The organism is Streptosporangium sp. NPDC000095 (assembly GCF_042899335.1).
GTDB lineage: Bacteria > Actinomycetota > Actinomycetes > Streptosporangiales > Streptosporangiaceae > Streptosporangium.
On record NZ_JBIAZS010000004.1, the window covers coordinates 57,672 to 171,428 of the forward strand.

103 protein-coding genes and 1 pseudogene (2 of these 104 running past the window's edge) are annotated in these 113,757 nt (G+C 70.6%); 40 read left to right on the top strand and 64 right to left on the bottom strand.

Annotated features, from left to right (window positions below; all coding sequences use genetic code 11):
• Positions 1-548: the 3' portion of an o-succinylbenzoate synthase gene (gene menC, locus ACFY3V_RS11095; RefSeq protein WP_389772293.1), read on the top strand. It extends 553 nt beyond the left edge of the window; 548 of the gene's 1,101 nt are visible here — the last part of the coding sequence; its start codon lies beyond the left edge, outside the window; it ends in the stop codon at positions 546-548.
• 588 nt (positions 549-1,136) lie between these two features.
• Here the strand turns inward: menC and ACFY3V_RS11100 are convergent.
• Complete coding sequence (locus ACFY3V_RS11100) at positions 1,137-2,378, bottom strand: RNA-guided endonuclease TnpB family protein (RefSeq protein ID WP_362896999.1); 1,242 nt, start codon at positions 2,376-2,378, stop codon at positions 1,137-1,139.
• 27 nt (positions 2,379-2,405) lie between these two features.
• Between ACFY3V_RS11100 and ACFY3V_RS11105 the strand changes: the two genes are divergently transcribed.
• Entirely contained in the window at positions 2,406-2,528 is a 123-nt protein-coding gene (locus ACFY3V_RS11105; RefSeq protein ID WP_362897000.1) for a hypothetical protein, read from the top strand.
• A gap of 53 nt (positions 2,529-2,581) precedes the next feature.
• Here ACFY3V_RS11105 and ACFY3V_RS11110 read toward each other — a convergent pair whose 3' ends face one another.
• The 4 genes from ACFY3V_RS11110 to ACFY3V_RS11125 all read right to left on the bottom strand — a co-directional run bounded on the left by ACFY3V_RS11110 (position 2,582) and on the right by ACFY3V_RS11125 (position 7,428).
• Complete coding sequence (locus ACFY3V_RS11110; protein WP_389772297.1) at positions 2,582-3,118, bottom strand: GNAT family N-acetyltransferase; 537 nt, start codon at positions 3,116-3,118, stop codon at positions 2,582-2,584.
• A gap of 467 nt (positions 3,119-3,585) precedes the next feature.
• On the bottom strand, positions 3,586-4,425 hold the full coding sequence (locus ACFY3V_RS11115) for a serine hydrolase domain-containing protein (protein WP_362897002.1): 840 nt from the start codon (positions 4,423-4,425) through the stop codon (positions 3,586-3,588).
• Between the two features lie 9 nt (positions 4,426-4,434).
• The gene (locus ACFY3V_RS11120; protein ID WP_389772300.1) at positions 4,435-5,760 is read right to left on the bottom strand and encodes a serine hydrolase; all 1,326 of its coding nucleotides are present in this window, start codon (positions 5,758-5,760) and stop codon (positions 4,435-4,437) included.
• A gap of 306 nt (positions 5,761-6,066) precedes the next feature.
• A complete protein-coding gene (locus ACFY3V_RS11125) occupies positions 6,067-7,428 on the bottom strand; it encodes a trypsin-like peptidase domain-containing protein (protein WP_362897004.1) in 1,362 nt (453 codons plus the stop codon).
• A 361-nt stretch (positions 7,429-7,789) separates the two neighbouring features.
• On the opposite strand from ACFY3V_RS11125, the gene ACFY3V_RS11130 reads away from it, so the two are divergent.
• The gene (locus tag ACFY3V_RS11130) at positions 7,790-8,365 is read left to right on the top strand and encodes a PadR family transcriptional regulator (protein WP_389772304.1); all 576 of its coding nucleotides are present in this window, start codon (positions 7,790-7,792) and stop codon (positions 8,363-8,365) included.
• The gene (locus tag ACFY3V_RS11135; protein ID WP_362897006.1) at positions 8,362-9,168 is read left to right on the top strand and encodes an SGNH/GDSL hydrolase family protein; all 807 of its coding nucleotides are present in this window, start codon (positions 8,362-8,364) and stop codon (positions 9,166-9,168) included. The genes ACFY3V_RS11130 and ACFY3V_RS11135 overlap by 4 nt, the downstream gene beginning before the upstream one ends.
• Positions 9,169-9,288: 120 nt before the next feature.
• On the opposite strand, the gene ACFY3V_RS11140 is transcribed toward ACFY3V_RS11135, so the two are convergent.
• From ACFY3V_RS11140 to ACFY3V_RS11185, 10 genes and pseudogenes are all read right to left on the bottom strand, one after another.
• Positions 9,289-9,894: a hypothetical protein gene (locus ACFY3V_RS11140; RefSeq protein WP_362897007.1), complete on the bottom strand. Its 606-nt coding sequence runs from the start codon at positions 9,892-9,894 to the stop codon at positions 9,289-9,291.
• A 168-nt stretch (positions 9,895-10,062) separates the two neighbouring features.
• Positions 10,063-10,719 carry a methionine ABC transporter permease gene (locus ACFY3V_RS11145; RefSeq protein WP_350943662.1) on the bottom strand — a complete coding sequence of 219 codons (657 nt, stop codon included), beginning with the start codon at positions 10,717-10,719 and terminating at the stop codon, positions 10,063-10,065.
• Entirely contained in the window at positions 10,716-11,678 is a 963-nt protein-coding gene (locus ACFY3V_RS11150; RefSeq protein WP_362897008.1) for an ATP-binding cassette domain-containing protein, read from the bottom strand. Before ACFY3V_RS11150 ends, ACFY3V_RS11145 begins: the two co-directional genes overlap by 4 nt.
• A gap of 331 nt (positions 11,679-12,009) precedes the next feature.
• Positions 12,010-13,152, bottom strand: coding sequence for a Fic family protein (locus ACFY3V_RS11155; protein ID WP_389772311.1), 1,143 nt, complete (start codon positions 13,150-13,152; stop codon positions 12,010-12,012).
• A gap of 136 nt (positions 13,153-13,288) precedes the next feature.
• A complete protein-coding gene (gene lon, locus ACFY3V_RS11160) occupies positions 13,289-15,658 on the bottom strand; it encodes an endopeptidase La (protein ID WP_362897010.1) in 2,370 nt (789 codons plus the stop codon).
• A 332-nt stretch (positions 15,659-15,990) separates the two neighbouring features.
• On the bottom strand, positions 15,991-16,491 hold the full coding sequence (locus ACFY3V_RS11165; protein ID WP_350944236.1) for an FCD domain-containing protein: 501 nt from the start codon (positions 16,489-16,491) through the stop codon (positions 15,991-15,993).
• Between the two features lie 18 nt (positions 16,492-16,509).
• Positions 16,510-16,809 (bottom strand): annotated as a pseudogene (locus ACFY3V_RS11170) (GntR family transcriptional regulator); the annotation flags it as partial.
• 24 nt (positions 16,810-16,833) lie between these two features.
• On the bottom strand, positions 16,834-18,531 hold the full coding sequence (locus tag ACFY3V_RS11175; protein ID WP_362897012.1) for a dihydroxy-acid dehydratase: 1,698 nt from the start codon (positions 18,529-18,531) through the stop codon (positions 16,834-16,836).
• 53 nt (positions 18,532-18,584) lie between these two features.
• Entirely contained in the window at positions 18,585-19,559 is a 975-nt protein-coding gene (locus tag ACFY3V_RS11180; protein ID WP_389772316.1) for a cyclase family protein, read from the bottom strand.
• 29 nt (positions 19,560-19,588) lie between these two features.
• The gene (locus tag ACFY3V_RS11185; RefSeq protein WP_362897014.1) at positions 19,589-20,686 is read right to left on the bottom strand and encodes a carbon-nitrogen hydrolase family protein; all 1,098 of its coding nucleotides are present in this window, start codon (positions 20,684-20,686) and stop codon (positions 19,589-19,591) included.
• Here ACFY3V_RS11185 and ACFY3V_RS11190 point away from each other — a divergent pair.
• The 4 genes from ACFY3V_RS11190 (at position 20,607) to ACFY3V_RS11205 (ending at position 26,251) form a co-directional block, all read left to right on the top strand.
• Positions 20,607-21,362, top strand: coding sequence for an SDR family oxidoreductase (locus tag ACFY3V_RS11190; RefSeq protein ID WP_362897015.1), 756 nt, complete (start codon positions 20,607-20,609; stop codon positions 21,360-21,362). The two genes, ACFY3V_RS11185 and ACFY3V_RS11190, sit on opposite strands and share 80 nt — an antisense overlap.
• Before the next feature lie 59 nt (positions 21,363-21,421).
• Positions 21,422-22,468 (top strand): ABC transporter permease, encoded by a 1,047-nt coding sequence (locus tag ACFY3V_RS11195; RefSeq protein WP_350943672.1) that lies wholly within the window; start codon positions 21,422-21,424, stop codon positions 22,466-22,468.
• Positions 22,469-22,520: 52 nt separating this feature from the next.
• Positions 22,521-23,687 (top strand): substrate-binding domain-containing protein, encoded by a 1,167-nt coding sequence (locus ACFY3V_RS11200; RefSeq protein ID WP_362897016.1) that lies wholly within the window; start codon positions 22,521-22,523, stop codon positions 23,685-23,687.
• A 71-nt stretch (positions 23,688-23,758) separates the two neighbouring features.
• Entirely contained in the window at positions 23,759-26,251 is a 2,493-nt protein-coding gene (locus ACFY3V_RS11205) for an ATP-binding cassette domain-containing protein (protein WP_389772322.1), read from the top strand.
• Positions 26,252-26,415: 164 nt separating this feature from the next.
• Here the strand turns inward: ACFY3V_RS11205 and ACFY3V_RS11210 are convergent, their stop codons facing one another.
• On the bottom strand, positions 26,416-27,078 hold the full coding sequence (locus ACFY3V_RS11210; protein ID WP_362897018.1) for a cellulose-binding domain-containing protein: 663 nt from the start codon (positions 27,076-27,078) through the stop codon (positions 26,416-26,418).
• A 514-nt stretch (positions 27,079-27,592) separates the two neighbouring features.
• On the opposite strand from ACFY3V_RS11210, the gene ACFY3V_RS11215 reads away from it, so the two are divergent.
• The 7 genes from ACFY3V_RS11215 to ACFY3V_RS11245 all read left to right on the top strand — a co-directional run bounded on the left by ACFY3V_RS11215 (position 27,593) and on the right by ACFY3V_RS11245 (position 33,554).
• Positions 27,593-28,915: a histidine kinase gene (locus tag ACFY3V_RS11215; protein WP_362897019.1), complete on the top strand. Its 1,323-nt coding sequence runs from the start codon at positions 27,593-27,595 to the stop codon at positions 28,913-28,915.
• A 37-nt stretch (positions 28,916-28,952) separates the two neighbouring features.
• Entirely contained in the window at positions 28,953-29,729 is a 777-nt protein-coding gene (locus ACFY3V_RS11220; protein WP_389772327.1) for a response regulator, read from the top strand.
• A 140-nt stretch (positions 29,730-29,869) separates the two neighbouring features.
• Complete coding sequence (locus ACFY3V_RS11225) at positions 29,870-30,142, top strand: hypothetical protein (protein ID WP_389772330.1); 273 nt, start codon at positions 29,870-29,872, stop codon at positions 30,140-30,142.
• Positions 30,139-30,570 (top strand): type II toxin-antitoxin system VapC family toxin, encoded by a 432-nt coding sequence (locus ACFY3V_RS11230; protein WP_389772333.1) that lies wholly within the window; start codon positions 30,139-30,141, stop codon positions 30,568-30,570. The genes ACFY3V_RS11225 and ACFY3V_RS11230 overlap by 4 nt, the downstream gene beginning before the upstream one ends.
• Positions 30,571-30,817: 247 nt before the next feature.
• Complete coding sequence (locus ACFY3V_RS11235; RefSeq protein ID WP_362897021.1) at positions 30,818-31,558, top strand: alpha/beta hydrolase; 741 nt, start codon at positions 30,818-30,820, stop codon at positions 31,556-31,558.
• The gene (locus ACFY3V_RS11240) at positions 31,551-32,840 is read left to right on the top strand and encodes an acyltransferase (protein ID WP_389772338.1); all 1,290 of its coding nucleotides are present in this window, start codon (positions 31,551-31,553) and stop codon (positions 32,838-32,840) included. The genes ACFY3V_RS11235 and ACFY3V_RS11240 overlap by 8 nt, the downstream gene beginning before the upstream one ends.
• A gap of 60 nt (positions 32,841-32,900) precedes the next feature.
• On the top strand, positions 32,901-33,554 hold the full coding sequence (locus ACFY3V_RS11245; protein ID WP_362897023.1) for a biliverdin-producing heme oxygenase: 654 nt from the start codon (positions 32,901-32,903) through the stop codon (positions 33,552-33,554).
• Between the two features lie 185 nt (positions 33,555-33,739).
• On the opposite strand, the gene ACFY3V_RS11250 is transcribed toward ACFY3V_RS11245, so the two are convergent.
• Positions 33,740-34,114, bottom strand: a complete 375-nt coding sequence (locus tag ACFY3V_RS11250; RefSeq protein WP_362897024.1) for a DoxX family protein — start codon at positions 34,112-34,114, stop codon at positions 33,740-33,742.
• A gap of 293 nt (positions 34,115-34,407) precedes the next feature.
• Here ACFY3V_RS11250 and ACFY3V_RS11255 point away from each other — a divergent pair, with 293 nt between their 5' ends.
• Positions 34,408-35,037, top strand: coding sequence for a TetR/AcrR family transcriptional regulator (locus ACFY3V_RS11255; protein WP_389772343.1), 630 nt, complete (start codon positions 34,408-34,410; stop codon positions 35,035-35,037).
• 74 nt (positions 35,038-35,111) lie between these two features.
• On the opposite strand, the gene ACFY3V_RS11260 is transcribed toward ACFY3V_RS11255, so the two are convergent.
• The 5 genes from ACFY3V_RS11260 to ACFY3V_RS11280 all read right to left on the bottom strand — a co-directional run bounded on the left by ACFY3V_RS11260 (position 35,112) and on the right by ACFY3V_RS11280 (position 40,405).
• Entirely contained in the window at positions 35,112-35,975 is an 864-nt protein-coding gene (locus tag ACFY3V_RS11260; protein ID WP_389772345.1) for an STM4011 family radical SAM protein, read from the bottom strand.
• Positions 35,976-36,098: 123 nt separating this feature from the next.
• Positions 36,099-37,529, bottom strand: coding sequence for an STM4012 family radical SAM protein (locus ACFY3V_RS11265; protein WP_362897027.1), 1,431 nt, complete (start codon positions 37,527-37,529; stop codon positions 36,099-36,101).
• Positions 37,520-38,326, bottom strand: coding sequence for an STM4013/SEN3800 family hydrolase (locus ACFY3V_RS11270; protein WP_362897160.1), 807 nt, complete (start codon positions 38,324-38,326; stop codon positions 37,520-37,522). Before ACFY3V_RS11270 ends, ACFY3V_RS11265 begins: the two co-directional genes overlap by 10 nt.
• Before the next feature lies 1 nt (position 38,327).
• Positions 38,328-39,482, bottom strand: coding sequence for an STM4014 family protein (locus tag ACFY3V_RS11275; RefSeq protein ID WP_389772349.1), 1,155 nt, complete (start codon positions 39,480-39,482; stop codon positions 38,328-38,330).
• A complete protein-coding gene (locus ACFY3V_RS11280) occupies positions 39,455-40,405 on the bottom strand; it encodes an STM4015 family protein (RefSeq protein WP_389772352.1) in 951 nt (316 codons plus the stop codon). Before ACFY3V_RS11280 ends, ACFY3V_RS11275 begins: the two co-directional genes overlap by 28 nt.
• Positions 40,406-40,533: 128 nt before the next feature.
• Here ACFY3V_RS11280 and ACFY3V_RS11285 point away from each other — a divergent pair, with 128 nt between their 5' ends.
• Positions 40,534-41,961: an MFS transporter gene (locus ACFY3V_RS11285; RefSeq protein ID WP_362897032.1), complete on the top strand. Its 1,428-nt coding sequence runs from the start codon at positions 40,534-40,536 to the stop codon at positions 41,959-41,961.
• Positions 41,962-41,979: 18 nt separating this feature from the next.
• On the opposite strand, the gene ACFY3V_RS11290 is transcribed toward ACFY3V_RS11285, so the two are convergent.
• Positions 41,980-43,209 carry a cytochrome P450 gene (locus ACFY3V_RS11290; protein ID WP_362897034.1) on the bottom strand — a complete coding sequence of 410 codons (1,230 nt, stop codon included), beginning with the start codon at positions 43,207-43,209 and terminating at the stop codon, positions 41,980-41,982.
• Between the two features lie 95 nt (positions 43,210-43,304).
• Between ACFY3V_RS11290 and ACFY3V_RS11295 the strand changes: the two genes are divergently transcribed.
• Entirely contained in the window at positions 43,305-44,738 is a 1,434-nt protein-coding gene (locus ACFY3V_RS11295) for an FG-GAP repeat protein (protein WP_389772357.1), read from the top strand.
• A 189-nt stretch (positions 44,739-44,927) separates the two neighbouring features.
• On the opposite strand, the gene ACFY3V_RS11300 is transcribed toward ACFY3V_RS11295, so the two are convergent.
• The 3 genes from ACFY3V_RS11300 to ACFY3V_RS11310 all read right to left on the bottom strand — a co-directional run bounded on the left by ACFY3V_RS11300 (position 44,928) and on the right by ACFY3V_RS11310 (position 48,220).
• Positions 44,928-45,473 (bottom strand): hypothetical protein, encoded by a 546-nt coding sequence (locus ACFY3V_RS11300; RefSeq protein WP_350943696.1) that lies wholly within the window; start codon positions 45,471-45,473, stop codon positions 44,928-44,930.
• Between the two features lie 43 nt (positions 45,474-45,516).
• Entirely contained in the window at positions 45,517-47,076 is a 1,560-nt protein-coding gene (locus ACFY3V_RS11305) for an alkaline phosphatase D family protein (RefSeq protein WP_389772360.1), read from the bottom strand.
• A gap of 310 nt (positions 47,077-47,386) precedes the next feature.
• On the bottom strand, positions 47,387-48,220 hold the full coding sequence (locus ACFY3V_RS11310) for a hypothetical protein (RefSeq protein WP_362897038.1): 834 nt from the start codon (positions 48,218-48,220) through the stop codon (positions 47,387-47,389).
• Between the two features lie 163 nt (positions 48,221-48,383).
• Between ACFY3V_RS11310 and ACFY3V_RS11315 the strand changes: the two genes are divergently transcribed.
• Positions 48,384-49,208, top strand: coding sequence for a PaaX family transcriptional regulator C-terminal domain-containing protein (locus ACFY3V_RS11315; protein ID WP_350943699.1), 825 nt, complete (start codon positions 48,384-48,386; stop codon positions 49,206-49,208).
• A gap of 24 nt (positions 49,209-49,232) precedes the next feature.
• Here ACFY3V_RS11315 and ACFY3V_RS11320 read toward each other — a convergent pair whose 3' ends face one another.
• Positions 49,233-49,742 carry a flavin reductase family protein gene (locus ACFY3V_RS11320; RefSeq protein ID WP_350943700.1) on the bottom strand — a complete coding sequence of 170 codons (510 nt, stop codon included), beginning with the start codon at positions 49,740-49,742 and terminating at the stop codon, positions 49,233-49,235.
• 95 nt (positions 49,743-49,837) lie between these two features.
• Between ACFY3V_RS11320 and ACFY3V_RS11325 the strand changes: the two genes are divergently transcribed.
• On the top strand, positions 49,838-50,335 hold the full coding sequence (locus tag ACFY3V_RS11325; protein WP_389772364.1) for a hypothetical protein: 498 nt from the start codon (positions 49,838-49,840) through the stop codon (positions 50,333-50,335).
• Here the strand turns inward: ACFY3V_RS11325 and ACFY3V_RS11330 are convergent.
• Genes ACFY3V_RS11330 through ACFY3V_RS11365 form a run of 8 tightly spaced genes read right to left on the bottom strand, consistent with a single transcriptional unit; the run spans position 50,325 to position 56,599 of the window.
• Positions 50,325-51,086, bottom strand: a complete 762-nt coding sequence (locus ACFY3V_RS11330; protein WP_389772367.1) for an SDR family NAD(P)-dependent oxidoreductase — start codon at positions 51,084-51,086, stop codon at positions 50,325-50,327. The two genes, ACFY3V_RS11325 and ACFY3V_RS11330, sit on opposite strands and share 11 nt — an antisense overlap.
• Positions 51,083-52,105 (bottom strand): LLM class flavin-dependent oxidoreductase, encoded by a 1,023-nt coding sequence (locus ACFY3V_RS11335; protein ID WP_362897041.1) that lies wholly within the window; start codon positions 52,103-52,105, stop codon positions 51,083-51,085. The genes ACFY3V_RS11330 and ACFY3V_RS11335 overlap by 4 nt, the downstream gene beginning before the upstream one ends.
• Positions 52,092-52,379, bottom strand: a complete 288-nt coding sequence (locus tag ACFY3V_RS11340; RefSeq protein ID WP_350943704.1) for a TIGR04076 family protein — start codon at positions 52,377-52,379, stop codon at positions 52,092-52,094. The genes ACFY3V_RS11335 and ACFY3V_RS11340 overlap by 14 nt, the downstream gene beginning before the upstream one ends.
• Positions 52,376-52,675: a TIGR04076 family protein gene (locus ACFY3V_RS11345; protein WP_350943705.1), complete on the bottom strand. Its 300-nt coding sequence runs from the start codon at positions 52,673-52,675 to the stop codon at positions 52,376-52,378. Before ACFY3V_RS11345 ends, ACFY3V_RS11340 begins: the two co-directional genes overlap by 4 nt.
• Positions 52,672-53,880, bottom strand: coding sequence for an acyl-CoA dehydrogenase family protein (locus ACFY3V_RS11350; RefSeq protein WP_389772371.1), 1,209 nt, complete (start codon positions 53,878-53,880; stop codon positions 52,672-52,674). The genes ACFY3V_RS11345 and ACFY3V_RS11350 overlap by 4 nt, the downstream gene beginning before the upstream one ends.
• A gap of 59 nt (positions 53,881-53,939) precedes the next feature.
• Positions 53,940-54,731 (bottom strand): amino acid ABC transporter ATP-binding protein, encoded by a 792-nt coding sequence (locus ACFY3V_RS11355; protein WP_362897044.1) that lies wholly within the window; start codon positions 54,729-54,731, stop codon positions 53,940-53,942.
• Positions 54,728-55,600: an amino acid ABC transporter permease gene (locus tag ACFY3V_RS11360; protein WP_350943708.1), complete on the bottom strand. Its 873-nt coding sequence runs from the start codon at positions 55,598-55,600 to the stop codon at positions 54,728-54,730. Before ACFY3V_RS11360 ends, ACFY3V_RS11355 begins: the two co-directional genes overlap by 4 nt.
• A gap of 9 nt (positions 55,601-55,609) precedes the next feature.
• The gene (locus tag ACFY3V_RS11365) at positions 55,610-56,599 is read right to left on the bottom strand and encodes a transporter substrate-binding domain-containing protein (RefSeq protein WP_389772376.1); all 990 of its coding nucleotides are present in this window, start codon (positions 56,597-56,599) and stop codon (positions 55,610-55,612) included.
• Positions 56,600-57,072: 473 nt separating this feature from the next.
• Between ACFY3V_RS11365 and arfB the strand changes: the two genes are divergently transcribed.
• Entirely contained in the window at positions 57,073-57,495 is a 423-nt protein-coding gene (arfB, locus tag ACFY3V_RS11370) for an alternative ribosome rescue aminoacyl-tRNA hydrolase ArfB (RefSeq protein WP_389772378.1), read from the top strand.
• A 202-nt stretch (positions 57,496-57,697) separates the two neighbouring features.
• Positions 57,698-58,141 (top strand): NUDIX hydrolase, encoded by a 444-nt coding sequence (locus ACFY3V_RS11375; protein ID WP_350943714.1) that lies wholly within the window; start codon positions 57,698-57,700, stop codon positions 58,139-58,141.
• 55 nt (positions 58,142-58,196) lie between these two features.
• Here ACFY3V_RS11375 and ACFY3V_RS11380 read toward each other — a convergent pair whose 3' ends face one another.
• The 3 genes from ACFY3V_RS11380 to ACFY3V_RS11390 all read right to left on the bottom strand — a co-directional run bounded on the left by ACFY3V_RS11380 (position 58,197) and on the right by ACFY3V_RS11390 (position 61,764).
• Entirely contained in the window at positions 58,197-59,672 is a 1,476-nt protein-coding gene (locus tag ACFY3V_RS11380; RefSeq protein ID WP_389772382.1) for a glycosyltransferase family 39 protein, read from the bottom strand.
• Positions 59,673-59,839: 167 nt separating this feature from the next.
• On the bottom strand, positions 59,840-60,622 hold the full coding sequence (locus tag ACFY3V_RS11385) for an HAD-IIA family hydrolase (RefSeq protein ID WP_389772385.1): 783 nt from the start codon (positions 60,620-60,622) through the stop codon (positions 59,840-59,842).
• Positions 60,623-60,864: 242 nt separating this feature from the next.
• Positions 60,865-61,764 (bottom strand): TIGR03619 family F420-dependent LLM class oxidoreductase, encoded by a 900-nt coding sequence (locus tag ACFY3V_RS11390; protein WP_362897048.1) that lies wholly within the window; start codon positions 61,762-61,764, stop codon positions 60,865-60,867.
• 57 nt (positions 61,765-61,821) lie between these two features.
• Between ACFY3V_RS11390 and ACFY3V_RS11395 the strand changes: the two genes are divergently transcribed.
• Complete coding sequence (locus tag ACFY3V_RS11395) at positions 61,822-62,736, top strand: phosphotransferase family protein (protein ID WP_389772388.1); 915 nt, start codon at positions 61,822-61,824, stop codon at positions 62,734-62,736.
• A 44-nt stretch (positions 62,737-62,780) separates the two neighbouring features.
• Positions 62,781-63,071, top strand: coding sequence for a zf-TFIIB domain-containing protein (locus tag ACFY3V_RS11400; protein ID WP_350943721.1), 291 nt, complete (start codon positions 62,781-62,783; stop codon positions 63,069-63,071).
• 145 nt (positions 63,072-63,216) lie between these two features.
• Here the strand turns inward: ACFY3V_RS11400 and ACFY3V_RS11405 are convergent, their stop codons facing one another.
• The 14 genes from ACFY3V_RS11405 to ACFY3V_RS11470 all read right to left on the bottom strand — a co-directional run bounded on the left by ACFY3V_RS11405 (position 63,217) and on the right by ACFY3V_RS11470 (position 81,690).
• Complete coding sequence (locus tag ACFY3V_RS11405; RefSeq protein WP_350943723.1) at positions 63,217-64,194, bottom strand: hypothetical protein; 978 nt, start codon at positions 64,192-64,194, stop codon at positions 63,217-63,219.
• Between the two features lie 174 nt (positions 64,195-64,368).
• On the bottom strand, positions 64,369-65,820 hold the full coding sequence (locus ACFY3V_RS11410; protein ID WP_389772392.1) for a bifunctional phosphatase PAP2/diacylglycerol kinase family protein: 1,452 nt from the start codon (positions 65,818-65,820) through the stop codon (positions 64,369-64,371).
• Positions 65,821-65,987: 167 nt separating this feature from the next.
• Positions 65,988-66,773, bottom strand: coding sequence for a UDP-galactose-lipid carrier transferase (locus ACFY3V_RS11415; RefSeq protein WP_362897052.1), 786 nt, complete (start codon positions 66,771-66,773; stop codon positions 65,988-65,990).
• Between the two features lie 104 nt (positions 66,774-66,877).
• Entirely contained in the window at positions 66,878-67,519 is a 642-nt protein-coding gene (locus ACFY3V_RS11420; protein ID WP_350943728.1) for an ATP/GTP-binding protein, read from the bottom strand.
• A complete protein-coding gene (locus tag ACFY3V_RS11425) occupies positions 67,500-67,886 on the bottom strand; it encodes a DUF742 domain-containing protein (protein ID WP_350943730.1) in 387 nt (128 codons plus the stop codon). The genes ACFY3V_RS11420 and ACFY3V_RS11425 overlap by 20 nt, the downstream gene beginning before the upstream one ends.
• Positions 67,883-68,326: a roadblock/LC7 domain-containing protein gene (locus tag ACFY3V_RS11430; protein WP_350943732.1), complete on the bottom strand. Its 444-nt coding sequence runs from the start codon at positions 68,324-68,326 to the stop codon at positions 67,883-67,885. Before ACFY3V_RS11430 ends, ACFY3V_RS11425 begins: the two co-directional genes overlap by 4 nt.
• A gap of 101 nt (positions 68,327-68,427) precedes the next feature.
• Positions 68,428-70,968, bottom strand: a complete 2,541-nt coding sequence (locus tag ACFY3V_RS11435; RefSeq protein WP_362897053.1) for a nitrate- and nitrite sensing domain-containing protein — start codon at positions 70,966-70,968, stop codon at positions 68,428-68,430.
• A 210-nt stretch (positions 70,969-71,178) separates the two neighbouring features.
• Positions 71,179-72,828, bottom strand: coding sequence for a prenyltransferase/squalene oxidase repeat-containing protein (locus ACFY3V_RS11440; RefSeq protein ID WP_362897054.1), 1,650 nt, complete (start codon positions 72,826-72,828; stop codon positions 71,179-71,181).
• 2 nt (positions 72,829-72,830) lie between these two features.
• Positions 72,831-73,787, bottom strand: a complete 957-nt coding sequence (locus ACFY3V_RS11445; RefSeq protein ID WP_389772399.1) for a terpene synthase family protein — start codon at positions 73,785-73,787, stop codon at positions 72,831-72,833.
• Entirely contained in the window at positions 73,784-75,172 is a 1,389-nt protein-coding gene (locus ACFY3V_RS11450; RefSeq protein WP_389772402.1) for a cytochrome P450, read from the bottom strand. Before ACFY3V_RS11450 ends, ACFY3V_RS11445 begins: the two co-directional genes overlap by 4 nt.
• Before the next feature lie 466 nt (positions 75,173-75,638).
• On the bottom strand, positions 75,639-76,625 hold the full coding sequence (gene meaB, locus ACFY3V_RS11455) for a methylmalonyl Co-A mutase-associated GTPase MeaB (RefSeq protein WP_362897057.1): 987 nt from the start codon (positions 76,623-76,625) through the stop codon (positions 75,639-75,641).
• On the bottom strand, positions 76,609-78,822 hold the full coding sequence (gene scpA / locus ACFY3V_RS11460; RefSeq protein ID WP_389772405.1) for a methylmalonyl-CoA mutase: 2,214 nt from the start codon (positions 78,820-78,822) through the stop codon (positions 76,609-76,611). Before scpA ends, meaB begins: the two co-directional genes overlap by 17 nt.
• Positions 78,819-80,696: a methylmalonyl-CoA mutase family protein gene (locus ACFY3V_RS11465; protein WP_389772408.1), complete on the bottom strand. Its 1,878-nt coding sequence runs from the start codon at positions 80,694-80,696 to the stop codon at positions 78,819-78,821. The genes scpA and ACFY3V_RS11465 overlap by 4 nt, the downstream gene beginning before the upstream one ends.
• Positions 80,697-80,922: 226 nt before the next feature.
• A complete protein-coding gene (locus ACFY3V_RS11470; RefSeq protein ID WP_362897060.1) occupies positions 80,923-81,690 on the bottom strand; it encodes an N-acetylmuramoyl-L-alanine amidase in 768 nt (255 codons plus the stop codon).
• 396 nt (positions 81,691-82,086) lie between these two features.
• On the opposite strand from ACFY3V_RS11470, the gene ACFY3V_RS11475 reads away from it, so the two are divergent.
• Positions 82,087-83,550 (top strand): serine/threonine-protein kinase, encoded by a 1,464-nt coding sequence (locus tag ACFY3V_RS11475; protein WP_389772412.1) that lies wholly within the window; start codon positions 82,087-82,089, stop codon positions 83,548-83,550.
• Here ACFY3V_RS11475 and ACFY3V_RS11480 read toward each other — a convergent pair.
• The gene (locus ACFY3V_RS11480) at positions 83,516-84,478 is read right to left on the bottom strand and encodes a DMT family transporter (protein WP_362897062.1); all 963 of its coding nucleotides are present in this window, start codon (positions 84,476-84,478) and stop codon (positions 83,516-83,518) included. The two genes, ACFY3V_RS11475 and ACFY3V_RS11480, sit on opposite strands and share 35 nt — an antisense overlap.
• Positions 84,479-84,547: 69 nt before the next feature.
• On the opposite strand from ACFY3V_RS11480, the gene ACFY3V_RS11485 reads away from it, so the two are divergent.
• From ACFY3V_RS11485 to ACFY3V_RS11500, 4 genes are all read left to right on the top strand, one after another.
• Positions 84,548-85,432 (top strand): LysR family transcriptional regulator, encoded by an 885-nt coding sequence (locus ACFY3V_RS11485; protein ID WP_362897063.1) that lies wholly within the window; start codon positions 84,548-84,550, stop codon positions 85,430-85,432.
• Between the two features lie 54 nt (positions 85,433-85,486).
• Positions 85,487-86,617, top strand: a complete 1,131-nt coding sequence (locus ACFY3V_RS11490) for a DUF5925 domain-containing protein (RefSeq protein ID WP_362897064.1) — start codon at positions 85,487-85,489, stop codon at positions 86,615-86,617.
• 167 nt (positions 86,618-86,784) lie between these two features.
• On the top strand, positions 86,785-87,228 hold the full coding sequence (locus tag ACFY3V_RS11495) for a DUF1622 domain-containing protein (protein WP_362897065.1): 444 nt from the start codon (positions 86,785-86,787) through the stop codon (positions 87,226-87,228).
• Positions 87,221-87,541 carry a hypothetical protein gene (locus ACFY3V_RS11500; RefSeq protein WP_362897066.1) on the top strand — a complete coding sequence of 107 codons (321 nt, stop codon included), beginning with the start codon at positions 87,221-87,223 and terminating at the stop codon, positions 87,539-87,541. Before ACFY3V_RS11495 ends, ACFY3V_RS11500 begins: the two co-directional genes overlap by 8 nt.
• Here the strand turns inward: ACFY3V_RS11500 and ACFY3V_RS11505 are convergent.
• Positions 87,523-90,312: a DUF6493 family protein gene (locus tag ACFY3V_RS11505; RefSeq protein ID WP_389772418.1), complete on the bottom strand. Its 2,790-nt coding sequence runs from the start codon at positions 90,310-90,312 to the stop codon at positions 87,523-87,525. The genes ACFY3V_RS11500 and ACFY3V_RS11505 overlap by 19 nt on opposite strands.
• Positions 90,309-91,676 (bottom strand): SWIM zinc finger family protein, encoded by a 1,368-nt coding sequence (locus ACFY3V_RS11510; protein WP_389772422.1) that lies wholly within the window; start codon positions 91,674-91,676, stop codon positions 90,309-90,311. The genes ACFY3V_RS11505 and ACFY3V_RS11510 overlap by 4 nt, the downstream gene beginning before the upstream one ends.
• Positions 91,677-92,957: 1,281 nt before the next feature.
• Between ACFY3V_RS11510 and ACFY3V_RS11515 the strand changes: the two genes are divergently transcribed.
• The 6 genes from ACFY3V_RS11515 to ACFY3V_RS11540 all read left to right on the top strand — a co-directional run bounded on the left by ACFY3V_RS11515 (position 92,958) and on the right by ACFY3V_RS11540 (position 100,496).
• Positions 92,958-93,341 (top strand): Lsr2 family protein, encoded by a 384-nt coding sequence (locus ACFY3V_RS11515; protein ID WP_362897069.1) that lies wholly within the window; start codon positions 92,958-92,960, stop codon positions 93,339-93,341.
• A 159-nt stretch (positions 93,342-93,500) separates the two neighbouring features.
• Positions 93,501-94,769, top strand: a complete 1,269-nt coding sequence (locus ACFY3V_RS11520) for a M20/M25/M40 family metallo-hydrolase (protein WP_362897070.1) — start codon at positions 93,501-93,503, stop codon at positions 94,767-94,769.
• A gap of 302 nt (positions 94,770-95,071) precedes the next feature.
• The gene (locus ACFY3V_RS11525) at positions 95,072-96,598 is read left to right on the top strand and encodes a hypothetical protein (protein WP_362897071.1); all 1,527 of its coding nucleotides are present in this window, start codon (positions 95,072-95,074) and stop codon (positions 96,596-96,598) included.
• A 75-nt stretch (positions 96,599-96,673) separates the two neighbouring features.
• Positions 96,674-97,828: a DegT/DnrJ/EryC1/StrS family aminotransferase gene (locus ACFY3V_RS11530; RefSeq protein ID WP_362897072.1), complete on the top strand. Its 1,155-nt coding sequence runs from the start codon at positions 96,674-96,676 to the stop codon at positions 97,826-97,828.
• A gap of 345 nt (positions 97,829-98,173) precedes the next feature.
• On the top strand, positions 98,174-99,265 hold the full coding sequence (locus tag ACFY3V_RS11535) for a GNAT family N-acetyltransferase (RefSeq protein WP_362897073.1): 1,092 nt from the start codon (positions 98,174-98,176) through the stop codon (positions 99,263-99,265).
• A 19-nt stretch (positions 99,266-99,284) separates the two neighbouring features.
• Positions 99,285-100,496: a DegT/DnrJ/EryC1/StrS family aminotransferase gene (locus ACFY3V_RS11540; protein ID WP_389772430.1), complete on the top strand. Its 1,212-nt coding sequence runs from the start codon at positions 99,285-99,287 to the stop codon at positions 100,494-100,496.
• A gap of 34 nt (positions 100,497-100,530) precedes the next feature.
• Here ACFY3V_RS11540 and ACFY3V_RS11545 read toward each other — a convergent pair whose 3' ends face one another.
• The 4 genes from ACFY3V_RS11545 to ACFY3V_RS11560 form a co-directional block, all read right to left on the bottom strand.
• Positions 100,531-100,965: an ATP-binding protein gene (locus tag ACFY3V_RS11545; RefSeq protein ID WP_389772434.1), complete on the bottom strand. Its 435-nt coding sequence runs from the start codon at positions 100,963-100,965 to the stop codon at positions 100,531-100,533.
• A 165-nt stretch (positions 100,966-101,130) separates the two neighbouring features.
• Positions 101,131-101,949, bottom strand: coding sequence for a DUF1206 domain-containing protein (locus tag ACFY3V_RS11550; protein WP_362897076.1), 819 nt, complete (start codon positions 101,947-101,949; stop codon positions 101,131-101,133).
• Positions 101,950-101,986: 37 nt separating this feature from the next.
• Positions 101,987-102,919 (bottom strand): Ppx/GppA phosphatase family protein, encoded by a 933-nt coding sequence (locus tag ACFY3V_RS11555; protein WP_362897077.1) that lies wholly within the window; start codon positions 102,917-102,919, stop codon positions 101,987-101,989.
• A 12-nt stretch (positions 102,920-102,931) separates the two neighbouring features.
• Positions 102,932-103,648, bottom strand: a complete 717-nt coding sequence (locus ACFY3V_RS11560) for a methyltransferase domain-containing protein (RefSeq protein ID WP_362897078.1) — start codon at positions 103,646-103,648, stop codon at positions 102,932-102,934.
• A 510-nt stretch (positions 103,649-104,158) separates the two neighbouring features.
• Between ACFY3V_RS11560 and ACFY3V_RS11565 the strand changes: the two genes are divergently transcribed.
• The gene (locus ACFY3V_RS11565) at positions 104,159-105,937 is read left to right on the top strand and encodes a tetratricopeptide repeat protein (RefSeq protein ID WP_389772439.1); all 1,779 of its coding nucleotides are present in this window, start codon (positions 104,159-104,161) and stop codon (positions 105,935-105,937) included.
• Positions 105,938-106,368: 431 nt separating this feature from the next.
• Here the strand turns inward: ACFY3V_RS11565 and ACFY3V_RS11570 are convergent, their stop codons facing one another.
• On the bottom strand, positions 106,369-107,154 hold the full coding sequence (locus tag ACFY3V_RS11570) for a helix-turn-helix domain-containing protein (protein WP_389772442.1): 786 nt from the start codon (positions 107,152-107,154) through the stop codon (positions 106,369-106,371).
• Between the two features lie 86 nt (positions 107,155-107,240).
• On the opposite strand from ACFY3V_RS11570, the gene ACFY3V_RS11575 reads away from it, so the two are divergent.
• Positions 107,241-108,098, top strand: a complete 858-nt coding sequence (locus ACFY3V_RS11575) for an NAD(P)H-binding protein (RefSeq protein ID WP_389772445.1) — start codon at positions 107,241-107,243, stop codon at positions 108,096-108,098.
• Positions 108,099-108,306: 208 nt separating this feature from the next.
• Here the strand turns inward: ACFY3V_RS11575 and ACFY3V_RS11580 are convergent, their stop codons facing one another.
• Entirely contained in the window at positions 108,307-109,308 is a 1,002-nt protein-coding gene (locus tag ACFY3V_RS11580; protein ID WP_389772448.1) for a phosphotransferase enzyme family protein, read from the bottom strand.
• Between the two features lie 243 nt (positions 109,309-109,551).
• Between ACFY3V_RS11580 and ACFY3V_RS11585 the strand changes: the two genes are divergently transcribed.
• On the top strand, positions 109,552-109,971 hold the full coding sequence (locus tag ACFY3V_RS11585; protein WP_350943779.1) for a heme-binding protein: 420 nt from the start codon (positions 109,552-109,554) through the stop codon (positions 109,969-109,971).
• Between the two features lie 142 nt (positions 109,972-110,113).
• The gene (locus ACFY3V_RS11590) at positions 110,114-110,257 is read left to right on the top strand and encodes a hypothetical protein (protein WP_350943780.1); all 144 of its coding nucleotides are present in this window, start codon (positions 110,114-110,116) and stop codon (positions 110,255-110,257) included.
• On the opposite strand, the gene rbsK is transcribed toward ACFY3V_RS11590, so the two are convergent.
• From rbsK to ACFY3V_RS11605, 3 genes are read right to left on the bottom strand one after another with little or no spacing between them, the layout of a single operon-like run.
• Positions 110,231-111,133, bottom strand: coding sequence for a ribokinase (gene rbsK, locus ACFY3V_RS11595; protein ID WP_389772452.1), 903 nt, complete (start codon positions 111,131-111,133; stop codon positions 110,231-110,233). The genes ACFY3V_RS11590 and rbsK overlap by 27 nt on opposite strands.
• A 42-nt stretch (positions 111,134-111,175) precedes the next feature.
• Complete coding sequence (locus ACFY3V_RS11600) at positions 111,176-111,823, bottom strand: response regulator transcription factor (protein ID WP_350943783.1); 648 nt, start codon at positions 111,821-111,823, stop codon at positions 111,176-111,178.
• Positions 111,814-113,064, bottom strand: coding sequence for a sensor domain-containing protein (locus tag ACFY3V_RS11605; protein WP_350943784.1), 1,251 nt, complete (start codon positions 113,062-113,064; stop codon positions 111,814-111,816). Before ACFY3V_RS11605 ends, ACFY3V_RS11600 begins: the two co-directional genes overlap by 10 nt.
• Before the next feature lie 379 nt (positions 113,065-113,443).
• Between ACFY3V_RS11605 and ACFY3V_RS11610 the strand changes: the two genes are divergently transcribed.
• Positions 113,444-113,757, top strand: partial view of an acyltransferase family protein gene (locus ACFY3V_RS11610; protein ID WP_389772456.1) — the 5' end (the start) only. It continues 1,030 nt past the right edge of the window; only the first 314 of its 1,344 coding nucleotides appear in the window; it begins with the start codon at positions 113,444-113,446; the stop codon falls past the right edge of the window.

Below are 113,757 nucleotides of genomic sequence, written 5' to 3' on the forward strand. Positions count from 1 at the left end.
AGGTCGACGCCAACGCCGCCTACACCCTCGCCGACGCCCCCCACCTGGCCAAACTCGACCCCCTGAACCTGCTGCTCATCGAGCAGCCCCTCGCGAACGACGACATGGTCCAGCACGCCCGGCTCGCCACGAAGATCACCACTCCCGTCTGCCTGGACGAGTCCATCGAGTCGGCCGAGCACGCGGCCGCCGCCATCACCCTGGGCGCCTGCTCGATCATCAACGTCAAGCCCGGCCGCGTCGGCGGCTACCTCGAGGCGCGACGCATCCACGACCTCGCCCGCGCCCACGGCGTCGCCCTGTGGTGCGGCGGCATGCTGGAGACCGGGATCGGCCGCGCGGCCAACCTCGCCCTCGCCGCGATGCCCGGCTTCACGCTGCCCGGCGACACCTCCGCCTCGCGCCGCTACTACGCCACCGACATCACCGCCCCCTTCGAGCTGGACGAAGGGCATCTGGAGGTCCCCACCGGGCCCGGCATCGGTGTCGCCCCCGTCGCCGCGATCCTGGACGAGGTCACCGTCTCCACCGAATGGATCACCGTCTGAAGCGTTCCCCACCTCGGCGAGAACCCAGGTGGAGCCGGTCGTGGCGAGCGCCGCGGCCGGTTCCCCTTCTCGTCGCCTTCCACGGCGCGGCCGGTCTTCGGCCTCGCCCGTCCGGAACGGGAGAGGCGGAGGACCGGCCTCTCTCAGCCGCGCCTGAGGCGGGGCACCGCTCAAGCAGGGACCGGGTGTAGTCGTCCCTGGGTGACCCCACCACGTCCTCGGTCGCCCCCATCTCGACCAGCCTGCCCCGGTGCATCACCGCGACGATGTCGGAGACGTACCGGAACACGGCGAGGTTGTGCGAGATGAACAGGGGCGCCGAGTACGGCCACCGCTCCTGCTTTTCTCATCGGGACTCCAGAGAGGTGGGGTGATGCCCCACAGTTGCCTTTTCCCGGCGCTCCTTCTTCGTCCTCTGTCACGAAAAGACCAGGACACATCGTGCTATCGCCCGAAGAGCCGCATCTGGAGCACCACGGTGGGCCGTGCGTCGGAATCGGCCAGATCCAGGCCACTGATCTCGACGAGTCGCTTCAACCGTTGACGCGCTCCCCGGCCTGAAGGGCCGGGGATTCAGTCCATGCCGTGTCATGCGGCACCTCTGTGGCTTCCTGCTTCATCGGCATCCGCCACCGCGAGCGGTGGTCTTACGTCACCTCCACAGGCGTTTAACGTCTCCGCCTCCCGCCGCCTCCCGGCGGCGGGTTTCCGTCCAGCGGCGACGGTCCGTCGGCCCTCGGCCAGGATGTTGCGTGCGGCGTTGACGTCACGGTCATGGACCGCCCCGCACGGGCACATCCACGATCGGACGTTCAGCGGTAGGGCGGTGGCGACGGTGCCGCACTGTGAACACATCTTGGAGGAGGGGAACCATCGGTCGATCTTGGCGAAGGTGCGGCCGTAGCGTTTCGCCTTGTACTCCAGCATCCCGACGAAGGCCGACCAGCCCGCGTCATGGACACTCTTGGCCAGCCGGGTGCGGGCCAGGCCCTTCACCGACAGGTCCTCCACGTAGATCGCTTGGTTGTCACCGATCAACTGGGTGGAGAGCTTGTGGGCGAAGTCCCGGCGCGCATCGGTCACCCGGGCATGCGCGCGGGCGACCTTGACGACGGCCTTGGCGCGGTTGTTCGACCCCTTCGCCTTACGGCCGAGGGCTTTCTGCGCCTTGCGGAGCTTCTTCGCCGCGCGCCGCAGGAATCGAGGGTTGTCGATCTTCCGGCCGTCGGACAGTACCGCGAAGTGGGTGAGCCCCAGGTCGACGCCGACCTCGGACGCCGTCTCGGGCAGCGGCTCCTCAGTGGTCTCGACCGCGAACGAGGCGAAGTACCGCCCGGCCGCGTCCTTGATCACCGTCACCGACGAGGGCTCGGCGGGCAGCGAACGCGACCAGCGCACCACCACCTCGCCGATCTTCGGCAGGCGCAACCTCCCGCCCGCCGTGACCGCGAACCGGGCATTGCGGGTGAACCGGATCGCCTGGCGGTTGTCCTTGCGCGACCGGAACCGGGGCAAGCCGACCTTGGGCCCCTGGCGCTTACCGGTGATCGAGGCGAAGAAGTTGCGGTACGCGGTGTTCAGATCGGCCAGCGCCTGCTGAAGAACCACGCTGGAAACCTCGCCCAGCCATGCCCGCTGCGGCGTCGCCTTCGCGGCGGTCAGACGCCGGGACAGCTCCGCGTCGCCCAGGTAGGCCAAACCTGCCCGGTGGGCGTCCTGGCGGGCGCGCAGCCCGTCGTTGAACACCACCCGCGCGCACCCGAACGCCCGCGCCAGCGCCTGACACTGAGCGGCGTCCGGGTAGAGCCGGTAACGGTAACGAAGCTGCACGGCACCGATGGTTCCATGACGGAACGTATGAGTGTTCGAGAACTCCGCGACCAGTTGGGACACCAGATCGGCGCCGCTCCCTTCACCGGCGAACCCACCATCGTGGAGCGGCACGGAGAGCCCCGCGTCGTCCTGGTGTCCTACACCTAGACGAGTAAGTCCGAAGTGCGGGGACCGTGTTTCGCCGAGCATCGACCCGCAGATCAACTGCCGTGGATGGCGTCGAATTCACCGCGGGTGATCGCCAGGACCCGCACTGACTGCCCGTAGGCCGGGACTACCGTCTCCCGCTCCTGGCGCATGCCCAGCTTCGTCATAACGCGGGCGGACGCGTGGTGATCGGCGTGGCAGATACTAATGATCCGATCCAGGCCCGCCTCGGCGAATCCGAAGCGCAGTACCTCTCCGGCCGCCTCAGTGGCGATACCCCGGCCCCAGAAACGCCGTCCCAGACGCCAACCGATCTCCACAGCCGGCAGAACTTCGGGAAGGAAGCCAGGGACCGTCAGCCCCACCCAGCCGACCAGTTCCCCGGTCTCGCGCAGCTCCACGGCGAATATTCCGAAGCCACGCTCGTCCCACTCCCGTTCCATGAACGCGAGTGCGGCGGCGGTCTGCTCCTTGCTGCGGACCGAGCCATCACCGATGAAGCGCATGACCTCCGGATCTCCGTCGATCGCGGCCAGCGGCTCCAGATCCTCCTCACGCCAGCGGCGCAGCACCAGCCGCTCGGTTCTCACTCCCATCACGATCGATTTCCCCTCAGTCGGACTGCCTTCAGGCATCCGGTCCCGCAGACACAGCGAGGGCGCCCAGGATCCTGTTGTGACGCAAGATCTGAACACCCTCTTGACCGCACTATATGTGAAGATCGACGACGGGATCGGAGGAAGCCGGTGGATGGGCAGACCGCCCTTGCTCAGCGACTCCGAACTCGTTTGCCTGGCGGTGGGGGGGGGGGGGGGGGGGGGCCCCCCCCCCCCCCCCCCCCCCCGCCGGGGGGGGGGGGGGGGGGGCGGGCCCCCGCCCCCCCCCCCCCCCACCGCTCCGAGGCCCGCTGGCTACGCTTCGCCCGCACGCACCTGTCCGGCATGTTCCCGTACCTGCCGCAGCAGTCGGGATACAACAAACGCCTGCGCGCGGCGTTTCCCCTGGTCAAGCGGATGATCCGGAAACTGGCCATGGACAGCGACTTCTGGTTCGACAATCACTGGATCACCGATTCCACGCCGGTGCCGTGCGGGATGTCGCGCCCGACGGTGCAGCGCTCCGCCCTGGCCGGCTGGGCCGGCTGCAGCCGGGTGCCGTCTTGGGTGAGTCCTCCGGCGACGAGCATCCGGCCGAAGCGGACCAGTTCGCGCGGGGCCAGGCACATGGTCGAGCCCGCGGGGGCGTTGGAGCGCGGCATGTGCCAGGTGGGGTGGACCGTCCCCTCTGGACCGACGTGACCGGCCGCCACCCTGAACAGGACGGCCTCCTCGGGCAGCAGCGCCGAGTGCGCGGCACCGAGCGGGTCCAGCAGGCGTTCGCGCATCGCCTGTTCCCAGGTGGTGCCGCGTACCCGTGCGACCAGGGCACCGAGCACGCAGTATCCGGCGTTGCAGTAGGAGAAGAGGGCTCCGGGCTCGTGCACGTGACCCGCGCCGCGCAGAAAGTCCACGTACCTGTCCAGGCAGTCGTCTCCGCGCCCGGTGTCCTCGAACACGTCGCCGTCGAAGCCGCCGGTGTGGGTGAGCAGGTGCCTGACGGTGATGACCTTCTCCGCGCCGTCGGCGACGGCGAACTCCGGCAGGTATTCGCGGACCGGCCGGTCCAGCTCGATCAGCCCTTCGTCGACGAGCTGCATCACCAGGGCCGCGGTCCAGACCTTGGTGGTGGAACCGACCTGGAAGACGCTGTCGGCCGTGGTCCGCACGCCGGTGTTCCTGTTCACCACCCCGGTGGCGGCCTCCACGAGTTCGCCGCCCGCCCAGATCGCGAGCGCCGCACCGGGCACGCCGTGCCGCCGCGCCGCCTCGTCGAGGCGCTCTCGCAGGTTCTCGGACATCCCGGCTCCTCAGGCGATCTTGGGCGTGGCACGCACACCCAGGTGGATGTACGGCGAGCCGTCGGGGAGTTCGTAGAACACCGCCGACAGCCACTGCGGCTCTCCTTCGGGACGGCCGACGAAGGTGACGTCGTCCACCGCGACGAGACCGAACTCCATGGGCTGCTTCAGCCCGGCGAGGGCTCCGGTGGCCTCGATGTGCAGCGAGAGCCTGCCGTCGCGGACCGTGAGCGTCATCCGGCTGCCCGCCCGCTCGTACACGCCGGCGTACCGCTCGATGTCGGTCTCGAACGGCACGGCCGGCGGTCCCAGCACGGGCGGCACGGCCAGGCCGAGCAGTTCGTCGAAGAGTTCGGTGGCGAGGGCGTGGTGGAACGCGGCGGTGTGGCCGCCGTTCGCCAGCACGCACACCACGGTCTCGCTGTCGGGTACGGCCCAGAGCATGGCCGCCTGGCCGATGGTGTTACCGCCGTGGGAGATGATCCGGTGCCCCTGCCACTCGTCCAGGATCCAGCCCAGCCCCCACTGCCTCCCCAGGGTGTACGGGTTGGGGATGTCGACCTGCGGCTCCCACATCGCCCGCGGGTCGGCGAGCAGGCCGGTGCCCAGGTGCGCGCGGGCGAAGGCCACGACGTCGGCGGGACGCGCGCAGATCAACCCCGCCGGGCCGCAGGAGCGCATCAGGCCCCAGACGGGTGCGGGTGCGCCGTCGATGTGGCCCATCGCGCCGCGGAAGCGCAGCACGTCCTCCGGCAGGGTCCAGGTGTGGGTCAGGCCGAGCGGCTCGATGATCTGCTCGCGCAGCGCGGCGTCCCACACCTTGCCGGTGAGACGTTCGACGACGCGCCCGGCGATGACGAACCCCGAGTTGCAGTACGACTGGGTGGCGCCCAGGGGGTGGTTCTGCGCGAGGTCCGCGCAGGCCTCGACGTACTTCTCGACGCAGTCGTCGCCGCGGCCGGTGTCGAGGAAGAGGTCCCCGTCGATGCCGGAGGTGTGCGAGAGCAGGTGCCGGATGGTGACGGTCTTGGTCACCTCGGGGTCGGCGACCCGGAACTCCGGCAGGACCTCGGCGACCGGGGTGTCGAGCGTGAGCGCGCCCCGCTCGACGAGGAGCATGATCTGGGTGGCGGTCCAGACCTTGGTGACCGAGCCGATCTGGAAGAGCGAGTCGGTGGTCGCCTCCACCCCGGTCTCCACGTTGAGCACGCCCGCGGCGAACTCGTGCACCTCCCCCTCGTGCAGGAAGGCCAGGCCCGCGCCGGGTACCTCGTACTCGGTGATCAGCTCGGCGAGACGGGCGTGCCGACGACCGGGATCCGCTGCTCCAGCCATTCGACGATCCTTTCTTCGTGGTCCACCCGAAGGCGAGGCATGTCCGAACGTTAAGCCCACCCGGGCGGCGCTTCTTCGGCCTTCACGACGAACCGGGCCCGATCCGTTGTGTCGTTCTCCAACCGCCTCGCGGGAGCGCCCGTTCTCCGGCCCCGCGCAAGGGGCGCCTCCGGCGAGGGCTCGAGACCAGCGGGACCCGGCGGCGGCCCACGGCCCACGGCCCACGACGAGGATGTGCCGTGAACGACGAAAACGGATGTGCCGCCGGAGCCGTGGTGGCTCCGGCGGCACATCCGTCGGGGAACCTTACTCGCCGGTCTTCTCCGCGAGGGTCACCGTGACGCTGTGGGGCTGCCCGTCCCGGACGTAGGTGATGCTCACCTGCTGGCCGGGCTTGAAGCCGCGGACGGCTCCGACCACGGTGGCGGCCTCGTCCACCGCCGTGTCGTTGATCTTGGTGATCAGATCGCCCTGCTGGATGCCCGCCTTGGCCGCGGGGCTTCCCTCGGTGACCTGGCCGACCAGGGCTCCGCCCGCGTCCCCGGTGGCGTCGGTCATGCTCACGCCCAGGAAGGCGTGGGAGACCTTGCCGCTCTCGATTAGCTGCTGGGCGACCTGGTTGGCGGTGGTGATGGGAATCGCGAAGCCGACGCCGATGCTGCCCTCCCCGCCGTTGGTGGCGATGGCGGTGTTGATGCCCACCACCTGGCCGGCCGCGTTGACCAGCGCACCTCCCGAGTTGCCGGGGTTGATCGCCGCGTCGGTCTGGATGGCGCCGCCGATGGTGGTGCCCGCGCTGCCGCTCTGCTGCTCCCTGCCCCAGCCGGGCGGGAGCTGCTGCCGGCCCTGGTCGCCGCCGACGGTCAGGGTACGGTTCAGCGCGCTGACGATCCCGGCGGTGACCGAGCCGGACAGGCCGAGCGGGCTGCCGATCGCGAGGACGGAGTCACCCACCTTCAGCCGGTCGCTGTCGCCGAGCGAGGCCTTGGTCAGGCCGGAGACGCCCTCCGCCTTGATGACCGCGAGGTCGGTGGCCGGGTCGGTACCGACGATCTTCGCGGTGGCGGACTTCCCGTCGCTGAACTTGACGGTCACCTGGCTGCCCGGACCCCCCTGGCCTCCGGCCTCCACCACGTGGTTGTTGGTCAGGATCAGTCCGTCCTCCGACAGCACCACCCCGGACCCCTCGCCCCCGCCGGCGGCGGTCCTGATCTCGATCGACACCACGGAGGGCTGGACGGCCTGGGCGATGTCGGCGACCGTGGTCACGTTGCCGACCTGGCTCACCACCGGGCCGGCCGACGAGACCTGGGCGACGGCGCCGCCGTTGAGACTCGTCGCGGCGAAGGCCCCCGCGACCCCACCTCCGACGGCCATGGCCGCCAGAGCGAGACCGGCGCCTACCTTCTGCCCGACGCTGAGTCTTCCTCGCTGCGGGGGGACCGCCCCCGATCCCCCGTACCCCCCGGCTCCTACCGGCGCCTCGGCGGCGAGCTGTTCCGGCACCGGGTGGATCAGCGTCGGCTGCGGTCCGGTGTCGGCGTCGGTGCGGTAGGCGCCGACGCGTGGCGGCACCTTGCCGAACTGGGTCCAGCCGTCGTTCCCGGGGGTCGCCTCGGCCGGTGTGCCCTGCTGCTCATTCCTGTTCGGGTCCATGTCTTCCCCCAAGTCCTACATCCCCCACGATTCGACGGGGCGGAGGCCGGTACTCACCGGTTAGGGAAAACAATGCCCGACCGCACGTAAGACCAGGTTAAGAGCCTGATCGCGTCGAGCGGGATCCTCTGACAACGGCTTTATCCGCCGTGCTCAGCGGGTGCCCCACGGCCCGGAGACCACCGTGAAGATCTTTTCCGGACTCGGCGCGCGGACGGGGATGCCGAGGACCACCCGCCTCTCCGGCCGGGGAATGCGGCGATCGTCCGCGAGGACACCACCGGCATTTCGCCTCGCTCTCTTGTTCTCAGCCCATCTCAGCTCCATACTCATAAATATGAGTATTAATCACCATGACTGTGGCGGCTAGCCGATGGCCTTGCGACACGCGGTGCTGGCCGCGCTGCTGGACGGCGAGTACAGCGGTTACCAACTGACCAAGATCTTCGATGTGGGGGTCTCCAACTTCTGGTACGCCGCCCCCCAGCAGCTCTACGCCGAGCTGGCCAAGCTGGAGTCCGACGCTCTGGTGACGGGCCGCGAGGTCGTGCAACGAGGACGTCCCAACAAGCGGGTGTTCACCGTGACCGAGGCCGGGATGAGCGAGCTCGCCGCCTTCGCCGCGAGCCCGGTCAAGCCCCTGCTCATCCGCGACGACCTGGCCGTGAAGGTCCACGCGTCCGACCTGCTCGACCCCGAGATTCTGATCGCCCAGCTCCACGAGCGCGCGGAGGCGGCGGCGGCCAAGCTCGCGCTGTTCGGCAAGATGCTGGTGCGCCTGCGCGGCGACATGGACGAGGAGTCGTTCCTGCGCGGGGGGGAGCGTGTCGGCCCGTACCTCACCTGCCTGGGAGGGCTCCGGCTGGAGCGGGAGATGCGCGACTGGTGCCTGCAGACCGCCAGGACGCTGGGTGAACGCGCCGTACACAACGAGGGAAAGCCGACGTGAAGACCTACCACCGCTACGTCGCGCTCGGCGACAGCCAGACCGAGGGCCTCGGCGACGGCGACGACGTGAGCGGGTACCGCGGCTGGGCCGACCGGCTCGCCGAGCACCTGGCCGCCGCCAACCCGGACCTGCTCTACGCCAACCTCGCCGTACGCGGCCGCCAGGCCGCCCGGATCCGCGACGAGCAACTGCCGGTCGCCCTGGAACTGCGCCCCGACCTGGCCACGGTCGTGGCCGGCATGAACGACGTCATCCGGCCCGGATACCGGGCCGCCGAGGTCGCCGGCGCCCTGGAGGACATGTTCGCGGGCCTGACCGCCATCGGGGCGCACGTGGTCACCGCGACCTTCCCCGACATCACCAGGGTCGCGCCGCTCACCCGCCCGCTCCTGCCCAGGGTGGTCGACCTCAACGAGCGCATTCGCGAGGCCGCCGCCCGCCACGGCGTCACCGTGGTCGACATGTACCCGCTCGCGTTCGTCACGGATGCCCGGATGTGGCACGAGGACCGCCTGCACATCAGTTCCGTGGGGCACGCCAGGCTCGCCGCCGCCATGGCGCAGGCTCTGAGCCTTCCGGGTAGCGATTCCACCTGGATGTCTCCGCTCCCCACGCTGCCCGTCCCCGCCGCCTGGCGGACCGCGGCGACGGAGCTGCGCTGGCTGGTCACCTTCGCCAGGCCGTGGATCGGCCGTCGTCTGCGTGGCCGATCCTCGGGTGACGGCCGCACGGCCAAGCGTCCCCTTCTCACTCCACCGGCGATGAACGATCAGCCGATGCCCGGCAAATCAGGCATCGGCTGATCGACGAGCTCGCCCCGCGGGTTCGGCGGGAGGTGCCCGTACGCGACCGGGCCGCGATCTCACGGACGAGATCGCGGCCCGGCGGACGGTCAGGCCCCGCGCGGGGCCCGACCGGATGGATCAGGCGTGGCTGTAGATGTTCTCCCAGCCACTCTGGTAACCGTTGAAGTGGCCGTGGTTGCCCCGCCCCACCTTGACGTAGATGTGCTCGGCGTCCTTACCGGAGAAGGAGTAGAAGCCGGGCCGCTTGGAGCAGTTCTTGAAGCTCTTGAAAGTGGTCGAGCCGTCGAAGCCCACGACCTTGAAGGTCTCCCACGCGCAGAAGTGCCTGGGCTTGCCCCACCACTTGTGGTTGGTGAGCTTACTGTCGACGGTGTAGTGGTATGTGTCCTCCCACTTCCACGCGCGCTTCTTGAACCACTGCTTCACCCACTTGCACTTCTTCTCACCCTTGTACCAGGTGCACTTCTTGACGATCTTGTGATACTTCTTCCAGTACCACTTCTTCTCCGACTTCTTCTCCACGGTGACCTTGCCTTCGGCCTCCGCCTTCTTGTCACCGGAGTAGTACGGTCCCCAGCTGTCGGCGTAGAAGGGGTCCGCGGAGGTGGTCGTGGCGACGGTCTGGACGGGGGTCACGGTCTCGGCGTTGGCCATCGCCGGAGTAGCCGTGGCGAGCAGGGCGGCGACACCGGCGCCCAGGAGGATTCGGCTGGCGAATCGCATTTCGAGGGTTCCTCTCGGGAGTGAGGATTTTGACACCCACGTTGTACGATGCGCCGATTGCCCGTAACTTTCACTTCACTTAAAAGGCGAGGCCACATCAATGATCAAATAAAATTACTTGCCGGACAAATCATAAAACAGGGGTAAATGATCAGTGTGACAATCCGGTCAGTTACGTGCGAGACGGCGGGCGACGGTGTCCCCCAGGGTCTGCACGAGTTGCACCACGACGACCAGCACGACAACGGTGACGATCATGAGCGTGGTCTCGAAGCGCTGGTAGCCGTAGCGGATGGCCAGGTCCCCCAGTCCTCCCCCGCCGATCGCCCCGGCCATCGCCGAGTACGAGATCAGCGCGACCACGGTCACCGTGAGCCCCGCGACCAGGCCCGGCATCGCCTCCGGCAGCAGGACCTTGCCGACGATGGTCACCCGTCCCGCCCCCATGGCCTGGGCCGCCTGCACCCTGTCCCTGCCGACCTCGCGCAGCGCGGTCTCCACCAGCCGAGCGAAGAACGGCGCCGCGCCGAGGGTCAGCGGGACCACCGAGGCGATGGTGCCGATGGTCGTGCCGACGATGAGCCTGGTCAGCGGGAGGATCGCGATCATCAGCACGATGAAGGGCAGCGAGCGGCCGATGTTCACGATCAGCCCGAGCACCCGGTTGAGCGCGGGCGAGGGGAACAGCCCGCCCCGGTCGGTGGCGACCAGCGCCACCCCGAGCGGGAGGCCGAGGATCACCGTGAACAGGGTCGACCACAGGACCATCTGGACGGTCTGGCCGGTCGACTCCAGCAGCAGCGGGAGCATCTCTTCCCAGGTCATCGGGCCTCCTCGACGAGCAGGCCGCGTCCGGCCAGGTAGGTGAGCGCGGCGGCGCGCTCGTCACCGGTGACGAGCAGGCGCAGCCGTCCCGTCGAGAGGCCCGCCACCTCCTCCAGCGCCCCGCCGAGGATGTTGACGTCGACGTCGAACTTGCGGACCACCTGCGAGACCACCGGCTCACCGGCCTGCCCGGTGAAGGTGATCGTGACCTGGCCCGGCTCCGGCTCGGGGAGAGGGAACAACTCGGCGGCGAGCCTGGAGCCGGGCCTGGAGATCAGCTCGGGGATGGTCCCCGACTCCTCGACCACGCCGTCCCGCATGATCGCGACCGAGTCGCAGATCGACTTCACGACGTGCATCTCGTGGGTGATCAGCAGGATCGTCAGGCCGAGCTCGCGGTTGAGGCGCTTGAGCAGGGCGAGGATCGACTGCGTGGTGCCCGGGTCGAGCGCCGAGGTGGCCTCGTCCGACAGCAGGACCGGAGGGCTTCCCGCCAGCGCGCGGGCGATGCCGACCCGCTGCTTCTGCCCGCCCGACAGCTGCGCGGGGTGCGCCCCCGCCTTGTCGGCCAGCCCGACCAGCTCCAGCAGCTCGGCCGTACGCCTGGCACGCTCGGCCTTGGCCATCCCCATCACCTCCAGCGGGAAGGCGACGTTCCCGGCGACCGTGCGGGAGGAGAGCAGGGCGAAGTGCTGGTGGATCATCCCGATCCGCTGCCGGGCCCTGCGCAGCTCACCCTCCTTCAGGCCGGTCAGCTCCTGCCCGGCCACCGAGACGGTGCCGGAGGTCGGCCGCTCCAGGAGGTTCACGCAGCGCAGCAGGGTGCTCTTACCGGCGCCGCTCTGCCCGAGCACGCCGAAGATCTCGCCCTCGCGGACGTGGAGATCCACCCCGTCGACGGCGACCACCTCTCGGCCCCGATCCTGATAGACCTTCCGCAGGCCCGACACATCGATCACAACCGGTTCCCAACGCGCCCGCTATTTACCCTCATTCCCGACATGTTAGGTGAGATCAATCACTTGTCAGAAATATCGGCACATGGTGCCCTCGACCACGACCGTACCCGGTCACGCCGAGGTCCGGCCGGGGCCGGTCATGCCGATACGGGTCCCGAAGGATCGTCTCGGTGAACGGCCCCGTGTCCGACCACCGGCTGGAGCACCGGTCAAGACCGGTCAAGCAAGGACCAGGCGGTGTCCGGCCTTCGGGTGAACCGCGGGTCGCAACAGGTCGACCTGACCGCATCTGGTGTTGATCAACACTTTGTGCGGTTACCTGACCGGCTCCCTAGTCATGCCGGTACGGGTCCCGCAGGGGGGTGATCCGCTGGGCGAAGTCCTCCTTGATCACCCGCATCCTCTCCCCGGGCGCGTAGAAGCGGCCCTTGGTCTCCCCGTACGGCGTCAGCCAGCCCTTCGCCGCCAGATCGCGCAGGTCCCTGACCGCCTGCCCCTGGCTGAGCGACTCGTCCAGCTGGTATCTGCTCCGGCGCAGCCGCCGGTTGACGAACACCTCGTACAGCGCCGAGACCGTGCGGGGGTTGAGCCCGTCGGCGTCGATCCGCTCCTCCAGGAGCATCCACACCTCCCCCGCCTCCGAGAGTCTCCGCCGGACCTGCTGGGCCTGGAGGTGGTGGGCGCGCAGGCAGAAACGCACCCAGTTCAGCGTGTCTCCATGCGGACTCCAGCTCCGCTTCTGCATCCCCGCCAGGGCGTCGTAGTAGTCATAGGTGTTCCTGGACTGCCCCAGCCACTCCTCGATGGAGGAGAACTCCGGGGTCGTGATCCGGTCCCTGCCGAGCACGAGCGTCTGGAGCGCCCGCGACATGCGGCCGTTGCCGTCGCGCCAGGGGTGGATGCTCACCAGGTTGAAGTGGGCCATCGCCGCCCGCACGTAGCTCGGCGCCTCCAGGTCGCCCTCGTTGAGCCAGACGACTAGCTCGGCCATCAGCTCCGGCACCCGCTCGGCGTCGGGCCCCTCGTAGACGACCTCTCCGGTGGCGGAGTCGCGGACGTAGATGCCACCGGGCCGCACCGTGCCCGGGGTCTTGTCATGGTGATGACCGATCATCATGAAGTTGAGTGCGTGGAGCAGTCCGGCGTCGAACGCGAACACCGGGGCGCGGGAGAGCATCTGGATGTAGGTGAGTGCCTGCTGGTAGCCGGAGATCTCCCTGGCGACCGCACCGGAGGTCTCCAGCGGCTCCTCACCGGCCATGATCGACTCGATGTCCTCGACGCTGGCTCGATAGCCTTCGATCGAGTTGGATCCCTGGATGGCCCGCGCCTGGAGCTGGCGCCGGAGCTGGCCGTCCCAGCGGTGGCTCTCCGCGAGACGGTATTTCAGGTCGCGGCGCATCTCCTCGATCTCGCCGAGCACCGCTTCGTCGACGGCCTCCAGGGAAGGCGTTCCGTACAGCATGGATCCCATGCCACCATGATCAGATCATTTGGTCAATCGACTTGATGATTCGTTCATTTATATTCGCTACGTCCGTTTCATCCGGGAATGACGCGGACGGCCCGCCCTCTCGTCGGAGAGAGCGGGCCGTCTCGGGGAGCGCCGGTCAGGCGGCGGCGTGCTCGGCCACCTTGGCCGGGGTGAGCGCGATCTCCAGGACCTCGCGCACGTCGCTCACCGTGTGCACGGTGAGCTCGTCGCGGACGGCCTGCGGGACGTCGTCCAGGTCGGGCTCGTTGCGCGCCGGGATCAGCACGGTCGTGATGCCCGCCCGGTGGGCGGCGAGCAGCTTCTGCTTCACCCCGCCGATCGGGAGCACCCGGCCGGTGAGGGAGACCTCGCCGGTCATCGCCACATCGGCGCGGACCTGACGGCCCGACAGCAGCGAGGCGAGGGCCGTGATCAGGGTGACGCCCGCGGACGGGCCGTCCTTGGGAACGGCTCCGGCCGGGAAGTGGACGTGCACCGAACGGTCCTTGAGGGAACCGACGGGCAGTTCCAGCTCCGCGCCCCGCGAGCGCAGGTAGGAGAGCGCGATCCGAGCCGACTCCTTCATGACGTCGCCGAGCTGACCGGTGAGGGTCAGACCGGTGTCGCCGGTCTCGGGGTCGGCCAGGGACGCCTCCACGTAGAGGACGTCGCCTCCCGCTCCGGTGACCGCGAGGCCGGTGGCCACGCCGGGCACCGCCGTACGCTGGCTGGACTCCGGAAGCGAGGACTCCGGCACGTTGCGCGGGCGGCCCAGGTAGGGGACCAGATCCTCCACCGCCACGGGCAGCTCGCTCTCGCCGAGCGCGACGTTCGCCGTCACCTTGCGCAGGATCCTGGCGATCGAGCGCTCCAGGGAGCGGACCCCGGCCTCCCTGGTGTACTCACCGGCGAGCTTGCGCAGCGCGTCCTCGCCGACGATGACGTCCTCCGCGGTGAGACCGGCCTTGTCGAGCTGGCGCGGAAGCAGGTGGTCGCGGGCGATGGCGACCTTCTCGTCCTCGGTGTAGCCGTCGAGCGTCACGATCTCCATGCGGTCCAGCAGCGGGCCGGGGATCGCCTCCAGCACGTTCGCGGTCGCCAGGAAGAGCACGTCGCTGAGGTCGAGCTCCACCTCCAGGTAGTGGTCGCGGAAGGTGTGGTTCTGCGCCGGGTCGAGCACTTCGAGGAGCGCGGCGGTGGGGTCGCCCCGGTAGTCGGAGCCGACCTTGTCGACCTCGTCGAGCAGCACGACCGGGTTCATCGAACCGGCCTCGCGGACGGCCCGGACGATCCGGCCGGACTGTGCCCCCACGTAGGTGCGCCGGTGACCGCGGATCTCGGCCTCGTCGCGCACGCCGCCGAGGGCGACCCGGACGAACTTCCTGCCCATCGCGCGGGCCACGGACTCGCCGAGGGAGGTCTTGCCGACCCCGGGAGGGCCGGCCAGCGCGAGCACGGCGCCGCTGCGGCGTCCGCCGACCACGCCGAGGCCCTTCTCCGCCCTGCGTCCGCGGACGGCCAGGTATTCGATGATGCGGTCCTTGACGTCGTCGAGGCCGGTGTGGTCGGCGTCGAGGACGGCGCGGGCCGCGGCGATGTCGTAGGAGTCCTCGGTCCGCTCGTTCCACGGGATGTCGAGGACGGTGTCGAGCCAGGTGCGGATCCAGCCGGTCTCCGGAGACTGGTCGGAGGTCCGCTCCAGCTTGTCGACCTCCTTGAGCGCGGCCTCGCGCACCTTCTCGGGCAGGTCGGCGGCCTCGACGCGGGAGCGGTAGTCCTCCTCCTCGGAGGCGGAGGTGTCACCGTTCAGCTCGGCGAGCTCCTTGCGGACCGCGGCGAGCTGCTGGCGGAGCAGGAACTCGCGCTGCTGCTTCTCCATGCCCTCCTGGACGTCCTTGCGGATCGTCTCGGCCACGTCGAGCTCGGCCAGGTGCTCGCGCGACCACTCGACCAGCTTCTCCAAGCGGTCGGCGGGGTCGGCGGTCTGGAGGATCTCGGCCTTGCGCGGGACGCTCAGCCAGGGGGCGTACCCCGAGTTGTCGGCGAGGATCGAGGGGTCGTCCATCTGGTTGACCGCGTCGACGACCTGCCAGGCGCCCCGCTTCTGCAGGATCGTGGTGGCCAGCGCCTTGTACTCCTTGGCGAGCTCGTGCGCGCGCTCGCCCGCCGCGACGGCGGGGATGCGGGTGGCCTGCACCCACAGGGCCGCGCCGGGGCCGGTCGTGCCGGTGCCCACGCGCACCCGGTCGACACCGCGCACCACGGCCGCCGGCTCTCCTCCGGGGAGCCTGCCCACCTGCTCGACGATCGCCCGCACGCCCACCGAGCCGTATCTGCCGTCGATCCGGGGAACGAGAAGGACCTCCGGCTTGTTGTCAGCGAGAGCCTGCGCCGCGTCGATCGCGGCCCGGACCTCGGTCTCCGACAGGTCAAGCGGGACCACCATGCCCGGCAGCACGACCTCGTCGTCGAGCGGCAGGACCGGGAGGATCAAGCTCTCACTCATGTGAACTCCAAGGGTTGAGTTATACACACTCAATTAATGGGAGTCCGATAATGTTCCCGGCGTTGAGCCTGTTCGCTGTGAGCGATCGTAATTGTGTAATCACGGCTGCTCGGACAACCCGACCGCTTCAGGAGTACGTGTACGCCGGACCACGTCGGCGAAGGGGTGAGGAAGATCGCGCCTCAGGGGCGGAGGACGGCCGATACGCCGCCGGGCGCCCCTCGCGAGGGGCGCCCGGCGGCGAGACGTCCGGCGCTGAGGCGCGGAGCCGTCTCACCGTCATCGAGCACGAGGCCGACGCGGGGCACGTCCGGTGCCCGCGCGCGGAGCCGTCAGGGGTGCGAGGGGTTCTGGGGCGAGACGACGGGGAAGACCGGAGGTTCGAAGCCGGCCCCGGTGAGCGGATCCCCGGTCGACTGGGTCAGCAGCAGGCGCGTGGTCTCCAGCAGATGATCGTGCATGGCCTGTGCGGCACCCTGGTTGTCACGGGCCTGAATGCGCTCCAGGATGCGCTCGTGAACTCGCCAGATGTCGGCGAGCGTCCTGGTCTGGGTCGTGGACAGACCTCGGGCGGACATCTGGGCGCGTGTCGTCGCGACGCTCTGGGTCACCCGCTCGTTGCCCGCTCCTTCCAGGATCAGCTGATGGAACTTCACATCCTCCTCCTGGAAGAGGCGCTCGTCCCCGATCTCGACCGCCTTGCCCATCTTCTCCAGTGCCTCCGAGACCGATGCGATCTGGTCGTCGTTCATCGTGGTCGCGGCGCGATAGACCGAGGGAACCTCGAGCAGGAAGCGGATCGAGTAGATCTCCTCGATGTCACGCGTCGTCATCTGGAGGATCCTGACACCGCGGCTGCGTTCGAAACTGACGACCCCATGGGTGGCGAGCTGGAGGAGAGCCTCCCGGACCGGCGTCCGGGACACTCCCAACTGGGCGGCGATCCCCACCACGGAGTGCAACGTGCCAGGTGCCAGCTCGCCCGTGAGGATGGCCCGGCGGATGACTTCGAACGTCTGAGTCGTCAGCGTTGTCTTATCCGTCGAAATCTGTTCCATCCGGCATGGCTCCTGGTGTTTTTGATCTACAGCGTCTGACGTGACGCTCAATGATGCCCCTGCTGATTCAGGGACGCATCCAGAGAGCGACATGCGGCGTGTGGCATGGCAGCCGTTTCAGAGAAATGATAGATCGGCTCCCTCGGTGGCCGGGAGCACCGTCTGCGCGTACAGTCGCCGCCAGCCGCGTGCCGGCAGCTCGGGCGGGACGAAGTCCGCACGGCGCCGCTCCAGTTCGTCCTCGTCCACGAGCAGGTCGAGTCGCCGGGCCGCGACGTCCAGTCTGATGAGATCACCGTCACGGACCAGCGCGATCGGTCCCCCTGCCGCGCCCTCCGGGGTGCAGTGCAGCACCACGGTGCCGTAGGAGGTGCCGCTCATCCGCGCGTCGGAGACCCTGACCATGTCCCGGATCCCGGCGCGGGCCAGCTTGGCGGGGATGGGCAGGGCACCGGCCTCCGGCATCCCCGCGGCGACGGGTCCCGCGTTGCGCAGCACCAGCACGTGATCCGGCGTGACGTCCAGATCCGGGTCGTCCAGGATCCGGGCCGCGTCCTCCGCCGAGTCGACGACCAGCGCGGGTCCGGTGTGGTCCATCAGGTGAGGGCTCGCGGCGGCGGTCTTGATGACCGCGCCGCCCGGGGCCAGCGTGCCGTGCAGCACCGCCAGACTCCCCGCCGCTCCCAGAGGGTCCTTCAGCGGGCGGATCGTGGTCTGCCAGTCCTGCCGGGCGGGGGTCCCCTCGATCAGCGATCCCAGGGTGTTCCCCGAGACCCCGACCGTCTCCGGTTCGAGCATGGGCTCCAGGACCTTCAGCAGCGCCGGCAGTCCTCCGGAACGGTGGAAGTCCTCCAGGTAACCCGATCCGGCGGGCTTGCAGTCGACCAGGAGCGGCACCTCGGCGCCGATCGCGTCGAAGTCCCTGAGGTCGAGCGGCACCCCGGCCCTTCGTGCCACGGCGGTCAGGTGGATCAGCGCGTTCGTCGATCCGCTCAACGCCGAGAGCACGCGGATGGCGTTGCGGAACGCCGCGGGGGTCATGATCTCCCTCGGCAGCGGGCCTCCCGACCGGCCGAGTTCGACGGCGCGGCGGCCGGTCTCGACACCGTGCCGGAGGCGGGCGCCGGTGGCGGCGGGGGGCGTCGCGCCTCCCGGCAGCATCATGCCGAGGGTCTCGGTGATGCAGGCCATGGTGGAGGCGGTTCCCATGACCGCGCATGTTCCCGCGGTCGACACCAGTTCGTCGCGGACACCGGTGATCTCCGCCTCGTCGAGTTCGCCGCCGCGATGCCTGCCCCAGAAACGCCGGCAGTCGGTGCAGGCCCCGAGCCGCTCGCCCTGCCAGCTGCCCGTCATCATCGGCCCGACGACCTCGAGGAGCACCGGCTTGTCCGACGAGGCCGCGGCCATCAGCTGGGCCGGCACGGTCTTGTCGCATCCGCCGAGCAGGACCGCGGCGTCCATCGGAAGCGCGCGGATCATCTCCTCGGTGTCCATCGCGAGCAGGTTGCGGAACAACATCGTCGTCGGGGAGGTCAGGATCTCCCCGAGCGAGATGGTGGGGAACTCCATGGGAAGGCCGCCGGCCTCCAGGACCCCGCGCCTGACCGCCGCCAGCAGGGCGGGCATGTCGCGGTGGCAGGTGTTGTAGTCGGACTTCGTCACCGCGATCCCGACGATCGGCCGGTCCAGCGCCACGTCGTCGTACCCGCTGGAGGCCAGGAAGGCACGCCGGAGGTACTTGCTGAAACCGTCGTCACCGTATGACGTGCGAGCCCGGTCGATGACCGATTCGGTCGGGGGCGTCGTATTCATGGTGGGTGGACCTCCGGGGGTCAAACCGATCGGGGGGAAGGGAAAAGGGGGCGTCAGTGTCGGAGAGGCATGGCGAGCGGACGCGTGGGAGCACCGGTCGCGCCACGGAGCTTCAGGGAGGCGGCGACGAAGGCGAATTCGTGGAGCCCGTCCGCCGAGAGCCGCTCGCAGTCGACCACCTCCATGATGGGGACGCCCGCCTCTCCCATGAGATAGGTGTGGACGACCTGCCAGTTCTCCTCGTCCGCGGCCGGCATCTGCTCCAGGGCGAGGGTGTCGCCGCCGATGACCGAGGCGCCGAGCCGGGCGAGGAACCGGGCCCCCTCCAGGTTCAGGCCGGGACTGTTGTCGATGTAGGCGTCGATCTTCGGCCAGGCACGCATCCGGCCCGTGCGCACCAGCGCCACGTCACCGGGCCGGAACTCGACGTTCTGACGTCGCAGCGCCTGGCGGAGGTCCTCCTCGCCGATCCCCTGGTTGTCGGGAAGCATGTCGACGTCGTGCAGCGCGGCGACGTCGAAGAGCACGCCGCGGGCGATGATGGGAGGGATCTTGTCCGCACCACACCTGGTCCAGTGCCGGGAGCTGATGTGGTCCTGCGCGGAGAAGCCGTTCCAGATCCGGCCGTTGTACCCGAAGTGGTTCAACGTGTCGATGTGGGTTCCGCAGTGCGTGTACATCGAGATGGCGTCGCCGGAGTAGGAGACCAGTTCGTTCTGCTCGCGCCCCATTCCGGTGATGTCGTCCAGGACCGTACCGGCCGGGGTGTGCGTCATCCACTGCTGGAAGCCGGGGTCGCCCGCCTTCGTCCACGAGGGCATTCCGACGAAGTAGTCCACCGACAGGTCGATGGCACTGCCGCCGTCCGCCCGTCGCAGCACCTCGCGCGAGGCCTCGGGGGTGAGCAGGTTCAGCATGCCGATCTCGTCGTCGGGGCCGAATGGGCTACGGGTGACCTCTCGGAACGTGGCACAGTACGCCGCGATCTTGTCCCTGGTCGCCTCACTGATGAGCGCGGGCCCGCACATGGTGGTGTCCGCCTTCCTGTTCGCTTCGCTTACCGGCCCGGGGGCACCGGGCGGGTGATCTCGCCGTACATCTCGGGGCGGCGTCCGGAGAACACCGGGAGTTCGAACCGGCCGGGCTCGATGATCAGTCTCTTCGTCCGGGCGTTCCGCACGTCGATCTCCGCTCCGAACAACCCCTCCTCCTGCCCGGCGTCCACCAGCACCGCTCCTGAGGGTGCGATGATCTGGCTTCTGCCGATGAAGGGGGTGCCGGCCTCGGAGTCGGGGCGGTCGGCCACCGCGAGATAGGTGAGGTTCTCCAGCGCGCGCACCCGTGTCACGTGGTCGGCGAGGAAGTCCGACCCCGCGGGCCAGTTGGTGGGCATCGCGATGACGTCGGCGCCCTGGAGCGCGAGCTCGCGAGCGGACTCGGGGAACCTCAGGTCGAAGCAGATCATCACACCGACCCTGCCGAAGGGGGTGTCGACCACCCGGGGCTCGGTGCCGTCGCCCTGTTCGACGAAACGGTCCGCACCGAGGTAGGGCAGGTGTTGTTTACGGTAACGGCCGATGATCCCGGAGGGCCCGATCACCAGGGCCGAGTTGTGGACCACCCCGTCCGTCTCCTCCAGGAGACCGACCACCGCGTGGATGGAGTTCGCACGGCAGGCGTCCACCACGCGGCCGATCCTCGGATCCGCGACGTTGAGCGCGGCGGCGTAGGTGTCGGCACGGGAGTCGAACAGGTAGCCGGTGAGCACGCATTCGGGGAAGACCACCAGCCGGTGCCCGGCCGTGGCGCCTGCCCGCAGGATCTCAACGACTCGATCGACGTTCGCCGCCGCATCCGTTCGGTCGACGCTCATCTGAGCCACGCCGATCGGGATGCCGGACCCCGTATCCAAACCGGGCAATGTGCACCTCTGATGTCCATGAGGGAGTGAACACGGCTCAGAGTTGCATGCAGCATGCTGCACGTCAAGCGCAGCATTCACCATTGACATGCAAAGTGCTGCATGCAATGGTGGCCCGACCTGATTCGGACATTGCACCTGAGAGGTAACGGTCATGCCAGAAGTAGTTGTCCTCGCCGGTGCCGTGGGCGGGATCGGCGCCGCGACGGCCCGCGAATGCGCGGCGGCCGGCATGTCCGTCCTACTGACGGATCAACGGGCCGAGCTCGCGGAGCGGCTCGCCGCCGAACTCCGCTCGAACGGCGCGGACGCGGTGGCACACGGACTGGACGTCACCGACGAGGAGGCCGTCGCCGGGACCGTACGGATCGCTCTCGACCGGTGGGGCCGGATCGACGGTCTGGTGAACTGCGCCGCCACCATCGTGGCGAAACCACTGGTCGACACCACACTCGCCGACTGGGAGCGGGTCATCACGATCAACGCGACCGGCACCTTCCTGCTGAACAAGCACGTGGTGCGCGCGATGCTCGCCCAGGGGTCACCGGGCTCCATCGTCAACCTCTCCTCGATCTCGGGGACGGTCGGCCTGGCCAACCAGGCCGCGTACTGCGCCTCCAAGGGTGCGGTGTCGCAGCTGTCCCGCCAGATCGCCGTCGACTACGCCGCCGCCGGGATCCGGTGCAACGTGGTCAGCCCCGGGTCCGTGGTCACCGAGCAGCTGGAGACCTACCTCGGCTCCCAGCCCGATCCCGAATCGGCTCGGCGGCGCCTCATCGAAGGCCATCCGATCGCGCGTCTCGCGGAACCGCGGGAGGTGGCCAAGGTGATCCTTTTCCTGCTGAGCCCCGCCGCCGGCTTCATGACCGGGGCGGACGTGGCCGTAGACGGCGGCTACACCGCCGTCTGAGAGCACCGGCGTACCTCCCCCATCCCCGGCTCGCGCAGTTTCCAGAAAGGGAATCGGAAATGTCTCGGCATACGACCTTGCCGCCGACGAGGCGCACCGCTCCCGGTGGACCGATCGACCCGCGCCGCCTCCTGACAGGCCGGTTCTCCTCGATCTGGCTGATCACGCTGCTGCTCTTCGCCGCCAGCCCGCTGATCTCCCCCGGCAGCCTGTCCGGCTCCGCCGTCCTGTCGATGCTCCCGTTCGCCGCCGTGATGGCGATCGCCGCGCTCGGCCAGACCCTCGTCGTCTCCCAGGGCGGCATCGATCTGTCGGTGCCGGGGGTGATGGCGCTGGCCGCGGTCCTGGCGACCAAACTGCCGACGGTCACGAGTGTGCCGGTCTGGGCGGCGGTCGCGATGGGGATCGCGGTGGGCGCGGTGAGCGGTCTGGTCATCGGCATCGCCGTGGTGCGGCTGTCCATCGCCGCGTTCGTCGCCTCCCTCGCGGTGAACTCCATCCTCATCGGCGTCGTCCTGCAGGTCTCCAAGGGGTTCCCCGCCTCCGCCGCACCCGGCCTGAGCGCCTTCGCCGTCGGATCCGTGTGGGGCGTCCCCAACCTGCTGCTGGTCGCCGTCGTGGTGGTCACCTTCGCGCACTGGGGGGTCCGGCACACGGTGCTCGGCCGCCGCTTCGTCGCGGTCGGCGCCGGGCGGCCCGCGGCGCGGCTGCTCGGTCTGCCCACCGGCTCCTACGAGGCGGGTGCCTACGTGACGGCGGGTATCTGCTACTCGCTGGCCGGCGTCCTGCTCGCGGGTTACCTGCGGACTCCGGACATCCTGCTCGGGAACACCTACCTGCTCCCCACGATCGCGGCCGTCGTCCTGGGCGGAAGCCTGCTGTCCGGCGGCATCACCAGCCTGGCCGCCACCGCCGTCGCCGCCCTGTTCCTCACCCAGCTGGACCAGGTGGTCCTCGCCGCCGGCGCCTCCACCGCCACCCAGCTGCTCGTCCAGGCAGGCGTGCTCGCGCTGAGCGTGGTGTTCCGCGGAGTGCCCTGGGGCACCGTCCGCACGCGGCTGAGAACCCGTTCCCCCGCTACCCGATCCATGCCGTCATCACCGTGAACGGCGAGCTTCCTCCCTCCCCAAGAAGTGTCACCCCCGACAGGAGATCGCAATGCCTCCCACCAAACCTCGATTCCGGGCCCGCCACTCGGCCGCCGTTCTGGCACTCGCGCTCCTCGGCGCGGCGGGCTGCGCCGGCGGCCCGGGCGAGACGAAGGCCGCCGGCGGTGTCCAGGACGTCTACAGCGACGTGGCCCGGACCGGAGACGTCTCCCAGCTCCGCCCCATGACGGACTTCTGCGGCACCAAGCCGGTGAAGGTCGCGCTCGCCGACGGTACCGGCGACAACGCCTTCAGGAAGACGGCCCGCGCCGAGTTCGAGGACGAGGCGAGCAAGTGTCCCAACATCACCGTGCTGCCGTACGCCGACGGTCAGAACAACCCGCAGAAGGCGATCAGTGACATCAAGGCCCTGGTCGCCCAGGGTGTCGAGGCCCTGGTCGTCTTCCCCGACGCGGGCGAGGCACTGCTGCCGACCCTGCGCGAGGCCTACAAGGCGGGCGTGCAGGTGGTGCCGTGGACGGCGAACCCGGGAGGCAAACCGGGTCAGGACTACACCACGTTCGTCGGCCACAACACGGTCAACGACGGCGTGACGTGGACGCGCTGGATGTGCGAGAACCTCGGGAGCAAGGGCGGGAACGTCGTCTTCCTCGGCGGTACCCCGGGCAACACCCAGAGCATCACCGAGATGGTCGGTATCGAGAAGGAACTCAAGGAGAACACCGCCTGCGCGAGCGTCAAGCTGCTGAACGAGCCCGGCAAGCCGATCGACACGAACTGGAACCCGGCCCAGCTGCAGAAGGTCGTGTCCGGACTGCTCACCAAATACCCGACGATCGACGGTGTGATCACCGACTCCGGTGACGCGTCGCTGGGTGGCATCCGCGCCTTCCTCCAGGCCGGTCGGCCCCTGCCGCTGTGGACCGCCAACGACCTCAACGGCTTCGCCTGCGCCTGGAAGGAGAACTCGGCCAAGCAACCGACCTTCCAGACCGTGACCGTGTCCTCGCGTACCTGGATCATCCGCCTCGCACTGCGCAAGGCCGTCGCCGCTCACCAGGGCATCAAGAACGACGAGCCCGAGATCATCAACATCCCGATCTTCGAGAACACCCTGGACGAGACGAAGCCCCCCAAGTGCGACCCCGACCTTCCCGCCAGCGCGATCCTGTCCTCCGAGCTCACGCCGGAGCAGCTCAAGCAGGCCTACAACTGATCACTCGTTGTGCTCCGCCGGGCGCGCGCCCGGCGGAGCGCATTGAGCCTGAGTGAGGAGTGATCCTTCGCATGGCCGATTCGAACGCTGGACTGGTTCTCCGCGGGGTGACCAAACGCTTCCCCGGCGTCGTCGCGCTCGACGGCGTCGAGTTCCAGGCCCGTCCGGGCGAGGTGCACGCCCTGGTCGGAGGGAACGGCGCCGGGAAGTCCACGCTCATGGCCGTGGCCTCCGGCGCACTGGCACCCGACGCCGGCACCGTCGAGATCGCGGGCTCGCCGATGCGGCAGCGGTCCCCGATCGCCGCCCGGGAGCAGGGCCTGGCCATCGCCTTCCAGCATCCGGCGCTTCTCCCCGACCTCACGGTCACCGAGAACCTCCTGCTGAGCGTGCCGAAGCGGCTGCGGCCGTCATTCGGCGACGCCCAGGACTGGGCTCGGAAACAGCTGCTCGTCATGGGGATGGACATCGACCCGGCCGCCGCGGCCGGGCGGTTGACCCTGGCCGAGAAGCAGGCGGTCGAGATCTGCGGTGCCTTCGCCTGCGAGCCCGGCGTCCTGATTCTCGACGAACCGACCGAGCCCTTCATGGCGGCCGAGATCGAGAGACTCTTCGAGCAGGTCAGGCTCGCCGCGGCCCGCGGCATGACGGTGATCTACATCAGTCATCGGCTGCCCGACGTGATGGCACTGTCCGACCGGCTCACGGTACTGCGCGACGGGCAGGTGCGCGGAACCTTCCTCTCCTCCGAGGTATCCGAGCAGGAGGTCATCACCCGCATCGCGGGACGCGAGATCGAGGCGCTGTTCCCACCGCGCCCCTCGTCCGTCGGCGACGTCGTGATGGAGGTCAGGGACCTGCGCTCGGACCGGCTCCGGGGGATCACCACCACGCTGGCCCGCAACGAGGTTCTCGGCCTCGCCGGCGTGGAGGGCAACGGACAGCGCGACTTCATCCGGTCACTCGGCGGCGCCGACCCGGTGACCGGCGGCGACGTCATCGTCTCCGGTCGTCCCGTCGATCTCGGCAGCCCACGTCGTGCCCGGCGTGCCGGCGTCGTGCTCATGCCCCAGGAACGGCACGTCGAGGGCGTCGCGACCGTACTGTCGGTCAAGGAGAACCTGGGCGTCGCCGCCACGGGTGAGACGGCGGTCGCCGGTGTGGTGCGAGGCTCGGCGGAGAACTCGATCGTGGCCGAGGAGATCAGCCGGCTCGGCATCAAGGTGGCCTCGCCCGACTCCGCCGTGGAGCACCTGTCGGGAGGAAACCAGCAGAAGGTCGTGCTCGGCCGGGCCCTGCTCTCCGCGCCCAAGGTGCTGCTCTGCGACGAGCCCACCCAGGGCATCGACGTCGGTGTCCGCTCCGACATCTACCACCGGCTCCGCTCCACCGCCGAGTCGGGAACACCCGTCGTGGTGCTCAGCTCGGACAACGTCGAACTGGCCGGGTTGTGCGACCGGGTACTGGTCTTCTCCCAGGGGCGGGTCGTCCGCGAACTGACCGGCGACGAGATCTCCGACCACTCCCTCACCGAGGCGTCCCTGACGGCCGCGACCTCGGCGCGGACGGCGGAGTCCTCGGTACGGACACGAGGCACGGGCCTGTTCGGCGGAGTGCGGCGCCTGCTCTCCAGCGAGCAGGCACCCAGCGCGTTCCTCGCGATCGCGATCGTGCTGCTCGCCGCGGTGAGCGCGACCCGTAGCGACCGCTTCCTGTCCGAGTTCAACATCGCGAGCATGCTGGGACTGCTGGCACCGGTACTCTTCCTCGCCGCCGGCCAGCTCGTCGTCATCCTCACCGGGGGGATCGACCTCTCCGTCGGCCCCCTGAGCGGGGCCCTCGTGGTCATCGCGTCGTTCTACGTCCTCGACGGGTACGGGGCAGGCTGGTGGATCCTGGGCTTCCTGCTGATGATCCTCATGGCGACCGGTGTGGGTCTGGCCAACGGAGCGATGGTCAGATTCGCCAGGGTGACACCGGTGGTCGCCACTTTGGTCACCTACACCGCGCTCCAGGGATTCTCCCTGTTCATGCGGGACTCGCCCGGAGGCTCCATCGCCACCTCCGTCACCGAGGCGCTCAGCGCGCGCATCGGCCCGATTCCCTGGGCTGTGATCGTCGGTGCCGTTCTCCTCGTCCTGCTGGAAGTGATGTCCAGGCGCTCCATGACGGGGCTCAGGTTGCGGGGGGCCGGCTCGTCGGAACACGCGGCACGGAACCGGGGCATCCCGGTGGAACGCGTTCACCTGGTCGTCTATCTGGCCAGCGCGCTCTTCACCGTGTGCGGTGCCCTGCTGCTGATGGCGCAGATCGGCGTGGGCGACCCGACGGCGGGCATCAGTTACACGATGGCCGCCATCACCGCGGTCGTCCTCGGTGGGGCCTCGATCTTCGGGGGCAGGGGCAGCTTCGTCGGCGTCCTGTTCGGAGTCGTGCTCCTGCAGCTCATCCAGAACACCACGGTGTTCCTCGGTCTGTCGCAGTCGTGGCAGTACTGGATGCTGGGTCTCATGGCACTGGGCGCGACGGCGATCTACTCACAGGTCCGCACCGCGCGAGCGTGACAGGCGGACGGTCACGCGCCTCCCGGCGGGCAGCCCGGATCACGGGTGCCCGACATCGCGACCGGCTGCCACCGGGACCACCGGGGCCCTCTTCGGCTTCCGGTCACGCTGTCGGGCACACCTTGACCGTTCAGAACGGACGTGTCATCAGACCGTTCTCTCCCTCACCCCCGGCTACACACGATCCCGTTGATCTGGAAGGCCGCCGGGGTGGGGTTGGCTCCGCCATGGGTTCCCTGGAAGCCGATGAGCCGGGACTGCCCGGGAGACAGGTCCTTGTTCCAGGCCAGGCTCTTGGCCGTCACCGCGGTCCCGGTCTGCGACCAGGTGGCCTCCCAGCCTGAGGTCACCCGCTGACCTGAGTCGGCGAAGGTGAACGTGAGCCGCCAGTCGGTGAGGGGGGTGGAGCCGGTGTTGGAGATCTTGATGTGCGTGCTCATTCCGGTGCTCCACGGCCAGGAGGTGTACTCCACCTCGCAACTGCCGGTGGGTACCGGCGGGAGGTCGTTGTAGATCTTGACGGCCACCGTTCCGGACGGAGGGCTCACCTCGTTCAGGGGGTCGACGGCCACGACGTACAGGTGGTACGTCACCGACTCGACGCCGCGCGGGGGAAACGGAAGGTAGACCGTCCCCTCGGTCGCCGCGGACTGGAAGGTGGCCACCCTGACGGCCGTGCCGTTCCTGTCCTCGTACACGTAGTAGCAGGCGATGCCCTGCGGGTCGCTGGAGGCGGCCCAGCTCAGGCGTGCCGAGTTGAGCACGACGCTCAGGACCGTCGGCGTTCCCGGCGCGGTCGGCGGGCTGCTGGAGGGCGCCGGGGTCACCGGGCCCGTATGGCACGGAGGGGCACCGGACGGAGCGGGCGACGGCGCCGGTGCCGGTGCGGCCGTGGCGCTCCCTGCCGCCATGAGGACGAGAGCCGCGGCCGTCAATCCTCCGGTGACCCAACCGGCCAACCATGTCCTTACTCGCATCGACCTACCTCCCCGTACCGATCAGTCTTTTCCACGAAAATCACCCTCAGGATGGGAATGGTCAACGCCGCGCGACCACCACGCCCGGCTGTCCCTGATGAACGAGGTCGGCCGATGAAACGTTCAGCGAAGACGGGTACCGACGGAGAGCCGGAGAAGGTCCTCAGCCCGCGGTGAGGACACGGGAGCTACCAAGGCAAGGCCACCGCTCCGGGTGGACCGCTCTTCCGAAAGACCCCGGGTGGTTCCTGCGGGTGATGCCGGGGTCTCGCCCCACGGTGGCCGAGTGGCTCCTGCGGGTGATGCCGAGGTCTCACCCCACGGTGGGACGCGGAGTGGGCCCCACCCTGCCTAGGCTGTTCCGGTGATCTCCAGCTCCGCCCGGCGGTTCCTCTCGCGACGTACGTGGCGGGTGCGGGAGATCGCCGTACCGCTGGTCCGCCCGCTCACCGAGGCGCTGGTGACCGGGGTGTCCGACCCGGCCCGTCCTCGGTCGCGCCGCCTCGCTCCCCGGATGCCGGGAGTGCTGGGACTGCTGCCCTTCCGCAGGGTGGACCTGGTCCTGCTGGGTGACCTGCTGCTCGCCTTCCTGTTGTTCAATCTGGCCCTGTCCGACCTCCAGGACCGGGTGGTCGCGACGCGCTCTCCCCTCGATCCCCAGGGGATCGTGTTCGCGGCCCTCGCCTTCTCCCTGCCGCTCGCGCTGCGCGACCGGTGGCCGCTGGCGGCCTGGCGGTCGGCCTTCCTTCTCATCCCGCTGGGAACGGTCGTCTCGCGGCAACTCCTCATCGGCATCCCCTACACCACGTCCACCACGTTCATGTACACGCTCGTGGTCTACGCGGTCGCGGTCCGCTGCGAGCGGCACATCACCATCGGTGTGTGGATCGCCTCGGTCCTGGGCTCCTGGATGATCCATCCCGACTCGGTGACCGTCATCACCGGCATGGTCACGGTGACCGTCCTGTTCGGCCACAACGTGCGCGCCCGGCGGCTGGCCGCCGGACTGCTGGCCAGGGAGGAACGACGCAGCGAGCGCGCCCTCGCGGCCCAGGCCGCCCTTGAGGAACGGGCCAGGATCGCCAGGGAACTCCACGACGTCGTCGCCCACCACATGTCGGTGATCGCCATCCAGGCCGAGGCCGTCCCGATGCAGGCTGCCGGGGACGCGCGGCGCCTGGAGGACGGGCTGAGGGAGATCCGGGCGCTGTCCCTCTCGGCGATGACCGAGATGCGCCGCGTGCTCGGCGTCCTGCGGGAGGGGGACGAGCACGCCGACACCGCGCCGCAGCCGGGCCTCGGCCGCCTGGAGGAACTCGTCGACACCGCGCGCTCCGCCGGGCTCGACGTGACGCTCAAACTGGCCGGCAACCTGATCGAGTTGCCCACGGCGGTGAGTCTGTCCGCCTACCGGATCGCCCAGGAGTCGCTCAGCAACGCCATGCGGCACGCCCCCGGCTCCAACGTCTCGCTGCGCATCGCCCGGTACCGCTCCGAACTGCACGTCAACGTGACGAACAACACCGGGCACCGCTTCCCCCAGAAGCGAGAGGCCAAGGGACATATGGGACACGGCCTGATCGGGATGCGGGAGCGGGTGTCCATGCTCGGCGGGAGGCTCTGGGCCGGTCCGACCGGGACCGGCTTCGCGGTCACCGCCATACTGCCGATCACCGAGGACGCATGACCCCCTCCTCCGAAAACTCCCCGCTCAAGGAGATGCGATGACGATCCGGGTGCTCATCGCCGACGACCAGGGCATGGTACGGACCGGTTTCACCGTGTTCCTGAGCTCACAACCCGACATCGAGGTCGTCGGCGAGGCCGCCAACGGCGCCGAGGCCGTGGCACGGGTGGCCGAGTTGCGGCCCGACGTGGTGCTGATGGACGTGCGCATGCCGGTGATGGACGGCCTCACCGCCACCCGCCACATCCTCACCCCCGGCACCTCTTCTCCTCCCGCCCCTTCCTTACGGGCGAGCTCCGGACTCGCCGCACCCACGCACTCCTCCGTACGGCCGGACTCCCCCGCCTCCCCCGGCCCGCCCGACGATCCCGGCGCGCGTCCTTCCCTGCCGAAGGTGCTGATCCTGACCACGTTCGACCTCGACGACTACGTGTACGAGGCGCTGCGCGCGGGGGCGAGTGGCTTCCTGCTCAAGGACGCCTCCGCGCAACAACTCGCCGAGGCGGTCCGGGTGGTGGCGGCCGGGGAGGCGCTGCTGGCACCCTCGGTGACCCGGCGGCTGATCGCGGAGTTCGCCCGCGTCGGCCCGAGCCGCCCGCGCGGGCGGCTGGACGACATCACCGATCGGGAGACGGAGGTGCTCGCGCTCATCGCGCGTGGCAGGTCCAACCAGGAGATCGCCGAGGAGCTCATGCTCTCGGAACAGACGGTCAAGACCCATGTGGGCCGGATCCTCGCGAAGCTGAACCTGCGCGACCGCGCCCAGGCGATCGTCCACGCCTACGAGACGGGCCTGGTCCGCCCCGGCGAGTGACCCCGGGATCGGTCCGCTGTCCCTGGCCGGGATACGGCGGAAAGCCAAGACACGGCAGGATCAAGAGGGTACGGATCTTCAGGTTCTCGAAGCCTCACCCGAGTATGGACACGTAAACTCCAGGTGAGGGAAGGAGGAGTATGAGCGCGAAGTATGGCATGTCACTTCCTGTTCGTTCGGATGACGCGCACCCGTTGCGGACCATCCGGGAGATCCGCGCGTCATTGCCCGACGACCAGCTCGTCCACTTCGACACAGAGCTCGCCGAAACCGACATCTCCGAGCTGGAATCGATGCTCACCCGCTGGGCCACGCTCGCCAACGACGGCTTTGAGGAGTTCCTTCTCTCGACTCCGTTCGAAGACCTGGACTTCGGGGGCCGCTCCTACGATGAGCGACCGGAGAGCGAGTGATCTACCTCCTCGACACCAACGTGGTGGCCGAGCTCACGACCAGGCCGAAACCCGATCCGAACGTCATCGCCTGGTTCCGAGCGATTCCCGCGCCGAATCTTTACCTGAGCGTCCTCACCATCGCCGAGATCGAAGCAGGCGTCGCGGTCGTCGCCGATCCTCTGCGGAGAGCGCGGTACGAACAGGCGCTGGCCCAGATCCGGATCGACTATCAAGGCCGGATCGCCGTGATCGGCGAACGGGAGGCAGGGGCGTATTTGGCCATCCATAAAGCGCTCAAGAGCGCCGGGACGAGCATCGACCCGCCCGACGCCCTGATCGGTGCGACCGCCATGGCCAATGACTGGACGCTGGCAACCCGCAACACCAAACACCTGGTCCGAACAGGTGCCCGCGTGGAGAACCCGTGGGAGGAACGTCCGGCGTAGGAATTCAAGGTCGGGAAGGCGACGCGACACGCGACCGCCTGACCCGCCGCCCGAGCGTGCGACGTGGGTGCCGGTCAGTGTCATCCCGCTCGAGAGTCGGCTTCCCTTTCGAAGGACCCACTCGGCCCGGGATCGGCCCTCTCGTTCCCGAGGGGGACAGGGAAGGTGACCGCCTCGGGGTGACGCGGGTTAGGGGATGTGATTCCTAGCGTTCTGTCTGGTTCTTCAGACCGGACAGGAGGCTCGCATGTTCCGCCGTACGCTCGCCGTCGTCGCCGCCGCGGCGTTCGCCTACGTGACGGTTCCGCCGCCGGCGGGCGACCGGGTGGTGCGGGTCTACGGCGACCTCGGCACGGCCGAGCACGTCGCGGTCATCGTTCCCGGCACCGACACCACGGCCGCCACCTTCGACGGCGGCCGGGCGAGGCCGTACAGCACACCGGGGGGCGGGGCACGGGCGTTGCTGGCCGAGGCGCGGGCGTTGGATCCGGGGGCGCGGCTCGCGGTGGTCGCCTGGCTCGGTTACGACAGCCCGGCGATGCTCAGCCTGCGCGCGGTGACCGGCGAGGCTGCGGAGCGGGGCGCGGTGGAGTTGCGGCGGTACGTCACCGGAGCGCTCGGGGGGAAACGGGTCAGCCTGCTGTGTCACAGCTACGGATCGGTGGTGTGCGCCGGGGCCGTGCCCGGTTCCGGGGTCGCGGACACGGTCGTGTTCGGCAGCCCTGGGCTGGGCGTCTCGTCGGCCGCCGAACTGGGCGGCACCCGGTTGTGGGCGGGCAGCGGCACCCGCGACTGGATACGTGAGGCGCCCAAGCTCAGGATCGGGCCGCTCGGATTCGGCCCCGACCCCGCCGGCCCGGCCTTCGGCGCCCGCCTGTTCGGTACCGGTTCCGCAGATCACAGCGAGTATCTCCGGCCGGGTGGCGAGTCTCTGCGCAACCTGGCCCTGATCGCGCTCGGCCGGGCCGGCGAGGTGTCCCGTGGCTAGCCTCGCGGCCCGGATCGGGGCGACCACCCCCGAGGGCAGGGATCGTGGGGTGGACGCGCTGCGGGCGCTCGCGATCGTGGGCGTGGTGCTGGGGCACTGGCTGGTGACGGCGTGGGATCGGGGCGCGGCGGGGGCCGTTCACCTGTCCAGCCCGCTCGCCCACCTGCCGGAGTTCACACCGATGTCCTGGGTGTTGCAGACGCTGGCGGTGTTCTTCCTAGTCGGCGGCTACGCGGCGGCCCGCGGCCTCCGCTCGGCGGCCCGCGTCCCGGGGAGCCGCCCCCGAAAGGCGCATGGACCGGTGCCCCCCGAACCGGAGATCCGCAGACCGGAGAACCACGAGATGGAGACCCGCGGACCGGACTCCCCTTCGCACGCTGCGGGTCCCGTGGCGGCGCGCGGTCCACGTCGGGGGACGGCGAGCGGTGCGTACCCGTCGGGGATCTGGGTGCGGGCCCGGATGGGAAGACTGCTGGGGCCGGTGGTGCCGCTGGCCCTGGTCTGGGCGGGGATCGCGGTGGGGATGGCGCTGCGCGGGTCCTCGGCGGGAACGATCAGGGTGATGGTGCTCCCGGCGATCGGGCCGCTGTGGTTCCTCGCCGTCTTCGCCGTGCTGACCGCGGCCACCCCGCTTCTCCTGCGCGCGCATCCGGTCGTCATCGCCGCCGTGGCGTTCGCGGTCGTGCTCGGGGTGGACCTGGCCAGGTTCCGGTTCGGCGCCCCGGCCTGGACGGGATGGGCGAACCTGACTGCCGGGTGGCTGGTGCCGTACGCGCTGGGGATCGCCTGGGCGAGCGGGCTGCTCGCCTCGCGGCGGGTGGCCGCGGCGCTGCTGATCGGCGGCGTGGCCGGGGCCGCGCTGCTGGTCGGCGCGTTCGGGTATCCGGCGAGCATGGTGGGCGTGACCGGGGACGCGGCCTCCAACCTCAGCCCGCCCAGCCTGGCCGTGGTCTGCTTCGGACTCGCCCAGGTGGGGGTGGCGCTGCTCGTACGCGCGCCGCTGGCCCGGTTGATGCGGCGCCCCCGGTTGTGGGCGGTGGTCGCGTTGGCGAACCTGTCGGCGATGACGCTTTTCCTGTGGCATCAGAGCGCGGTGAGCGCGATCGCCGTCGCCGCCCTGCGTTTCGGCGACGTACCCGGCCTGCTGGCCACGCCCGACGAGCCTGTCTGGTTGCTGCATCGGCTGGCCTGGATACCGGTGTTCGCGGCCGTTCTCGCGCTCGCCTGCCTTCCCGGATCAACTCGGGGGCGATTTAATGACAGGGTGTCGTCATCGGCTTGACGATGTGGCGCGATTTTTGTGACACTGTGTCATGAAAGTGTCCCTCGTCGCGGAGTGATCATGAGCGATTCGCCCTTCTCCGAAGTTCTCAGGAACGCCACCTGGGGTGACCACGAATCCGCCGAGGACGAGAGCTACCTCAAGGCCCTGATGGCGGGCCGCCTCAGCCCCGAGGCGTACGGTGAGATGGTCGCCCAGCACTACTTCGCCTACGTCGCCCTGGACGGCGCCTCGCGTTCGCTCGCCGAGGACCCCGTCGCGGCACCGTTCGTCCTCCCCGAGCTCTACCGGGAGGAGGCCCTGGTCCGCGACCTGGAGACGATCTACGGATCCGGCTGGCGCTCCAGGATCGAGCCCTCCAAGCCGACCCTCACCCTGGTCGCCCGGATCAACCAGGTCGCCACCTGGCCCGCCGGCTACATCGCCCACCACTACACCCGCTACATGGGCGACCTGTCCGGCGGACAGTTCATCCGGATGGAGCTGCAGAAGATCTACGGCTACCAGCCGGGGGGCGGCGTCGACTTCTACCTGTTCGACGAGATCGGCAGCCTGCCCCGGTTCAAGAACGAGTATCGGGCCCGGCTGGACGCGCTGCCTCTGGACGAGGCGGAGAAGCAGCGTCTGATCCGCGAGACCAAGCTCGCCTACCTGCTCAACACCGAGGTCCTGAGCGAGCTCGGCCGGGTGGCCAGGGCAGAGGTCGCCGCCTGAACCCGGTCCCTCCACGACATGGGTGAACGCTCCGGCACAGGTGTATCCGTGCCGGAGCGTTTCGCGGGTCGATGACCAGCTGATACCTGCTCTTGCCTGGAGTACGGATGTCCTCGCGCCGGAGCGTTCACCCGTCCGGCGTCAATCCTCCGGTCCCGGAGAAAGCCCCGAGGGGCCTACGGCACTCAGAAGGCGTACGGCCCGAAACGTCCCCAGGCCACGAAGCCGGCCAGCAGGAGAAGGATCACGTTCATCACAAGCGCCGAATACTCCTTGCGCCTGACGTGCACGACGATGGCGCCGATCATCGTGATCACCAGGCCGGCGGCGGCGAGCGGGGTCAGCACGGGCAGGATGCCGGAGACGGCGGGCAGGACCAGCCCGATCCCGGCCAGCACCTCAAGAACGCCGATGCCCTTGATCTGAGCGGCGGAGAAATCCTCCACCCATCCCCCCAGTTTGGGGATGAGTTCCTCGCGCGGCTGGGTGGCCTTGGTGAGACCCGCGATGAGGAACATCCCGGCGAGCAGGATCTGCACGGCCCAGAGGGCAATATTCATGAGGAACTCCGAAAACAGGTAAAGGCACGGCTTCGTTCGCCGCCACCGTAGCGCGGGCGCTGAAGGCGCCCGACCGGGGATCGGCCCAACCCTCGACGCCCGCCGCGCCTACCACGCCGGCCCCACGTTCCCGCCCACTCCCGCCCTGCTCCACGGGGTTCCGATTCCGCCCCTGCCAGAAGGCGGGGTCTCCTCGGAGATATTCGATGACCCGTGTCTCGCCATGGACCCGGGCAACGCCCGACCCCGAAACGACCTGACAGCCCGGGACGGCATTGTGCGACCATGGGGCCATGCCCCGGATTTCGGCCGCGACTATCGGCGAGCACCGCGCCCAGACTCAGGATCGCATCCTGCGGGCCGTCTCGCGTCTCTCGCGTGACCAGGGCATCGACGCCATCTCCATGACCGACGTGGCGAGCGAGGCCGAGATCACCCGCACCGTGCTGTACAACTACTTCCCGGACAAGGCCGCGCTGCTGCTCGCCTTCACCGAGCGGGTGACGCACTACTTCATCGACAGCTACGAGCGGGAACTGCCCGACCGGGCCTCACCCGCCGAGCGCCTGCGGGTCTTCGTCAGGCTCCAGCTCGACGGGTTGCTCGCCCACCCGCACCCCGGCCCCGCCGACCTGTCCGCGGCGCTCGGCCCCGACGCCTACCAGCGCCTGGCCGACCACGTCGAGCCGATGCAGCGCATCCTGACGGGCATCATCGAGAGCGGCGTGTCATCGGGTGACTTCCAGGCCCCCGACGTGGCCGCCGCCGCCCGGATCATCCTCGCCGTCATCGGCGCCGAGCGGGTCCCGCTGCTCAGCGGTGAGGTGACGCCCGAGGAGGCCGAGAGGATCGTCTCGGGTTTCGTGCTCCGCGGCCTCGGTTGCCCGAGCGCCCCCGCCCCCGAGCCCGAGGACGGTATCTGAGCCGCGGAGTCCCCGGGCTCCCCGGGCTCCCCGGAACGGTATCCGAGCTTCCCGGAGTCGGCCGGACCCTCCGCTCAGCCCGGCGGCAGGAGGGCGGGAATGCGCTCAAGGACTCCCCCGGCGAAGACGTCGTACAGGCCGGTCGTCTCCAGGTGCACGTAGCCGATGTGGCAGTCGCACACCGCCACCGGGCACGCCGCGGCCCTCGGGGCGAACGTGCCGTCGTAGAGGTTGCCGAGCACGGCCGGGACGAAGTGGCAGCGCCGCACGGTGCCGTCGCCGTCGACGGAGATCACGCTGTCTCCGGTACGGCAGGGCAGGCCAGCGCTCCGGTGCGGGGTCCTGCTGTGCTGGAACAGCGGGTCGATCTCCGTCCAGGCGTCCGCCTCGTCGTCGGTGTAGACGGTGCCCTCCGCGGCGTTCACCCAGAGGTACACCTCCGGCGGCAGGTCGGCCCGGAGGCGGCGAGCCTGGCCGAGGTGCTCGGGCAGGCCGACGACGCCGACGCTGAAGCGGACCCCCCGCTCGAGGAGGTCACGGCAGCGGCCGAGGAAACGCTGGTAGGTGACCTGTCCGGGGTGGTAGGTGACCCAGAGGGCGAGCGTGTCCAGGTCGGCCTCGGCCAGCCAGCCGGACCGGCAGCTGAAGTTGGTCTGGATGGCGACCCGCCGCACGTGGGGAAGGTGGCTCAGCTCGACCATCGCCCGGCGGTACCACGAGCGGACCAGGCCCTCGCCCCAGGGGGTGAACAGCACCGAGACCGGATGGTCTCGCCCGGCCACCCACGCGGTGAAGCGCTCCAACGCCACCCGGTCCCGGCTCAGCTGCTCCGGGTTGTCACGCCGCTTGGCGAACGGGCAGTAGGGGCAGTCGTAGTCGCAGCTCGCCAGCGGCCCCCGGTAGAGGATCGTCAACTCACCCTGCGACCGGCCGGGCATCGCTGGACGGTCGCGCTCCCGGTCGAGGATCGTCAGATGATCGCGCTTCCGGCCGCCGACGCGTGTCTCCCCCGCGCCTTCACGCGATGCGCTCGATTCGCCCGGCTGTGTCCTCATCAGTCATCACCGATTCTCGTATCGGGCCATCAGCGCGCGGACCCTGCCGGAGAACAGGGCGGGGCCGATCGCGTCGGAGTGGGCCAGGCCCTCCGCGGTGAGCCGGAGCCATCCGGGCCCGGCACCCCCGGGCGGCGGGGCGTCGCGCTCCAGCAGGCCCAGCTCCGCCAGACGCTCCAACTCCTCGCCGAAGTGGGTCTCCACCTCGGCACCGAAGCGGTCTCGGTAGACGGCGCGATCGAGACCCTCCGCCTGGAGGAGCGACTGGATGAGGTGGCGGCGACGGCGATCGTCGTCGTCCAGCCGGAATCCCACGTTGGCGACCGCGAACTCCTCCGGGGCGAGACGCACGTAGTCGTCGATGATCGCACGCACCTGACCGGCGCCGACCGCGTACTCGTAGGAGTAGTGCAGGCCGGAGGTGTAGGAGCGGGCGCCGCAGCCGAGGCCGACCATGCCGTCGCTCTGGCAGGTGTATTCGGCCGGGCCGGCTCGTCCCGGCAGCCGGAACATCCGCATCGAGACCTGCTCGTACCCGGCGGCGAGCAGGTGGTCGCGGCCCTGACGGTAGAGGGTGAGGCGGTGGTCGTCCCAGTCGCGGGCGCGGCGCCCTAGGCCGGTGAGCGGGCGGACGTACAGGGGGTAGAGGTAGATCTCCTCCGGCTTCCAGGCGAGCGCGGCGTCCAGTGAGTAACGCCAGGACTCCTCCGTCTGCCCGTCGATGCCGTAGATCAGGTCGATGTTGAGCGCCTCGAACCCGGCCTCGCGAATCCGGCCGAGCGCCGTCTCGACCTCCCGCCGCCGCTGTGGCCGCACCGCCGCGCGCGCCTCGGCGTCGATGAAGCTCTGCACGCCGATCGAGACACGGGTCGCCCCCCGCTCGGCGAGGACGGCGAGCCGCTCGGCCGTCGCGGTCGCCGGGGAGGTCTCCACCGACATCGGGACGGCCCGCAGGTCGGCGCCCATGATCCGCTCGGTGAGGTCGAACATCCGGGTGAGCTCGGCGGCACTCAGGTAGGTCGGCGTGCCGCCGCCGACGGCGGCCGCCGTGAAGCGGGGATCGTCCAGCGCGTCCCGTACGGCGCCCGCCTGGCGTTCCAGCGCGTCGAGGTAGGCGGCGACGAGCTCCTCGGGGGCACCGGTCCTGGTGAACAGGTTGCAGAATCCGCAACGCATCTCGCAGAACGGGATGTGCAGGTAGAGGAAGAGGCGCCCGGTGGGCTCACCCGCCCACACCTCCGCCAGCGACGGCCGCGGCTCCAGCGGCCGGTAGGCCGTCTTGTGCGGGTACGCGTAGACGTAGCCCTGGTACGGTCCCGCGCCGGTGGACGGGGACGAGGGCCGGGGCGACGCCGAGGGCACAGGAAGCAGGGGGAGCACAGTCCGTCCGCCGTCCGCCGTCTCCGGCACCCGGCCGGAATCCGGAGTCACCGCCATCGCCCCCGCTCCATCGTGAACTCCCCGTAGGGCACGGTCCAGACGACCTCGTGGCCGATCCGGTGCCCGATATATCCGTCTTCACCGTAAGCGGTGCCGTGATCGGAACAGACGATCGCGAACCCCGGCCGCCGCTCGCTCATCAGCGCGAACAGCCTGCCGATGTGCCGGTCGACGTATTCGAGGGCGGCGGCGTGGCTTTCGCGGCTGTCGCCGTGCTCGCGGGTGCCCCCCGGCAGGTGGAACCAGTTGGGCTGGTGCAGCGCCGAGACGTTGACGAACAGGAAAACCGGCCGGGCGGCTCCCGCCACCGCCCGCTCCGCGCGGGCGATCTGCGCCTCGAACGAGGCGGGCGCGGTGACCCCGAACCCCGGCTCCCAGTGGCTCTCGGCGAACATCCCCGGCAGTGCGGACCCGAGCGGTGTCAGCTTGTTGAAGAACCCGACTCCCCCGACGCAGACCGTGTGATATCCCGCCTTCGCCAGTCCTGAAGGCAGGTCGGGGGCGTCGAACACCCAGGTGCCGGGGGTCGTGGTCTCGCTGCCGGGGAACGCGGCGGCGAACGGGCGCGGATGCGGTCCCGGCTCGGCGGGGGTCGGCAGGAAACCGGCGAGGATCGCGGCGTGCGCGGCGTAGGTGAAGCTGCCGGGGCTGTGCCGGCGCTCCCAGCGCCCGCCGGGAAGCGCCCGCGCCAGGGTGGGCAGCCGCCCGGCCGCCATCAGCTCCTCCGCCACGTCGTATCGGAGGGTGTCGAGCGTGACCAGCAGCAGGTCGTGGCTGCCCACGATCTCGTTCATGTCACGCACCGGGCCCCCTTCCCCCGCTCCCCACCGGAACTCTCGCTCTCCCGATCGGGGCGTGCCTGGCGAGAATCGCGCGGACCTGGGCGCCGTAGGTGTCGAGCCCCTCGGCTCCGCCACCCGGCAGCCCCTCCAGCCCGGGAAGCAGGTCTCCAAACGCGTTCACCTCGGCCACCGCGAACTCCCGCCAGTCGACCCCGATCATCAGGTCGACCCCGACGGCGAGGCTCCCTGGGAAGCGGGCCGCCGTCCGCGCGCATATCTCCAGGACCGTCTCCCACCCCCGAGGGCCGAGAGCGGCCTCGACGGCGCCCAGATCACCCCGTATGCCGCCGAGGTGGAGGTTCGTCATCGGGCTGCGGCTCGCGCGGACGACCGCGTGGGTGGGCGTGCCGTCCACGACGACCACCCTCAGGTCGATCGCGCGCCCTTCTAGGCTCGCCTTGGGAAACCAGCGCTCGACGTGCAGGCCGTCGGTGGCCAGCAGGTCGACGATCGCCGCCACCTCGGCCTCCTCCTCGTAACACCTGACCCGCAGCGAGTTACGCAGCCCTCCGGAGACCCGCTCCGCCGAGGTCACCGCCCTCACCCGGCGCCCCCACGCGTGCAGGGCGACGACGCCGGAGGCCGACGAGCCGTGGGCCGGTTTGACGAACACCCGGCCCCAGCGGGCCTCGCCCATCCGCTCGCGCAACTCGGCGTAGCCGCCGACCGGCCCGGAGAGTGCCGGAGGCACCGGCATCCCGGCCTCCGACAGCCTGGCGTGACAGCGCCGCTTGTCGAACATCACCGAGACGTCCTCCACGTCGGCGAGCAGCACGGCTCCCGGCGTCGCGGCCACCGCCCGAAGGACCCTGGTGATCCCGGCGACGAACCCGGCGTACCAGCGGGCGCCCCCGCCGACCCTGGACGGCTCGCCGGGACCGCGCAGCAGCGCGTCCGCCTCGGCGTCCTCCCCTGGCGAGTCGATCCTCACGAGCGCCTCGGGTGCGATCCGGATCTCCTCGCCGCGCAGCACGGACGTCCACGGCACGACGGCGGGCTCCTTCAGCCCCTGCCGGGCGCAGGCGTCGGCGAACATGGTCACCCGCCGGTCACCCGGCGTGCCGACGACGGCGAGCGCCCTCACTCGGCGACCGCGACGTAGCGCCACTCGTCGTCGGGCTCCTGCTGGTCGGACACATCGAGATGAATGCCGGAGAACGCCGCGGTGAGGCGCTCGACCATGGCGTCGGTGAGGTAGTGGTGGTGCAGGTCCAGGCGCTTGAGGTGGGTGAGGGAGACCCCGGAGAGCAGGGCCTCGGCGCCCACGTCGGTGAGCACCCCCATCGACAGGGAGAGCGACTCCAGCCGGGCCACAACGGGGGCGGAGGCGACGAGAGCCGCGACCTCGTCCTGGATCTCGCTGTCCTGCAGCCCCAGGTGCCTGAGGGCGGGCAGTCGCTCACCGGACAGGATGTTCTCCAGGTCGGCCCCGGTGGTCTCACCGCCGTACTCACTCGTGCCGAGCCAGAGTTCCAGGTATTCGAGCGCGGGGAACTCGCTCATGCCGACCGCCCTGACCACGGAGGCGGGCAGCCCGCCGGTCTCGAAGCGCAGTATCTTGAGGTGCTCGTGCCTGACCGGCCGCAACTCCAGCCCCGTCCCGCCCCGGACCTCCAGCCGCTCCAGCAGCGGGAAGGACTCCAGCAGCGGGGTGACGTCGCTCTGCTGGATCCAGGAGATCTCGCACTCCTCCTGCGGCATCGCGGCGAAGAAGAGCGAGCGCAAGGCGGGGAAACGCTCCGCGTTCTCCGCCAGCAGCCGGATGGGCTCCGAGGCGTCCTTTTCGTAGGCGTCGGCCCAGCCACCGATGATGAGCGCCCTCACCTCGGTGGTGTCGACGGTCTCGGTGAAGCGCGCGAAGTGCTCCTCGAAGGTCTCCTTGGCGTCGTAGACGCGGACCGAGACACGCCACGCGGCCTCCCCCGCGGCAGGCATGGGCGCGCCCGGGGGGCGCAGGCCCACGATGGGCAGGCCCGCGTAGTCTCCTCGGTAAAGACCGTCGACGTCGTCGTTGAACTCGCTGTAGTCCATCGGAGGCTCCCCGTCAGGCTCGGCTGTGACAAGGACCGTCCTATCAGAGGCGCGCGACACTTCGGACCTCGCTCCCGGGGTCGAGGACGCGGTCGGACAGGTGGGAAAGGTCGGCGATGATGAGCGGCATGGACAACGGTCACATTCGCTTCACCTCGGCGACGGGTCGCTGGGTCCTCCTGACCACCGTACTCGGCTCCGGCATGGCCATGCTGGACGGCACGGTCGTCAACGTGGCCCTGCCCGCCCTCGGCGCCGATCTCGGCGCCGACATGGCGGGCCTGCAGTGGACGGTCAACGCCTACACCCTCACACTGGCGGGCCTGATCCTGCTGGGCGGATCGCTCGGCGACCGGTACGGCAGGCGCAAGGTCTTCCTGATCGGCGTCGTCTGGTTCGCCCTCGCCTCCGCCCTGTGCGGCCTCGCGCCCAACGTGGAGACGCTGATCGCCGCCCGTGCCCTGCAGGGCGCCGGCGGGGCACTGCTCACCCCGGGATCCCTCGCCATCATCCAGGCGTCCTTCGACCGCGACGACCGGCCCAGGGCGATCGGAGCGTGGTCGGGCCTGGGCGGGGTGGCCGCGGCCATCGGCCCGCTGCTGGGCGGCTGGCTGGTGGAGACGGCCGGGTGGCGCTGGGTGTTCCTGATCAACCTGCCGCTCGCGGTCCTCGTCGTGGCGGTCGCCCTACGGCACGTCCCCGAGAGCAGAAACCCCTCTGCCACCGGAAGGTTCGACGTCCTGGGCGCGGCGCTCGCGGCGTTCGCGCTCGCCGGGATCACCTACGGCCTGATCGACCTCGCGATCGTCCCGATCGCGGTGGGCGTGCTGCTGGGCGCGGCATTCGTCTGGCTGGAGATCAGGCGCTCGCCCGAGGCGCTCGTACCGGTCGAGGTCTTCTCCTCAAAGGTGTTCAGCGCGGTCAACGTCGTCACCTTCATCATGTACGCCGCGATGGGCGTGGTGTTCTTCCTCCTCGTCGTCCAGTTGCAGGTGTCGGCGGGCTTCTCCCCGCTGGTGGCCGGGACCGCGATGATCCCGGTGACGATCCTGATGCTGCTGCTGTCGGCGCGCGCGGGTGAGCTGGCCAGGCGCCTGGGGCCCCGGCTGCCGATGACGACCGGCATCCTGGTCTGCGCCGGCGCCCTGCTGCTGATGTCGCGGATCGGCCCCGGCTCGTCGTACGTGGTGGACGTGCTGCTTCCGGCGACCCTGTTCGGGCTGGGCCTGTCGGCCGCGGTCGCGCCGCTCACCGCGACGGTGCTCGCCACCGCCGCCGAACGCCACGCGGGGGTGGCGAGCGGGGTGAACAACGCCGTCGCCAGGACCGGCGGGCTGCTCGCGGTGGCCGCGATCCCCCCGCTCGCCGGGCTGACCGGCGACGCCTTCGCCTCCCCCGTGATCTTCACCTCGGGATTCCACACCACGATGCTGGTGAGCGCGGTGATGATGGGATTCGCGGCGCTGATCACCTTCCTCACCATCAGGGAGAACGTCCTCGTCCCGGACGAGCCGAAGCTGAGCTGCCCGGTGACGACCCCCCAGCCCGGCAAGTGACCGTGACTCAGGAGGGCCTCAGAAGGTGAACGCCTGGCTGCGGACGCTGTTGTCGAAGTTGGACACCAGCAGCTCGGGCTCGCCGACCGAGCGGATCTCCGGCAGCCGGGTGAACAGCTCGCGGAACATCGCCCTGATCTCCTGCCTGGCGAGGTTCGCGCCCAGGCAGAAGTGCGGCCCCGGACCGCCGAAGCCCACGTGGGGCTTGGTGTCACGGGTGATGTCGAACCGGTCGGCGTCGGGGAAGACCGTCTCGTCGCGGTTCGCCGAACCGTAGAAGAGCACGACCTTGTCACCGGCCTTCAGGTGCAGGCCGCGCAGGTCGTAGTCCTCGGTGACGGTGCGGCGGAACTGCATGATGGGTGAGACGTAACGGACCATCTCCTCGATCGCGCCGCCGATGTGGGCGTCGAAGTCGTCCGCCAGCAGGCGCCGCTGCTCGGGGTTGTCGGTCAGCAGCTTGATGCCGTGCGCCATGGTGTTGCGGGCCGTCTCGTTGCCCGCCACGAGCAGCAGCGTGAAGAACGATCCCAGCTCGCGGTCGGTCAGCCTCTCACCGTCGACGTTCGCGGTGACGAGCGCCGAGACGAGGTCGCCGCGCGGCGTCTGGGCACGCTCCTTGCCCAGGTTGATCACCAGCCGCTGCAGGGCGAGCAGCGCGAGCGTGTTCTGGGCGGCCATCCTCACGGTGTGCGCCAGGCTGGGCCGCACGCCGGAGTAGGCGGTGGAGATGTCGACGTGCTGGTGGACCTTGGCCCGCACGTCGTCGGGGACGCCCATCATGTCGCAGATGACGTGGATGGGAAGCTTGGCGGCCACCTGACCGACGAAGTCACCGGGTCCTGCGGCCGTCACGTCGTCGACGATGCGCGCGCACGCGGCGTCGATGTCGCCCTGCAGACCGGCCAGCATCTTCGGGCTGAACGCGCGGGAGACGATGCGGCGCAGCCTGGCGTGCCTGGGGTCGTCCATGTTGACCATGGACTCGCCGAACACGTGCTTGACCCAGCCGGGCGGCTCGGGGCTGGTCACGCCGGGCTCGCTGGAGAACACCTTGGCGTTGCGGCTCGCCTCCACCACGTCGGCGTGGCGGACCAGTGCGTAGAAACCCTTGCCCGAGCGGAGCAGCGGGACCCGCTTCTCCTCGAAGAAAACCGGCTTGTCGAGATCCCGAAGCCGCGCGAACGCCTCATGCCGCTCCTTGAGCGGCCGCCGCCAGAATCCCAGGTCGGCCAGGTCGATTTCCATGGCGTCAATCCTGGCATGTTCTTTACGCGTACCGGCCACGTGAATTTCATGTCCCGGTGGGCCGCGTGTCCGAATCACCGGAAACCATCACAGGTATGAGAGCCGCGCTCCTCACCTCCGCAGTCCTCACCTCCCTGCTGGTCCCCCTGTTGGTCTCCGCCTCCCCTCCCCCCGTCCACGCCTCGGCCGCCGCCTGCTCCGGCGTACCCTCCGACTTCGACGGCGACGGACGGGCCGATCTCGCGGTCGCCGCGCCCTACACCCGCTCCGGCGGCCACGCCCGCGCGGGATCGGTCACCGTCCTGTACGACCTGCGCGACCCCGTGGAACTCACCCAGGACACGCCCGGGGTGCCCGGCGAGAGCCAGACCGGGGACTCGTTCGGCTCGGCGCTCGCGACCGGTGACCTCGACGGCGACGGCTGCGCCGACCTCGCCGTGGGCGTCTCCGAGAAGAACCGCTCCCGGCCGGGAGAGGAGGGCCACGGTGTCGTGCAACTGTTCCACGGCTCGCCTGACGGCCTGCGGCCCGGCAAGGCGATCGACGCCGACGACCTGGGCCGCGAAGGTGATCCCGGCCGGTTCGGTGCCGCGCTCGCGGCGGGGGACCTGGACGGCGACGGCGACGACGAACTGGTGATCGGCGCCCCCGGGCTGGGCGGTGGCGCGGTCGGGGTGTACGGCCTCAAGGGCCGCAAACCGTACATGATCACGCAGGAGACCCGCTGGGTGGGGCAGCGTGAGCGGGAGACCGACCAGTTCGGCGCGGCGCTCGCCACCGGCGACTTCGACGGCGACGGCCGGGCCGAGATCGCCGTGGGCGCGCCCGCGGACACGGTGCTGAAGAACGGCCAGGGCTCGGTCACCGTCCTCGACGTCCGGCGCCGGAAGGCGACCATGCTCACCCAGGACAGTCCCTGGATCAGCGGCCTCGCCGAGGCCTGGGACTTCTTCGGCAGCGCCCTCGCCGCCGGTGACTTCAACGCCGACGGACGCGACGACCTGGCGATCGGGGTGCCCGGCGAGGGACTGAGCGAGAACCAGCGGGCGATGGACTACGGCGACGGCACCGTGCACGTCGTCTACGGTTCCCGCTCAGGACTGCGGACGGCGGTCTCCGAGACCTGGTCGCAGCGCTCCCTGAAGGGCGAGCCGCGCTACTTCGACCGCTTCGGCGCCGCCCTCGCCGCCGGGGACCTCAATGGCGACGGCGACGACGAGCTGGTGATCGGGGCGCCGGGTGAGAACGCCGTCCACGTGCTCGCGGGAACCCGTTCAGGCGGCCTCACCAGGAACCACAACCTGTTGATCACCGGTGCGGGCGGCGACTTCGGCGCGGCCCTGGCCACGGTCGCCGGGCGCCGCCTCGTCGTCGCCGCCCCGGGCAGCGGCAGGCTCACCCTGCTGCGCGGAAGCGTGCGAAAGGGCTCCTACCCGGGCATCCGCCCGTCGACGGCGAAACCCCTCGTCGGCGCCCCCAAGGACACCCTGTTCGGCTACACCTTCGCGAGCCCGTCCTCCTCGCGGTAGACGCCTGCGAGGGAGCGGGCCGCACGGGTGGTGGCGGGCCCCCGATCGTCGGCGAGACCGTCACCCACCTGGGTGGCGGACCGGCCGGCCTGACGGCCGAGACCGATTGTGAGGCCGAAAGGAGTCCGCGCGTCTTCTGCGCCGGACCGGGGGTGCCCCCGCGCCCGGCGCCGGAAAGAGGACGCGGGTTCAGCGGATGCGCGTGCTGGCCTTGATCTTGCGGCCGATCTCCTTGCGGAGCTTGCGGATGTCGGCGTCCGCGTTGGATGTGGCGATAACGCCGAACGCGGCGGTGGCGACGCCCCGGCGTGAGCCGGCCCAGGCGCGGATCCGCACGGTCGTCGAGTCGCCCTTGTCCAGGGAGGTGATCCAGCACGACAGGCTACGGCCCTTGACGGAGCATTTGACGCTGCGCGGCTTGGAGACCACCCGGATCTTACGGAAACGTTTGGAGAAGTCTCCGGTGAGTGCCACGTAGTGCTGGCCCTTGGCCTTCCTGTTGCGGACCTTGACGGAGTAGACGAGGGATCCGCCCCGTTTGACGTGCTTGGGGAAGGTGATCACGTACCCGAAGGCGGAGGGCGCCGCGGCGGCGGGCGCGACCGCGGGCGCGGCCGGTAACGCGGGTAACGCTGACAGGGCTGATGAGGCTGTGGCGGGGGTCGGGGACAGGAGGGCGCCGCCCACCGCTGCGGCGAGAGCCGCGGCGGTGAGCCTCGTGGTGAGGGGACTCATAAGCGGCATCATCCAATAAATCAGTCCGAATTCCTCTCACGTTTCAGGTTAGTGCCGACTGTCCTGACGGCACGGTGAACCGTGCGCCGGTCTTCGCGGGGGCGCCACGCCTGCTGATGTAGTCGAGCGTGCGGAAGTCCGCCTGCAGTTCCTCCGGGGTGACCCGGCAGACGATGTAGCCGCGCCGCTGGTCAAGGTAGGAGATATGCGGATTTTCCGCGATCGTCCCGGAGATCCGGCCCTCGTCGCGGTAGCCGTCGCCGTCACTCGCGATCGAGGAGGTGACGAGTTCCACCGCCACGCGGGGAGAGTCGGGGTCGTCGAAGTCGAGCTTCAGGTCCGCCGCGTGGTGCATGTGCGCGTCGCCGGTCAGCACGACCGGGTTGGACGCGCCCGAGTCGCGAAACCCGGTGAGCAGGCGGGTGCGCTCTGCGGCATAGCCGTCCCAGGAGTCCATGTTGACCTCGACTCCCGGCCCGACCTTGGAGTCGCGCTGGGCCATCAGGATCTGCTGGCCGACCAGGTTCCAGCGGGCGCCGGAACTCGCGAGACCGTCCAGCAGCCAGCGCCGCTGGTCCTCGCCGAGCAGGGTGCGTCCGGTCGCGAGCCGCTCGTCGCAGCCGGACCTGAGCCCGTCCTCGCACGCCTGGTCGTCACGGAACTGCCGGGTGTCGAGCAGGTGGAAACGGGCGAGCGGCCCCCAGTCCACCCGGCGGTGGACCCGCATCGACGCGCCTCCCGGCACGCTCGTCCTGCGCAGCGGCATGTTCTCGTAGTACGCCTGGAAGGCGTTCGCCCTGCGCCGGGCGAAGGCCGGGGCGCCGGTGCTGGAGACGTCCCCCGCCCAGTTGTTCTCGATCTCGTGATCGTCGAAGGCGACCAGCCACGGCGCGACCGCGTGCGCCGCCTGCAGGTCGGGGTCGCTCTTGTACTGCGCGTGGCGCATCCGGTAGTCGGCCAGCGTGGCGCACTTGCCCCAGGTGTGCTGCCGGACGCTCCCGCCCAGCGCCGTGTATCCCCTGGGGGCGTACTCGTACATGTAGTCGCCCAGGTGCACGACCAGCTCGGGGTCCTGCTCGGCCAGCCTTCTGTACGCCGTGTAGAAACCGTGCTCGTAGTGAGCGCAGGCGGCGACGGCGAAGGTGAGCGGGGACGACGAGGACGACGAGGGCACCGCGGACGGTGCCGTACGGGTGCGGCCGGTCGGCGACAGGTGGCCCTCGGCGCGGAAGCGGTAGAAATACTCCCGCCCCGGCTCCAGGCCGTCGACCTCGACATGGACGCTGTGCGCCTGCTTCCAGCGCGCGGTCTCGGTGCCCTCGCGGACCACCTTGGAGAACCGCTCGTCGGTGGCGAGCTGCCATTCGACGTCCACGTCCCTCACCGGCATGCCGCCCCGGCCGTTCAGGCCGAGCGGGTCGAGGGCGAGCCTGGTCCACAGCACGATCCCGTCCTTGGACGGGTCGCCGGAGGCGATGCCGAGGGTGAAGGGATCACCGGCGAGGGTCCGGGAGGGGCCGAGCCCCGCCCCGGTCAGCAACAGGCCGCCCGCACCCGCGGCGGCGAAGGAAAGGAACACTCTGCGTGACGGCTTCTGCTCCACCCCACCAGTGCAGCCTTTTCGGCTTTCTCCGCTGTGACCTGCGAATCAAGGCGAGATGAACAGCCGTCGCACAGAAAGACGCCTTACCCACCGTGATTGAACGACGGCCGACCTTGGGACGACATCACGGCGAAGAGCCGACCTCGCGCCGGTGGCCGCGCGGCACGGACGGCGACGACGGCCCGTGACCGCGAAGGATCGGAACCCACGGTGACCGACGCGTCCGGTGAGCGCGGGCGAACGCCTTCAGGACGGAGCCGACGGATCCCGTCAAAGGCACCGCGGCCGGTCAGAGCGGGGATGCCCGCCGTCAGTGCAGGTAGGGCTTGAGATGGGGGGTGAGGGCACCGCAGCCCAGGTATTTCTCCACGGTGTGGAAGTCGATCCAGTCGAGGTTGACGATGACCTCCTGGTCGACCCCGGTGAAGCAGGTCCGCAGCGCCGGAGGGATCGCCGCGATGTCGTCCTTGTCGGCGATGTTGACCCACCGCTTGACCTTGCGGGGCCGCTCGCCCCAGTTGTTGACCGGGGCGGGCACCAGGCGCTCGAAGATCACGTTGCGCATGCCGAGCGGGCTGCCGAGGGTGATGAGCAGGTCGACCTCCAGGTCGGGGTTGGCCCAGAGCGTCTCGTACGTCACCACACTGCCCAGCGAGTGGGCGATCACCACCTTGGGGCGGTTGCGCCTGATCACCTCGGCCACGGCCGCCCGGGCCTTCGCCCTGGCCTCGCCCCCGGCGGCCATGTAGGCGGCGACCTCGGGGCAGAACAGCCTGGCGAACTCGGCGGCGTTGACCTCCAGCCGGTCCAGCAGCCAGCCGGTCATCCGGTACAGGGCGCCGGTCAGCCCCTCCCCCACCGCGTCGATCTGCCTGGCCCAGGCGACGAAGACCTCCTGGGCGCCGACGTCCATGGTCCGCACCGCGCGTACGGACTCGTCCTTGCTCTCGCCCAGCAGGTGGGCGTAGTAGGCGATCTCGGTGACGTAGCGCTCCTTGGCGTGCGGCTTGCCGCCGGTGAGACCCTTGTGCAGGTAACGGTCCCACTTGTCGCGCATCGCGACGGCCGCGCCGCTGACCGAGTTACCCGCGTCACGGTAGTAGCGGTACTTGCCGATACCGTGCACGCCGACGATCGTGTCCATGCTCCCCGCCCTCTGAAGCCCTGTTTCCCGGGTGTCGTACGCCCCCGGGCAACTGTGGCGGAAGCGAGCACCGCGCCACAAGGCCGCGGCGGCACCCGCCGGAGGAGGCCGTGATCGCTCGCGTCGCCCCGGGGAGAGAGGGAGCGCATGCTAGCATCAAAGCTTGCGTACAGACGGTGATGATCTCTTCGACGTGCAGCCGCAGAGCCTGCTGATGACGACTTTCGGGGCCTTCCTGGAGCCCCGCACGGCGCCGGTGTGGTCGGGCGGCCTGGTCACTTTGCTCGACTATTTCGGGATCACCACCGCGGCGGCCCGCATCGCGTTGGCGCGCCTCGTCCAGCGCGAGCTCGCCGAGCGGCACCGTAAGGGGCGGCACGTCTACTACACGCTGACCAGGCGGAGCGTGCATCTGCTGGAGGACGGCGACGAGCGGATCTCCTCGCTCGGTAAGCGCCCCGGCGCTGCCTCGACCTGGACGCTCGTCTGGCACACGCTGCCCGACAGCCGCAAGGCCGAGCGGTCCAACTTCGTGCGCCAGCTCCGCTTCCACGGTTTCGGGCTTCTGCAGGACGGTATGTGGGTCTCGCCACGCGACTACGTGGCGGAGGTGACCGACCTGGTCGACAAGCTCGGCATCGCCGACGCCGTCACGATCTTCCGGGCCTCGCCCTCGGGAGACGTCGCCTCGGGGCCGCTGCTCGGGCATCTATGGCAGCTCGACCAGGTCGCCGAGCGCTATCGCCACTTCGCCTCCAGATACGCCCCGCTGACCCGGCCGCCGCGGATGTCGCCGCGGGAGGCGTTCGTCACCTGCACCGAGATGATGCAGTCCTTTCGCTCGTTCGCCGACATCGACCCCGAGCTGCCCGAGGAGTGGGCGACCCACGCGGGGGCGCGCGAGGAGGCGATCGCGGTCTACTGGGAGGCGCTGGGCCGGCTCAGGGAGCCGGCCGCGACCCACTTTCGCGAGCTGACCCGCACCTGAGGCGGGCGGACCGGGCGTGTCCGCTCAGGCGGGCTCGCCGGACGCCAGCCGGTGGTAGCGGCTGTTGAAGAACAGCAGCGGCGTGTCGTGCTCGTGGTGGGTGCGCACGACCTGGCCGATGACGATCACATGGTCGCCCTTGCGCTGGGTGGACTCGACCTCGCACAGCATGCCCGCGAGCGCGCCGCGGATCACGGGCAGGCCGTCCACCAGCTCGAAGGCGGGGTCGTCCATGGTCGGCTGCGATCCGGCGAAGCGCCGGGAGTGCTCCTCGTGCTGCTCGGCGAGCACGCACACGCTGAACCGGCCGTTGCGCTCGATGGCCGCGCAGGTGTTCGAGCCGATCTTGAGGCAGACGAGGATCAGTGGCGGTTCCAGCGACACCGACGTCAGCGAGTTGACCGACGCGGCATAGGGCCGCCCCTGGTCCACCGTGGCCACGATCGCCACACCGGTGGCGAAGCGGCGCATCACCTCGCGCAGCAGGGCCGAATCGACGGGGACGGAGCCGAGCCCGGGGGGCGGCATGCCCATCCGCGCCTCCTTTCGCAGTGGCCCCTCGGGGGGCGCGTCAATAGATTACAAGTCAGCATTGTGCACTGTCTACCATCGTGGCTAGGCTGCGGAATGTGCCAGATCCCCGCATCGCCTCGCTACGACGGCTGCTCGCGGCGTACTACCGGCCGGAAGGACTCCGCCTGGGCATCGTGCTGTCGAGCGGGTGCGCCGACGAGGACGTCACCGCCGCCGCCGACACCCTCGCCGCACACGGCCAGCCACCCCCGCGCCGGCTCGCGCGGTTGCACCCGCGCCCGGGAGAGCCCGACACCCGCCCGGCCGACATCGCGGACTTCCTGCGCAGGTACGGCCACGAGTACGCCACCGTGTGGCTGCCCGCGCCCGCCGACGAGGCCGACCTCGCCTCCGTCACGGTCGCGGCCAGGGGCGCCGGCTGCGCGATCGGCTGGGACCTGACAGGCGGCGCGCATCCCGGCCCCGGCCTCGCGGACGGCGAGGCCCGGCTGCGCACGTGGGGGGTGGACTTCGCGCTCTGGTCGGCTCCGGCAGACCCGGCGGGCGAGATACGCGTCTACACCCGCGGGCCCTCCGCGTGGCTCAGCCGGTGAACTCGCCGCCGGTCATCCAGACCGTCTGCCCGGTGACCTGGTCGAACTCCGGTGAGACCAGCGCCACGACGGTACGCGCGACCTCACGCGGCGCCGGAAAGCGCGGCAGCGCCATCCGCCGGCGCAACGCCTCCGACAGCTCCCGCAGCACGGGATCGTCCGGTTCCCCGGCGTCCGGCTCGGCCACCCGGCCCGGGGCCACCACGTTGGCCGTGATCCCGTACCGTCCCTCCTCGGCGGCGACGTAACGCGTCAGCACCGACGCCGCCGCCTTCGCCGCCGCGTACGCCCCCATGCCCGGCATGGGGCGGGCCATCAGTGCCCCGGAGACGAACACGATGCGGCCGAAACCCGCCGCCCGCATACCGGGCAGGACCCGCCGGCACAGTTCGTGGTGGGCGCGCACGCCGTCGAGATGACGTTCCAGCGTGCCCGGCTCGATGTCGGCCACCGCCGCGACGCCCGCCGCTCCGGCCGGTTCCGCGGCGTTGACGAGGATCGTCACCGGTCCCAGTTCGGCCTCCACGGTGGACACAAGCCGGTCGGCGGATCGCGGCCCCGGCAGTGCCGCGCACACGGCCAGGCCACCGCCGCACTCCCGCACGATCTCGGCGGCCTGGCCCGCGGAGCGGTGGCAGTGCACGGCCACCGCCGCGCCCGCCGCGGCGAGCCCGGTGGCGACGTGTCTCCCGATCGCGCCGGTCCCTCCCGCGACGAGCGCCACCCGTCCCGCCAGCGGCCCCGCGGTCATCCCGCCCCCCGGGCGCGCAGGGTGGGCAGCACGCTCTCACCGAAGATCCGCATCGCGTGGGTGAGGTCGGGGCCGAGCGGCGGCCCGAAGGAGATGTGCCGGGCTCCCGCGGCGAGCAGCGCCTCGCACTGCTCCAGCACGTCACGGGCCCCGCCGACGATGCCCAGGCTGAGCATCGACGACGAGGAGAGCACCGCCCCGGCCGCCTCGTCCAGGCGCCCGTCGTCCACGAGCGCCTGGGTCCGGGCGAACTCCTCGGGGTCCAGACCGTGGGCGGCGAGCGCGTCGGCCGACAGCGAGCCGCTGTAACGGGCGATGAACCTGGCCAGGGCGTGGCGGGCCTGTTCACGATCCTCGTCGAGCGAGCACCAGACACACGCGGCGATGTCCAGTGCGGCCACATCGCGGCCCTGCGCCTGTGCCCCGCGTCCGATCTGCTCCATCGCGTCGAGGACCTGGCCCGGCGGCAGGCACAGCGGCAGCGCGCCGTCCGCGTGCCGCCCGGCCAGCTCCAGCATCTTCGGACCCATCGCGCCGATGTAGATCGGCACCGGTCGCGGCGACTCGATGCGGGCCTGCTCGTGCCAGCCCTCGCCCGCGCCCGGCAGTCCGGCGGGGCTGTGGCCCTCGGTGAGCGCGCGGATCGCCACGATCGCCGTACGCGTGCGCGGCACCGGACGCGGCGCCACGATTCCGGCGCGGCGGAAGAAGACGTCGGAGCCGGCGCCCAGGCCGAGGATGAACCGGCCACCCGACAGCTCCTGATAGCCGGAGGCGAGCTGGGCGAGCTGGACGGGATGGATCGACACCGGGTCGAGCACCGCGGAGCCGACCTTGATCCGGTTCGTCGCCCCGAGCATCGCGGCCAGAGTCGCGATCCCCGGTCCGCCGAACAGATCGTTGCCGGTCCACACCTGGTCGAAGCCCATCGCCTCGGCGCGCACCGCGTGCTCGGTGATCTCCGCGATGCCACCCCCGCCGACCCGTACGCTGAAGATCGGTCCCTCATGCTCGGTCATCGTCGTCCACCTTTTCCAGACGCATGATCAGGTTCTCCGGCGGGTCGGGGCACGCGGCGAGCGGGCGCCCGGCCAGCCAGGCGTCCCCGCCCGGCGCGGCGAGCCGCCCGTTGAGCAGTGAGGTGGCCGAGGCGATGGCGTAGAAGCAGAAGTGCCCGCCCGGCGGCAGCGACACCCCCTCGGGGCCGACCTCGAAGTAGTCGCCGACGCGCAGCCCGCACGCCGAGTAGTTCATGAACTCAACGGTGCAGCGCACCCCGCGGCCCGCGCTCACTGTGCTCCTTCCGTCCCCGCCGCCCGGTCCACCCGCTCCAGACGCATGACGACGGCGTCGGCCGGGTCGGGACAGCAGATGAAGGGCTTGCGCTCCAGCCAGTGGTCGGCGGGCAGGTCCGACAGCCGGGACTCCAGGATCGGGAAGACCGCGGCCATGGCCTGCAGGCAGAAGGGCCTGCCCTGGGGCAGGGTCAGCGCGGTGCCCTCGACCTCGAAGTGATCACCGATGGCCAGGCCGCACCGCGGAGAGTCCGCCCGCTCGACCACGACCCGCACCCGCGGCGGCGCGGTCACGGCGCGGCGCCGAACAGGGTCGGCCCGCCGGCCGGGTCGTGCAGCACCTTCTCCGCCAGGGAGCCCCAGTGCACGCGCTTGGCCCCGACGTGCGCGAGCGCGCTCCAGGCGTCGCGCAGCACGCGCTGCATGGGATCGTCGTCGAAGAGATAGTGCGATCCGTACAGCTCCAGGCACAGATCGAGCACGCGGCGCAGCGTCTCGGCGGCCATGGTGTTGGTCGCGATCAGCCGGTGCTCCTGCGTCGGGGTGAGCACCCTGCCGGGGGTGAAGACGATCTCGTCGGTGCGCTTGGCGATGTCGGTGATCCCGGCGAGCAGCATGTCCACCTCGGCGCACGCCTGGCCGAGCACGCGCCTGGTCGTCACGTCGGCCACGCCCGCGGGCCCGAGCCTGCGGCGTACGGCCGTCAGCGCCAGGTCCAGCGCGTGCTGCGCCACACCGACGCAGACCCCGGTCAGGCCGAAGAACGCGAGCGTGACGTGCTTGTTGAGCGGGTCGGCGTCGGGGTTGGCGAGCGCCTCCCTGTCGAAGGAGTACCGCTCGGGGACGAACACCGGCTCGGTGATCGAGTAGGACGAGCTCCCCGAGCCGCGCACGCCGAGCGTGTGCCAGTTGTGGGCGTGCACCACCGCCTCGCGCGGCAGCCACAGGCCAAGAGTGAGCTGCTTGCCGTTCGGCCCGATCACCGGCTCGTCGCCGTCGAAGACCAGGCAGCCGCCGATGATGTGCTCGGCGACGTAGCTGCCGCTGCCCCAGTCCCACCGCCCGGTGACCAGGTAGCCGCCTTCGGTCACCTGCGCCCGGCCCTTGGGATGGAACGCGCCACTGGTGGGCATGTCGCGGGTCGGGTACAGCTCGTGGTACGCCTCGTCGCCGAGCCGCCCGGCGTAGAAACCGGTGGCGTTGAGCACCGCGACGTTCCAGGCCGTGCCCGCGTCCACCCTGGCGATTTTGGCGACGACGGCCACCTGGTCGGCGAGGGGCACCTCCATTCCGCCGAGGCGCGCGGGAAAGCCCATCTCGAACAGGCCCGCCCGGCGCAGCGCCAGCGCCGCCCGCTCGCTGAGCCGCCCCTTGGCGTCGCCGTCGGCGGCCTCCTCCGCGACGAGGTCGAGCACCGCGTCCGCGTTGGCCGACACCGCCTCCGCGGCCACCGGCGCACGCGACACACTCCCGGCGGGCAGTTCGTTGGTGGTGGTCATGATTCTCCTATCGGCCCCATCGGCCTTCTTCTTCGGTTCTCGGCGGTCAGGACGCGCGGTCATCGCAGCACGGCCGACAGGAACGCGCGGCTGCGTTCGTGCCGGGGGTTGCGCAGCACCTCGTGCGGCGGGCCCTGCTCGACGATCCGGCCGCCGTCCATGAACACCACGCGGCTCGCGACCTCGCGGGCGAAACCCATCTCGTGCGTCACGACGATCATCGTCATCCCGCGCGTCGCGAGATCTCGCATCACGTTGAGCACCTCGCCGACCAGTTCCGGATCGAGCGCGCTGGTCGGCTCGTCGAACAGCATCACCTTCGGGCGCATCGCCAGCGCCCGCGCGATGGCCACGCGCTGCTGCTGACCGCCGGACAGGCGCGAGGGATAGTCGCCGGCCTTGTCGGCCAGCCCGACGCTCTCCAGCAGCTCCAGCGCGTGGGTACGGGCGGCGGCCTTGTCCTCGCCGCGTACCCGCACGGGCGCGAAGGCGACGTTCTCCAGCGCGGTGAGGTGCGGGAACAGGTTGAAGTGCTGGAACACCATGCCGACCTGCGTACGCTGGCGGCAGGCCGCGTTCTCCCGCAGCTCGCGCAGCCTGCCGCGGTGCACGCGGTAGCCGACGAGCGAGCCGTCCACCAGCACCAGGCCGCGGTCGATGTCCTCCAGGTTGTTGACGCAGCGCAGCAGGGTGCTCTTGCCGCATCCCGAGGGCCCGATCAGGCACACCGTCTCGCCCGCGGCGACGGTGAGGTCGATGTCGAACAGGACCTGGCGGTGCCCGTACGACTTGCTGATGTTCTCGATCGAGACCATCGGCCGCGCGTCGCGCGGCTCCGGTTCGGCGGTCATCGTTCCGCGATCCTTCGTTCGAGGATGTACTGACCGGCCGTGAGCAGGGCGATCACGGCGAAGTACCAGACGGTCGCGACCAGCAGCATCTCGATCGTGCGGTAGTTGGAGCCGGAGATGGCCTGCGCGACGGTGAGCAGGTCGCCGCCGCCGATCACCGACACGATCGCGGTCGCCTTGAGCATGCTGATCAGCTCGTTTCCCATCGGGGGCACGATCACCCGCAGCGCCTGCGGCAGGACGATGAAGCGGGTGGTCCTCAGCGAGTTGAGCCCGAGCGCCTTGGCGGCCTCGCGCTGGCCTCGGCCGATCGCGAGCAGGCCGCCGCGTACGATCTCGGCCATGTAGCCGGAACCCGCGAGCGTCAGCCCGATGACCGAGGCCGCGAACGGCGTCAGCACCTCCTGCACCGGACGGCTGAACACCTGCAGGTCGGTGAACGGGATACCGACGGTGATCCGGTCCACGAACAGTCCGAGGTTGCCGACGAAGATGAGCAGCAGGATCAGCGGGATACCGCGGAAGACGAAGATGTACGCCGCCGCGGTCGCGCTGATGATCCTGCTCGGCGACATCCGCATCAGCGCGACCACCACCGCGCCGATCACGGAGAACGCCATGCCCATCGCGGTCATCAGCAGCGTGCGCGTCAGGCCGGCCATGATGTCGGGGTGGAAGAGGTACTCGCCGACGACCGGCCACTCGATCTTGGGGTTCGCGGCGAAGGCGTAGGCCGTCATCGCGACGACCGCCACCACCAGCACGGCGACCGCGCCGCGCCCGTAGTGCCGCACCGGCACGGCGTCCTGGCGGGCGAGCGGCGAGACGCCGTCCGCGAGGCCGGGAGCCCGGGATGCCTGCTCTGTCATCACGACCGCTCAGGACGCGGGGGTGGCCGAGGCGCCCTGCCCGGCGGGCAGGCCGGTGTAGCTGTTCACCTTGATGTCCTCGGCGGGCAGCGCGGCGTCACCGGAGTCCCACCTGTCCATCACCTTCCGGTACTCCCCTGATCGCGCGAGTTCGCCAAGCGCTCCGGCCAGCGCGTTCGACAACCCGGGTTGCTCCTTGGAGATCGCGATCGCCACGTCGCGCTCCATGTACGGGTCGATCTGGTCGTCCGGCAGGGACACGTTCTCGAAGGCGGTGCCCGACTCCTTGGCGATGACCCGGACGGAGACCGTCACATCCATCCAGGCGTCCACGGTGCCACCCTTGATCGCGACGATCGCGCCCTGCGCGCCCGGGTAGCCGATCGGTGTGATCGCGGGTTTGCCCTGCCCGACGCAGAACTTCTCGCTGTTGCCCTTGACCACGGCCTCCTGCTGGCTGCCGCTCGGCACGCCGATCTTCAGGCCGCAGGCGTCCGAGAGGCTCTTGATCCCGTGCGGATTGCCCTCCTTGACGAGCACGGACATCGGGGAGCGGTAGAAGCCAACGAGGTCGATCACCTGCTCGCGTTCCTTGCCGTCGCTGACCTGCCCGAACAGTGCGTCGACGTTGCCGCTCTGCAGTCCGGGCAGCTGCGCCGGCCACTGCAGGTTCTTCCACACCGGCGTCACGCCCAGGATCTCGCCGAGCGCGACCGCGAGGTCCGGGGTGATCCCGACCGGCTTGGAGGTGTCACCGGGCTCGATCCCGATGATCGGCGGTGTCTCCCACAGCGCGCCGAACACGATCTGCTTGCTCTGCTTGATCCGGTCGGGCAACTGATCGTGCAGCGCCTGGTCGAACGCCGAGGCCGCGGACGACTCCGGGGTCGTGGACGACGCCGAGGCCTGTGCCGGTCCGCCCTCGGATGAGTCGCTCCCGCAACCCCCGACGCCCACTGCCAGGGCGACCGTGGCGGAACACGCCACCAGGGCGCGCACCGAACCACGTTTTGCGATTTGCACTGTTTTAGCGACCGGCACGGCTCACTCCTTCCTAAAGGTGACCTTTCGGGCACCGAGAGCTGAGACATTACATAGGAGTCAGCTGCACTGACAAGCATTTGCGACGGAACGTTCCCGGCGAAAAAGAACGGCCGCTCGTGCCACGTCGCCCTCACATTCGAAGCAGGCCGGTGTGAGGGCGGCCAGGGCGATGCCGGACGAGAATCTCCAGGCCACGGTCATCGACGTCCGCGCCCACCTGCGCCTTCCCCGTCCGAAAATCCTCGTCCCGGCAGCGGCGAGCCGAGCCAGGCCAGGACGAAGGACCGGAAGATCACCGGCCGCAGGGACCGTGCACCGCTTCACGACTCATCGACCATCGAGAAACGGGGCATAAAAGCAGTTGATCCATGCTTGTCACTCCTCGGTACCCTGAGATCACGCCCCACCATGAGAAGGAAGTCACCGTCATGCCCGGTCCGCTCCAGATCAGCGGCTCGGTCTCGGTCCCCGAGGCCGAGCTCGGCTGGCGGTTCTCCCGTTCCTCCGGCCCCGGCGGCCAGGGGGTCAACACCACCGACAGCCGGGTCGAGCTCAGCTTCGACCTCGCCGCCACCGAGGCGCTGGGGGCCGTCTTCAAGGCCCGCGCCCTCGAACGCCTCGCTCCCCGCCTGGTGAACGGGGTGATCACCGTCGCCGCCTCGGAGTTCCGCTCCCAGCTGCGCAACCGCGAGGCCGCCGAGATGCGCCTGGCCCAGATCCTGCGCGAGGCGATCGCCCCGCCGCCCAAGAAGCGCCGCCCGACCAAGCCGAGCAGGGGCGCGATCGAGCGGCGGATCACCGCCAAGAAGCAACGTTCCGACCTCAAGCGCCTGCGTGGGGACCGCTACTGACCCGCTCTTCGCACACGCCGCGGGCGGCCATGTCCGATCCGACGCGGTGAGCGATCGCCCCAGGCAGGTCGGGGGCGGGTGCGGAACACAGGATCGGCCGACCCCGTTTTCAGGAGGTGGTCGGCCACCCGGGTCGTGAAGAAATCCCACCTCCCCGGCTCGGATGCGGACCGTGTCGCCGGGGCGGTGACAGAATGGCCGCATGTCCGTCGTGCCGAGCGTCCGCGCCGTACTTCTCGACGAGGACCGTCTGGTGGTGTTCCGGCGCACGGTTCCCGGCAGGGAGCCGTACTGGTCCGTTCCGGGCGGCCACGTCGAGCCCGAGGACGCCTCCCTTGAGCACACCCTGCACCGCGAGGTCATGGAGGAACTGGGCGCCGTGGTCTCCGCTGTCACCCCGCTCACGACCCTGGAGTGCCTTCGCGACGGGGGGATCAAGACCCAGCACGTCTACGGCTGCCGCCTCGTCTCCATGGACCCCGCGCTGCGCTGCGGCCCGGAGTTCGACGATCCCGCCCGCGGCGAGTACGAGGTGGTGCGGCTCCCGCTGGATCCGGCCGAGATCTCCGCCATCAATCTCGTCCCCCCGGAGCTCGGCGTCTACCTCACCGGCACCGTCACCCACCTGCCCGCCCTGATCGCCTGACCTTCCGCGTCCTCCGCGCACGAGGGCCTCACGCGCTTTCGCCGGGCTCGCGTGGTCAGCGCCGTTCGCGGACGTACAGGGCGAACCAGGAATACCCGAAGTCGTCGGTGGACTTCAGGGTGAAGTCGCGGTCGGCCATGAGGGCCAGATAGCGCTCGTCGTCCTCCACGAAGGACCTGTCCTTGCGCTTCCTGCCGCCGCTGACCAGCCAGACACGCTCGACCCCCTCCAGCGCGGCCGTGAACTGCGCGGCGGTCCTGGGCTCGCGTCGGCCGGGAGCGTAGGTGAGGTCGCGCAGGTCACGGTAGGCGTCCTCGTAGACGGCGACGAACAGGCGCCTGTTTTTCGTCACGTAGAGCACGGCGTCGCCGGGACGCTGCCTGGCCAGCAGCGTGGCCGCCATGTCACGCAGATCGTCCGGCCGTGTGTCCGGCTCGCGGATCGTGAGGTGCGTCGGAACGGTCAGCGCCGCGACCAGGAGCACTCCGATCCAGCCCAGTGCCCGGGGCCGCAGGGCGTTCAGGCCGGCCCCGGCGAGCAGCGCCGTCGCGGGGACGGCGAAAAGCACGTATCTGGGCTGGAAGACGGGGTAGACCACGGAGATCGCCATGGACACGAACGGCAGCAGCGCCCAGGGCAGCGCGACCGCCGTCAGCCGCCCACCGGAGAACGCGCCGATGAGCATGAGGGCGACCAGGAGCAGCGCGGCCCATCCGGTGCCCGCCACCTCCTCCCCGAACCAGACGACGTCGGTGAGCTTCGACGGCTTCAACCACGACAGCTGAGCCTCGCGCTGACCTGCCGCCAGGAGCGCGAGCGGGACGATCCCGGCCGCGGCCACGGCGAGCGCACCGGCGAACCTCGCGATCTCGGACCGGGACACCGGCACCGACGCGGACGGGGACTCCGACGCGGACAGGGACGGGGAGGAGGGCGCCGACCGGGGCGCCTGACGCCACCACAGCACCGTCACCGCGTGCGCGACGACCAGGAGGAGGGCGTAGACGTGAAACCAGCCGAGCAACACCAGGCAGGCCCCGTAGGCCGCGTACCATCGGCGGCTCGACCGCCTCGCCGCCTCGATGAGCACCCAGGTGGCCAGGACGGCGACCGCCGTCACGATCGCGTAGCTGCGCGCCTCCTGGGCGTACCGGCTCACCATCGGCAGCACGGCGTAGAGCGATCCCGCGAGAAGACCGGCCCCCGGGGTGGCGAGCCTCCTGCCCAGGACCGCGATGCCGTACGCGGCGGCGGCCGTGGCGATGGCCGAGGGCAGGCGCATGGCCAGCTCGCCGGTCGAGAACGCGGCGAACGGCCGGAGCAGGAGATAGTAGAGCGCGTGCACCCGGTCGATGCTGCCGAGCAGGTGCCACAGGTCGTCGATGGGCATCGAGGCGGCCAGGACGCTGACCGACTCGTCGCGCCAGAACGAGGGCGTGGTGATGCCCCACAGCCCGATCAGCATCGCCGCCACCGCGGGGATCGCCTCCGGCAGACGACGCCGGACCCTGCCCTTCTCCGCAACACCCATCACATCGCGCTATTTCACACCATGAAGGCGATCAACGCGACGGTACGGCCGGACCCGGCCGCGGGTGGGGGCACCAAGCCTAACGACGATCCCCCTTATACCGATATTTCCGGCATTGCGGATGAGGCGGGCACTGCCGTGTCGGCCCGGCGGCTCCCGGTCGATCCCTAGTCGATCAGGTCGATCAGGTCGGCGACCGAGTCGACCACCATGGACGGACGGAACGGGTAACGATCGATCTGGTCCCTGCTGACGACCCCGCTGAGCACCAGGATCGTGTGCAGCCCCGCCTCCATGCCGGAGACGATGTCGGTGTCCATCCGATCGCCGATCATGGCGGTGCTCTCGCTGTGGCCGTCGATGGCCCGCAGCGCGCTGCGCATCATCATCGGGTTGGGCTTGCCCACGAAGTAGGGCTCCACCCCCGTCGCCTTGGTGATCATCGCGGCGACCGCGCCGCACGCGGGCAGCGACCCCTCGTTCGAGGGACCGACCGGGTCGGGGTTGGTGGCGATGAACCGGGCACCGCCCTCGATGAGGCGGATCGCCCGGGTGATCTGGGTGAAGCTGTACGTGCGGGTCTCGCCGAGGACCACGTAGTCGGGGGCGATGTCGGTCAGGACGTAGCCGACCTCGTGCAGGGCGGTGGTCAGCCCCGCCTCCCCCACCACGTACGCCGAGCCGCCGGGACGCTGGCCGTCCAGGAACCTCGCCGTGGCCAGCGCGGAGGTCCAGATCGACTCCGGCGGGATCTCCAGACCGGCCGCGCGCAGCCGTACGGCCAGGTCGCGCGGGGTGTATATCGAGTTGTTGGTCAGCACGAGAAACCGCTTGCCCGACTCGCGCAGGCGTCGGATGAACTCGTCGGCGCCGGGCACCGGATGTCCCTCGTGGACAAGGACCCCGTCCATGTCCGACAGCCAGCACTCGATCTGCTTGCGCTCGTCCACCGTTCTCCTCTGTTCCCGTGTTCCCGCCGGGTACGTATCGGAACCAAGGATGACAGGACCGGGCCGATCCCGCGTCACCAGACCCGTACATCCGGGCATCTCGGAGGTGAAAAGACCGGCCACGCGAGACCTCCGGCCGCCACGCGGCCCACCGCGGCCGTCGCGACCCGGCCCACCGGCTCCGTTCGCCACCCGGCTCCCCGTACACGAGACCGGCCCGGCTCCTCTGTACAGCCCCCCGGTCAGGGCGCCAGTGCCTCCAGCGCCTCCAGCGCCCTGCGCATCGACTCCTCGGGGTCGGCGTCGGGCGATCCGATCTCCGGATCGAAGTTGAGATCGTGGAAGACCTCGGTGACCCCCTTGGCCTCGAGTTCCTCGACGTCCCGCCTGATCTCCTCGAACGAGCCGGTCAGCGGCTCACGGCCGGACGCTCCCGCGGGACGGACCCGGGTGACGCCCCGGGTGACGAAGCGCAGCGCCTCGGGATCGCGCCCGGCGGCACGCGCCGCCTCCTTGACGACGGCGATCCTCTCCCCGATGCCGCCGAGGTCCTCGCGGCTCGAACTGATCCAGCCGTCCGCCAGCCGCCCCGCACGCCTCAGCGCCACCTCCGCGGAACCGCCCAGCAGGATCGGCGGCACCACGGGCGGTTTCGGATCCTGGTGCGCCGGGGGCACCTCGTAGAACTCGCCCCTGTGCGCCACGGTCTCCTCCGTCCACAGGCGCCGCAGCAGCGGGACGTACTCCTCCGCGCGCCGGCCGCGCCGTTCCATCGACACCCCCGAGGCGGCGAACTCCTCGGGCAGCCACCCCAGGCCGAACCCCGCGTCCAGCCGCCCGCCGGAGACCGCCTGCAGGCTCGCCAGCTGCTTCGCCATCAGCGCGGGCGAGGCGAACGGCAGGTTGAGCACCGCCACCCCCAGCCGGACGCGGCTCGTCAGGCCCGCCAGGTAGGCGAGTGTGACCACCGGGTCGTGCACGCTGCGATAGGTCGGGCCCATGGTGTGACCCCGCGGGTAGAGCAGGCGCTGGAAGGTCCACAGCTCGTGATAGCCGAGCCCCTCGGCCTCCCCGGCGACCCGCGCCATGTTGTCCGGCGTCGCCCAGGACCCCGAGACCGGCACCGCGAAACCAATCCTCATGCCTCGCACTTTATTCCGCCGGTGCGCGGGACCGTTGACCGGTGGTTCACTTGCCGGGTGGACAGCGAGGATCCGATCGACGAACTACTCGGGATCGCCGCCGGATACGGCGGTGTGCCCGGCACGGTCCTGCCGACCAGACCGGACGTGGTCATCGTGCGGGCCGGTTCCGTCGTGGTCAAGGCGCACGCGCCGGGCGCGGAGCGGGAACCGCTGGTGGAACGGATGCGGGCCACCGCGCACCCGGCACTGCGCGGGATCGTCCTCCAACCGGTGACCGAGGAGGTCATGACCGCCGGGGACCGGCTGGTCACCGTCTGGCCGGCCGGTACGCCGGTGGACCACACGGATCCGGACGCGGCCCCCTGGGAGGCCGCCGCCCGGCTGCTGGCGCGGCTGCACGCCGTACCGGCGCGGGCGCTGCCCCCGCTGCGGGCCGCGGGCGGACCGGCGCGGGTGGCCTCGACCGTCGCCCGACTGGGCGACCGCTCGGCCGCCGAGCTGGCGGTGCGCCGCGCCTTCACCTGCCTGCCCTCTCTCCCCTCACCCGGCGCGTACCTCCCCGATACGACGGCTCCCGGTCTGACCCACGGCGACTGGCACATGGGCCAGATGGTCCGCGCGCCGGACGAGTGGATCCTCATCGACATCGACGACCTCGGCCTCGGTGACCAGGCCTGGGATCTGTCCAGGCCCGCCGCCTGGTTCGCGGCCGGACTGCTGGAGCCCGAAGTGTGGCATCGCTTTCTCGGGGCCTACCGCGCCGCGGGCGGGGTCGCCGCCGGACCGGACGGCGACCCGTGGGAACGGCTGGAGACACCGGCGCAGGCGATGACCGTGCAACTCGCGGCCACCGCGGTGGCCGCCGCGGGGCGGGCGGGGCGTCCGCTGGACGAGGTGGAGGAGGTGCTCGTCGAGTCCTGCCTGAGGATTGTCCGGCATCGAAGCGCCTGCAATAGTGTGCCGCAGTAGGTTGTGGTTACTCGTTACCACGCCAGAACAAGGAGACCAGCCAGATGCAGTGCCCCAAGTGTCGGGGCGCCATGCGCACCTATGAGCGCAACGGCGTCCACATCGACCAGTGTGAGAGCTGTCGCGGAATCTTCCTGGACTACGGCGAGCTCGAGACGCTGACCCGGATGGAAAGCCAGTGGTCGCAGTCTCACGCGGCTCCGCCGCCGCCCCCGCCGCCTCCCATGCACGGTGCTCCCCCCGGCTACGGCGCTCCCGCCTGGGGCGCACAGCGTCACGGCCACTACGGCCACCATCGCCAGCGCAGCTGGGTCGGAATGCTCTTCTCGACCTGATCCGCCGAGGCGACACCGCGACCTCGTCACGAGGTCGCGGTCTTCACGACTCCGGGCTCTCGGTTCCCCGCACCCTCGCGTCCCGTGGAGAAGGACGCCGCCGGCCGCCGAAGCAAGACACGTCAGGGCGGTGAGGGGAAGCGCGTCAGGAGGGGAAGTCGCCCGGCTTGACCTTCTTGGGCTTCACGGTGCCCCCGGTCACGGCGTGCAGGGTGATCGTCCAGTTGGTCCAGCGGATCTGGGTCCCGGTGTTGACGGTCCTGAACCGCACGGACTTGCCGAACTGCTCGAAGTCGCACGACCGGGTGAAGGTCTTGGCCTTCGCGTCCCAGTCCTCGCCGAGGGTGTAGTAGATCTTGTAGCTGCCGTCCCGCACACCCTGGATCTTGAAGTTGGACTTCCTGCGGACGTACACGGTGACGGCCTTCTTCTTCCCGCGTACCAGGACGACGACGGCGTCCTGCCTGGTGCCGTTGCGCAGTTCGAGGTAGGCGCGGCCGGGACGTCCCTCTGAGGCGATGAACCTGCCGTTGGACAGCCGGCGGTTACGCTTCTTGGCCGCCTTGACCGGGATGACGCTCGCCGGATACCCGCTCAGCTCCTTGGCGACGTCTTCCACATCGGACAGCTGGTTCGCCTGGGCCATGCCGGTCAGCACGGCAGGGCCGGTGCACACCCGCTGGTCCTCCGCATCCTGGCGGGCGGTGTCGAAGGAGGCGCGCAGCCGACCCAGGGCTTCGACATAGCTGTCGTGCTGGGCCTTCACCTCGACGGGAGGGGCGAGGGTGGAGAGCCGGGTCACCGCGGCCTCCACCGCTCCGGAGGTCTTCTGCAACTGCTTGCCGAGGGTCTTCAGCCCGCCGGTCGCGGCGAGCTTCTTCACCGCGTCACGCACCGGGCCGCGCGCCAGCTCCAGCTCGGCCCGGTATTCGTCGGGCGTGAGCGTCACGGCGGCGGGCGGGGAGATCTGGCCGCCGGCTCCCTGTCCCGTTTCCGCCGTTCCCGCTCCCACGGTGCCACCCGCGGTGGCCGGGCCGACCACGGGATCATCCGAGGGCGAGGTGCAGGCGGTGAGGGTCAGCACGGTGACCACGGCACAGGCGAGCAAACGGGGGGAAGTCACCCGCACAACTATTGCCGGATCGATCACTGTGCGTCAAACGGTGTCCGGGAATCGGCGATCCCCGACGGGGCCACCTCCCGGTTCGCCACCGGCCATCGGCTGAGGAGGGTCGATCCCGGCGACGGCGGATCGCGGCCGAGGCCGTCCCGTCCCCGAGCCGGTACGTCACGGAGATCAGCCGGACGGCCGGATCACGAGAAGCGACCGCGGGCGCTTGGTGAACTCCACCTCGCCCGTGACCGTGAACGTCTCGCCGTCGCACGCCAGCGGCAGCCGTCCGGAAGGGGCGGAGACGCGCAGCGTGTCGGCCTGCCACTGCTGGTAGTGGCGTGACAGCTTCACCCGTCCCGCCAGCAGGCTGAGGAACACCCGCAGCCTGGGCAGCCGGTCGGCGGCGGCGAGCACGCGAATGTCCAGCAGGCCGTCCTCCAGACGCTGCCGTCTGGAGGGGGCTCCACCGCGCTCCTCGTAGCGGCAGTTGCCCACGAACACCATCCAGACGCGCCGGGGCACCCCGTCCACGACGAGTTCGACGGGGCGCGCGCCCCCCGGCCCGAGTGCCTCGGCCATCGCCCAGAACAGCGCGGGCCACTTACCGATCCGGCTCTGCCTTCGCTCCCCGCGCTCCACCAGCGCCGGGTAGACGCCCACGCTCGCGGTGTTGACGAACGTCCGGCCCGCGACCTCGCCGACGTCGACGGCGACGAGGTCGCCGCTGTGGTAGGCCGTCACGGCCTCCTGTGAACTCTCCACCCCGAGCGCGCGGGCGAAGTGACCGTGCGCGCTCGCGGGGACGACCAGCAGCGGGGTCGCCCCGCCCACCGCCTCCTGGGCCGCCAGGTTGACCACGGTGTCTCCCCCGGCCACCGCGAGCACCTTGGCCCGCGAGGCGGCGTCCCGCACGGCGGCCCCGAGGTCGTCGCCCGGCGCCACCTCGACGACCTCGGCCCGGGGGAAGGCCACGCGCAACGCCTCGGCCGTTCCCGCGACGGCGTCGGCGGAACCGTCGACCACGGCGATCGCCCCCTCGCCGTCGGGGTCGAGCCGCGCGGACGGCGCCGTGAGGGCGGCGCGCGCCTGCCCCGCCTCACCGGCGTCGGGCCAGATGCGGCGGGTGAGCAGCCCCGCCGCCACGCCGATCCCGGCTCCGGCGAGCACGTCGCCGGGGTAGTGCACTCCGGTGTAGACGCGGGAGAAGCAGACGGCCGCCGCGAGGAGCGCGACGGGGACCGCGACCACGCGGGGTGCCTCCAGCGCCACGGCCGCGGCGAAGGCGCCGGCCGTGGCGGAGTGACCCGAGGGGAACGACGCCGACGCGGGCATCTTGATCAGCCGGGCGAGCGGGAGCCCTTCCGCCGACGGCCGGTTCCTGCCGAAGGCCTGCTTGCCGACCAGGTTGACCAACGGACTGGCGAGGCTGACCGCGAGCAGTCCCCTGGTCGCGGCCCGGCGCAGTGGCCGTCGCCCGCTGACCGCCAGCGCACCTGCCACGCCGGCCCACAGGAGCGAGTTGTCGGCCGCGCGCGACAACGCGGGGACGACGCGTTCGAGACCGGGCAACCTCGCGCCCGCCACCATGGCGAACACCCGCCGGTCCAGCCTGCTCAGCCGCGACCCCAACCGCATGCGCCGCCCCCTCCTGCGATGACGAAAACCATGACGAACCGCCACGACCCACCCGTCACGACGAACCGCTCACGACGAGCGGCGATGACGAACGAGCGGACGGCCATTCGATTCTGCCCGGTGTCCGGGGTCCGGGGCGTCTACGCCGCTCCCGTACTTCTCGCACGTCATTCGTCCGCGGCTACCCCCACCGCGGAGGAGATCACCGGCTTGTGGCCTCTGGCGGCGAGTTCGGCCTCGATCGCGGCGCAGACGGTCTCCACGACCGTGACACGGGCCAGGCGCTTGTCGTCGCCGGGGACCACGTGCCACGGCGCCTTGGGGTGGTCGGTGCGGGCGAGCATCTCCTCCACCGCGGCCTCGTACTGCGGGCGCTTCTCGCGGTTGCGCCAGTCCTCGTCGGTGAGTTTCCACGCCCGCAACGGGTCGTCGGCCCGGTCCTGGAAACGCCTGAGCTGCTCCTCCTCGGAGACGTGCATCCAGAACTTGACCATGATCATGCCTTCGGCGGCGAGGGTCCGCTCGAACTCCACGATCTCCCCGTACGCGCGGGACCACTGCTCCTCGGTCGCGAAACCCTCGACGCGTTCCACCAGCACCCGGCCGTACCAGGAGCGGTCGAGCACCGCCATCCCGCCCCAGCCGGGCAGGACCGGCCAGAACCGCCACAAGAAGTGGTGGCGCTTCTCGTCGTACGTCGGCGCGGCGAACTGGGCGACGCGAACGTGGCGCGGGTCGAGTGGGCGCACCAGCCGTTTGATCGCCCCTCCCTTGCCCGAGGCGTCCCACCCCTCGAAGACCACGCACAGCGGCGGGCCGATGCGCTGTTCGCCGACCTGGCCGCCGAGTGTGAGGCGCAGACGGAGCAGGTGGTCCAGAGCGGCGTCGAGGCGCTCGGAGGCGTCCTTCTTGGAGAGCTTCTGGGACAGGTCGACCTGGGAGAGGCGGTTCATGCCGACAAGCCTCGCATGTTCCCGCCGACCCACGATCCGGGGAGGCCGCCCGGGTCCCGCCGCCTGTCGTCAGGCCAGGCGGTCCCCGGAAGGATCCGCCGCTGTCAGCGGGCCGCCGCCTGACCCGTGGCGGGTTCGGCGTCCGCCGGTGAGGAGACCGCGCCCAGCCGCATCCGCATCGCGTGCTCGACAAGGGTGATGAGCACTTTCTTGCCCGACTCGCGCTGCCTGGCGTCGCACAGCACGATCGGGATGTCCTGGTGGAGGGTGAGCCCGAGCCTGACCTCGTCGAGCTCGTACTTGCGGGCCCCGTCGAAGCAGTTGACCGCGACGATGAAGGGCGTCTCGCGCCGCTCGAAGTAGTCGAGCGAGGGAAAGCAGTCGGCGAGCCTGCGGGTGTCGGCGAGCACCACCGCGCCCAGCGCGCCCAGCGCGAGCTCGTCCCAGAGGAACCAGAAACGCTCCTGGCCGGGCGTGCCGAACAGGTAGAGGCGGTAGTCGTCACCGATGGTGATGCGGCCGAAGTCCATCGCGACCGTGGTGGTCTGCTTGGCCTCCACGCCCAGCAGGTCGTCGACACCGATACCCCGGTTGCTCAGGGTCTCCTCGGTGCGCAGCGGCTCTATCTCGGAGACCGCGCCGACCAGCGTCGTCTTGCCGGCGCCGAATCCACCGGCGACCAGGATCTTGATCGCCTTGGGCAGCTTCACGCGCCCGGCGTCACGGCTAGAGCGCACGGAGTCCATCGAGCACCGCCCTGTACAGCCTCTCGTCGTGCATGTCCGTCTCCGAATGCGGTTCTTGCATGGCGATGAATCCCTGATCGAGCAGGTCGCTGAGCAGGACACGGACCGTGCCTGCCGGAAGGTTCATATGGGCCGCGATCTCCGCGACCGACTGGGCCTGCAGGCAGAGCCGGACGATGGCCTGACTTTCCGGTTCCAGGCCCGGCTCCCTCGACGAGACCTGCCGAATGGTCACCACCAGGGTGATGAGGTCGAACCTGCCGCGACTCGGTTCGGTCCTGCCGCGCGTCAGGACGTACGGCCTGACGATCGGCCCCGCCTCGTCGCCGACCCACTGGGACTCTGGCTGCTCGTCGAAGATGCTCATCGTAGGCCGTCGCCCCTGAAGGAGTCGGCCCTGGAGGAGTCGGCCGTTCTGGTCGGCGAGGTGAGGTACTGGCCGACGCGGGTGACGAGCATGGCCATCTCGTAGGCCACCAGGCCGACGTCGGCCTCGGCGCTGCAGAACACCGCGAGGCAGGCTCCCTGCCCCGCGGCGGTGACGATCAGGTACGCCGTCCGCATCTCGATGATGGTCTGGCGCATCGGCCCGCCACCGACCCGGTCGCTGACTCCCCTGCCCAGGCTCTGGATCGCCGATCCGACGGCGGCCAGATGCTCGGCGTCGGCCGGGGAGAAGCCCGCCGAGGCGGCCAGCAGCAGGCCGTCGGTGGAGAACACGATGCCGTGCTGAGCTTCCTCCACCCGCGAGACCAGGTCGTCCAGCAACCAGGCCAGGTCCGTGAAAGACCCTGTTCCCTGCACCACTTCGTTGTCCTCTCCTTCCGCCCGCCGGCGTTCTCTCGCCGGTTCGGGGCAGCTCGTCGGCGCCTGCCCGGCACCCGCGACCTGATGATCGTTCACTGGGGTCACACGGCGGACCCGCCTTCGCCCACGGGATCGCCTTCGCGATCGAGCAGGTGGGCGGCGTCGTCGCGGCCTCGTCGCGTACCCGCCTGGAAGGACGACATGGCCGCGCGGATCATCTCCGGCGAGCGCTCGTCGTCGGCCTCGTCGGCCGGAGACGGCGGGACCACGGGCTCGTCCTCCTGCAGGGGTGCGGCGAGGTGGGTCTGGGGAACGCGCCTCGGGAGACCGCCCGGCGTGTGGCTGCTGTCGGGCGGGGGCAGCACGGGAGGCAGCGGGGTCCCGGAGCCGCCGGGACGCGCGTGGGCGCCGGAGTCGTCGGGGCCTTCGCCCGTGGAGGCGCCCTGCGAGACCGGAGTTCCGGGGTCGGCGAAGTCGGGCAGACGCCCGGGCGTTCCGGTCTCCGGCGCCCGCCTCAGTGCCGAGGGATCGGCGAAGCGACCGGGAAACGTCGGGTCGGCGAGGTCCTCCCCGGGCGTGGGTCCCGCGGAATGCCGTCCGGAAGGCGCCTGCTCGGCCTGCGCGGGGACTCCGGCGATGCCCAGGGGGTCGCCCACCCGGCCGCGGACCGCGGCGACCGCGGAGGTGGTGCCGTTCATCTCGGCGCTGCTCGCCGGGCGCGCCTGCGGCACGCCGACGCCGACGGAGGTCCCCTGGTCCTCCTCGTTGATCAGGTCCTGCGGGATGAGGACGACGACGGTGGTGCCGCCGTACGGGGAGGACTTGAAGGTCACCCGGATGTCGTGCCGTTCGGCCAGGCGGCTGACGACGTACAGGCCCAGGCGGGCGTTGCCGGAGAGCTTGAGCTCCGGCGGGTTCGCGATCCGCTCGTTCGCCTCCGCGATGTCCGCGGCGCTCATGCCCAGGCCCCGGTCCTCGATCTCCAGCGCGTAGCCGTGGGCGACGAGGTATCCGCCGACCTGCACCGTCGTGTAGGGCGGGGAGAAGGAGGCCGCGTTCTCGACGAGCTCGGCGATCAGGTGGATGACGTCGCTCACGGCCCTGCCGTCCAGCGAGACCTCGCCCAGGGGCATCACGTCGACCCGGGTGTAGTCCTCGATCTCGGCGAGGGAGCCGCGGACCACGTCGATCATCGGGACCGCGTCGCGCCAGGCACGGCCCGGAGCCGCGCCGGAGAGCACGAGGAGGTTCTCCGCGTAGCGCCGCATCCGGGTCGCCAGGTGGTCGAGCCTGAACAGGTCGCGCAGTTCCTGAGGATCGTTCTCGCGCCGTTCCATCACGTCGAGCACACTCAGCTGACGGTGCACCAGCGACTGGGTGCGTCGGGCGAGGTTGCGCAGGATGTCGGCGATGTCGCGGCGCAGCTGGGCCTGCTCCGCGGCGACCTTGATGGCGGTCCGCTGCACGGCGTTGAACGCCTGGCCGACCTGCCCGATCTGGTCGTCTCCGAACTTGAGGGGGGGCGCCTCCGCCGCGACGTCCACCATCTGGCCGTGGCCGATCCGCTCGACCACGGCGGGCAGCCGCTCGTTGGCGAGTTCCCAGGCGGCGGCCCGCAGCTTCTCCAGCTGCTGTACCAGGGCGCGGGCCGTGGTGATCGCCAGGACGACCGAGGCGATGACCGCCACCAGGCCCAGGCCGCCGGCGAGCGCGAGCCGCACGATGACGCCGACGGCGACCGGCCCCGACCGCTCGACCACTCCGCTGCCGGCCGTGAGCACGGCCTGCGTGAACTTGACCTGTGCGGGCTGGGCGTCGGAGCTCCACCGCGTGACGTCGATCACTCCGGCCGCCACCACGTTCGGGTCCTCGATCAGCTGGTTCTCCATGGCGCGCAGCCGGACGAACTGCTCGCCGGAGACCATCCGCTTGTGGGCCTCCTGGTCGGCCGGGGGCAGCTCGGCCACCGCCTGGTCGGTGAGGAAGCGCCGCGTGCCGACCAGCTGCGTGAACCTGACCTGCTCCCCTTCGGAGAACCTGCCCCCGGTCAGGGCGCCCATCACCAGGGCGTCCTCCTGGGAGAGCAGGTCCCTGGCCCGGTTCATCGCGATGAGCGTGCGGGTGTCGTTGGCGAGTTCCTCGTCGTCCAGCGTGGCCAGCGAGTCGTAGACACGGAAGATCGAGTCGATGATGCCGGTGATCTCCGCGGCCGCCCAGGTCCGGTTGACCCGGCCGGCGTCGATCGCCTTGCGCGCGGCGGGCAACCCGTCCAGCAACCGCTGGGTCTCGCCGATGCGTCGGTGCAGGGCGGGACTTCCCAGCAGTTCCACTCCGCTGCCGCCGGTGAGTTGCCGGAAGTTCGCGTCGGCGGCGTCGGTGCGCTTTCGCTGGGCGGCCATCGCCTCGCGCCGTTGGCGTTCCGCGCTGACCGAGCCCAGGGTGATCGCGATCAGCCGCCGCTCGGCCTGCAGTTCGACGATGAGCCGCTCACTCGGGTCGGCCACCTCGGTGTTGAGGGTCGCCACGCCCAGCATGTTCAAACCGTCACGGACCGTCACCCATGCCGTGAACGCCCAGAGCGCGGTGAGCGACACCAGAAGTGCCGTGACCTTGGTCCGCAAGCTCGCGTTACGCAAGCGCATGGTATCCACCCCGGGAAACAGAAAAAATAGACGGCATTTTTCGTGGCAGTTGACACATCCTGGTCAAACAGGTCAAACGGTCGCCACATCGCTGGGATCAGCGGGGCATCCCGCATCACACCCGCCGAACCTTAGCAATGTCCCTAAAAACCCTCAAGACGGACAGAGTGGATGCGCCCTTGTGTCCTGTTTTGAATTCACGGTCAATTCTCAATACGAGTCGTCCTCGGGAATGGCGAGCGCACGTCGCGCCAGGTGAAGCGCGCCCAGAACTGCCGCCCTGACGATCGCCATCGGCAGATACAGGTCCTTGTCGACCCAGAGCGACGGTGCCTCGCCGCCACGGGCGGCCAGCAGGTGCCGGTATCCACGTTCCACGGCCTGTCTCCACCGCCCGTCCCGCGTGGCGTCGGTCAGCAGCAGGATCTGCAGCGCGTAGGCGGTCTCCTCCGCGGTGCCCTCCCATCGGCCCCACGACCCGTCCCCGCGCTGGGTGGCGAGCACCCAGTCCACGGCACCGCCCACCGCGCCCGCCGACTCCCCGCCGCCGAACTCGCGCAGCGCGATCGCGCAGCAGGCCGTGGCGTAGTACGGAGAGACGTGCCAGCGGTCCGTCCAGCTGCCGTCCGCCTCCTGGCGGTCACGCAGCCATGCCGACAGCTTCGCGACGACGGCCGCGTGGCGGGGCTCTCCCCCACGGCGGCGCAGGTATTCACCGAAGGCGTCGAGCACATGCGCGTTGGTCGTCGGGGACATCCCCTCCTCCCCCCGCCAGGTGCAGAAGTGGGTCTCCAGCTCGAACGGCCACAGCCCCTCCGGCTCGCGCGGCTCGTCGAGCAGCGCGAGCGCGTACAGGGCGACGGAGGTGGTGTCGGCGTCCGCGGGCAGACCCGGCCCCGTGGCGATCCCTTCGGGGCCGAGGCCGTCCCGCAGGCTCGCGACCAGTCGCGGCGGCACGTCCAGCGGGATCCCCGCACGCCGCAGCCAGCTCAGCGTCCAGCCGCGCTCGAACACGGCGATGGGGAGGGTGCACGGCATGGGACCGCCGGAGGAGGCCACGACGGCCTCCAGATACCGCCGGACGGCCGTCTCGTCACGCGTCCTGCGTGCCGCGCGATCCTCGGCTCCGGGTCCGGCCTCGGGCGGCGAGGCCAGCCAGGCCGCGCTCGCCCCGGGCGAGGCTCCCACGGCCGCCATCCCGCCGGGCATCGGCGTGGGAAGGATTCCCGAGGCGGCTATCGCCTCCGGGCCCGCGACCTCGAGGGCATGGACCAGTTTCTGCGGGATCGGCGCGCCCGACATCAGCCACGCCCTGACGGCCGTCAGTTTGGCGCCGCCCGTGCCCAGGGGCGGTTGCGGCCCCTCCCCGTCGAGGTGACCGTCGATCAGGGCGAACAGGGAGGCGACGATGAGTTCGACCGCGGGCGTGTCCGGTGGCCAGCCGACCTGGAAGGACCGGTCCCCGATGGCCTCCAGCCCGCGTTCCACGGCCTTGGCGAGGAGGGCGCGGTCGGAGGAGCCTTCGCGCCCGAGTTCGACCAGGAGCGCCTCGACCGCGCTCAGCGTGGGGACGAGGGCGTGGTCGCCGGAACACCCCCAGCCACCGTCCGGCCGCTGGGTGTCGAGCAGGAACTCGACCCGTGCGGTGTGCCCTGCCAGCCACGGCGCCAGGCTCACCACCCGGCCGGTCTCGTACGGGGAGGCGGACACCTGCCCCCAGGGCTCGGCCGACAGTCCGGCGACCAGCTCGCGCGCCTCGGCGACCACGTCGATCCCGGCGTGATCCTCCGTACGGATCCCGGTGCCCGCCTTCGTGCCTGGTTCCGTGCCCGATTCCGTGATGGTCAGCAGGCCGTCCACGCTCACAACGTCCCCCAGTAGTCGCCGACCTGGTAGAAACCTGCGCAGAAGTCCATCTGGCGTTCCATGTAGCCCGCCAGCTCCGGATGGGCGGTCCGTAGCGGGGCGATGAGCTCCCGGCTGCGGGCGGCGAGCCCGGCGATCCGCTGTTCCACCTCGGCGCGGCCGACACCGAGCAGCAGGACGTTGAGATCTCCCCAGGCGACGTCCCGCTCGTAGGTGCCCAGGTCGTTGAGAAGGCGGATGACCCGTTGCACCGCCCAGCCCGCCTCGCGCAGCGCGTCGACGTCCGCGACCGCGCCGGGGCCCGTGACGTGGATCCAGTGGGCCGCGAACGCGTAGGAGAAGCCGAGGTTGTCGGCGTTGCCGAGGTACTCCTCGTAGGTCGGCGTGACCTTGTCGGTCTTCCAGCGCCACTCCGTGAGCATCCCGTCCAGCATGCGCTCCAGCTCGTCGCGCCAGACCGGCCCGAGTTCGGGGAACGCGGGCGAGGCCGCGAGCTCGTCGCGGATGTCGCCGAGCATGCGGGTCAGGTCGTCGTCGGGGACCGGCGAGGCCCCGTCCGCCACGTCCAGGCACCTTTGGGCGATGGCCCGCACCTCGGGCAGCGAGGTGGCGACGTAGTCGACGAGCCAGTCCAGGCCGAACGCCCAGAGGGAGACCTTGTTCGCCATCCGCAACTGCTCGGCGCCGAACCAGGGGCCGCCGAACGCCATGGCCAGTGAGAGCGTGCTGTACAGGGCCGCGTCGAACGGCTTGGCGGAGAACAGGCCGGGATAGGTCTCCGCCCACTCGCGCATGTCCCGCTGCGACCGCCCGGCGCGGGCGCAGATCGCCCCCGCCTCCCTGGCGTCCCCCAGGACGCCGGAATCGGGCCGTGCACCGGGGACGGGCCGGACGTCCGGATCGGAGCGGAGCCCGGAATCGGGCCGGACAGCCGGATCGGGCGGGAGCGTCATCGCAGGGCCCCGCTCCGGTCACGTCCGTTGAAGGACACGCCCAGCGAGACCTTCTTCCGGGGACGCAGCGAGGCGGCCCAGCCGGTGTCGAACGGGCCCGGGGTGCGCACCGACATGCGGAACCGGCTGAGGATGCTCGCGACGAGGAGCGGTGCCTCGACGTAGAACAGGGGCTCGCCCAGGCACCTGTGCGGTCCGCCCCCGAAGGGGAAGTAGGAGTATCTGTGCCTGCGCTCCTCGCCCCCGGACCTGCTGGGCGCGAACCGCTCGGGGTCGAACTCGTCCGGGCGCTCCCAGAACTCCTCCAGTCGCTGCGTGGCGTACGGGGTGACCAGCACCGACGATCCGGCCTTGATCCGGATGCCGCCGATCTCCGTGTCCTCCATGACCCTGCGGGGGAGAAACCAGCCCGCCGGGTACAGGCGGAGTGTCTCCTGCAGGACCATGCGCGTGTAGACGAGACGGGGGATGTCCTCGGGGACGGCCGGCCCCTCGCCCACCACCTCGTCGATCTCCGCCCGGAGCCTGGCCTCCACGTCCGGGTGCTCCTCGAGGAGGAGCCACAGCCAGGTGAGGACCATCGCGGTGGTCTCCGACGAGGCGGCGTACACGCTGACCAGCGCGTCGCGGATCTGCTTCTCGGTGAGTCTGTCACCGTTCTCGTCGACGGACCGGCAGAGCACGGAGATGACGTCGACGCTGTCGTCGGGTCGGGCCATCGCCTTTCTCACCACGGGAAACACCACGTCGTCGATCGACTGGACGGCCCGCAGAAAGGTCCTGTCGCCGGGTATCCGCATGAAATACGGCATGAAAGGCATGAGAATCCGGTAGACGAGCGAATAGGACGCCTGTTCGAAAGCGGGGATGATGCGTTCCCCGTCCTCCCGGTTCAGCTTGTCCCCGAACAGCACCCGGTTGACGATGTAGCTGAGGATGCTGGACATCTCCGTGGCCGCGTCGAAGTCCTGCCCCGACCGCACGTACTCGTCCCATTCCTCGACGCGCCCCGCGACGCGCCTGGACACCTCATCGGCGATCGTGGCGATGTACCGCGCGGTGAACAGGGGTTGCAGGACCTTCCTGCTGTTCTGCCAGTGTTCGCCGTCGCTCATGATGCTGTGCCCGAAAAGCCGCTCCAGCGGGCGCCAGAACATTCCCAGGCGCTGGTGCTTCGTCCATTCGACGCGCATCACCTGCTGGACGTGGTCGGGGTGCGTGATCAGATAGGGGCGAAAGGGCCCCAACTCCAGCCGGACGATCTCACCTCGCGCCTCCCGTGCGAACCCGGCGAGCGCCCCCGCCGGTTCGCGGAGAAGCTTGGGCAGGGCTCGGCGCATCGGAACGGATCTCGCCCGGCGACCGGCACGGACGTGCACGTCCATGGACATAGGCAAACATCTCCCACCTCGCGTGACGTGAATTCGCGCAGCACGAGACAACCGCCCGCGCGGGTGAGCGCGGCGGTGTTCGAAAACGGGGACACCCCACGTGTCCCGTTCCCACCCGGGGCGCGAATCAGGACTGGTCAGCCAACGGAACAGGACCGCTCGGCCGACAATCCACCTGGGACGCTCCGAGCCTCCTCGCCTGTCTCATTCTGTGTTTTACACGCTAAAGCGCATCACATCACAACATTAGTTAATCTTCGCACAAAGTATCACATGACTCACCAGAAGTGATCAAGGGTGTATAGCATATAAAGCCCACCACTTTCCGGCATGATCCTCGTTAACATGCGCTTAACATGAGCGCCTTAATTAGTGGATCAGCCGCTAATCATGCGATGACCTGGCATTACTCAGTGTGACCGCGGGTCCTCAGCTCCGAGCTGTCAGGCTCCCCGAGCGCTCAGGCGCCCTTGGCGAAGGCCGCGAGGATGCGGTCGGCGGCCAGCGACGGGGTGAGGACACCCTCCTGGACGTCGCGCTCCACCTGGCCGACGATCGCCGCGACCTCGGGGTGCTCGCGGAGCCGGGTGAGTAACCTGTCGGTGATCAGTGCCCAGGTCCATCGGACCTGCTGGCGGCGACGGCGCTCGGCGAGCTCCCCCGAGGCCTCCAGGGCGTCGCGATGGTGGACGACCTGCCGCCACAGCTCGTCCAGCCCCTTGCCGGTCAGCCCGCTGCAGGTGAGCACCGGGGGCGTCCGCCCCGCGCCCAGCAGGCGGAGCGCTCCCGCGAGCTCTCTGGCGGCCTTGCGCGCGTCCAGCTCGTGGGAGCTGCCCTCGGTGCCGTCGGCCTTGTTGATCGCGATCACGTCGGCCAGCTCCAGCACCCCCTTCTTGATGCCCTGGAGCTGGTCGCCCGTCCTGGCCAGGGTGAGCAGCAGGAAGGTGTCGACCATGTCGGCCACGGCGGTCTCCGACTGGCCGACGCCGACGGTCTCCACGAGAACGATGTCGTATCCGGCGGCCTCGACCACGACCATCGCCTCGCGGGTCGCCCTGGTGACCCCGCCCAGGGTGCCCGAGGTGGGCGAAGGGCGGATGAAGGCGGCCGGGTCGACCGCCAGGCGGGACATCCTTGTCTTGTCGCCCAGGATGCTCCCCCCCGTACGCGTCGAGGACGGGTCGACGGCGAGCACCGCCACCCGATGCCCCTCCCCGGTCAGCCGGGTGCCGAGCGCGTCGATGAACGTGGACTTGCCGACACCGGGCACGCCGGTGATGCCGACCCTGCGCGCGGCGCCGGAGAGCGGCGTCAGCTCGGCGAGCAGCCGCTGGGCCAGGTCCCTGTGATCGGCCCTGGAGGACTCCACCAGCGTGATCGCCCGCGCGATCCAGACCCTGGACCCCTCCTTCACTCCCTGAACGTAGTCGTCAAGCGTCCGCGTCATGGCCCAGCCGGGTGAGCAGGTCCGCCAGCAGTCCCCGGGCGGCGTCGGCGATCACGGTGCCGGGCGGGAAGATCGCGCTCGCCCCCGCCGCGCGCAGCGCGTCGAAGTCACCGGGCGGGATGACCCCGCCGACCACGATCATGACGTCCTCCGCGCCCAGCGCGGCCAGCGCCTCGCGGAGTGCGGGCACGAGCGTGAGGTGCCCGGCGGCGAGCGAGTTCACGCCGACCACGTGCACGTCGGCCTCGACCGCCTGACGGGCGACCTCGTCGGGCGTCTGGAACAGCGGGCCGACGTCCACGTCGAAGCCGAGGTCGGCGAAGGCCGTCGCGATCACCTTCTGGCCCCGGTCGTGACCGTCCTGGCCCATCTTCGCCACCAGGATGCGGGGACGGCGGCCCTCCAGCCGCTCGAACTCGGCGCAGGCCGCGCGAACTCCGTCCACGCCGGATCCCACCTCCTCGCGATAGACCCCGGTGATCGTACGGATCTGCGCCGCGTGCCGCCCGAAGACCCGCTCCAGCGCGTCGGAGATCTCCCCGACCGTGGCCATGGCGCGGGCCGCCTCGATCGACAGCGCGAGGAGGTTCCCGTCGCTCGCCGCGCCCTTGGTCAGCGCGGTGAGAGCCTCCTCCACCCGGATGGGATCGCGCTCCTCGCGCAGGCGGCGCAGCTTCTCCAGCTGCTGGGCGCGTACCGAGGTGTTGTCGACCTTGAGCACCTCGATGGGCTCGTCGGCGTCCGGCCGGTACTTGTTCACGCCGATGACCGGCTGGCGCCCGGAGTCGATGCGCGCCTGGGTGCGGGCGGCGGCCTCCTCGATGCGCAGCTTCGGCAGGCCCTGGTCGATCGCCCTCGCCATGCCCCCGGCGGCCTCGACCTCCTCGATGTGGCCCCATGCCCTGGTGGCCAGCTCGTGGGTGAGCCGCTCGACGTAGTAGGAGCCGCCCCAGGGGTCGATCACCCGGCAGGTGCCCGACTCCTGCTGGAGCAGCAGCTGGGTGTTGCGGGCGATCCTGGCGGAGAAGTCGGTGGGCAGGGCGAGCGCCTCGTCGAGGGCGTTGGTGTGCAGCGACTGGGTGTGCCCCTGGGTGGCGGCCATCGCCTCCACGCAGGTGCGGACGACGTTGTTGTAGACGTCCTGGGCGGTGAGCGACCAGCCGGAGGTCTGCGAGTGGGTCCGCAGCGAGAGCGACCTGGGATTCTTCGCCCCGAACCCGGACACCAGCCGCGCCCAGAGCAGCCGCGCCGCCCGCAGCTTGGCGACCTCCATGAAGAAGTTCATGCCGATGCACCAGAAGAACGAGAGGCGCGGCGCGAACCTGTCGATGTCCAGGCCCGCCTCGACGCCGGCCCGGAGATACTCCACCCCGTCGGCGAGGGTGTAGGCGAGCTCCAGGTCACACGTGGCCCCGGCCTCCTGGATGTGGTATCCGGAGATCGAGATCGAGTTGAACTTCGGCATCTTCTCGCTGGTGTACGCGAAGATGTCGGAGATGATCCGCATCGAGGGGCCCGGCGGGTAGATGTAGGTGTTGCGGACCATGAACTCCTTGAGGATGTCGTTCTGGATGGTCCCCGCGAGCTGCTCGGGGGCCACCCCCTGCTCCTCGGCGGCCACGACGTAGAGCGCGAGCACGGGGAGCACCGCGCCGTTCATGGTCATCGACACGCTCATCCTGTCGAGGGGGATCCCGTCGAACAGCTGCCGCATGTCGTAGATGGAGTCGATGGCCACGCCCGCCATGCCGACGTCCCCCGCCACCCGGGGGTGGTCGGAGTCGTAGCCCCGGTGGGTGGCCAGGTCGAAGGCGACCGACAGGCCCTTCTGCCCGGCGGCCAGGTTGCGCCGGTAGAAGGCGTTGGACTCGGCCGCGGTGGAGAATCCGGCGTACTGGCGGATGGTCCACGGCTGGTTGACGTACATGGTCGGGTACGGGCCGCGCAGGTAGGGGACCGCGCCGGGGTAGGTCTCCAGGAAGTCGAGCCCGGCCAGGTCGGCGGCGGTGTAGAGGGGCTTGACGCCGATGCCCTCCGGCGTCTCCCACAGCAGGTCCCCCGGATCGCTCCCGGTGGCCTCCCGAACGGATCGCGCCCAGTCCTCCAGGCCGGGATCAGGAGCCGCGGGGTCCGCCGGGTGCTCGCCGGGGGCCGCCGGTCGCGCACCGAGCTCAATGCCGGAGAAGTCGGGAATCATCGAGCCACCCCCAGATCGTCGAAGGTCGTCCGGAGCACGCCGAGCGCGTCACATCCCGCGTAGAGACAGCCGTCCACACCCTCGTAATCTCCCTTCCCCGCCAGCCACACCTTTACCGCCCCCGCGCCCCTCAGCGCGGCGGCCACCGCCTCGGCGTGCCCGGCGTACAGCCGGTCACTGGAGCACAGGCAGGCGATCCTCGCCCCGGAGGCGGCGAACGCGGCGGCGATCTCGCCGGGATCCGTGACGGCGCCGCCGGTCACGGTGGCGATACCGCCCGCCTGGAAGAGGTTGGCCGCGAACGACGCCCTCGCGGTGTGCGAGGCCACCGGACCGATGGTCGCCAGGAAGACCTTGGGCCGGGTCTCCTGGGCGTCCGCCAGGTCGCGCAGCGCCTCGAACTCCTGCGCGTAGTGCACCCCGGTGCTTTCGCCGGGCCTGGCCTGCCTGCTGAGAGGCCGCTCGGCCAGGTCGGGGAACTCGCTGACGCCGGTGATCGGGTCGCGGCGCCTCGCGATTCCGGCCGCGCGCCGCTCCCAGGTGGCCGCGAGCCGTCCCGCGACGAACCCGGAGGCGAGCGCGTCGGCCATCCCCCCGGCGCGCTCGATCTCCTGGAACCACTCCCAGGCCCTGACCGCGAGGTCCTCGGTGAGCCGCTCGACGTACCAGGAGCCCCCGGCCGGGTCGATCACCCGGGCCACCCCGGCCTCCTCCACGAGCAGCGACTGGGTGTTGCGCGCGATGCGGCGGGCGAAGGCGTCCGGCAGGCCGAGGCGGGCGTCGAAGGGCTGCACCGTCACCGCGTCGGCCCCGCCGGTACCGGCCGCGAAGCAGGCGAGCGTGGTGCGGAGCATGTTCACCCACGGGTCGCGGGCGGTCATCATCGCCGAACCGGTCACCGCGTGCTGCCGCTGCGCCGCACCGGAGACACCGGAGACGCCGGAGACACCGCACACCTCGGCGACGCGCGCCCAGAGCCTGCGGGCGGCCCTGAGCTTGGCGATGGTGAGGAACTGGTCGGCGGTGGCGGCGTAGCGGAACTCCAGCTGCCCGAACGCCTGCTCCATCGTCAGACCCGCGCCGGTCAGGGCACGCAGCGCGGCGACCCCCGCCGCGATGGAGCAGCCGAGCTCCTCTGCGTCGCCGCCCCCCGCGTCGTGGTACGGCGTGGCGTCCACGACCACCGCCCGAAGGCCCGGATGGTCCGCGACGCAGCGGCGGGCCAGCTCGATCGCCGTGTCCGCGTCGGCGAGGACGTCGGCGCCCAGGTTCCCGGTGAGCCTCCCCGGTCCGTCATCGGCCGCGCGGCCGGTGGCACCGGAGGTAGCACCCGGTCCGTCGCCGGACACCGGCGTTCCCGGCCCGCCGCCGGGCGCCGCGGCCGCCTCGCCGCGCGGCGCCGAGGCCTCCCGCTCCCCGGCCAGCGCGAAAAGCGCCGCTGCCGCCTCGCGGGTCCGCTTGCCCGCGTCGAGCGTGACCGAGATCAGGTTCAGGTGGACCCGCTCCAGCGCGCGTGGCAGATCCTCCGGGTCGAGGGCGAGCCACAGCGAGTCGACGCCGTTCTCCAGATCCGCGAGGATCGCCTCGGGATCGGGTATCTCGTGGCGTTGCCGTACCTCCCAGCCGCCCTCGGGACGGGAGCCGCGGACGTAGGGCGCGGCTCCGGGAAGGCCGGGATCACCTGGCAGGTCGGACGCGTCGTAGATCGGCGCGATCGTCACGCCGTCGTAGGTGGTGAAGGCCAGCGCCTCCTCCGGGGAGTCGGTCTCGACCCCGGACTTGCGCAGCACCCCGAGCGCGAGCTCCCGCCACCGGTCACGGGTGACCGGTGGGAACTCGGCGGCCGATCGAGACTCCTCAGGCGGCACGGTCATGCACCGGATCCTAAGCGTCGCGCCACCGAGAACTTCCCCCGCCCCCCGGACGAATACCAACACTGGGGTCAACAGGGGGTGCGGGCAGGGGGTTCGGCGTGACTCGTGACCGGCGTGATCCGCGCCGGTGTGGCGTCGACAGGGGGTGCGGCAAGGAGGCCGATCTCGGGATCCGCCCCCGGTGGCGACGGCGAGGCGCGCCACCGGGGAGCCGGTCACGCGACGGTCAGGTGACGGGCTCCTGCCAGGCGGCGTCCCAGGTGGTCCGGTCGACGGCGCCGGTGACGGCGAGGCCCTTCTCCTTCTGGAACTTCCTGCAGACCTCACTGGAGGCGGGGCCGTACAGGCCGTCGACGTCGATCGCCCAGCCTCGGTCGCGCATCCGCCGCTGCCAGGTGCGGACGTCCTCCCCCTGCATGACCGGCGGCTGCTTGAGTATGCGGCCGGGGAAGGAGGGGTGAGGTTCGGGCGGGTTGGGAGCCCCGCCGGGGCGTGGGGCGCCGCGCTTGACCCACGCGTACAGGGGCTCGCCGGGGCAACTGGTCGAGTAGCCGTCGCGGTGCCCCTTGATCTCCCTGCCCGCCCCGCCCTTGTCCCTGAGGTATTCGATGGCGTCGAGGATGCCGTGCAGGATGTCGTCGGTCGGCTTGGTGAATCCCGAGGAGCCGACCAGCCCGAGCACCGCGTAGTGGTCGCTGTTGAGCCCGGCGCCGTTGGCGGCCGGGACGTTGCGCACGCCGCGCCCCTCGAAGACCTTCCGATGCGGACAGACCAGCATGGAGTATCCGACATCGATCCAGCCGTTGCCGTCCATGTGGTGGCTCTGGATGGACTTCACCAACGCGACACACTTGGCGTGGTCGTTCACGATGTCCGGGCTGACCTGGCCACCCGTGTAATGGACCTTCACTCCCTTGGTGGAGTTGAGCTTGCTGTAGGAACCGCGCGGCTGGCGGGCGCCCCACTCACGGCGAGTAACGAGATCGATGGCCACGAAACGTCTCCACTGTCTGAGTGATATTGCCCTACCGGAGCGTAATGGCTGACACGGCACCAATGAGGCCGTTAAAGCAATTGGTCCCTTGCCGCGGTGTGATGGGGGAAGCACTCCGGATGGTCGTCGGGTAGCGAAACAGCCGTTCTCCTAACCCCTGCCTGGCCCTCTAAACCGCGCCCTCCCCCGGCCCAGCGAGGCTCGGCGAGCCCCGTCGAGGTGGGAGCGCGCTTCCCCCTTTTCCAGGTTCCTCTCCCTTCGGCGCGAACGCCGTGGGTCACCGGCGAGCCAGGCATCCGGCACGCCGCCCCGAACCGGGCGGTTCCCCTTTCTCCTCCGTGTCCCCCGTTCACCCATCACACTTCACATCACCGACAAGACGGATAGCCTTCCCCCATGGTCGTGACCCCCCTCACCCCTGACGACCCGGCTCGGCTCGGCGCGTTCCAGCTCGCCGGGAGAGTCGGTGAGGGCGGCCAGGGCGTCGTCTACCTCGCGCACGCTCCCAGCGGCGAGCGGGTTGCGGTGAAGGTGCTGTTCCGCGGCGACACCGCGTCGCGGGCGCGACTCGCCCGCGAACTGTCCGCCCTGGAGAGCGTCGCGCCCTTCTGCACGGCGCGCGTGCTGACCGCCTCCGTGGACGGCCCCCTCCCGTACGTGGTCAGCGAGTTCGTCGACGGCCCCTCGCTGGAGGAGAGGATCCGCGAGCGGGGCCCACTGCGGGGCGGCGAACTGGAACGCCTGGTGGTCGGTACGGCGACCGCGCTGACGGCCATCCACGCCGCCGGGGTGGTGCACCGCGACTTCAAGCCCGCCAACGTGCTGCTCGGCCCCGACGGCCCCAGGGTGGTCGACTTCGGCATCGCGAGGGCGGAGGGCGCGGCCACGACCGCCTCCGGCCTGATCGGCACCCCCGCCTACCTGTCCCCCGAGCAGATCGGCGGGGCTCCCGCCTCACCCGCCTCCGACGTGTTCGGCTGGGCGGCCACCATGCTCTGCGCGGCGAGCGGCAGCCCTCCCTTCGGCGCCGACACCGTGCCGGCCGTGCTGAACCGGATCCTCAACCACCACCCGGACCTGTCGCCCCTGCCCCCCGCCTTCGCCGGGTTGATCGCCTCCTGCCTGGACAAGGATCCCGCCCGCCGTCCGACGGCCCGCGCGCTGATGGTCGGCCTCGTCGACCCGGTCGCCGCCGACCCCTCCGCCGAGTCCACCGAGGATCTGGCCAGGATCGGCAGCCGGATCGCCGCCCCTCCGGGACGGTCGGCGCTCACGACCCGGGAATCCCGCCGTGGCCGGCGGGGCGCCGTCACCGGCGCGGCCCTCGTCACGGTGTCGCTGCTGATCGCCGCGGGGGTCGCCGCCTGGCTCATTCCGGGCATCCCCGAGACCGGCGTCGACGGTTCCGGCCGGGCGACACCGTCCACCCCGCCGTCCCCGTCGTCGCCGTCGTCGCCGTCCGGAGGCGAGGCCCCGTCCACTCCGGAACCCTCCGGCACCGAGAGGTCGGCCCCGCCGGGGAACAGGGTCGAGATCCCCGCCTCCTTCGCCGGAGCGTGGGCCGGTGACGGCGTCACCTCCACCAACCCGTTCTCCCCCGGCGAGAAGCGGATCGAGGTCACGCTCAGAAAGGGCGACGACGGAGCCGAATGGGCGGAACCGGTCAACGGCTGCAAGGGGCGGATCACCCTGGCCAAGGTCACCGCCGAGGAGTTGACCTTCACCCTCGGCTCCGGCACCGGCTGCGTCCCCGGGACGGTGTGGCTCAGGCGCAAAGGTGACGCCCTGACCTACACCTGGAAGGACGTTCCCGGCCCCGAGCTGGTCACCGAGACCGGCGACCTGACCAGGAACCGATGAGGCCCTGACCGGTCATGATGCCGATGACGACGATCACCGCGCCGAGCGGCTGGTTCCACGTCAGCGTCTCACCCAGGACGAGCACCCCGAGGACGACCCCCACCAGCGGGGTCAGGTACGTCACCGTCGAGGCGGCCGTCGCCCCCCAACGGGCGATGACCGTGGTGTTCCAGATGTAGGCGAGCCCCGTACCCAGGACGCCCAGGGCGGCCATGCTCGCCACGACGGGCAGGTCCAGGCGCACCGGACCGCCTGCCAGCAGCGGGCTCAGCGCGAGCATGACCAGGGCCGCCACGCTGATCTGGGCGGCGGCGATCGTGGGGGCGTCGTAGCCGTAGGAGACCACGAAGCGCCGCGTGTAGGCGAAGGCCAGGCCGTAGCAGAACGTCGCCCCCAGGCAGGCCGCCTGCGCCCATCCGGGGCCGGCCTCGCTCAGGTTCCACGGGGCGAGGACGACGACGACACCGGCCGCGCCCAGCAGCAGGCCGAGCACCCCCGCCGCGTCCAGGCGTTCCTGGCGGAGCGCGGCCAGGGTCACGAACATCGTCATCAGCGGCGTCGTGGCGTTGTAGATGCTGGAGAGCCCCGAGGGGATGTGCTGCCCGGCCCAGGCGAACAACAGGAACGGCACCACGCACAGCAGCAGCGCGACCACCCCCAGGTGCGCCCAGAGTCTCGGCTGCCTCGGCCAGCTCCGGCGGGTGACCAGCATGATCGCGTTGAGGGTGAGCGCTCCCAGCGTGAGACGGCCCAGCACCGTCTGGACGGGAGACAGGCCGGTGAGAGCGACCTTGATGAACAGGAAGCTCGCCCCCCAGGTCAGGGCGAGCGCGAGATATCGGGCGAGCACCGACCTGCTCGCCGGGAGCGGCGCGGCGTCGGCCGCCCGCACCCGCGGAGCTGCCGGGAAGGTTCTTTCACGGGTCACCGGAGCAGTCTCATCAGGCGCTGAGCATGTGTCCAATGAGTTGCCCCGGCGGTGTGATGAGATGTCCTCATGAGGGCCACGGTCGCGCAACTCCGAGTCTTCGCCGCCGTGATCGCGAACGGCGGCTTCGGCGCGGCCGCCGAGGAGCTGGGCATGTCCCAGTCGGCGGTCTCCCACGCGCTCGCCGCACTTGAGCGCGCTCTCGGCGCACCGCTGGTGCTGCGGCACGGAGGCGTGGGACCCACCGCCCTGGGGACGACGATCCTGCCGCACGCCCAGGCGGCGCTCGCCTCGGTGTCCGCCATCGACGAGGCCGTCTCCGCACACCTGGGACAGCACACCGGAGTCGTCCGCGTCGCCGCCCCGCCCACGGTCTGCTGCGGGCTGCTCCCCCAGCTCATGCGGACGTGGCGCGCGGAACTCCCCGGTGTCGAGGTGCAGGTCTTCGAGGGTGACGACGACGAGCTGTCTCCCTGGCTGGAGACCGGGGTCGTCGACGCCGCCGTCCTCGTCGATCCGCTGCCCCCTCCTCCCGCGCATGTGGTGGTGGGCCGCGACGCCTTCCACGCCGTGGTCCGCACCGATCACCCCCTCGCCGGTCAGGAACACATCACGATGGCCGAGTTGACGGAGGATCCGCTGCTCGTCTCCAAGGGGGGCTGCGAGCCGCAGACCCGACTGCTGTGCTCCATGGCGGGTGTCCCCTACGCCCCTGCCCAGCATGTGCGCGAGCTCGGCACACTCATCGGAATGATCGCCGCCGGTATCGGCGTCTCGACGGTTCCCGACCTCGGCCGCGGCCTCCTCACCCCCGGGCTCGTCATGATCCCGCTGAAGCCGTCCCTGACCCGCGCCCTCGTCCTCACCGGTCCGCTCACCCGCCCGCCGAGCCCTCTGGTCGACGCCCTGCTCCGCACCGCCCCCGAGGTCCCCGCTTCCTCGGCGGCCTCCTGAGTCCGGCGCGAAAACCCTTCGACCGCAGAGCGTCCCGCGAGGATCATTGGCGCCATGTCCGTACTCAAGGAGGTCGACTTCCAGCCGGAGCCGCGCCCGGTCGAGCTGCCGATGAAGATCTGGCTCGACGACGGCGACGCGGCGGTGGACGTGATCGACGCCCTCGCGTTGTCCCCCTTCGCGACCGGGGCCCAGCCCTGGTCGCGCACCGCGAACCTGGAGCGGGTCCGTCCCGACGCCTCTCTCGCCCCCGCCTCGGGAAGGCTCGTCAGGGCGGCCTCGGAGAAGGACGGCCGCGACTCGCGGCTGCTGTGCGGAGAGGGCTGGACCCTGCGCGTGATCCGCTACCGCAACCGCGCCGCCACGGTCAGCGTGACCGCGGTCGACGAGGGCCTGGCCCGCTCGGTGATCGAGGAGATCACGAGGGACGCAGAGGAGCCCGCCCCCGAGAGCGACCACGTCACGATGGGCTTCTGGTGGCAGGGTCCCCGGGGCAGCCGCCGCTCGGAGAAGCCGATCACCGCCGCTCCCTGGGCGGAGGTCGCCGGCAACTACGCCAGGTCCGTGAGCGAACCGCTGTCTCGGCTGATGTCCGTCACCCCCTCGGAGGCACACGGCCGGCTGATCCTGCTGCACGGGCCGCCGGGCACCGGCAAGACGACGCTGCTGCGCACGCTCGCCCACGAGTGGCGGTCGTGGTGCCAGGTCGACTGCGTGCTGGACCCCGAGCAGCTGTTCCACTCCCCCGGATACCTCATGGAGGTCGCTGTCGGCTCCGACGACCATGACCACGACGGCGGAGGCGACAGCGGAGATCGGTGGCGGCTCCTGGTGCTGGAGGACTGTGACGAACTGATCAGGTCCGGCGCCAAGGAGGCCACCGGACAGGGCCTGTCGCGCCTTCTCAACCTGACCGACGGGCTCCTCGGCCAGGGCCGCGACGTCCTGGTGGCCATCACCACCAACGAGGACCTCGCCCACCTCCACCCTGCCGTCACCCGTCCCGGCCGCTGCCTCGCCCAGATCGAGGTCGGCGCCTTCCCCCACGACGAGGCCGCCCGCTGGCTCGGCACCGGCGAAGGACTCTCCCCCTCCGGTGCGACCCTCGCCGAACTCTTCGCCCTCCGCGACGGCGTCATCAACCACGCACCGGCCCCCCAGGAGAACACCGGCCTCTACCTCTGACGGGCACTCGACGGACACGGCGGGCCGAGCGCCGCCGATCGGCCGGAGGGAGTCTGGGGGAGGGCGACGCGAGCGTCCGGTTCGCGCCACTCTCCGCCTCCGGGCGGCGCGAACCGGGCGGCGACCGCGGGCGCATGGGCCGGGATCCGGCGGGGTACCAGCAGCGCATGCCCGATCTTCTACCGGAGGAGACCCTCCGGCGGCTCGTCGACCTGCTGGTACGCCTCGTCGAGGCGGCCGGGGCGGCCGTCATCTTCGTCGGCGCCGCGATCGCGTTCGTGCGGTTCGTGCTGGTGGCCGTACGGCGGCACGAGGACGGGTTCATCGCGGTGCGGCTGTTCCTGGGACGCTTCCTCGCGCTCGGCCTGGAGTTCCAACTGGCGAGCGACGTGCTGCGCACGGCGATCGCGCCGAGTTTCCCGCAGATCGGACAGCTCGCGGCGATCGCGGCCATCCGCACCGCCCTGAACTTCTTCCTGAACAAGGAGATCCAGCGGGAGGGACGCACGATGAGCGAGGCACGCGGGGGCGCCTCGCAGGCCGTCCCCGGCGGGCGGGATTCGCCGGACGACCCCGGCGGGCGCGTCCCGCCCGGTGCGGGGAATGACTGACCTCGCCCGCACGCTCGTCCCCCTCATCGTCGTCATGGGACTGGCCGCGGCGCTCGCCGTCCTCCTCTCCGGAGCCGCCGCCGGCACCGCTCTGGGAGTGCTGCTCGACTTCCTCCTCGCGGCCGGGCTCCTGCGCCTCTCCCAGGCCCAGACCTGGGCGGCGATCATCACCGCGGCGCTCACGGTGCTGATCCGCAAGCTCGTCGCCACGGCGTTCTCGGCGTTCTCCGCACACGCGACGGGACGGCGTCCGCCCGGCCACCGTCCCGCCACCCCCGCCCCGAGCGGACGGACTCAGGACCGTACGAGATAGTCGTGCAGGCGGCGGCACTGGCGGCCGAACCCCGACGAGGAACGGCGTGACGACGGGGCGAGCCCGGTGATCTCTCCTCGCGCCCCGGCCCGGCCTGCCACCTCCACGCCCAGGGCGACGAGCTCGGTCGCGCCCGAGCGCGGCCGCTCCCCCTCCCCCGGCAACACGTGCGGCAGTGCCGCCCGGATCACCTGCCAGACCTCTCGGTGGGCTCCCTGCCCGGCCGCCCGCTCAAGCCCGGCCACCGCGTGCGGCAGCTTCACCCAGGTCCGCTCCGTGAGCAGGGCGAGCTGCCTGCCGAGCGCGTCCGCGGGCAGGTCCCCCCTCGCCGCCATCCGCAGTACCAGCCGCACGCCACGGTCCGGATCCCGTTGGGCGAGGAAGAAGGCGAGCAGCAGCGCGATCGGCTCACCGGCCGGCCCCTCACCGGCGGTGAGCGCCTCGACGTCTTCCGACTGGACCCCGGGCCGGTACCAGGAGTGGAGCAGATGAGGGAGATAGCCGGCGGCGACCACGTCGCGGTGCGAGGGCAGGACGGCGGGCCACCAGCCCAGGCACTGGCCGTGCATCTCCCCGTGGCTGCTCGGCACCTCGCCGAGCAGCTCGTCGACGAAGGGCAGGCCGGTCGTTTCGGCCCGCACCCGGGGAACCGGATTCAGGCGGGCGCCCGGAGGCGGCTCGTGTTCGTCGGTGTAGCGAACCCCGTTCTCGCTGAACGTCCAGCGGACGCGCGTCTCCACCTCGACCGGCCCCTCCGCCAGCCACCGCGCCGCCCGGCGCCCGGCCTCGGAGGTGAGCCCTCCGGCCCGGACGACCGCCTCGGGCTCCACGGTCGCCGGCAACCGCAGCAGCGCCTGCTGGAAGTCGGCGGGCAGCGGCTCGGCCCCGGTGGCCTCGATCGCCTCCAGCCGGGTGAGGAAGACGGCGGGATCGAGGTGACCGGTGGCGGCGGTCGGGGTCGCGAGCAGGACCGGCGGCAGCGTTCCCGCCCTGAGCGCGGCGAGCACCTCCGCGCACCGCCGGAGCACGAACCGGTGCGGCGCGGAGACGTCGTGCTCACCGGGGAGCCGGTCGGGTCTGAGCTCCCGGGCGGCGCCGTACGCCTCCCCCGGTCCTGCCGCCCCGCCGCCCTCGCCGACTCCGGCGAGGACCCGCATGATCTGGTCGCGCGCTCCGGCGAGAAAATCACCGAGGAACATCTCCCAGCCGCCCAGGCTCCCCGAACCGGTCGTGACGTTCCCGAAGGTCCACCCCTCGGAAACCTCGGGATCCTCCCGAACCGCCGGTCCGGGGTCGGCGCCGGGGATGACGAGTTCGGCGGCGATCGCAGTGAACCAGTCGTGCGGCGCGTACCAGTCCTCCCTCCGGTAGAGCTCGTGAATCCGGTCGACGCTCTCGCTGAGCGCGGCGCGCAGCGCCTCGCGGTCCTCCGCCGCGAGCAGGACGAAGCCCGCGAGCCACCGCTCGGCCTCCTGCCAGTCGCGAGACGAGCCCGCGCGGACCAGTTCGGCGACCGTGCCCGGCGGGTCGGGGAAGGCTCCTACCGGATCGGGTGGGATGAGCGGCGGCGGGACGAGGACCTCCGGCTCGGCCTCGGGCTCCGGCTCTCCCCCGACCGTCTCGGCGAGGAGCCGTCTCAGGTCGGGTGGGAGCGCGTCCAGCGCCGAGCGCAGCGTCTCCGCGCCGAGCGGGGTGAGGTGTGCCGCGTGCTTGGCCGCGAGACGCGTGGCGCGTTCCTGTACGGCGTACGCCTCGTGTCCGAACGCGGACGCGAGAGCCGGAGCCAGCTCGTCGGCCCGTTCCGGCGACCGCCGCAGGGTCTGGTCGAGCCAGGTCAGCCCGGTGCGCACCAGCCCGCTCTCGGCGCGGAACAGCACGCCCTCCAGCGCCTCGGTCACGTCGGCCGGGTCGAGGTGGTCGAGGCGGCGCAGGTGCCTGAGCGCGAGTTCCGCGACCGGCCCCGGCGCGGCCGGCAGCAGGCGCAGGTAGTCGCGGGCGCGGGCCTCCACCTCCGCGTACGTGGGATCGAGCAGCTCGTGGAGGCGGACGAAGAACCGCAGGTCGACGGCGTCCCCTCCGCGCAGGAACCGGCTCACGCAGCCGTTCACGAGCATCTCGCGGCTCGCCCGCCCTTCGCCGCCCAGCATGGCCAGGGCACCGAGCCAGGAGTCGGAGCGCAGCGGGGTGCTTCGCTCCTCGCGCAGGGCGCGGCCCACGCCCTGTGCCTCGAAGATCCTCGGCAGCAGGGTGTCGAAGAGCGGATCCCTGCGGAGCCTGCTCGCACTGGGCGGCGTGGTGAGCCAGCCGAGCACGAGCGGGTCGTGCTCGGGCGGGGTCACGCCGGTACGGCGGAGCAGGTTCAGCGCCAGCGGCACCCCCGGTGAGGTCCGGTCGCGGATCCGGAGCGTGAGCCGGGTGACCAGATCGGCCTGCCACTCGGGCTCCCGTGCGGAGATCACCGTCATGAGGGCGTCGGTGTCGCCCGGCCTCTCCCAGCTGAAGAACGCGAATTCGCGGCGGTTCAGCCAGGTGGCCACGGCCGCCGCGCCACCGAGCGACCCCGCGCCCGCCACCCGCAGGCGTTCTCTCCGCGCGCCCCGGCTTTCCCACCGCTCGAAGTCGTCCGTCCCGAGACGCACCGACCTGAGGTGTCCCGGCAGTTCCTTCGCGACCTCCTTGCGCCCGGCGGCGTCGAGCCCCGCCATCCGGGCCGCGAGTTCGTCGAGGCCACCGTTGTCGATGAGGTCGCGGACCTCGTCCCAGACCGTCATCGGGAGTCCTCCCCGACGTGGGAGAGCGGCGCCGCCGGAGAGGCGTCCGGGGTGCCGGCGGCCATCCGGGCGGCGAGCACGTGCTTGCAGGGGCCTCGCGAGCCCCGGTGGTCGTACCACCACGGGCAGGTGCACGACCCCTCCGCCATCCGCACCAGGCGGACGCCGCCTCCGGTGGTCACCTCGGCCGAATCGGCACCGGTGAGGCGGACGGCGCCGGAGGCCACCAGGGCGCGGGCGGAGCCGAGCCTGGGGTTCAGCGCTGCGACGTGGTCGCGGTCGTAGGGCAGCTCGCGGTGGAAGTGCGCGGCCTCGAAGAGGTCGTAGCCGACCCGGCCCGCCGTGCCGAGCTGGGTGAGCGCGGCCCGGACCCGCTCCGGCGCGAGCCCGGAGCGTTCGGCGAGCAGGCCGAGTTCCAGGGTGGGCTCGAAGTCGAGCAGGACGCCGACCAGGTCGGCGTCGCCGGCCACCACGTCCGAGGAAAGATCGTCCAGGACGGCTCCCTCCCCGGAGAAACCGCGCCAAGCCTGCGGAGAAAGCACCAGCGTGTACCGCATACCGGGCAGTTCCAGCTCCCAGGCGCTCGCCCCCGAGCCGTCCGTCGGCCCGTACACCCGCAGAGCCTTGGCGAAGCGCAACAACGGCATCATCGTCGCCAGCCTGCCGGCCCCGGCCAGATGGACCCCACCGGGTACGGCCCGCTCCGAAAGTCTCAGTTCCCTGCCCGCGGGGACCGCCCACACCTCGGCCGTCGCCCGCTTCGGCAGGCCGCGCAGGAACCTGACGGCTTGCGGCCCGGCGAGTTCGGCACGCAGGTCGAATCCGGAGGCGATCACCTGGACCTCCGCGAAACCGCGCAGCCACCGGTCGGGCAGCGGCACCTTCTTCTCCACGACCGCGCCGTCCAGGGTGGTCACGGTGAGCTCGTCGGGGCCGACCCCGACGTGCAGCGGGTCACGGGCGCCGACCCTGGCCAGTGCCTCACGCAGCGGGTTGTTGACGTCCACGTTGGTGGTGCCCCGGTCGAAGATCTCACCGTCGAGGGCGGGGCCGAGCACGTCCAGCCGGGCGTAGACGCCACCGCAGGCGGAGAAGGACTCGAATCGAAGACGGTCGCCACCACAGGTCACGACCGGATCGCGGGTGAATCCCGGCTGCGGCCGGTGGTAGCGGGCCAATGCCACGTCGGCGACCGCGAGCAGGCCGGTCGCGGCCGGTGCGGCCTGGGTGAGCACTCCGCTGAAGAAGCGGGGATGGTCGAGAAACCCCGACGTGGTCCGGCCACCGGATGTCGACAGGCCCAGATGTCCGTCGGCGAGTGTGGAGGGGCCGGCATAGGCGTAGGCCTGCACTGCGTTCGTCATGAGCCGGACGGTAGAGATCGCTACCGACAAATCCGCTCTCGTCCGCACGGCAGGCGGCGGCCACCGACGCCGAGGACTCCTGCCGAAGCCGCCGGGACTGTTCGGGCTCCTGGAGTTCCCGGGACTCCGGAGCGAAGGGCCGAGGGTTCGGGAGCCCGTCCGAGGCCCGGGACCGGCGGACCTCCCGGCCGCCGGGCGGGCCGGAGGGGAGTCCCCGGTGAGCACGTCCGGGCGATCCGGTGATCGGGCCGGACGGCCGGGCCCCGGACCCCGGAGGTCCGGCCGAACCGGGAACGCCGGGATCCGGTCAATACGCCTATCCGATCTCCGATCGGTTCGCGAACAATTCGGGGAAGGCCGCGCGATTGATCCGGGTGATGGAACGGGCCAATGTCGGCCAAGGAGCAAACGACCACCGCCGTCCCCCCTCTCCCGCAATGCGAGACGCCCGGAATCATACGGTCCGCAAGGCGAGTCTTGCCTTACCGGAGAGTGTCGAGAGCACACCTCAATGTGATCGGCAACGTACCGGCGGCGCCTTCGAAGGCGCCCGATACCGGACACCTGAAACCCGTGCACGGGCGGCGCGCATTCCGGGGGGCGGGGAAGCCATTTGTCCTCCGGAATCCCGGAACGCGCTCGGTTACGAACTTCCGGCGTGCGCGAATTGTCCGCCGAGCGTCCGGCGCGACCCGCGCGAAGCCTCTCCTTCCACCTCTCCCGACCTGGCCCACCCCTCGTCCCTTCCGTACGGTCTCGGTGTGACAAGTACCGTGAGCAGCGAAAAGGGAGCGAAAGAACCTGTCTGCCGGCCGAGAGGGCCGCCGCGGCAGGCCGGCGCCTCCGGCGCCACGGAGCCAGGGAAACGAACCGCGGCCGAACGACGCACCGGAGTGCCCGAAGTGGTGGAAGTCGATTTTTTTCCGGGCGGCCAGGATGGAAACCACCCGGAGGTCACGAAACTCCAAAGCGCCCCGGCCCTCCTTCGGTAAAGCCCGCCGGGGCAGCCGGCAGAGCCCGGCATACAAGCCGCCAAGGGGTCCCGGTGTCGTCGTCGTTTTTAATGCCCCGCGAACGGGAAGCATTTACCAATGACGTGGAGACGCCGGAGTTCGACCTCGAGTAATTAACCTGAGAGAGTGGATCTCCGGCGAACAGGGGTTTCCTGGGCGCGACAACGAAAGGAGGGACTAGAGTTTTACGCGCGGGGAAGAGACGCGGGACCATCGTCGGCCGGGTTCACGGCCGCACGCTCCGGCGCCAAGATTAAGGAGTCACACAATGGCACGTCAGCAAGTCGTCACGTTCACCGATGACATCACCGGTAAGAAGGCCGACGAGACCGTCTCGTTCGGCCTCGACGGCACCGCCTACGAGATCGACCTGAGCTCGAAGAACGCCACGAAACTTCGCGAGGCCCTCAGACCGTTCCAGTCCGCCGCCCGCAAGGCGAGCACCTCCATGGGCCGCAAGGGCAGGTCGAAGGGTTCCGGCGGCAACCGTGAGCGGAGCGCCGAGATCCGGGCGTGGGCGAAGTCCCACGGGATCGAGGTGAGCGAGCGCGGACGCATCGGAGGAAAGGTCGCCGAGGCGTTCGCCGCGGGCGACCCCAGCGTGGCGAAGGGCTCGACCAAAAAAACCCCGCAGACCACGCACAGCGAGTGAGGCCGGGCTCCCGGACCCTGCAGGGGTGGCGGCGTCATAGCCGACCGGGAGTGCTCGAAACGACCACATAATGACCACATGGGGTGCTACTTCCAACCCGGAGGGGTATGCACCTTTTGATGAAAAGCTTTGGGAATCTGGCTCCGGGGGCGTTCTTTGATGAGCGAGGTCGCACAGATCTGTTCGGATCTGATCAGATTCGACACCACCAATCCCGGCACCGGTGAACGTCCAGCGGCCGAGCACGTCGCCACCCTGCTGTCCGACGCCGGGATCGAGCCCGTGGTGTTCGAGTCGGCCAGCCGCAGGACCAGCGTGATCGCCAGGATCCCCGGCGACTCGCCCGAGGCCCTGCTGATCCACGGCCACCTCGACGTGGTCCCCGCGAGGCCGTCCGACTGGCGGATCCCCCCCTTCTCCGGCGAGGTCTTCGGCGGATGCGTCTGGGGCCGGGGCGCGATCGACATGAAGGGCACCCTCGCCATGACGCTCACCCTGGTCCGCGACTGGGCCCGGCGCGGGGTGCGGCCGGATCGGGACATCGTCCTCGCCTTCCTCGCCGACGAGGAGGCCACCGGCGAGTACGGAGCGCGTTACGCGGTACGGCGCCACCGCGAGCTGTTCGACGGCTGCACCGACGCGATCAGCGAGTCCGGCGGCTACAGCGTCGAGGCCGGGGGCGCGCGGATCTACCCCGTCGCGGTGGGCGAGCGCGGTACCGCCTGGATGCGGCTCACCGCGACCGGCGTCGCGGGCCACGGCTCCCGCCCGCCGGTGGACAACGCGGTGGCCGAACTCTGCCACGCCATGTCCAGGATCGCCTCCCACCGCTGGCCGGTGCGGCTGACGCCCGGAGTGGCGGCGCTGATCGAGGACCTGTCGGCCGTTCTCGGCGAGCGCATCGATCTCGACCGGCTGGAGGAGGAGGCTCGGCGGCTCGGCAGGATCGGCGACCTGTTCGGGGCGCAGATCCGCAACTCGGCGAACCCGACGATGCTCCAGGCGGGCTACAAGGTCAACGTGGTCCCCGGCACCGCCGAGGGACACGTGGACGGGCGGTTCCTGCCAGGGCATCGGGAGGAGTTCCTGGAGACGATCGACCGTCTGCTCGGCCCCCGGGTGACCCGGGAGTTCGTCAACATCGAGGACGCCCCCTCCGCCCCGATGGACTCGCCGTTCTTCGACCGGCTCCGCGCCGCCCTGGTGGCCGAGGACCCGTCGGCGCGACCGGTGCCGTACGTGATGTCGGGCGGCACCGACGCGAAGTCCTTCGCCGGGCTCGGCATCAGGGGCTATGGCTTCGCCCCGCTGATGCTCACCCCGGACCTCGACTACTTCGGCATGTTCCACGGGGTGGACGAGCGTGTCCCCGTCGAGGGTCTGGAGTTCGGCGTCCGCGTCCTGGACCGCCTCCTCACCTCCCGCTGAGGTGATCTCGGCCACTCCCGCTCATCCCAATCCCCATGAAAACGGGGCAGCCTCTATCACAATCAAGCCCTGCCTGGGACTTCCGTATACATGCCGGACACGGCCCGCCGGAAACTGGGGCATCATGACTCACGTGCCGATTCTCATGTACCCCCCGGTGACCGGCAGATCTCGCGACGAGACGCGAAGGCCGGTGACGCGCCCTTCCGACACCGTCGACGAGACCACCGCCCCACCCCGCCCGAGCGATCCGCGGCGCTCCCGCGCCGCCTTCGGGGATGGCGCGGATCGGAGAGACCGGCGTGAGTGAGCACGGCACCGGCCGGCACGCCAGGCCGGGGAGCGGCGCCCCCACGCCGGGCAGCGGGCCGGACATTCTCCGCCCCGGCGCGAACACGGCCTCCGGTCTCCGTACAGCCGGCGGCAAGGTCGATGCAAGCGGCCCGGCCGACGATGGCGGCGTGACGCGCGACGGAGGCGAGCGGGCGACGGGCGGGACGGCCACCGAGGCACGCGGGACCGGCCTGATGGACCGCCTCCGCAAGGACCTCAGGAACCCACTGTTCCTGCAGGGCTACGCGCTGATGATCAACACGGGGATCACCGCCGTGCTGGGGCTCGGCTACTGGTTCCTCGCCACGCACCTGTACAGCGCCACCGCGTTCGGTGAGGGACAGGCCCAGATCAGCGCGATGCGGCTGTTCTCCTCCCTGACCGGGCTCGCCTTCGCGGGCGCCATGGCCAGGTTCATCCCGGTGGCCGGGCGCCGCACCGCCGAGTTCATCCTGCGCGGCTACGCGGTCGCCGGAGCCACCGGCCTGGTGGCGGCGCTGGGGTTCCTGCTGACCTTACCGCTGTGGGGATCGGTCTACGCCGACCTCGGCGGGCTCGGTCCCGGCCTGTTCTTCCTCGCCTCGGTGCTCGTGTGGACGATCTTCACCCTCCAGGACGTGACGCTGGCCGGGCTACGCAACGCCGTCTGGGTGCCGGTCAACAGCCTGGCGTTCGGCCTGGTCAAGATGGGCCTGCTCATCGCGCTGGCGCACGCGCTGCCGCAGGGCGGCGTCTTCGGCGGCATCTTCGTCTCGTGGATCGTGCCGACGGCCATAGCGCTGATCCCGATCAGCTGGCTCATCTTCGGGGTCATCATCCCCAAGCACGTCAAGAACACCGAGGTGACCGCGGCGAACCCGCCGCGCCTGCGCGAGGTGGGGCGTTTCCTCGCCGGAGACTTCCCCGGCGCGTTCTCCATCCTGCTGATCCTCTATCTCGTCCCGGTCATCGTCGCGGGCTGGCTCGACGACGCCCCGACGTTCGGCTATTTCTCGATAGCGCACACCCTGGGCTCCATGGTCGGGCTGCTCGCGGCCAACATGGCGGTCTCGCTCACCGTCGAGGGCTCCTTCAACGCCGCCCAGCTGGGACAGAGCGTGCGCAACGCGCTGCGGCGCACCTTCCTGATCGTCGGGCCGGTCGTCGCGGTGGTCGTGATCGGCGCGCCGCTGATCCTGGGCGTGTTCGGCCCGGGGTTCGCCGAGGCGGGCACGCCGCTGCTGCGCCTGATGGCGATCGCCGTGCTCCCCCAGACGGTGATCGAGATCTGCCTCAGCATGCTGCGCGCCCAGAGCGAGGCACGCAAGCTCGCCCTCGTCCAGATCGGGATGGCCGTCCTGGTCCTCACCTCGATAGCGGTGCTCTTCCCCCACTTCGGAATCGCCGCGGTGGGCTACGCCATGCTCGGCAGCCAGCTCCTGGTCGCGCTGCTGATCTTCCCAAACATGCGCAGAGTGATGAAACATGGCAAAACATCCCAGGTGGCGACCGGTTAGGGCGACACGACCCTTCCGGTTTGCGGTCACGATGTCGTACGTGATATCTGGTCTCCGGTGACTCCTGAGCACATAGTGGCGAAGCGGACTCATCGCCTCTGCCTTCCGCTGCCTTCCAACCGCCTTGGCCTGTATCTGGCCCTGCGGCACTGGTGCAGCCCCGGTCAGCGGCTGCTGATGTCACCGCTGTCGGCGGACGAGATCCTCTTCCTCGTGCTCGCGGCCGGGCTGCGCCCGGTCATCGCCCCCCTCTCCCTCGACGACGGCAACATCGACGTCGACGCCGTCGACCTCGACACGGTCGACGCGGTGCTCACCACCAACCTGTACGGCCTACCGGACCGGGTGGCCGCGTTCGGCGGCAAGATCCTGATCGAGGACGTCGCACACGCGATCGAGACGAGCGTGAACGGCAGGCCGATCGGCACCTTCGGGGTGGCCGGCGTGTTCAGCCTGTCCAAGCACGCGGGAGCGGGCTCCGGCGGAGTGATCGCGGTCGAGCACCTCTCGGATCTGCGCGCCCTGGAGCGTGACCGCGACCGGCTGCTGCAGCCCGGTGTCTTCAAGAAAGAGATCCACAGTGTGCTGACCTCCGCGGGCCGGCACGCCGCGCTGCGCCTGAACATGGTCCGCCCGGCGCTGAAGGCGATGCGTGCCCTCGGTATGGAGGAGGAGCGCGAGGGATACCGCATCGCGCCACGCCCCGAGGATCTGCTCAAGGCGATGGAGTACGCACCCCAGCAGTTGCCGGCGTTCGACTCCTGGGTCCGGGCCGACCTGCACGACTACCGGGCCAGGCGGGGCCACCTTTCTCGCTGGTACCAGTCGAGGCGCCTGCACGCGCTGCCCCGCCAGCGGTCGCGGCGGATCGCCGGTGTCTCGACGCTGGCCGCGCTGCCCACCGTCGCCCCGGCCGTACGCCGCCACCTGGACCAGCCGCTTTTCCGGGTTCCGCTGCTGGTCTACGGCCGCGACGCGGCCATCGCCGAGCTGGAGCGGCACGGGGTCGCCACCGGATACCTCTACGACCCGCCGTACGACGGTTACCTGCCCGAGTTCACCGACCCCTCACCCGAGCCCGAGGTGGCGCGCTGGTGGGCCCGGCACGTGCTGCCGATCGACCCGCTGTACGCCCATCGCGCCCTGCCGGTCATCGAGCGGCTCATCCCCGCGGTCCCTCCGCTGCCACCCAGGACGCCCTCGGGACCGGCCTCCTTCGACGTCGCGTAGCGAGCCTGCCGTATTACCAAGCGAACTATCTCGTTACTAAGCGAATAGGGCGATATCCCGATAGATTCAGCGCATCGGGTGGCGATTCGAGGGAAGAGCGGATCGGGGGATTCGCCACTCGGGAAGTCGGGGGATCGGCGGTTCGTGATCGGGGGATCAGCCGCCGCCTGGTTCTGGGACGGTTTCCACGTGCCGTGACGCACGTCCCCATGCCCGCCGTCCGGACCTCCCCTGCTCCAACGACGTCCGATTGCCTGGTCCCAGGCTTCGAGAAAGGACCATCGGCCTCGTGAACGGTAGGTTTGCGCACACCGCCGGTCGCCCCGGCGCGACGGGGGACGGCGCATGAGAATCAGCGTCATCCGGCCCGCGGAGTTGGGCCCGGCCGAGATCTCGGCATGGCGCGGAATGCAATGTTCCACCTCACACCTGGACAATCCCTTTCTCAGCCCGGACTTCACGATCGCGATGGGCGAGGTCCGCCCGGAAGCGCGGGTAGCGGTGATCAGCGAGTCCGACGGGCCCGTGGGGTTCTTCCCCTTCGAACTGCACGGCGGCGGGGTGAGTGCCGCTCTGGGCGGGTGGGTGTCGCTCTCCCAGGGGGTCGTCCACCGGCCGGGCGCCGAGTTCGACTCCGACGCCCTGCTTCGGGCGTGCGGGCTGAGCGTGTGGGAGTTCGGCTGTCTGGTCGACCACCAGCCGTGGTTCAAGCCGTTCGAGACGCTCAGGCAGGAGGCCGTGGTCCTCGACTTCTCCGACGGCTACCACGCCTTCCTCGACGAGCTGCGCGGACGCTCCCCGAAGTTCCTCAAGTCCACCCTGTACAAGGAGCGGAAGCTGAGCCGCGACGTGGGCGAGGTCACCTCCGAGTTCACGGTGGACGACCCCGAGAGCTTCCGGCTGCTGCGCCGGTGGAAGTCCGCCCAGTACCAGCGGATGGGCCGCGCCGACCGCTTCGGCAAGGCGTGGGTCGTGGAGCTGGTCGAACGCCTGCACGCCGTCGACACCGACGACTTCGCGGGGCCGCTGTCGATGCTGTACGCCGACGGCAGGCCCGTCGCGGGTCATTTCGGGCTGCGCACCGGCACGACGATGATCGGCTGGTTCCCCGCGTACGATCCCGAGTACGCCAGATACTCCCCCGGCCTGATCCAGCACCTGCGCATGGTCGAGTCCGCCGCGAAGCTCGGGATCACCTCGCTGGACCTGGGCATCAGCAACGGCTCGGAGTACAAGGACGCGCTGTGCAGCAGGACCGTCCCGGTCACCGAGGGCATCGTGCGCCGCCGGTCGATGGGCGCGGCGGCGCACTGGCTGCGTACCGAGCCGGTCCGCCGGGTGCGGCGGTTCATCCTCGACAGCCCGGTCCTGTACGGCGCCGCCGACCGGGCCATGAAGCGGTACGGTCGGCTGCGCACCGGCAGGAAGAGTCGATGAGCCCTCGGAAGGAGGCCCGATGAGCGCCCGCCTTGCCACCTCCGGCCCCGCGGACGGCCGCCGCGCGCTTGAGGCGGTCATGCGTGACCGGATCGGCCAGGAGTGCCTCCACGTGCCGTCCGCCAGGTTCGGCCTGCTCCTCGCGCTGCGCCACTGGTTCAAGCGCGGCGACAGGGTGCTGATCTCGCCGACCAACTGTGAGACGGTGCTGTTCGTCGTGCTGGCCGCCGGACTTGAGCCGGTGATGGCGCCGGTCTCCTGGCGCGACGGCAACATCGACGTCCCCGCCGTCGACTGGACCGGACTCGCCGGTGTCGTCACCACCCACCTGTACGGTCAGCCCGACCGGGTGACCGAGCTGCGCGCAGAGTGCGACCGGCGCGGCGTGATCCTCCTCGACGACGCGGCGCACGCCATGCAGACGACCGTGGAGGGCCGCCCCGCGGGCACGTTCGGTACGGCCGGGGTGTTCAGCCTCGCCAAGCACGGGCGGGCGATGTCCGGCGGGTTCCTCACCGCGGAGGACCCGGCCGTGCTGCCCGAGCTGGCGCGTGCCAGGGACGAGCTGCTGCTCCCCGGAGGGGCGCGCGCCCAGTTGCTCGGCACGCTGCGGCCCGTGCTGCGCGAGACGATCTACCGCACCGGGCTGGTCAGGCCGATGTGGCACGCCCTCAAGGCGCTGGGTCTCGTGCGCTGGACCGGCCACCGCTGCCCGCCCCGCGAGGAGGAGTTGCGCGCGGTCGTCGCCGCCGACCCGGTCGACCCGCGCGCCATGGACCACTGGCTACGGATCGACCTCGACGACTGGCGGATGCGCCAGGGGGCGCTGCTCCGCGGATACCACCGCTCCCGGTTCCGGGTGATCGACCGCGAACGGGAGCGCCGGGTGGCCGGGGTCGAGCTGCTCCGCGCCCTGCCCTGGGCGGCCGACGGCGTCCGCGAGGCGGCGCCGCTGCCGCTGCTGCGGGTGCCCCTGCTGGTCGAGAACCGCGACGAGGTCGTCGCCCGGCTGGAGAGCCGCGGCGTGGTGCCCGGCTTCATCTACGACCCGCCGCTGGACGACTATCTGGACCGGGTTCCCTCGGGGCCGACCCCACAGGTCGCCCGCTGGTGGACCGGTCACGTCCTGCCCGTCGACCCGCTCCGCGCCGCCCGCATCGCCGGGCTGCTGGCCGACCTGGACGTCCGCCCGGCCACGCGGCCCTTCACGACGCCGCGACGGCCCGGCTGAGCGAGGAGGCGCTCCCGCCCGGTACGCGGCGGGTCTACCGGGCGGCGGCGAGGTCGCCCGTGCGCAGGTCGGCCATCTCCAGCTCGAACCAGACCCTGTTGGAGCCCGCCTCCCTGACCATGCCCCAGCGGTGGGCCAGCGTCTCCAGCATGGGCAGGCCCCGGCCCCCTGTCGCGTCGGCCGAGGCTCGGCTCGCGGTGGGGGCCTGGCAGGAGCCTTCGTCCTGGACCGAGACGCGCACTCCCGCCGGTGAGTGGACCACCGTGACGGTGAACGCCCCGCCGTCCCCCGACCTGGAGTGGATCACCGCGTTGGTGGCGATCTCACTCGTCAGCAGGACGCAGTCGTCGTGGAGGGGGTGGTCTCGCCCCAGAATCACCGAGACCAGGCGGCGCGCTCTCGCCACCTGGTCCGGGGACCCCGCCAGGCGGAGAACCCATTCACTGCCGTCGTACTCCGACGAGTCCATACCGCCCCCTCCGATGACGTTTCACTTCTGGGAAGACGCGGAGGTCGGCGGGGAAGATGTCGCGGAAAAGTAGGAATGTGATCACTTACCGGATAGCCAGGTGAGGCTTGCCAAAGCGGCTTTCACCTGCGTGTCCGCACCTGGCGTACCGTGCGGTTCCATCCGTCACAGACGGCGCCAGCGAGCCTCGAAGAAACAGTAGGCCGCGAACAGCAGCAGACCGATCGCGATGAGACCGAGCAGCCACGGACCGACAGGGGTGTCGGCGAGCGAGCGCAGCGTGGAGTCGACGCCCTTGGCCTTGTCGGGGTCGTAGGTGATCGCGGCCTGGATGATGAAGACACCTGCGGCCACGGCGATCGCGCCTCGGGCGATGAAACCGGCCATGCCGAACTTCTCGGCGAGGTTCCGCGCCTTCGCGGGCATCTCTCCGGTGCGCAGGTCCTCAAGGAACTTCTTCTTCCAGCCCTTGTGGATCCAGTAGCCTCCCAGAGCGATCAGCCCCAGCCCCATCAGGCCCACCAGGAACTGCCCGGCGGGCAGGTCCATCAGCATCGCCGTGATGTCCTTCGACTGGCTGTCCGACGAGGAGCCCGAGTCCCCGCGCAGCAGCACGTTGAGCAGCGTCGCCACCACCAGCGAGTAGACGACCACCCGTGCGGCGGCCTCCACCCTGTCCTTGGTCTGGCCGCGGCCGATGACGGCCTCCGACAGCTGCCAGGCGACCAGCGCGACGAACCCGATCACCATGAGCCAGAGCAGGAACGTCCCGAACGGCTGCTCGGCCACCGTCTCGATCGCGCCGCTGTTGTCGGCTTCCTTGCCTCCGCTGCCACCGCCGAAGGCGATCTGCAGGGCGAGGAAACCGATCAAGCCGTAGAGGACACCGCGGCCCGCTATGCCGACGCGCGCCAGCCTGTCCAGTGTCTGACTGTTGGCCGCTTTACGAGCGGCACCTTCCACATGAGCCTGAGGGGTGTTCATAACCACCCGCTCTTACCTGTGAGCGCCCCGGCAAACCTTACCGTTCGGGCATCGCGTCCAACCGCCGCAGGATCACTCCCTCGCGCAGCGCCCAGGGGCACACCTCCAGCTGGCTCACCCCGAACAGGTCCATCGCGGCGTCGGCGACGATCGCCCCGGCCGGCAGTTGCGGCGCCCGCGCCTCGGAGACCCCGGGCAGCTCGGCACGCTGCCCGGTGGTCATCTTGACGAGCCGGTCGGTCCACCCGACGAGGTCGGTGTGCCTGAGCACCCGGCGCACGGACGGCCCCTCGTTCGAGGGCGCGGCCCCGGCGATCCTGGCGAGCTGTCTGAACGTCTTGGACGTCGCCACCGCGTGGTCGGCCTGACCGTATCGGGACACGTTGCCCACCGTGCGGGCGATCTCGGTCCGTACGTGCCTGCGCAGCGCCCGCACCTCCTCGGCGGGTGGCGGGTCGGCGGTGAAGCAGTTACGGGTGAGCCGGCCCGCCCCCAGCGGGAGCGACACCGCCACATCGGGCTGTTCGTCGATGCCCGAGGCGATCTCCAGTGATCCCCCGCCGATGTCCAGCACCAGCAGCCGCCCGGACGACCACCCGAACCAGCGGCGCACGGCCAAGAACGTCAGCCTCGCCTCGTCCTGGCCGGACAGCACCTCGATGTCGACCTGCGTGTCGGCCTTGATCCTGGCGAGGACCTCCTCGCCGTTCACCGACTCCCTGACCGCGGAGGTCGCGAAGGCCATGAGGTCCTCGACCCCCTTGTCCTCGGCGAGCCGCAGCGCCTCCTCGACGAACCCCTGAAGCCGCGCGGCCCCTCGCGCGGACAGGCGGTCGCCGTCCTCCATGTGCTCGGCGAGCCTCAGGTCCACCTTGTGGGAGTACGCCGGCAGCGGCCGGGCCCCCCGGTGCGCGTCCATCACCAGCAGATGGACCGTGTTGGAACCGATGTCGAGAACGCCCAGTCGCATGGGACGAAGTTACTACCCCCGCGGGCCCCGTCGGTCCGGGGTGCGCGTGTGAACGCTCACCGCGTATCCGCCGCCGTCGTAGGGCGCGCCCTCCCACGTGGCGAGGCGCCTCAGCGGGGAGAGCCCCGAGTCGCGGCACCAGCCGTCGTAGTCGGCCAGGGTGACCGTCGCCGAGGCGAGCGGGAGGTGGGCGGCGTCCAGCCCGAACCCGCTCACCAGCAGCCCGCCGGGCCGCAGCAGCGCCGCGAGGCCCGCGACGGTCCGCGCCTCGGTCCCTGGGGCGAGCAGGGGGATGACGTTTCCCGCGGCGACGACCATGTCGAAGCTCCCGCCCTTCTCGCCGCTCTGAATGTAATTACCCCGTTCATCCCGTACGATCCGGTTCTCCTGACCCGTACGGTCCGCGAGCGCCACGGGATCGCCGAGGTCGGCGAGGTCGGCGAGTATCCAGGGCAGGCGCGGCGCGACCCTCCGGGCGACGGCGAGCATGGACGCGTCGAGATCGACGCCCACGCAGTCGTATCCCAGCTCGGCGAGCCGGATCGCCACCCGCCCGGTGCCGCACCCGGCGTCCAGCACCCGGGCCGGCGGCGGCAGCAACTCCGCGCACAGCCGCGCCTCACCGTGCATGTCCGCTCCCGACTCGGCCAGCCGGGCGAACCTCTCCGCGTACCGCTCCCCGGCGTCGCCCCCGGCGATGTCCGTCCAGCGACTCCTCGGTTCTCTCATCGCACCAGGGTCTCACCCGCGGGGGGAGCCCGCCGCGACGGCCGGACCCGGAGGGCGTCGCGGCTCTCCACGGTCCCCCGTCACGCGTACGAGACCACGAGGCGAGCCGATGCGGCACGTCAGCGGCTCCCTGCGCGGATCGCGGACAGGCCGGTCTCAGCGAGACCACCACGCGGCACCTGTCCATAGGACTGTCCGGATCAGGCCACGATAAGAAATACTTCTTGTCAATATGGGCGATTACTGCGAATACTTGCAATTTGTTATTATTCGTGAGGAAGGCCCGCAATGAAGCGTGTTATTGTTCACAAGCCTGGCACCATCGCACTCAGTGGCACCGCCAGCCCTAAACACATCGGCTGAGGCGGAATCGCAGAACCGGCGTCCAGCGATGGGCGCCGGCTCCCCGGTAGAGTCATATCACCAAATATCGACTAATCGAGTTAAAGGAGTCCGGTGAGTCGGGGACAGCAACCGCAAGGAGACCCGCCGCCCCCCACCGTGGACACGGTGGACGCGGATCGGCGCCTGCGCGGGCCGTACACCGCCGGGAGCGCGATCGTCTCCGCCCTGCTACCCGCCGCCCGGCCCGAACTCGTCTCCCGCTACGACATCGAGTTACGCGCCGTCGCGCCCGACCTGCGCGATCGGATCCCCGCCCGGCGCCGGTCGGTGGCCGCGAGCCTGCCGGCCGCGGAACGGATCCTGGTGCACGCCCCGCGCCGCACGCTGCGCCTGGCCAACGGTCTGGCCGAGTTCGTCCGTGAGCACCTGTCGGAAACCGGCGCCCGCACGTTCGTCGTCGAGAACATCGACCTGGCCGACCCCACCGACCTCGAGCTCCTGACGGTGCTGCGGCGCCGTGTCCCCGGGAAGCTGCTCACCGTGCTGACCCGGGAACGTGCCGTTGCCGAGGAGAGCCTCGACGCGGAGCGGCACGACGCCCTCGCCGACGAACTGGAGAGGGAGGGGACACTCGGCGCGCGACTCGGAGCGATCCCGTACCACCGCGAGCGCGGCGGTGACCCGTCGAAGGCGGTGGAGGCGTTCCTGTTCGCGGTGCAGTGGTGCTTGGACGAGGGCTACCACGACGCCGTGGTGGATCTCGGCGAGCGTGCCCTGCGCCTCGCCCACCCCGACGACGGCCCCGCGACGTGGTGGCGGCTCCTGCACAGCACGGCGACCGCGCTGGCCGCACTCGGCCGCGAGGACGACTCGGAGGCCCTGTTCGACGTGGCCAGGCGCGAGAGCCTCTCCCCCGTCGTCCACGCCTCCGCCGCCTACGCCACCGGAATGCTGAAGGTCCGCCGTCGCGACCCGGCACAGCGCGACCCCGACGCCGCGCTGGCGCTGGTGAACCAGGCGATCGCCATCTCCTCGCTGCTGCCCGATCCTCGCGAGCGGGCGTTCAAACTGGGGTTCGACCTCAACGGCCGGGCGCTGGTGGAGGTGCGGCGCGGCCGTCCCGCCAAGGCCCTGGAGCTGGTCCAGGAGGCCGTCGCCCTGGCCGATCGAGACCTGCTGCCCGGCGAGCACCCGATACACCGGCTGGTGCTGCTGGCCAACAGGGCGCAACTCGCCGTGATGCTGGGCCGTCCCGAGGACGCGCTCGGCGACCTGAACGCGGTGATCGCGGCCGACCCCGGCTATCCCGACTACTACATCGACCGGGGCAACCTGCTGCACCGCCTGGGCCGGATGGACGAGGCGGTCGCCGACTACGAGACGGCGATGCGGGTCGGCCCTCCTTTCCCCGAGCCCTACTACAACCGGGCCGAGATCCGCTTCTCCGCGGGTGACCATCGAGGCTCGCTCACCGACCTGAACCACGCGCTGGAGCTGGACCCGGAGTTCGTGGACGGCCTGGCCAACCGGGCGGGGCTGCTGGCCGCGCTCGGCGAGTACGCCGCGGCCAGGGCGGACACCGAGACCGGGCTCGCCATCGATCCCGCCAACCCGTACCTGTTGTGCGCGCTGGGCCAGGTGGAGACCGCCGAGGGCCGCTACGACAGGGCGCGCACCGCCTTCGACCGTGCTCTGGAACTCGCCCCCTCGCTCGCCGCCGCCTGGGCGAACCGAGGACTGCTGGCGTTCGAGACCGGCGATCCCGAGGGGGCCGTCGCGGACTTCACCCGGGCGCTCGACGCCGGTGACGATCCCGCCCTGCTGTTCAACCGGGCGATGGCGCTGCGCGCCGCCGGACGCGACCGGGAGGCGGTCGCCGATCTCACCCGCGCGCTGGAACTCGCCCCGGACGACGAGGACATCAGGCGCGAACTGAAGTCCTGACCCCGTACGGCCCCTGACCGAGGCACGGCGAAGGCGCCGGAAAACATTCCGGATTCGGAGACTGGAAGCAGAAAGTCACGTTCGGTAAGGTGTCGTGCCCGTACGGGAGAATCCCGCTATCCGAATATCCATCGCACACGCGGTGATGTGCGTGTGCCGTCTCGTATTCACCTCCGGTATTCCCGGGATCGGCGGCGGGTAGGGGCGATTTCCCGATTCCGGACGCGCGGTCACCGTGCGCCACGCCGCCGGACACCCCGTGCGCGAGTGCCGCGTCCGCGAGGGACGGGTGATGACGGATTCGAGGGCCGGACGAGCGCGGGCGGTGGACGACGAGCGGACCGGGCGACCGGGGGTCGTGTCAGGTGGCACGAGAGTGTCAGCGGGCCGCAGACCGGGCGGCGCAGCCCAAGTCCTACGCAGCGAGCGTGTCAGCAGGGCTGGGGGGCGGGCAGGCGGCCCTCGAAGAAGGCGCCGGGGGTGACGCCCATCAGCGTACGGAACTCGGCTGTCATGTGGGATTGGTCGTAGTAGCCGGCGGCCACGGCCAGGTCGGCCCAACGGGGGCCGCCGACACGGGCGAGGGTGAGGATCTCGCGGACGCGTTCGATGCGTTCGAAGCGTTTGGGCGGCAGGCCGACGGCCTCGGCGAACACGGTGCGCAGGTGACGTTCGCTGACGGCGAGGTGGCGGGCGATGGCGGGCAGCGGTTTGCGCCGCTTTCCCGTGCGACCGCCCAGCGCCTGGACGGCGGCCTGGACCAGTTCGCCTCGCGCCCCGTCCGATGACGACCTGGCCGACAGCGCCGCCTCCAGATGTCCGAGTATCAGGCCGTCGTCCCCGCCCGCCTGCCTCAGCATGGCTTTCAGCCGGTCGTAGGAGGAGCCCCACAGTTCCTCGAGGCGGACCACCCGGTCGGTGAGCTCGCTCACCGGGACGCCGAGCAACGGCCGGGCGGCGCCGGGAAGCACCCTCAGCCGCAGGCAGAGCGGGATGTCCTTGCCGACGTGGTACGAGGCGCGCGTGCGCGGGCCGATCACCAGCAGATCGCTCTGCCCCGCCGCGGTCGTACGGAAGACGAGGGACGTGTCGGCGTCGGGGACGTGCACGAGCGGCTGCCGCTCACCCGTTGCGGGATCGTCCGCCCTGAGCACGCTCACCGCCTTGATCAGCGACCGCAGGCCGTCCGGCACGGCCATCGGGACCTCGATGCTCATGACCACAAGGTTAGCCGGACCGCAGGCTGCGCACGCGTGCCGAAAATTCCTATAAGGGCTGGTGGGCGGGCTGTCAGGGTGAGCGCATGATTCTGGTCACAGGTGCCACGGGCACGGTCGGCGGTGAGGTGGTCCGGTTGTTGGCGGGCCGGGGTGAGCGTGTCAGGGCGATGACCCGGGAACCGTCGAAGGGCGCGACGTTGCCGGGGGTGGAAGTCGTACGGGGGGATTTCGACGATACGGGGTCGTTGGCCGAGGCGGCCCGCGGTGTCGACGCCCTGTTCCTGCTCAGTGCCCCGGGCCCGTGGCTCGCCCGGCACGACGAGGCGATGGTCGCGACGGCGCGGGCCGCGGGAGTGCGGAGGGTGGTGAAGGTCTCGGCGATCGGCACAGGGGAGGATCACGAGGACGCCGAGGTCGGGGACTGGCATCTGGCCGGAGAGCGGGCGCTGAGCTCGAGCGAGCTGGAATGGACGGTGTTGCGACCGTCCAGCTTCGCCTCCAACACCCTGAGGTGGGTTCCCCAGGTTCAGCAGGGGCGACCGGTGCCGAACACGACGGGCAACGGCAGGCAGGGGGTCGTCGATCCGCGTGACGTGGCCGAGGTGGCGGTGACGGCGCTGACGTCCGGCGAGCACGTACGAACCGTCCTCACACTGACCGGACCCGAGTTGCTCAGCGTCCCGGACATGGCGAAGGCGCTGGGCGAGACGCTCGGGCGGGCCGTCGAGACGGTGGACGTGCCGCTGGAGGTGTACCACGAGCGGATGATCGCCGCCGGGGTGGATCCCGAGTTCGCCGCCTTCGCGATCGACGGCTCCCGGAAGGTGGCGCGGGACGGCAACGCGCGGCTCACCCGGGACGTCGAGCGGGTGCTGGGGCGTACTCCCCGTACGTTCCTCACCTGGGCGGCCGATCACAGCGCCGCTTTCGTCTCGGGCTGAAACCGGCACCTGGACCTCAGGCCGGGCGGCGACACGGGTCAGATGCCGCCCGGTCGATTCCCGGCCTGGACTCCGCCGGGCAGGGCGGCTTCGCGCCGGGCCGGGCTTCCGGCGTCACCGACGTCTCATGACGCACGTACCGACACCCTCGCGTCACCCGGCGCGTCGCACAGCCGACAAGCAGCCGACGGGCAGCCGACAAGCAGGGTCAGCGGAGCGAGCCTCCGAGATGGCGTTCCGCCAGCTCGCAGGTGCCCTCGGTGTAGCCGGCGCCGAGTTCCGTGGCGATGTCGGCACCGGTGTGGGTGCCGATCCAGGCGACGAGCAGCAGGCGGCGGAACATCACGAACGTCCAGATCTCGGCCTCGTCCTCGGCCGGGAGGTCCAGGACGGTCCGGTAGCCCCGCACCCACGCGTCGATCAGCTCGGGAACCTCGGGGCGGTGCTCGACGAAGCTGACCGCGGCGGCCAGGTCGTAGAGATACCAGCCGAAGCCGCAGTCGTCGAAGTCGATGACGCCGGGCGGGTTCTCACCCTCCACGAGCAGGTTGGCGGCGCGCAGGTCGGCGTGGATCAGGCCGTAGCGTCCGGGGCCGCGGCCGAAGCGGTGGAGCCGCTCGCGCAACTCCTTGTCCAACCGCCCCAGCACGGCCCGCGCCTCGGTGTCCATCCCCAGGCCGTCCTGCCAGCGGCCCCACCGCGACTCGGCGCCGAGGGCGGCCTCGTAGTCCCAGTGGAAACGGGTGAACCCCTCGGGCGGGGACCACCCGCGCGCGTGCCGGTGCATCCGCGCCGTGAGGGCGCCGAGCCGCTCGAAGCCGGGCAGTGGATCGTCCTGGGACGGCTCTGTGCCGGGCAGGAACTCGAACATCACGCAGTCGCGCGGCTCGGGGCCCGGGACGGTCAGCACCCTGGAACCGTCGGGAGCCGGGATCACCCGGGGGGTGCGGATCCCCGCCTGCTCACGAAGCGCCTCCAGCCAGGACAGCTCCGACAGGATCGCCGGGGTGGAGTGATAGCCGAGCCGGTGCACCCGCAGGATGGAACGCGTGCCCGAGACCGGATCGTCCACCCGGTAGGTGGCGTTCTCCGACACGTTGACCAGGGTGACCTCGGCGTCGGGCAGGCCGTGGATCCGCGTCGCCACGCGGGCCACATCGTGCACGCGGGCCAGCACGTCACCCCCGGCGGACAGGTCGTGGACCCGCATCGGCTCCTCCATCGTCGGTCGGATCGGGCGCGCGAGACGCCAGATCCTATCCGAGATTCCGGTGTCGCCCCGCGGTGCCGTTTCCCTTACGGGACGACGGTCCCGGCCCGCTCCGGTCCTCCGAAAGGCCCTCGCGGGCGTCGCATCGTTATGACACCTCACATCACCAGAACGGCGGCGCACGCGCACCCGGCCGTCCACGCCGACGACCTTCGAGACGGTTTGGAGACGGTGGGGAGACCGGTGAACCTGGAACTCGCACTGCGCATGTGTGAGGCCGCGGTGCGGCAGGCCGCGCGGGAGGGGGCGCTCGTCTCGGTCGCCGTGGTCGACGCGGGCGGGGACCTGGTCGCGTTCCAGCGGATGGACGGCGCGCGGATCACCGGATCCGTCCTCGCCCCCGGCAAGGCGTACACCGCTCTCGCCCACCGCATGCCGACCGCCGACCTCGCGCCGCTGGTCCTGCCGGGAGGCGAGTTGTACGGTCTGGCGGGTGATCGGTACGTGTGCTTCGGCGGGGGTGTGCCGCTCGGAGGGTCAGGCGACGGGTACGGGGCGGGCCGGGCGAGCCGGGTGGTGGGCGCGGTCGGCGTGAGTGGCGGCACCGTTGCCCAGGACATCGTCTGCGCGGAGACCGCCGCAGCCCTCTGGGAAAGCGCATAAACGGATATATGAATAAAAAAGGGGCGGCGGAAATCGTCATTCCGGTGAAACAGAAGCGCGGTGTGTTACCTCCGCCGACCGCGGGGCAGTGAGGGCTTGCCCCGGACGATGATCGTCTGGGATGACCCTTTGGAGGATTCTCGTGGACGTTCTCGTGCTGCTCGCCCTGGTCTGTTTCCTGGCCGCCACGATCTGGTCCGCCATCAGCCGCTCCTGGCCGATCGCGCTGCTCGCCGCGGGGGCGTTCCTGCTCACGCTGTCAGAGACCTCCCTCATCAGCGGCTAGGCTCCCGTCGATCTCGGCGCGGGTGGGCATCGAGGTGCTGGCACCCGCGCGCTGGACGGACAGGCCCGCGGCCGCGGTGGCGAAGCGGACGGCCCGCTCGACGGGCTGCCGCTCGACGCGAGCCGCGGCGAGGGCTCCCACGAAGGTGTCGCCCGCGGCCGTGGTGTCCACCACGGCCACCGTGGGGGCCTCGACGCGCACCGCGGGCCCGTCGCCCGAGGCGGTGAGCGCGCCGCGCGCCCCCAGGGTGATGATCACCCATCCGACCTCGCCCCTCAGTTTCTCCAGGGCTGCCTCGTGGTCGGCCAGGCCGGTGATCGCCGAGGCCTCGTGCTCGTTCGCCACCAGGATGTCCACGGCCTCCAGCAGCTCCGCGGGGAGCGGCTGGACGGGCGCGGGGGTGAGGACGACGGTGGTCCCGGCCGCGCGGGCGGCTCTGGCGGCCGCGGTGACGGCCTCGATGGGGAGCTCCAGCTGCAGAAGCAGCATGTCAGAGCGGGAGATGACCTCGATCTCGGCCTCCGAGGGAGCGGTCACGGTCCCGTTGGCGCCGGGGACCACGATGATCGAGTTGCCGCCGTCGCCGTCCACCACGATCTGGGCGATGCCGGAGGGGCCGGGGACCGTGCGCAGGTGGGTCGCGTCGACCCCCGCCTCGGTGAGCGTACGCCGCATCTCGGTCCCGAAGGCGTCGTCGCCCACCGCGCCGAGAAAGGCGACCGCGGCTCCCGCCCGCGCGGCGGCGACGGCCTGGTTGGCGCCCTTGCCACCGGGCACCGTGCGGAAGGCACGGCCGGTCACGGTCTCGCCGAGCGCGGGGGCGACGTCGACGTAGGCCACGAGATCCATGTTGGCACTGCCGAAGACCGAGATCACTGTTCCTCCTCGCGGTCGGGAGCACGGGTGCGGGAAGGTGTGTCAGGAACGCAGGTAGGCCAGGACCGCGAGGACACGGCGGTGCTGGTCACCGTCCTCGGCGTACAGACCGAGCTTCGCGAAGATGCTGCGGATGTGCTTCTCCACAGCCCCGTCGCTGACCACCAGCTGACGGCCGATGGCCGGGTTGGACCTGCCCTCGGCCATCAGGCCGAGCACCTCGCGCTCTCGCGGGGTGAGCTGGGCGAGAGGATCGTCGCGGCGGCGTCGCACCATCAGCTGTGCCACCACCTGGGGGTCGAAGACCGTACCTCCGGCCGCGACCGTGCGCAGCCCTCCCATGAAGTCGTCCACGTCCACGACGCGGTCCTTGAGCAGGTATCCCACCGCGCCCCTGGCGTCGGCGAGCAGATCGTCGGCATAGGACACCTCCACGTACTGGGACAGGATCAGCACCGGCGCGCCGGGAACCCTCCGGCGCGCCTCCACCGCCGCCCGCAGCCCCTCGTCGGTGAAGCCGGGCGGCATTCGTACGTCCACCACCGAGACGTCGGGCCGGTGCTCCGCGACGGCCTCCACCAGGCGGTCGCCGTCGCCCACCGCCGCGACCACCTGGCAGCCGAACTCCTCCAGGAGCCTGATCAGGCCTTCCCTGATGAGCACCGCGTCATCGGCCACAACTACCCGCACGGAACCTCCGCCACTATGACCGTCGGCCCTCCGACGGGTGAGTCGACCGCCAGCTCGCCGTCCACCGCCTTCAGGCGGTCCCCGAGCCCCGACAGGCCATGTCCCTTGGCGACATGGGCGCCGCCGACCCCATCATCCCCGATTGTCAGCATGAGGAAGTCCCCCGTCCTGCTCAGCGTCACGGTACAGATCGTGGCCTGGCTGTGCTTGGCGACGTTGGTGAGGGACTCGGCGACGACGAAGTAGACGGTGTTCTCCACGGCCGCGGGGAAGCGCCCCACGACCTGGACGTCCAGCTCGACGGGGACGGTGCACCGGCCGGCGAGCGCGGCGAGCGCCGGGGCCAGGCCGCGGTCGCTGAGGATCGGCGGGGCGATGCCGCGCGACAGGGCGCGTAGCTCGTCCAGGGTGTCGCGGGTGGAGGTGATGGCCTCGCCGAGCATCCGTTCGACGGCCCCCGGGTCGCGCCTGAGCTGGCGCTGGGCCCGCGACAGGTCCATCGCCAGGGAGACCAGGCGCTGCTGCGGCCCGTCGTGGATGTCGCGCTCCAGCCGGCGCAGCGCGTTGGCCTCGGCCGACACCGCGGCGGCCCGGCCCTCGGCCAGGTCGTCGATGCGCTCGTGCAGCTCGGCCACCCCGGTCAGCATCGCCCTGCCGAGCCCGGCCTGGACGAGCGCGGCGCCCCGCACGATCGCCGGGAGGGTGAGGGCGAAGAGCACGCCGATGGTGGTGTTGATGATCACATCGACCCACAGGCTGTCACCCAGGCCGAGGAGCCTGCCCAGTCCCCCGTCGTTGCCGGGGATGGCGTAGATGATCCACCCGTAGAGCGGGTAGGCGAGACCGGCGATCGTCCCGGCCCACCAGACCGTCGCCAGCACGAAGGTGACGATGGAGATCGGGAAGACCACGACGCCGTAGAGCAGGTCGAGCCACGACTGGCCGTTGGTGAGCGGGTTGATCATCCTGCGGAACCATCCGGCGCTCTCCGGGGCGGGCAGATATCTCGGCCGGGCCACGGGACGGCCGAGCACCTCGGGCAGCCAGCGCCGCTCGACGTCGGCGAACCCCCTGGCCACCAGGAGGGTCGTCGCGAGGATGGGCAACCCCACGAACACGACGGTCGTGCCGATCCCCGCGGCGAAGCCGGCCACCATCAGGACGAACCAGATGACGGAGAGCGGGAAACCCACGATCAGGTAGCGGGTGTCGGTGCCGATGCGGCCGAGAAGGGTTCTCATGGCGCCAACGCTACGAGGGCCGGCCCCGTCGATCGACCCTGTGTGCCCGCGTACCGGGGTGGGGCCAGCACTACCCGGGACGGTGGGGAGATCGGGCGAGAAGACTGCTGCGCGCGTCACTGTGCCGCCGGGCTCCTGGCGGGAGGCTTTTCCCATCGTCACACCCGCTCGTCACACCCGCGATTTTCGCCCTCCCTCCCCGAGATCCTCCTTTCGGAGATCTTCCTCCCTGAGAATCGAGATCCCCTTGACCGCCGTGATCCCTGGTTCGGCAGCGCCTCCCGCAGCGCCTACGTCGGTGTCTCCGACGGCGCCGCGACCCGTGACCGCGGCGGCGACCGCGGCGTCGGCTCCCGCGAACTCGGTGGCGACCGCGCCCGTGACAGCCGTCCCACTCCCCCGTACGGCGCCTCGCCCGGCCTCCGCGCGCGCCGCGCGTGACCCGTTCATCGACGTGCTCCGCGTGTTCGGCATGGTCCTGGTGGTGCTCCAGCACTGGAGCATGCCGCTGCTCTCCTTCGCCGACGGCCGGATCTCCACCGGTAACGCGCTGGCCGTGGGGAACGGATGGATGATCACGTGGTTCAGCCAGGTGATGCCGCTGGTGTTCTTCGCGGGGGGCGCGGCCAACGCGATCAGCCGGCGGAGCGCGGCGAGGCGCGGCGAGGCGACCCCCGCGTGGCTGGCGGGACG

Excerpts from the sequence above, each read along its gene's own strand:
- ACFY3V_RS11140 (WP_362897007.1), bottom strand. The coding sequence starts at position 9,894 with ATGCGATTCGCCAGCCGAATCCTCCTGGGCGCCGGTGTCGCCGCCCTG.
- ACFY3V_RS11425 (WP_350943730.1), bottom strand. The coding sequence starts at position 67,886 with ATGAGCATCTTCGACGAGCAGCCAGAGTCCCAGTGGGTCGGCGACGAG.
- ACFY3V_RS11115 (WP_362897002.1), bottom strand. The coding sequence starts at position 4,425 with ATGTCCGAGAACCTGCGAGAGCGCCTCGACGAGGCGGCGCGGCGGCAC.
- ACFY3V_RS11220 (WP_389772327.1), top strand. The coding sequence starts at position 28,953 with ATGACGATCCGGGTGCTCATCGCCGACGACCAGGGCATGGTACGGACC.
- ACFY3V_RS11435 (WP_362897053.1), bottom strand. The coding sequence starts at position 70,968 with ATGCGCTTGCGTAACGCGAGCTTGCGGACCAAGGTCACGGCACTTCTG.
- ACFY3V_RS11295 (WP_389772357.1), top strand. The coding sequence starts at position 43,305 with ATGAGAGCCGCGCTCCTCACCTCCGCAGTCCTCACCTCCCTGCTGGTC.
- ACFY3V_RS11260 (WP_389772345.1), bottom strand. The coding sequence starts at position 35,975 with ATGCCCGGCCGGTCGCAGGGTGAGTTGACGATCCTCTACCGGGGGCCG.
- ACFY3V_RS11415 (WP_362897052.1), bottom strand. The coding sequence starts at position 66,773 with ATGAACCGCCTCTCCCAGGTCGACCTGTCCCAGAAGCTCTCCAAGAAG.
- ACFY3V_RS11300 (WP_350943696.1), bottom strand. The coding sequence starts at position 45,473 with ATGAGTCCCCTCACCACGAGGCTCACCGCCGCGGCTCTCGCCGCAGCG.
- ACFY3V_RS11105 (WP_362897000.1), top strand. The coding sequence starts at position 2,406 with ATGAGTGTTCGAGAACTCCGCGACCAGTTGGGACACCAGATCGGCGCC.
- ACFY3V_RS11270 (WP_362897160.1), bottom strand. The coding sequence starts at position 38,326 with ATGAACGAGATCGTGGGCAGCCACGACCTGCTGCTGGTCACGCTCGAC.
- ACFY3V_RS11475 (WP_389772412.1), top strand. The coding sequence starts at position 82,087 with ATGGTCGTGACCCCCCTCACCCCTGACGACCCGGCTCGGCTCGGCGCG.
- ACFY3V_RS11225 (WP_389772330.1), top strand. The coding sequence starts at position 29,870 with ATGAGCGCGAAGTATGGCATGTCACTTCCTGTTCGTTCGGATGACGCG.
- ACFY3V_RS11500 (WP_362897066.1), top strand. The coding sequence starts at position 87,221 with ATGACTGACCTCGCCCGCACGCTCGTCCCCCTCATCGTCGTCATGGGA.
- ACFY3V_RS11555 (WP_362897077.1), bottom strand. The coding sequence starts at position 102,919 with ATGCGACTGGGCGTTCTCGACATCGGTTCCAACACGGTCCATCTGCTG.
- ACFY3V_RS11545 (WP_389772434.1), bottom strand. The coding sequence starts at position 100,965 with ATGGACTCGTCGGAGTACGACGGCAGTGAATGGGTTCTCCGCCTGGCG.
- ACFY3V_RS11310 (WP_362897038.1), bottom strand. The coding sequence starts at position 48,220 with ATGGACACGATCGTCGGCGTGCACGGTATCGGCAAGTACCGCTACTAC.
- ACFY3V_RS11130 (WP_389772304.1), top strand. The coding sequence starts at position 7,790 with ATGGCCTTGCGACACGCGGTGCTGGCCGCGCTGCTGGACGGCGAGTAC.
- ACFY3V_RS11495 (WP_362897065.1), top strand. The coding sequence starts at position 86,785 with ATGCCCGATCTTCTACCGGAGGAGACCCTCCGGCGGCTCGTCGACCTG.
- ACFY3V_RS11515 (WP_362897069.1), top strand. The coding sequence starts at position 92,958 with ATGGCACGTCAGCAAGTCGTCACGTTCACCGATGACATCACCGGTAAG.
- ACFY3V_RS11505 (WP_389772418.1), bottom strand. The coding sequence starts at position 90,312 with ATGACGGTCTGGGACGAGGTCCGCGACCTCATCGACAACGGTGGCCTC.
- ACFY3V_RS11120 (WP_389772300.1), bottom strand. The coding sequence starts at position 5,760 with ATGGCTGGAGCAGCGGATCCCGGTCGTCGGCACGCCCGTCTCGCCGAG.
- meaB (WP_362897057.1), bottom strand. The coding sequence starts at position 76,625 with ATGACGCGGACGCTTGACGACTACGTTCAGGGAGTGAAGGAGGGGTCC.
- ACFY3V_RS11235 (WP_362897021.1), top strand. The coding sequence starts at position 30,818 with ATGTTCCGCCGTACGCTCGCCGTCGTCGCCGCCGCGGCGTTCGCCTAC.
- ACFY3V_RS11185 (WP_362897014.1), bottom strand. The coding sequence starts at position 20,686 with ATGCCGGCCGCCGCGCATTCGCGGGCCGTCGCGGCGCCGATCCCGCCC.
- ACFY3V_RS11200 (WP_362897016.1), top strand. The coding sequence starts at position 22,521 with ATGCCTCCCACCAAACCTCGATTCCGGGCCCGCCACTCGGCCGCCGTT.
- ACFY3V_RS11165 (WP_350944236.1), bottom strand. The coding sequence starts at position 16,491 with ATGACGACGCGTGACATCGAGGAGATCTACTCGATCCGCTTCCTGCTC.
- ACFY3V_RS11520 (WP_362897070.1), top strand. The coding sequence starts at position 93,501 with ATGAGCGAGGTCGCACAGATCTGTTCGGATCTGATCAGATTCGACACC.
- ACFY3V_RS11285 (WP_362897032.1), top strand. The coding sequence starts at position 40,534 with ATGGACAACGGTCACATTCGCTTCACCTCGGCGACGGGTCGCTGGGTC.
- ACFY3V_RS11175 (WP_362897012.1), bottom strand. The coding sequence starts at position 18,531 with ATGAATACGACGCCCCCGACCGAATCGGTCATCGACCGGGCTCGCACG.
- ACFY3V_RS11465 (WP_389772408.1), bottom strand. The coding sequence starts at position 80,696 with ATGACCGTGCCGCCTGAGGAGTCTCGATCGGCCGCCGAGTTCCCACCG.
- ACFY3V_RS11450 (WP_389772402.1), bottom strand. The coding sequence starts at position 75,172 with ATGGACGTGCACGTCCGTGCCGGTCGCCGGGCGAGATCCGTTCCGATG.
- arfB (WP_389772378.1), top strand. The coding sequence starts at position 57,073 with ATGCCCGGTCCGCTCCAGATCAGCGGCTCGGTCTCGGTCCCCGAGGCC.
- ACFY3V_RS11360 (WP_350943708.1), bottom strand. The coding sequence starts at position 55,600 with ATGACAGAGCAGGCATCCCGGGCTCCCGGCCTCGCGGACGGCGTCTCG.
- ACFY3V_RS11320 (WP_350943700.1), bottom strand. The coding sequence starts at position 49,742 with ATGGGCATGCCGCCCCCCGGGCTCGGCTCCGTCCCCGTCGATTCGGCC.
- ACFY3V_RS11445 (WP_389772399.1), bottom strand. The coding sequence starts at position 73,787 with ATGACGCTCCCGCCCGATCCGGCTGTCCGGCCCGATTCCGGGCTCCGC.
- ACFY3V_RS11540 (WP_389772430.1), top strand. The coding sequence starts at position 99,285 with ATGAGCGCCCGCCTTGCCACCTCCGGCCCCGCGGACGGCCGCCGCGCG.
- ACFY3V_RS11355 (WP_362897044.1), bottom strand. The coding sequence starts at position 54,731 with ATGACCGCCGAACCGGAGCCGCGCGACGCGCGGCCGATGGTCTCGATC.
- ACFY3V_RS11180 (WP_389772316.1), bottom strand. The coding sequence starts at position 19,559 with ATGTGCGGGCCCGCGCTCATCAGTGAGGCGACCAGGGACAAGATCGCG.
- ACFY3V_RS11255 (WP_389772343.1), top strand. The coding sequence starts at position 34,408 with ATGCCCCGGATTTCGGCCGCGACTATCGGCGAGCACCGCGCCCAGACT.
- ACFY3V_RS11550 (WP_362897076.1), bottom strand. The coding sequence starts at position 101,949 with ATGAACACCCCTCAGGCTCATGTGGAAGGTGCCGCTCGTAAAGCGGCC.
- ACFY3V_RS11145 (WP_350943662.1), bottom strand. The coding sequence starts at position 10,719 with ATGACCTGGGAAGAGATGCTCCCGCTGCTGCTGGAGTCGACCGGCCAG.
- ACFY3V_RS11490 (WP_362897064.1), top strand. The coding sequence starts at position 85,487 with ATGTCCGTACTCAAGGAGGTCGACTTCCAGCCGGAGCCGCGCCCGGTC.
- ACFY3V_RS11380 (WP_389772382.1), bottom strand. The coding sequence starts at position 59,672 with ATGGGTGTTGCGGAGAAGGGCAGGGTCCGGCGTCGTCTGCCGGAGGCG.
- ACFY3V_RS11290 (WP_362897034.1), bottom strand. The coding sequence starts at position 43,209 with ATGGAAATCGACCTGGCCGACCTGGGATTCTGGCGGCGGCCGCTCAAG.
- ACFY3V_RS11420 (WP_350943728.1), bottom strand. The coding sequence starts at position 67,519 with ATGGACTCCGTGCGCTCTAGCCGTGACGCCGGGCGCGTGAAGCTGCCC.
- ACFY3V_RS11245 (WP_362897023.1), top strand. The coding sequence starts at position 32,901 with ATGAGCGATTCGCCCTTCTCCGAAGTTCTCAGGAACGCCACCTGGGGT.
- ACFY3V_RS11195 (WP_350943672.1), top strand. The coding sequence starts at position 21,422 with ATGTCTCGGCATACGACCTTGCCGCCGACGAGGCGCACCGCTCCCGGT.
- ACFY3V_RS11605 (WP_350943784.1), bottom strand. The coding sequence starts at position 113,064 with ATGAGAACCCTTCTCGGCCGCATCGGCACCGACACCCGCTACCTGATC.
- ACFY3V_RS11410 (WP_389772392.1), bottom strand. The coding sequence starts at position 65,820 with ATGCGGTTGGGGTCGCGGCTGAGCAGGCTGGACCGGCGGGTGTTCGCC.
- ACFY3V_RS11485 (WP_362897063.1), top strand. The coding sequence starts at position 84,548 with ATGAGGGCCACGGTCGCGCAACTCCGAGTCTTCGCCGCCGTGATCGCG.
- ACFY3V_RS11535 (WP_362897073.1), top strand. The coding sequence starts at position 98,174 with ATGAGAATCAGCGTCATCCGGCCCGCGGAGTTGGGCCCGGCCGAGATC.
- ACFY3V_RS11375 (WP_350943714.1), top strand. The coding sequence starts at position 57,698 with ATGTCCGTCGTGCCGAGCGTCCGCGCCGTACTTCTCGACGAGGACCGT.
- ACFY3V_RS11190 (WP_362897015.1), top strand. The coding sequence starts at position 20,607 with ATGCCAGAAGTAGTTGTCCTCGCCGGTGCCGTGGGCGGGATCGGCGCC.
- ACFY3V_RS11400 (WP_350943721.1), top strand. The coding sequence starts at position 62,781 with ATGCAGTGCCCCAAGTGTCGGGGCGCCATGCGCACCTATGAGCGCAAC.
- ACFY3V_RS11265 (WP_362897027.1), bottom strand. The coding sequence starts at position 37,529 with ATGGCGGTGACTCCGGATTCCGGCCGGGTGCCGGAGACGGCGGACGGC.
- scpA (WP_389772405.1), bottom strand. The coding sequence starts at position 78,822 with ATGATTCCCGACTTCTCCGGCATTGAGCTCGGTGCGCGACCGGCGGCC.
- ACFY3V_RS11205 (WP_389772322.1), top strand. The coding sequence starts at position 23,759 with ATGGCCGATTCGAACGCTGGACTGGTTCTCCGCGGGGTGACCAAACGC.
- ACFY3V_RS11570 (WP_389772442.1), bottom strand. The coding sequence starts at position 107,154 with ATGAGCATCGAGGTCCCGATGGCCGTGCCGGACGGCCTGCGGTCGCTG.
- ACFY3V_RS11330 (WP_389772367.1), bottom strand. The coding sequence starts at position 51,086 with ATGACCGCGGGGCCGCTGGCGGGACGGGTGGCGCTCGTCGCGGGAGGG.
- ACFY3V_RS11350 (WP_389772371.1), bottom strand. The coding sequence starts at position 53,880 with ATGACCACCACCAACGAACTGCCCGCCGGGAGTGTGTCGCGTGCGCCG.
- ACFY3V_RS11250 (WP_362897024.1), bottom strand. The coding sequence starts at position 34,114 with ATGAATATTGCCCTCTGGGCCGTGCAGATCCTGCTCGCCGGGATGTTC.
- lon (WP_362897010.1), bottom strand. The coding sequence starts at position 15,658 with ATGAGTGAGAGCTTGATCCTCCCGGTCCTGCCGCTCGACGACGAGGTC.
- ACFY3V_RS11155 (WP_389772311.1), bottom strand. The coding sequence starts at position 13,152 with ATGGGATCCATGCTGTACGGAACGCCTTCCCTGGAGGCCGTCGACGAA.
- ACFY3V_RS11390 (WP_362897048.1), bottom strand. The coding sequence starts at position 61,764 with ATGAGGATTGGTTTCGCGGTGCCGGTCTCGGGGTCCTGGGCGACGCCG.
- ACFY3V_RS11575 (WP_389772445.1), top strand. The coding sequence starts at position 107,241 with ATGATTCTGGTCACAGGTGCCACGGGCACGGTCGGCGGTGAGGTGGTC.
- ACFY3V_RS11335 (WP_362897041.1), bottom strand. The coding sequence starts at position 52,105 with ATGACCGAGCATGAGGGACCGATCTTCAGCGTACGGGTCGGCGGGGGT.
- ACFY3V_RS11560 (WP_362897078.1), bottom strand. The coding sequence starts at position 103,648 with ATGAGAGAACCGAGGAGTCGCTGGACGGACATCGCCGGGGGCGACGCC.
- ACFY3V_RS11580 (WP_389772448.1), bottom strand. The coding sequence starts at position 109,308 with ATGCGGGTCCACGACCTGTCCGCCGGGGGTGACGTGCTGGCCCGCGTG.
- ACFY3V_RS11510 (WP_389772422.1), bottom strand. The coding sequence starts at position 91,676 with ATGACGAACGCAGTGCAGGCCTACGCCTATGCCGGCCCCTCCACACTC.
- ACFY3V_RS11280 (WP_389772352.1), bottom strand. The coding sequence starts at position 40,405 with ATGGACTACAGCGAGTTCAACGACGACGTCGACGGTCTTTACCGAGGA.